General features: G+C 70.8%; 96 protein-coding genes (1 of these 96 running past the window's edge). 43 read left to right on the top strand and 53 right to left on the bottom strand.

From position 1 onward, the window contains the following. Nucleotides 1–607: the 5' portion of an MMPL family transporter gene (locus QLQ12_RS19540; RefSeq protein ID WP_282761640.1), read on the bottom strand. 1460 nt of this gene lie to the left of the window's left edge; 607 of the gene's 2067 nt are visible here — the first part of the coding sequence; its start codon is at nucleotides 605–607; the stop codon falls past the left edge of the window. Nucleotides 608–700: 93 nt separating this feature from the next. On the opposite strand from QLQ12_RS19540, the gene QLQ12_RS19535 reads away from it, so the two are divergent. After that, the gene (locus QLQ12_RS19535; RefSeq protein ID WP_282761639.1) at nucleotides 701–1186 is read left to right on the top strand and encodes a MarR family winged helix-turn-helix transcriptional regulator; all 486 of its coding nucleotides are present in this window, start codon (nucleotides 701–703) and stop codon (nucleotides 1184–1186) included. 104 nt (nucleotides 1187–1290) lie between these two features. After that, complete coding sequence (locus tag QLQ12_RS19530) at nucleotides 1291–2184, top strand: tetratricopeptide repeat protein (protein ID WP_282761638.1); 894 nt, start codon at nucleotides 1291–1293, stop codon at nucleotides 2182–2184. A gap of 61 nt (nucleotides 2185–2245) precedes the next feature. On the opposite strand, the gene QLQ12_RS19525 is transcribed toward QLQ12_RS19530, so the two are convergent. Then, complete coding sequence (locus tag QLQ12_RS19525; RefSeq protein WP_328518290.1) at nucleotides 2246–2767, bottom strand: MarR family winged helix-turn-helix transcriptional regulator; 522 nt, start codon at nucleotides 2765–2767, stop codon at nucleotides 2246–2248. A gap of 126 nt (nucleotides 2768–2893) precedes the next feature. Here QLQ12_RS19525 and QLQ12_RS19520 point away from each other — a divergent pair, with 126 nt between their 5' ends. After that, the gene (locus tag QLQ12_RS19520) at nucleotides 2894–4675 is read left to right on the top strand and encodes an ABC transporter ATP-binding protein (protein WP_407651509.1); all 1782 of its coding nucleotides are present in this window, start codon (nucleotides 2894–2896) and stop codon (nucleotides 4673–4675) included. 176 nt (nucleotides 4676–4851) lie between these two features. After that, on the top strand, nucleotides 4852–5610 hold the full coding sequence (locus QLQ12_RS19515) for an ATP-binding protein (RefSeq protein WP_282761637.1): 759 nt from the start codon (nucleotides 4852–4854) through the stop codon (nucleotides 5608–5610). An 11-nt stretch (nucleotides 5611–5621) separates the two neighbouring features. Here QLQ12_RS19515 and QLQ12_RS19510 read toward each other — a convergent pair whose 3' ends face one another. From QLQ12_RS19510 to QLQ12_RS19500, 3 genes are read right to left on the bottom strand one after another with little or no spacing between them, the layout of a single operon-like run. After that, complete coding sequence (locus tag QLQ12_RS19510) at nucleotides 5622–6269, bottom strand: nitroreductase family protein (RefSeq protein ID WP_282761636.1); 648 nt, start codon at nucleotides 6267–6269, stop codon at nucleotides 5622–5624. Continuing rightward, nucleotides 6266–7090 carry an alpha/beta fold hydrolase gene (locus tag QLQ12_RS19505; RefSeq protein ID WP_282761635.1) on the bottom strand — a complete coding sequence of 275 codons (825 nt, stop codon included), beginning with the start codon at nucleotides 7088–7090 and terminating at the stop codon, nucleotides 6266–6268. The genes QLQ12_RS19510 and QLQ12_RS19505 overlap by 4 nt, the downstream gene beginning before the upstream one ends. 1 nt (nucleotide 7091) lies before the next feature. After that, entirely contained in the window at nucleotides 7092–7859 is a 768-nt protein-coding gene (locus QLQ12_RS19500) for a 3-hydroxybutyrate dehydrogenase (RefSeq protein ID WP_282761634.1), read from the bottom strand. Nucleotides 7860–7981: 122 nt separating this feature from the next. Between QLQ12_RS19500 and QLQ12_RS19495 the strand changes: the two genes are divergently transcribed. After that, nucleotides 7982–8908: an ABC transporter substrate-binding protein gene (locus tag QLQ12_RS19495; RefSeq protein ID WP_282761633.1), complete on the top strand. Its 927-nt coding sequence runs from the start codon at nucleotides 7982–7984 to the stop codon at nucleotides 8906–8908. A gap of 493 nt (nucleotides 8909–9401) precedes the next feature. On the opposite strand, the gene QLQ12_RS19490 is transcribed toward QLQ12_RS19495, so the two are convergent. Then, nucleotides 9402–10580 (bottom strand): citrate synthase, encoded by a 1179-nt coding sequence (locus QLQ12_RS19490; RefSeq protein WP_282761632.1) that lies wholly within the window; start codon nucleotides 10578–10580, stop codon nucleotides 9402–9404. Nucleotides 10581–10647: 67 nt separating this feature from the next. On the opposite strand from QLQ12_RS19490, the gene QLQ12_RS19485 reads away from it, so the two are divergent. Both QLQ12_RS19485 and QLQ12_RS19480 read left to right on the top strand, forming a co-directional pair. Then, nucleotides 10648–11835, top strand: a complete 1188-nt coding sequence (locus QLQ12_RS19485; RefSeq protein ID WP_282761631.1) for a citrate synthase 2 — start codon at nucleotides 10648–10650, stop codon at nucleotides 11833–11835. Between the two features lie 1524 nt (nucleotides 11836–13359). Continuing rightward, entirely contained in the window at nucleotides 13360–14145 is a 786-nt protein-coding gene (locus tag QLQ12_RS19480) for a hypothetical protein (RefSeq protein WP_282761630.1), read from the top strand. Nucleotides 14146–14591: 446 nt separating this feature from the next. Here QLQ12_RS19480 and QLQ12_RS19475 read toward each other — a convergent pair whose 3' ends face one another. Beyond that, nucleotides 14592–15128 carry a hypothetical protein gene (locus QLQ12_RS19475; RefSeq protein WP_282761629.1) on the bottom strand — a complete coding sequence of 179 codons (537 nt, stop codon included), beginning with the start codon at nucleotides 15126–15128 and terminating at the stop codon, nucleotides 14592–14594. Between the two features lie 583 nt (nucleotides 15129–15711). Between QLQ12_RS19475 and QLQ12_RS19470 the strand changes: the two genes are divergently transcribed. Both QLQ12_RS19470 and QLQ12_RS19465 read left to right on the top strand, forming a co-directional pair. Then, the gene (locus tag QLQ12_RS19470; RefSeq protein WP_282761628.1) at nucleotides 15712–16263 is read left to right on the top strand and encodes a hypothetical protein; all 552 of its coding nucleotides are present in this window, start codon (nucleotides 15712–15714) and stop codon (nucleotides 16261–16263) included. Nucleotides 16264–16339: 76 nt separating this feature from the next. Further along, a complete protein-coding gene (locus QLQ12_RS19465; RefSeq protein WP_282761627.1) occupies nucleotides 16340–16729 on the top strand; it encodes a cyclic-phosphate processing receiver domain-containing protein in 390 nt (129 codons plus the stop codon). Between the two features lie 201 nt (nucleotides 16730–16930). On the opposite strand, the gene QLQ12_RS19460 is transcribed toward QLQ12_RS19465, so the two are convergent. From QLQ12_RS19460 to QLQ12_RS19440, 5 genes are read right to left on the bottom strand one after another with little or no spacing between them, the layout of a single operon-like run. Next, nucleotides 16931–17770: an alpha/beta fold hydrolase gene (locus tag QLQ12_RS19460; protein WP_282761626.1), complete on the bottom strand. Its 840-nt coding sequence runs from the start codon at nucleotides 17768–17770 to the stop codon at nucleotides 16931–16933. Continuing rightward, on the bottom strand, nucleotides 17767–18642 hold the full coding sequence (locus QLQ12_RS19455; RefSeq protein ID WP_282761625.1) for an SDR family NAD(P)-dependent oxidoreductase: 876 nt from the start codon (nucleotides 18640–18642) through the stop codon (nucleotides 17767–17769). Before QLQ12_RS19455 ends, QLQ12_RS19460 begins: the two co-directional genes overlap by 4 nt. Continuing rightward, nucleotides 18639–20102: a flavin-containing monooxygenase gene (locus QLQ12_RS19450; protein ID WP_282761624.1), complete on the bottom strand. Its 1464-nt coding sequence runs from the start codon at nucleotides 20100–20102 to the stop codon at nucleotides 18639–18641. Before QLQ12_RS19450 ends, QLQ12_RS19455 begins: the two co-directional genes overlap by 4 nt. Next, nucleotides 20095–20403 carry a DUF4873 domain-containing protein gene (locus QLQ12_RS19445; protein WP_282761623.1) on the bottom strand — a complete coding sequence of 103 codons (309 nt, stop codon included), beginning with the start codon at nucleotides 20401–20403 and terminating at the stop codon, nucleotides 20095–20097. Before QLQ12_RS19445 ends, QLQ12_RS19450 begins: the two co-directional genes overlap by 8 nt. Further along, the gene (locus QLQ12_RS19440) at nucleotides 20400–21086 is read right to left on the bottom strand and encodes a TetR/AcrR family transcriptional regulator (protein ID WP_282761622.1); all 687 of its coding nucleotides are present in this window, start codon (nucleotides 21084–21086) and stop codon (nucleotides 20400–20402) included. The genes QLQ12_RS19445 and QLQ12_RS19440 overlap by 4 nt, the downstream gene beginning before the upstream one ends. Nucleotides 21087–21139: 53 nt before the next feature. Between QLQ12_RS19440 and QLQ12_RS19435 the strand changes: the two genes are divergently transcribed. After that, nucleotides 21140–22042 (top strand): AurF N-oxygenase family protein, encoded by a 903-nt coding sequence (locus QLQ12_RS19435; RefSeq protein WP_282761621.1) that lies wholly within the window; start codon nucleotides 21140–21142, stop codon nucleotides 22040–22042. Between the two features lie 232 nt (nucleotides 22043–22274). Then, the gene (locus QLQ12_RS19430; protein WP_282761620.1) at nucleotides 22275–22841 is read left to right on the top strand and encodes a GAF domain-containing protein; all 567 of its coding nucleotides are present in this window, start codon (nucleotides 22275–22277) and stop codon (nucleotides 22839–22841) included. Between the two features lie 38 nt (nucleotides 22842–22879). On the opposite strand, the gene QLQ12_RS19425 is transcribed toward QLQ12_RS19430, so the two are convergent. From QLQ12_RS19425 to QLQ12_RS19395, 7 genes are all read right to left on the bottom strand, one after another. Further along, the gene (locus QLQ12_RS19425) at nucleotides 22880–23923 is read right to left on the bottom strand and encodes a Gfo/Idh/MocA family protein (protein WP_282761619.1); all 1044 of its coding nucleotides are present in this window, start codon (nucleotides 23921–23923) and stop codon (nucleotides 22880–22882) included. Beyond that, nucleotides 23920–24921 (bottom strand): ABC transporter permease, encoded by a 1002-nt coding sequence (locus QLQ12_RS19420; RefSeq protein WP_282761618.1) that lies wholly within the window; start codon nucleotides 24919–24921, stop codon nucleotides 23920–23922. Before QLQ12_RS19420 ends, QLQ12_RS19425 begins: the two co-directional genes overlap by 4 nt. After that, on the bottom strand, nucleotides 24918–25877 hold the full coding sequence (locus tag QLQ12_RS19415) for an ABC transporter permease (RefSeq protein WP_282761617.1): 960 nt from the start codon (nucleotides 25875–25877) through the stop codon (nucleotides 24918–24920). The genes QLQ12_RS19420 and QLQ12_RS19415 overlap by 4 nt, the downstream gene beginning before the upstream one ends. Then, nucleotides 25877–27472 (bottom strand): sugar ABC transporter ATP-binding protein, encoded by a 1596-nt coding sequence (locus QLQ12_RS19410; protein WP_282761616.1) that lies wholly within the window; start codon nucleotides 27470–27472, stop codon nucleotides 25877–25879. The genes QLQ12_RS19415 and QLQ12_RS19410 overlap by 1 nt, the downstream gene beginning before the upstream one ends. 72 nt (nucleotides 27473–27544) lie before the next feature. Next, nucleotides 27545–28621, bottom strand: coding sequence for an ABC transporter substrate-binding protein (locus tag QLQ12_RS19405; protein ID WP_282761615.1), 1077 nt, complete (start codon nucleotides 28619–28621; stop codon nucleotides 27545–27547). 196 nt (nucleotides 28622–28817) lie between these two features. Beyond that, the gene (locus QLQ12_RS19400; protein WP_282761614.1) at nucleotides 28818–29633 is read right to left on the bottom strand and encodes a DeoR/GlpR family DNA-binding transcription regulator; all 816 of its coding nucleotides are present in this window, start codon (nucleotides 29631–29633) and stop codon (nucleotides 28818–28820) included. A 38-nt stretch (nucleotides 29634–29671) separates the two neighbouring features. Beyond that, nucleotides 29672–31123 carry a rhamnulokinase gene (locus QLQ12_RS19395; protein ID WP_282761613.1) on the bottom strand — a complete coding sequence of 484 codons (1452 nt, stop codon included), beginning with the start codon at nucleotides 31121–31123 and terminating at the stop codon, nucleotides 29672–29674. Between the two features lie 476 nt (nucleotides 31124–31599). On the opposite strand from QLQ12_RS19395, the gene QLQ12_RS19390 reads away from it, so the two are divergent. From QLQ12_RS19390 to QLQ12_RS19350, 9 genes are all read left to right on the top strand, one after another. After that, nucleotides 31600–36114 carry a fibronectin type III domain-containing protein gene (locus tag QLQ12_RS19390; RefSeq protein WP_282761612.1) on the top strand — a complete coding sequence of 1505 codons (4515 nt, stop codon included), beginning with the start codon at nucleotides 31600–31602 and terminating at the stop codon, nucleotides 36112–36114. A 157-nt stretch (nucleotides 36115–36271) separates the two neighbouring features. After that, a complete protein-coding gene (locus tag QLQ12_RS19385; RefSeq protein WP_282761611.1) occupies nucleotides 36272–37192 on the top strand; it encodes a response regulator in 921 nt (306 codons plus the stop codon). Nucleotides 37193–37320: 128 nt separating this feature from the next. Continuing rightward, nucleotides 37321–38424 (top strand): uroporphyrinogen-III synthase, encoded by a 1104-nt coding sequence (locus QLQ12_RS19380; RefSeq protein WP_282761610.1) that lies wholly within the window; start codon nucleotides 37321–37323, stop codon nucleotides 38422–38424. Nucleotides 38425–39217: 793 nt separating this feature from the next. Next, entirely contained in the window at nucleotides 39218–39958 is a 741-nt protein-coding gene (locus QLQ12_RS19375; protein ID WP_282761609.1) for a sirohydrochlorin chelatase, read from the top strand. A gap of 95 nt (nucleotides 39959–40053) precedes the next feature. Continuing rightward, complete coding sequence (locus tag QLQ12_RS19370) at nucleotides 40054–42153, top strand: molybdopterin oxidoreductase family protein (protein ID WP_282761608.1); 2100 nt, start codon at nucleotides 40054–40056, stop codon at nucleotides 42151–42153. Continuing rightward, complete coding sequence (gene nirB, locus QLQ12_RS19365; RefSeq protein ID WP_282761607.1) at nucleotides 42153–44615, top strand: nitrite reductase large subunit NirB; 2463 nt, start codon at nucleotides 42153–42155, stop codon at nucleotides 44613–44615. Before QLQ12_RS19370 ends, nirB begins: the two co-directional genes overlap by 1 nt. Beyond that, entirely contained in the window at nucleotides 44612–44929 is a 318-nt protein-coding gene (locus QLQ12_RS19360) for a Rieske (2Fe-2S) protein (protein ID WP_282761606.1), read from the top strand. The genes nirB and QLQ12_RS19360 overlap by 4 nt, the downstream gene beginning before the upstream one ends. A gap of 2 nt (nucleotides 44930–44931) precedes the next feature. Further along, a complete protein-coding gene (locus QLQ12_RS19355; protein WP_282761605.1) occupies nucleotides 44932–46281 on the top strand; it encodes a nitrate/nitrite transporter in 1350 nt (449 codons plus the stop codon). Between the two features lie 187 nt (nucleotides 46282–46468). Then, nucleotides 46469–46960 carry a hypothetical protein gene (locus QLQ12_RS19350; RefSeq protein ID WP_282761604.1) on the top strand — a complete coding sequence of 164 codons (492 nt, stop codon included), beginning with the start codon at nucleotides 46469–46471 and terminating at the stop codon, nucleotides 46958–46960. Nucleotides 46961–46994: 34 nt separating this feature from the next. Here QLQ12_RS19350 and QLQ12_RS19345 read toward each other — a convergent pair whose 3' ends face one another. From QLQ12_RS19345 to QLQ12_RS19335, 3 genes are read right to left on the bottom strand one after another with little or no spacing between them, the layout of a single operon-like run. Next, nucleotides 46995–47312, bottom strand: coding sequence for a hypothetical protein (locus tag QLQ12_RS19345; RefSeq protein ID WP_282761603.1), 318 nt, complete (start codon nucleotides 47310–47312; stop codon nucleotides 46995–46997). Nucleotides 47313–47326: 14 nt separating this feature from the next. Next, nucleotides 47327–49222 (bottom strand): hypothetical protein, encoded by a 1896-nt coding sequence (locus QLQ12_RS19340; RefSeq protein ID WP_282761602.1) that lies wholly within the window; start codon nucleotides 49220–49222, stop codon nucleotides 47327–47329. Next, nucleotides 49219–49977: an ABC transporter ATP-binding protein gene (locus QLQ12_RS19335; protein WP_282761601.1), complete on the bottom strand. Its 759-nt coding sequence runs from the start codon at nucleotides 49975–49977 to the stop codon at nucleotides 49219–49221. Before QLQ12_RS19335 ends, QLQ12_RS19340 begins: the two co-directional genes overlap by 4 nt. 70 nt (nucleotides 49978–50047) lie before the next feature. Here QLQ12_RS19335 and QLQ12_RS19330 point away from each other — a divergent pair, with 70 nt between their 5' ends. After that, entirely contained in the window at nucleotides 50048–51955 is a 1908-nt protein-coding gene (locus QLQ12_RS19330; RefSeq protein ID WP_282761600.1) for a zinc metalloprotease, read from the top strand. Between the two features lie 57 nt (nucleotides 51956–52012). Here the strand turns inward: QLQ12_RS19330 and QLQ12_RS19325 are convergent, their stop codons facing one another. The 4 genes from QLQ12_RS19325 to QLQ12_RS19310 all read right to left on the bottom strand — a co-directional run bounded on the left by QLQ12_RS19325 (nucleotide 52013) and on the right by QLQ12_RS19310 (nucleotide 57195). Beyond that, the gene (locus tag QLQ12_RS19325; RefSeq protein ID WP_407651508.1) at nucleotides 52013–52933 is read right to left on the bottom strand and encodes a carbohydrate ABC transporter permease; all 921 of its coding nucleotides are present in this window, start codon (nucleotides 52931–52933) and stop codon (nucleotides 52013–52015) included. Further along, nucleotides 52933–53868: a carbohydrate ABC transporter permease gene (locus QLQ12_RS19320; RefSeq protein WP_407651516.1), complete on the bottom strand. Its 936-nt coding sequence runs from the start codon at nucleotides 53866–53868 to the stop codon at nucleotides 52933–52935. The genes QLQ12_RS19325 and QLQ12_RS19320 overlap by 1 nt, the downstream gene beginning before the upstream one ends. A gap of 176 nt (nucleotides 53869–54044) precedes the next feature. Next, complete coding sequence (locus tag QLQ12_RS19315; RefSeq protein WP_282761598.1) at nucleotides 54045–55412, bottom strand: ABC transporter substrate-binding protein; 1368 nt, start codon at nucleotides 55410–55412, stop codon at nucleotides 54045–54047. A gap of 418 nt (nucleotides 55413–55830) precedes the next feature. Then, complete coding sequence (locus QLQ12_RS19310; protein ID WP_282761597.1) at nucleotides 55831–57195, bottom strand: UDP-glucose dehydrogenase family protein; 1365 nt, start codon at nucleotides 57193–57195, stop codon at nucleotides 55831–55833. Between the two features lie 309 nt (nucleotides 57196–57504). On the opposite strand from QLQ12_RS19310, the gene QLQ12_RS19305 reads away from it, so the two are divergent. The 4 genes from QLQ12_RS19305 to QLQ12_RS19290 all read left to right on the top strand — a co-directional run bounded on the left by QLQ12_RS19305 (nucleotide 57505) and on the right by QLQ12_RS19290 (nucleotide 65729). Next, nucleotides 57505–60186: a cellulose binding domain-containing protein gene (locus QLQ12_RS19305; RefSeq protein ID WP_282761596.1), complete on the top strand. Its 2682-nt coding sequence runs from the start codon at nucleotides 57505–57507 to the stop codon at nucleotides 60184–60186. A gap of 66 nt (nucleotides 60187–60252) precedes the next feature. After that, complete coding sequence (locus QLQ12_RS19300) at nucleotides 60253–63171, top strand: glycoside hydrolase family 48 protein (protein ID WP_282761595.1); 2919 nt, start codon at nucleotides 60253–60255, stop codon at nucleotides 63169–63171. Between the two features lie 3 nt (nucleotides 63172–63174). After that, nucleotides 63175–64251: a lytic polysaccharide monooxygenase auxiliary activity family 9 protein gene (locus QLQ12_RS19295; protein ID WP_282761594.1), complete on the top strand. Its 1077-nt coding sequence runs from the start codon at nucleotides 63175–63177 to the stop codon at nucleotides 64249–64251. A 230-nt stretch (nucleotides 64252–64481) separates the two neighbouring features. Then, nucleotides 64482–65729, top strand: a complete 1248-nt coding sequence (locus QLQ12_RS19290; protein ID WP_282761593.1) for an SGNH/GDSL hydrolase family protein — start codon at nucleotides 64482–64484, stop codon at nucleotides 65727–65729. 81 nt (nucleotides 65730–65810) lie between these two features. On the opposite strand, the gene QLQ12_RS19285 is transcribed toward QLQ12_RS19290, so the two are convergent. Then, nucleotides 65811–66443 carry an L-threonylcarbamoyladenylate synthase gene (locus QLQ12_RS19285; protein ID WP_282761592.1) on the bottom strand — a complete coding sequence of 211 codons (633 nt, stop codon included), beginning with the start codon at nucleotides 66441–66443 and terminating at the stop codon, nucleotides 65811–65813. Between the two features lie 24 nt (nucleotides 66444–66467). Between QLQ12_RS19285 and QLQ12_RS19280 the strand changes: the two genes are divergently transcribed. From QLQ12_RS19280 to QLQ12_RS19270, 3 genes are all read left to right on the top strand, one after another. Continuing rightward, nucleotides 66468–66920: an NUDIX hydrolase gene (locus QLQ12_RS19280; RefSeq protein ID WP_282761591.1), complete on the top strand. Its 453-nt coding sequence runs from the start codon at nucleotides 66468–66470 to the stop codon at nucleotides 66918–66920. A gap of 318 nt (nucleotides 66921–67238) precedes the next feature. Further along, nucleotides 67239–67841, top strand: coding sequence for a hypothetical protein (locus QLQ12_RS19275; protein WP_282761590.1), 603 nt, complete (start codon nucleotides 67239–67241; stop codon nucleotides 67839–67841). 268 nt (nucleotides 67842–68109) lie between these two features. Beyond that, nucleotides 68110–69579: an HNH endonuclease signature motif containing protein gene (locus tag QLQ12_RS19270; RefSeq protein WP_282761589.1), complete on the top strand. Its 1470-nt coding sequence runs from the start codon at nucleotides 68110–68112 to the stop codon at nucleotides 69577–69579. 87 nt (nucleotides 69580–69666) lie between these two features. Here the strand turns inward: QLQ12_RS19270 and QLQ12_RS19265 are convergent, their stop codons facing one another. Together QLQ12_RS19265 and QLQ12_RS19260 are read right to left on the bottom strand one after the other, a co-directional pair. Beyond that, nucleotides 69667–71217, bottom strand: coding sequence for an alpha-amylase family glycosyl hydrolase (locus QLQ12_RS19265; protein WP_282761783.1), 1551 nt, complete (start codon nucleotides 71215–71217; stop codon nucleotides 69667–69669). Beyond that, complete coding sequence (locus tag QLQ12_RS19260; RefSeq protein WP_282761782.1) at nucleotides 71214–71369, bottom strand: hypothetical protein; 156 nt, start codon at nucleotides 71367–71369, stop codon at nucleotides 71214–71216. Before QLQ12_RS19260 ends, QLQ12_RS19265 begins: the two co-directional genes overlap by 4 nt. 199 nt (nucleotides 71370–71568) lie before the next feature. Here QLQ12_RS19260 and QLQ12_RS19255 point away from each other — a divergent pair, with 199 nt between their 5' ends. The 5 genes from QLQ12_RS19255 (at nucleotide 71569) to QLQ12_RS19235 (ending at nucleotide 77768) form a co-directional block, all read left to right on the top strand. Beyond that, complete coding sequence (locus QLQ12_RS19255) at nucleotides 71569–72996, top strand: NAD-dependent succinate-semialdehyde dehydrogenase (protein ID WP_282761588.1); 1428 nt, start codon at nucleotides 71569–71571, stop codon at nucleotides 72994–72996. 162 nt (nucleotides 72997–73158) lie between these two features. Beyond that, on the top strand, nucleotides 73159–74556 hold the full coding sequence (locus QLQ12_RS19250; protein ID WP_282761587.1) for an ABC transporter substrate-binding protein: 1398 nt from the start codon (nucleotides 73159–73161) through the stop codon (nucleotides 74554–74556). Nucleotides 74557–74581: 25 nt separating this feature from the next. Continuing rightward, a complete protein-coding gene (locus QLQ12_RS19245; protein ID WP_282761586.1) occupies nucleotides 74582–75520 on the top strand; it encodes a carbohydrate ABC transporter permease in 939 nt (312 codons plus the stop codon). Then, nucleotides 75517–76398, top strand: a complete 882-nt coding sequence (locus tag QLQ12_RS19240) for a carbohydrate ABC transporter permease (protein ID WP_282761585.1) — start codon at nucleotides 75517–75519, stop codon at nucleotides 76396–76398. The genes QLQ12_RS19245 and QLQ12_RS19240 overlap by 4 nt, the downstream gene beginning before the upstream one ends. A gap of 242 nt (nucleotides 76399–76640) precedes the next feature. Then, nucleotides 76641–77768 carry a sugar ABC transporter substrate-binding protein gene (locus QLQ12_RS19235; RefSeq protein WP_282761584.1) on the top strand — a complete coding sequence of 376 codons (1128 nt, stop codon included), beginning with the start codon at nucleotides 76641–76643 and terminating at the stop codon, nucleotides 77766–77768. Between the two features lie 73 nt (nucleotides 77769–77841). On the opposite strand, the gene QLQ12_RS19230 is transcribed toward QLQ12_RS19235, so the two are convergent. From QLQ12_RS19230 to QLQ12_RS19180, 11 genes are all read right to left on the bottom strand, one after another. After that, nucleotides 77842–78582, bottom strand: coding sequence for an alanyl-tRNA editing protein (locus tag QLQ12_RS19230; RefSeq protein ID WP_282761583.1), 741 nt, complete (start codon nucleotides 78580–78582; stop codon nucleotides 77842–77844). A gap of 70 nt (nucleotides 78583–78652) precedes the next feature. Next, a complete protein-coding gene (gene helR, locus QLQ12_RS19225; RefSeq protein WP_282761582.1) occupies nucleotides 78653–80833 on the bottom strand; it encodes an RNA polymerase recycling motor ATPase HelR in 2181 nt (726 codons plus the stop codon). 188 nt (nucleotides 80834–81021) lie between these two features. Next, a complete protein-coding gene (locus QLQ12_RS19220; RefSeq protein ID WP_282761581.1) occupies nucleotides 81022–82077 on the bottom strand; it encodes an LLM class flavin-dependent oxidoreductase in 1056 nt (351 codons plus the stop codon). 9 nt (nucleotides 82078–82086) lie between these two features. Continuing rightward, nucleotides 82087–82566: an SsrA-binding protein SmpB gene (smpB, locus tag QLQ12_RS19215; RefSeq protein WP_282761580.1), complete on the bottom strand. Its 480-nt coding sequence runs from the start codon at nucleotides 82564–82566 to the stop codon at nucleotides 82087–82089. After that, nucleotides 82559–82852, bottom strand: coding sequence for a hypothetical protein (locus tag QLQ12_RS19210; protein WP_282761579.1), 294 nt, complete (start codon nucleotides 82850–82852; stop codon nucleotides 82559–82561). Before QLQ12_RS19210 ends, smpB begins: the two co-directional genes overlap by 8 nt. Nucleotides 82853–82878: 26 nt before the next feature. Next, a complete protein-coding gene (locus QLQ12_RS19205; protein ID WP_282761578.1) occupies nucleotides 82879–83310 on the bottom strand; it encodes a DUF1801 domain-containing protein in 432 nt (143 codons plus the stop codon). A gap of 17 nt (nucleotides 83311–83327) precedes the next feature. Then, nucleotides 83328–84329 carry an inositol-3-phosphate synthase gene (locus QLQ12_RS19200; protein WP_282761577.1) on the bottom strand — a complete coding sequence of 334 codons (1002 nt, stop codon included), beginning with the start codon at nucleotides 84327–84329 and terminating at the stop codon, nucleotides 83328–83330. 150 nt (nucleotides 84330–84479) lie between these two features. After that, a complete protein-coding gene (locus QLQ12_RS19195; RefSeq protein WP_282761576.1) occupies nucleotides 84480–85544 on the bottom strand; it encodes a cellulose binding domain-containing protein in 1065 nt (354 codons plus the stop codon). 284 nt (nucleotides 85545–85828) lie between these two features. Beyond that, nucleotides 85829–87274, bottom strand: a complete 1446-nt coding sequence (locus QLQ12_RS19190; RefSeq protein WP_282761575.1) for a (Fe-S)-binding protein — start codon at nucleotides 87272–87274, stop codon at nucleotides 85829–85831. A 149-nt stretch (nucleotides 87275–87423) separates the two neighbouring features. Continuing rightward, nucleotides 87424–88629: an FAD-binding oxidoreductase gene (locus tag QLQ12_RS19185; RefSeq protein WP_282761574.1), complete on the bottom strand. Its 1206-nt coding sequence runs from the start codon at nucleotides 88627–88629 to the stop codon at nucleotides 87424–87426. After that, nucleotides 88629–90089 carry an FAD-linked oxidase C-terminal domain-containing protein gene (locus tag QLQ12_RS19180; protein WP_282761573.1) on the bottom strand — a complete coding sequence of 487 codons (1461 nt, stop codon included), beginning with the start codon at nucleotides 90087–90089 and terminating at the stop codon, nucleotides 88629–88631. The genes QLQ12_RS19185 and QLQ12_RS19180 overlap by 1 nt, the downstream gene beginning before the upstream one ends. Before the next feature lie 131 nt (nucleotides 90090–90220). Here QLQ12_RS19180 and QLQ12_RS19175 point away from each other — a divergent pair, with 131 nt between their 5' ends. Together QLQ12_RS19175 and ppdK are read left to right on the top strand one after the other, a co-directional pair. Then, nucleotides 90221–90913 carry a hypothetical protein gene (locus tag QLQ12_RS19175; RefSeq protein ID WP_282761572.1) on the top strand — a complete coding sequence of 231 codons (693 nt, stop codon included), beginning with the start codon at nucleotides 90221–90223 and terminating at the stop codon, nucleotides 90911–90913. A gap of 443 nt (nucleotides 90914–91356) precedes the next feature. Continuing rightward, nucleotides 91357–94035 (top strand): pyruvate, phosphate dikinase, encoded by a 2679-nt coding sequence (ppdK, locus tag QLQ12_RS19170; RefSeq protein WP_282761571.1) that lies wholly within the window; start codon nucleotides 91357–91359, stop codon nucleotides 94033–94035. A 61-nt stretch (nucleotides 94036–94096) separates the two neighbouring features. On the opposite strand, the gene QLQ12_RS19165 is transcribed toward ppdK, so the two are convergent. Continuing rightward, nucleotides 94097–95596 (bottom strand): hypothetical protein, encoded by a 1500-nt coding sequence (locus tag QLQ12_RS19165; protein ID WP_282761570.1) that lies wholly within the window; start codon nucleotides 95594–95596, stop codon nucleotides 94097–94099. 170 nt (nucleotides 95597–95766) lie between these two features. Here QLQ12_RS19165 and QLQ12_RS19160 point away from each other — a divergent pair, with 170 nt between their 5' ends. After that, nucleotides 95767–96174, top strand: a complete 408-nt coding sequence (locus QLQ12_RS19160) for a VOC family protein (RefSeq protein ID WP_282761569.1) — start codon at nucleotides 95767–95769, stop codon at nucleotides 96172–96174. A gap of 204 nt (nucleotides 96175–96378) precedes the next feature. Beyond that, nucleotides 96379–97050 (top strand): YceI family protein, encoded by a 672-nt coding sequence (locus QLQ12_RS19155; RefSeq protein WP_282761568.1) that lies wholly within the window; start codon nucleotides 96379–96381, stop codon nucleotides 97048–97050. Nucleotides 97051–97193: 143 nt separating this feature from the next. Here QLQ12_RS19155 and recQ read toward each other — a convergent pair whose 3' ends face one another. From recQ to QLQ12_RS19140, 3 genes are read right to left on the bottom strand one after another with little or no spacing between them, the layout of a single operon-like run. Then, complete coding sequence (gene recQ / locus QLQ12_RS19150) at nucleotides 97194–99224, bottom strand: DNA helicase RecQ (protein WP_282761567.1); 2031 nt, start codon at nucleotides 99222–99224, stop codon at nucleotides 97194–97196. Between the two features lie 35 nt (nucleotides 99225–99259). Continuing rightward, entirely contained in the window at nucleotides 99260–101350 is a 2091-nt protein-coding gene (locus QLQ12_RS19145) for a SpoIIE family protein phosphatase (RefSeq protein ID WP_282761566.1), read from the bottom strand. Between the two features lie 50 nt (nucleotides 101351–101400). Beyond that, nucleotides 101401–102054 (bottom strand): GTP cyclohydrolase II, encoded by a 654-nt coding sequence (locus tag QLQ12_RS19140; protein WP_282761781.1) that lies wholly within the window; start codon nucleotides 102052–102054, stop codon nucleotides 101401–101403. A 130-nt stretch (nucleotides 102055–102184) separates the two neighbouring features. Between QLQ12_RS19140 and QLQ12_RS19135 the strand changes: the two genes are divergently transcribed. Then, entirely contained in the window at nucleotides 102185–102877 is a 693-nt protein-coding gene (locus QLQ12_RS19135; RefSeq protein ID WP_282761565.1) for a RibD family protein, read from the top strand. A gap of 8 nt (nucleotides 102878–102885) precedes the next feature. Here the strand turns inward: QLQ12_RS19135 and QLQ12_RS19130 are convergent, their stop codons facing one another. The 5 genes from QLQ12_RS19130 to QLQ12_RS19110 form a co-directional block, all read right to left on the bottom strand. After that, complete coding sequence (locus tag QLQ12_RS19130; protein ID WP_407651515.1) at nucleotides 102886–103962, bottom strand: lysylphosphatidylglycerol synthase transmembrane domain-containing protein; 1077 nt, start codon at nucleotides 103960–103962, stop codon at nucleotides 102886–102888. A gap of 120 nt (nucleotides 103963–104082) precedes the next feature. After that, nucleotides 104083–104862 (bottom strand): class I SAM-dependent methyltransferase, encoded by a 780-nt coding sequence (locus QLQ12_RS19125; protein WP_282761780.1) that lies wholly within the window; start codon nucleotides 104860–104862, stop codon nucleotides 104083–104085. 186 nt (nucleotides 104863–105048) lie between these two features. Beyond that, nucleotides 105049–106152: a glycosyltransferase family 4 protein gene (locus QLQ12_RS19120; RefSeq protein ID WP_282761563.1), complete on the bottom strand. Its 1104-nt coding sequence runs from the start codon at nucleotides 106150–106152 to the stop codon at nucleotides 105049–105051. Further along, on the bottom strand, nucleotides 106149–106547 hold the full coding sequence (locus QLQ12_RS19115) for a 6-pyruvoyl trahydropterin synthase family protein (protein WP_282761562.1): 399 nt from the start codon (nucleotides 106545–106547) through the stop codon (nucleotides 106149–106151). The genes QLQ12_RS19120 and QLQ12_RS19115 overlap by 4 nt, the downstream gene beginning before the upstream one ends. A 67-nt stretch (nucleotides 106548–106614) precedes the next feature. Further along, nucleotides 106615–107589 (bottom strand): zinc-dependent alcohol dehydrogenase, encoded by a 975-nt coding sequence (locus QLQ12_RS19110; RefSeq protein WP_282761561.1) that lies wholly within the window; start codon nucleotides 107587–107589, stop codon nucleotides 106615–106617. 71 nt (nucleotides 107590–107660) lie between these two features. On the opposite strand from QLQ12_RS19110, the gene QLQ12_RS19105 reads away from it, so the two are divergent. Next, nucleotides 107661–108437 carry a CDP-alcohol phosphatidyltransferase family protein gene (locus tag QLQ12_RS19105; protein WP_282761560.1) on the top strand — a complete coding sequence of 259 codons (777 nt, stop codon included), beginning with the start codon at nucleotides 107661–107663 and terminating at the stop codon, nucleotides 108435–108437. Between the two features lie 34 nt (nucleotides 108438–108471). Here the strand turns inward: QLQ12_RS19105 and QLQ12_RS19100 are convergent, their stop codons facing one another. Genes QLQ12_RS19100 through QLQ12_RS19090 form a run of 3 tightly spaced genes read right to left on the bottom strand, consistent with a single transcriptional unit; the run spans nucleotide 108472 to nucleotide 111884 of the window. Beyond that, on the bottom strand, nucleotides 108472–109029 hold the full coding sequence (locus QLQ12_RS19100; protein WP_282761559.1) for a PadR family transcriptional regulator: 558 nt from the start codon (nucleotides 109027–109029) through the stop codon (nucleotides 108472–108474). An 11-nt stretch (nucleotides 109030–109040) separates the two neighbouring features. Next, nucleotides 109041–109835, bottom strand: coding sequence for a crotonase/enoyl-CoA hydratase family protein (locus QLQ12_RS19095; RefSeq protein WP_282761558.1), 795 nt, complete (start codon nucleotides 109833–109835; stop codon nucleotides 109041–109043). Between the two features lie 12 nt (nucleotides 109836–109847). Further along, nucleotides 109848–111884, bottom strand: coding sequence for an NADPH-dependent 2,4-dienoyl-CoA reductase (locus tag QLQ12_RS19090; RefSeq protein WP_282761557.1), 2037 nt, complete (start codon nucleotides 111882–111884; stop codon nucleotides 109848–109850). A 219-nt stretch (nucleotides 111885–112103) separates the two neighbouring features. On the opposite strand from QLQ12_RS19090, the gene QLQ12_RS19085 reads away from it, so the two are divergent. Continuing rightward, on the top strand, nucleotides 112104–112601 hold the full coding sequence (locus QLQ12_RS19085; protein WP_282761556.1) for a TIGR00725 family protein: 498 nt from the start codon (nucleotides 112104–112106) through the stop codon (nucleotides 112599–112601). Nucleotides 112602–112614: 13 nt separating this feature from the next. On the opposite strand, the gene QLQ12_RS19080 is transcribed toward QLQ12_RS19085, so the two are convergent. Continuing rightward, nucleotides 112615–112824 carry a hypothetical protein gene (locus QLQ12_RS19080; protein WP_282761555.1) on the bottom strand — a complete coding sequence of 70 codons (210 nt, stop codon included), beginning with the start codon at nucleotides 112822–112824 and terminating at the stop codon, nucleotides 112615–112617. Nucleotides 112825–113068: 244 nt separating this feature from the next. Here QLQ12_RS19080 and QLQ12_RS19075 point away from each other — a divergent pair, with 244 nt between their 5' ends. The 3 genes from QLQ12_RS19075 to QLQ12_RS19065 all read left to right on the top strand — a co-directional run. Beyond that, nucleotides 113069–113434: a hypothetical protein gene (locus QLQ12_RS19075; RefSeq protein ID WP_282761554.1), complete on the top strand. Its 366-nt coding sequence runs from the start codon at nucleotides 113069–113071 to the stop codon at nucleotides 113432–113434. 92 nt (nucleotides 113435–113526) lie between these two features. Next, a complete protein-coding gene (locus tag QLQ12_RS19070) occupies nucleotides 113527–114417 on the top strand; it encodes an alpha/beta fold hydrolase (RefSeq protein WP_282761553.1) in 891 nt (296 codons plus the stop codon). A 22-nt stretch (nucleotides 114418–114439) separates the two neighbouring features. Next, nucleotides 114440–115343: endonuclease/exonuclease/phosphatase family protein (locus QLQ12_RS19065; RefSeq protein ID WP_282761552.1), on the top strand; the 904-nt coding region annotated here is incomplete at its 3' end.

The following is a 115343-nucleotide window of genomic DNA, read 5'->3' as shown; positions in this document are numbered from 1 at the left end:
TGGCCAGGTCGGTGTGCTGCGACAGCAGCGCGATCACCTTGGCGGCGAGCTGGTCGGCGAAGCCGACGACGAACAACGGGACGACCCAGAGGATCGGGCTGCGGTACGTGAGCAGCAGCAGGATCGTGACGACAACGACGGTGACGAGCAGCAGCCGGGTGTTGGCGCCGCTGAAGCTGTTGGACAGGTCGGCGCTGAAGCCCGCCCCGCCGGTGACCTGCGCGGTCACCCCGGACGGTAGGCCGGTGGAGGCCTTCGCCCGCAGATCGGCGACGGCTTGGCTGGTGACGTCGGCGTCGCCGGTGGCCGGCAGCGTCACGGTCACCAGGGCCGCTCTCCGGTCCCCGGAGAAGATCGGCTGCCCGAGGCCCGCGACCGTGACCAGGTCGGCGTCGGTGAGTGCCGCGCCACCCTTGGCCACCACGATCAGCGCCGGGTTGGTCCGGCCCGAGGGCAGCTCACGCTGCAGCTCGGCGACCCGCGTCGACTCGGCGGACGCCGGCAGCGACGAGGCCGGGTCGTTGTCGGTCTCCGTCGTTCCGGCGAACCCGAGGACGAGTCCACCGAGCAGCAGGGCCAGGAGGAGCGTCGCCCATGCCCTTCTCATTACAGGTGCCCCCTCAGAGCAAGTCTTCATGACTGAGAATCTTTACCATCGAGATTGTTCACGACTGTGCCGGGATCTGCAACACTTGCCCCCGTGGAAGTGAACGAGACCGCGGAACGGGCGCGGTTGCGCAGGGAACTCGTGGACCTGCTGAACACGTACAGCAGCGAGGCGCAGCACATCGGGCACGCCTTCGCGCACCAGCACCGGCTGCACGCCACCGACATGCACGCCCTGCTGGCCGTGATGCACGCCGAGCGGCGCGGCGCGCCGCTGACCCCCGGCAAGCTGGGCGACGCCATCGGCCTGACCTCCGGCGCGACGACCGCCCTGATCGACCGTCTGGAACGCGGCGGACACCTGCGGCGCAGCCGGGAGAGCACCGACCGGCGGGTGGTGCACCTGCGGTACGCGGACGCAGGCATGGCCCTGGCGCTGTCCTTCTTCGCCCCGCTGGCCCCGCGCACCGACAAGGTCATGGCCGAGTTCGATGTCACCGAGCTGCAGGTCATCGAACGGTTCCTGCAGGGCATGATCGGTTCGGTGGTCGCCTACCGCGACGAACTCCGCAACGCCTGACCGATTCCGCCCGCCGCGCCGGAAGTGCCGGGCCCACGGTTTGCAACGCATGTGCACCACGCGCTCGCCGCAAGGGGCCCTCGCCGTTGCCGATCGAAAGCGGCGTGCGAACCGAGCCCATCCTTGCCGCAGCCATCACCCCGCCGACCGCAGACGGCGGCGTGTTGGCCGAAGCCGACGCCATGCTGGCCCGCGGCCGTGCCCGCCACGCCGAGCGACTGCTCGCGCCCCTCGTCGGGCGCGAGCCGGAGAACACCGGCGCCTGGCACCGGATGGCCCGGGCCCGCCTCGACCTCGGCGATCTGGGCGGTGCGCTCCTCGCGGCGCAGGCCGGGTGGCACCTCGATCCCTACGGCGCCGAGTCGCTGTACTGGCTGAGCCAGGCGCGGTCGCGTCTCGGTGACCACGCCGAGGCCATCGCGGCCGCGGCGGCGGCCTGCCGGGAGGATCCCGGCAACCCGCGCCTGCATAACCGGCTCGCCGAGGCGCAACTCGCCGCCGGGCTCGCGGCCGACGCGGCCGAGGGCCTGCACAGCGTCGCCGATCTCGCGGGGTACGACGCGGACCTGCTGGTCACGTACGGGCTCGCGCTGTTCGCCATCGGGCGGCCGCTGAGCGCGCGGGAGGCCGTCGGACGGGCGCTGGCGATCGATTTCGGGCACGCCGGGGCACGTGCCGCACTGAAGGCCTTCGCGATGGCGATGAGCTCGGCCGTCGACGCGGCGTCGCTGGCGGTGGCGGCCGACGAGTTCGGCGAGTCGCTGCGGATCCATCCCGGGCAGGGCGCCGTGCGGCGGCCCGGTGCGGGGCAGGACGCGCTCGCCCACGTGGCACGGGTGGCGCTGCTCTGGTTCCTGGCGGCGGTGGCCGGAGCCGGGATTCTGGAGGCGGCCGGACTGCTGGTGGCGCCGGCGAGTCTCTACCTCGCGCTGGTGTCCGCGGCCGGGGTGGCGGGGTGCGTGTCCGCGCTGGCCGGTCGGTCACGCCGAACCGTCTGACCGCTTACGGTCATCTCGCTTCTCGCTCGACTCTTGCTCTGTTGCTGGCGGCCGGTCCGGATCACACCGGCCGGCCGTCGGCCTGCTCACGGCCCGTCTCCGAGTCGGGCTGCTGTTCGGCGGGCTGGTGTTCGCCGGGGTGATGCTCGCCGGGCTGGTCGTCCGCGGGCCAGCGCGCCTCCCGCAACTGCCGCAGGATGCGGGTCAGCTCGGCCCGGTCGGCCGGGTCGAGGCCGGTGAAGAGCCGCTCGCCCTCAGCGGCGCGCGCCTCGCGGATGGCGTGCATGGTGGCCACCCCCTCCGGCGTCAGCGTGACCAGGGTGGCGCGCCGGTCGGACGGGTCCGGTTTCCGCTCGGCCAGGCCGCGTCTCTGCAGGTCGTCGATGACCTCGGTGGCGGAGCGCGGCGCGATGCGCAGGTGCTCGGCCACGGAGCTGAGCCGCATCTCGCCGTGCCGGGAGAGCACGCCCAGGGCGCGCGACTGCGACGGGGAGATGTGCCACGGCTCCAGCGCGATCCGGGTGTGCTCGCGCAGGCGTCGGGTCACCGCCCAGAACGCTTCCAGCAGGCTGTCCTCCTCCACGGCAACAATCTATCAGGGACTATCGCTGTTCCCTCATGTTGAGGTAACCTCAGCGTTGTTGCCTCCCGGGTGGCCGCCTCTTACGAGGACGCGGCGCCCGGGGTCCGTACCGAGGAAGGTTTGTTCTTGGCTGAAGGAAAAGGCCGCGGCGCGGCACGCACCCTGACCCCCGCGGAGAAGGCGCAGGCCCGCGCCGTCTCGCTGCGCCGCATCGGCGCCCTCTTCATCGGCCACCGCCGGCGGCTCGCCGTCGTCGTGGCCGTCATCGTCCTCTCGTCCGTGATCTCGATGGGCTCGCCGTTCCTCCTGCGTGAGGTCATCGACGTCGCCCTCCCGCAGTCCGACCTGCGGCTGCTCTGCTGGCTGGTGGCGGGCATGGTCGGCATCGCCGCCACGACCTCCGCGCTCGGCGTCGTGCAGACCTGGATCTCCACCGCGGTCGGTCAGCGGGTCATGCACCGGCTGCGCACCGACGTCTTCGCCCACCTGCAACGGCAGTCCGTCGGCTTCTTCACCCGCACCCGCACCGGCGAGGTGCAGTCCCGCATCACCAACGACATCGGCGGCATGCAGCGGGTGGTCACCTCGACCGCCACCTCCGTCGCCGCCAACCTGACCACGGTGGTCGCCACCCTGGTCGCCATGGCCGCGCTGTCCTGGCAGCTCACCCTGGTCTCACTGCTCGCACTGCCACCGGCGATCTACTGGACCCGCCGGGTCGCCGCCATGCGGCAGGCCATCACCGCGCAGCGCCAGCGCGAGCTGGCCGACCTCAATGTGATCATCGACGAGGGCCTGTCCATCAGCGGCGTCCAGCTCGCCAAGACGATGGGCGCGAGCGGCGCGCTCACCGAGCGGTTCACCGACTCGTCGGCCCGCCTGATCGACCTGGAGCTGCGGTCCGAGCTGGCCGGCCGCTGGCGCATGGCCACCATGAACATCGTGTTCGCGGCCATCCCCGCCGCCATCTACCTGGCCGCCGGCCTGCCGTTCGCGGCCGGCGCGATGAGCATCGGCACCCTGGTCGCCTTCACCGGGCTGCAGGCGGGTCTGTTCCGGCCGCTGATGAGCCTGCTCGACGTCGGGGTCACCCTCACCGCGTCGCTCGCGCTGTTCCACCGCATCTTCGAATACCTCGACCTGACGGTCGAGATCGAGGACCCAGCGACGCCCGTGCGCCTCACCGAGGTGCGCGGCCACCTGCGCTTCGAGGACGTCACTTTCGCGTACGGGGACAGTTCCGCCGCCGCCCTCGCGGGAGTGAGCCTGGACGTCCCGGCGGGCACGTCCCTGGCCCTGGTCGGCGAGACCGGCTCCGGCAAGAGCACCATCGCCGCCCTGATCGCCCGCCTCCACGACCCCACCTCCGGCCGCGTCACCATCGACGGCGTCGACCTGCGCTCGCTGGCCCTCGACGACCTGGCCGGCATCGTCGGCGTGGTCAGCCAGGAGACCTACCTGCTGCACACCACCATCCGGGAGAACCTGCGCTACGCGAAACCAGGCGCGACGGATGCCGAGATCGAGCGCGCGGCTCGGGCCGCCCAGATCCACGACCTGATCGCCGATCTGCCCGCCGGCTACGACACGATGGTCGGCTCCCGTGGCCACCGGTTCTCCGGCGGCGAGAAACAGCGCATCGCCATCGCTCGCACCCTGCTGCGCGACCCCCGCATCCTCGTCCTCGACGAGGCCACCAGCGCCCTCGACAACGAGACCGAGCGGGCCGTCCAGCGGGCCTTCGACGAGCTGTCCCGCGGCCGCACCACGGTGACGATCGCCCACCGCCTGTCGACGGTCCGCGACGCCGACCAGATAGCCGTCATCGACCACGGCCGCATCCTGGAGTCCGGCACCCACGAAACGCTGCTCAGCGACGGCGGCCGCTACGCGGCCCTGGCCCGCTGACCCGTCCCGCCCGCGCTCGTCCGTCGCCGCGTTGGAGACCGGCGGCAACTGATGGAAGAAGTTTCAAGACCATGAGTTTCATCTGCGGCATTCATGTCTATACGTGAGGGGTGAACTCCCCAGCGACGCAGCCGCCCGAGGGCGATGCGGATCCCATGCCCGGCCCTGTCGCGGTGATGGATCCCGAAACACAGCTCATCGAGATCGCCGTTTCCGGGCGGTGGACCCGCCGGGCGTGGGCCGGAACCCGCACGCTGCTGAGCAGTTGCCTGGCCGAACAGCCGGCAGGCATCCTGATGGATCTGTCCCGTCTGGACGACCCGCACTCGCAGAGCGCGTCTCTCTGGCGCACCGCGGCGCGCGAGGCGGGGCAGTCCCCGGTGCCCATCCGGATGGCCGTCTGCCTTCCGGATGACGCCGCCCTGGCCGTCCGGCTGCGCCGGGTCGGGGCATGCCACCGCCTGGCCATCTATCCGGACCTGGCAGGAGGCCGCGCCGCGCTGCTGAGTGAACGACCACCGGCCGATGAACTCCGCATCACCTTGCCGCCGCTGCTGAACACCACCATGACAGCACGCAACGTCGTCAGCGCCGCCTGCCGCGAGTGGGATCTGCACGGCCTGCGGCCCCGCGCCCTCTTCGTCGCCTCCGAACTGGTCCTCAACGCCGTCGAGCACGCCGGCACCTCGATGACCCTGAGCGTCGCCCGGCTGATGTCTCGACGCCGCTCGTCGTACCGCCCGCAACCGCTGCTGCGACTGACCGTGCACGATCTCAGCCCCGAGTTACCCCGGCTCCTCGCGCCGTCGCTGACCACGCCGCTCGAACGAGGGCAGGGACTGCGCATCGTCGACGCGGCGGCGGAGACGTGGGGAGCGCTTCCGACTCGTACCGGGAAGCTGGTCTGGGCGATCCTGAAGGAACGGCCGGTGTGACAGGCCGCCGGTCAGACGCCGGTGAACTTCTCGAAGTGGACGACCTCGTCGAGAGGGCGGCGTTTCGGCTGGGACCAGCGGCCTTTGTTCGGGTAGCCGAGCGGGATCAACGCCATGGTCAGCGCGTCGTCGGGGAGGGCGAGCAGCTTGCGCACGTCGGCCTCATGGCCGACGTGCAGGGTCGTCAGGGTCGCGCCGAGGCCGTGCGCGCGGGCCGCGAGGATCAGCTGCTGGACGGCGCCGTAGATCGACGAGCCGAGCCTCGGGTTGGTGGACTTCGCGGCGCCGAGCATCACCGGGATGATCCAGACCGGGGCCTCCTCGAGGTGGTTGGCCAGGTGATCGGCGGCGAGGAAGCTGCGCTTGCTCATCGCGCCGTCGTCTTCGGCGTTCAGGATCTGCTCGCGGCGGGAGCCGTAGTGGCGCTCCCAGCCCTCGCGGTACCAGTCGGCGATCTGCCTCTTCGTCTCCGGGTCGCGGACCACGATCCACGCCCAGAACTGGCCGTTGCCGGCGGACGGTCCGCGGATCGCGGCGTCCAGGATCGCGCGGATCACGTCGTCGCCGATCGGCTCGGTGGACAGGTAACGGCGCGCCGGCGTGGAGTGCAGCGCTTCCATCAGGGGCAGGTCGGTCTTCAGGGGCAGGTCGGTGCTCATGGTGCGAGACTAACGATGCGGTCGGCGACCCGCTGCGCTCCGGCGCCCTGCAGGATCGTGTAGTGGTTGACGCCGGGGACCAGTTCGGCGTCCACGCCGGCGAGCTGCTCCGGCCGGTAGAGGCCCGGCTCCTCGTCCATCAGCCCACGCGGCGCCCACAGCAGCGGAAACGGTGCGGGCGCCGGGTGGGTCAGCATGTCGGCGGCGTCGCTGCGGACCGCCTCGATGACGCAGGACGAGCCGGCGCCGGTGAAGTCACGCAGCACGTACGCGTCCAGCATCGGCGACCAGTAGCGGCCCAGCGCCGGATTGGCCCGGAAATAGGCGGTGTAGGCGCCGGCTGACCCGAACGTCATGGACAGCCGCGCCATGGCCGGGCCGATGACCGCGTGCAGCCCCGCGTCGACGTCGAGCCCGGGCGGGACGGGCAGCGCCACCCCGCCGTCGACCAGCAGCGCCCGTCTCACCCGCGCCGGGTGCAGAGCCGCCGTCGCCGCGACCACGAAGGCGCCCATCGAATGACCCACCCACGTCGGCGACGCCACCGCGAAATGGTCGGCGACGGCGAGCAGGTCGGCGGCGTGCGCGGCCATCCCATAGGGCCCGGGCAGCTTCGCGCTGCCGGCCCGCCCGCGCAGATCAGGAGCCACCAGGTGTACGCGCCCGCGCAGCGCCGCCGCCACACCGGCCCAGGCCAGCGCGTTGGCGGTGATGCCGTGCGCGGCGAGCACGACCGGCCCGTCACCCGGCCAGCTCAGCGCTCGCAGCGTGCCGCCGGCCACCGGGACGTCGATCTCCCGCGCCATCTCCGCCCGCGCCATCTCAGTGCGCCGTCCAGCCGCAGTCGATGGTGATCGACGCCCCGGTGATCAGCCGGGCCGGTGGCGTGCAGAGATAGGCGAGCAGTTCGGCCACCTCGGCCGGCTCGACCAACTCCTTGATCGCCGCCCGGTCCAGCAGGATCGTGCCGATCACCTCGGACTCGTCGATGCCGTGGACGGCCGCCTGGCCTGCGATCTGCTTGTCGACCAGTGGGGTCCGCACGAACCCGGGATTGATGCAGTTGGAGGTGACCCCGCGCGCGGCCCCTTCGAGCGCGGTCACCTTGGACAGCCCCTGCAGCGCGTGCTTGGCACTGACGTACGCGGCCTTGAACGGTGACGCGATCAGCCCGTGCACCGACGAGATGTTGACGATCCGGCCCCACCCGCGCTCGTACATGTGTGGAAGCACCAGCTTGACGAGCCGGAACGGCGCCTCCGCCATCACCCGCTGGATCAGTGAGTACTCGTGCGCCGGGAACTCGGTCAACGGCGCCACCACCTGCAGGCCGGCATTGTTGACTAGCACGTCGACCGCGGCCGGGAGAGCGTCCACGGCGTCCAGGTCGGACAGGTCGGCGGGAACGGCCCGGCCACCGGTCGCGGCGGCCACCTCCTTCGCGGCCCGTTCGTCGATGTCCACCACCACCACATCGGCGCCGGCCGCGGCGAGCCGTTCGGCGCAGGCCCGCCCGATACCGCTGCCCGCGCCGGTCACCAGCGCGGTCCGGCCCGCCAGATCAAGGTCGACCACCTGTGCCGTCGTCATGGCGGTGAACGTACGGCCGCGCCGCCCGTGGCCGACATGTGCCCGCCCCACACAACCGGGCGGCGCCCCGTGTGATCGATGCCGATGGTTTTGACGCCGGGCTGTTCCTAGCGTGTGGCCGCATGAAGCAACCGCGCACCACCACCGCGATCGCGGCGGGAGCCCTCGCCCTGGCGGCCTGCGGCAGCCCGCAGACCGCCACCGGCGCCGGTTCCGGTTCCGGTTCCGGTCCCCTCCGCGTCGGTGTCGTCCACTCCCAGTCCGGTCCGCTCGCCACCTACGGCGCGCAGTACGCGGAAGGTTTCCGGGCCGGCCTCGCCTACGCCACCGAGGGCACCGGCAAGGTGGGTGACCGGGCCGTCGAGGTCACCTACGCCGACGACGCCGGTGACCCGGTCAAGGCGGTCGCCGCGGCCAAGGACCTGATCGGCAAGGGCTTCACGGTGCTCGGCGGGTCCACCTCGTCCGGGGTGGCGCTGCAGGTCGCCCCGCTCGCGGCCGAGAACAGGGTTCTGTTCGTCTCCGGGCCGGCCGCCACCGACGGGCTCACCGGCGTCAACAGATACACGTTCCGGTCCGGCCGGCAGTCGTACCAGGACGTGCTGGCCGCGAAGCCGTACCTCGGCGACGGCCGGAAGGTCCTGGTCTTCGCCCCCGACTCGGCGTTCGGCAGGTCGAACGTCGACGCCGTCACCACGCGACCAGCGGCTCGCCCGGCTCGGCGGGTCACTGCCAGGGCCGTTCGGGAAGCCGCTGTTCGTGTTGGGCGCGCTGTTCATCCTGGCGGTCTACTTCGTGCCGGGCGGTCTGACCGGTCTCGGCGGCCGCCTCGACCCGCTGCGCCGCGCCCTTCGCCTCCGCCGCACCCCACTCGCTCCGGTTCCGCCCCACGACCCGTCCGCGCGCGTCACCGGAGACCGGAACGAACTTGCTTCCGATCAATAGACTGCCGCCCATCAGTGGCGCCGGGGAAAGGGCCTCGACCACGGGCGCCGGAAGAAGGGCCTCGACGTGGAGGCCACCGCTCCGTTCGTGCCTCGCCGTGGTGATCTGGCAGCTGTGAAGGCTCTTCCCCTCGCCGGCCGCCGGCACCGGTCCATGGCTGACCGGCACCGCTCTCGGCCTGGGCTTCGGGGTGCCGACCGCCATCGCCGGGAACTTGTGGGCAAACGCTCGGAACGGCGACAGCAGATGGCGGCCGTGGCAGGTGTTCACCACGATCCTGCTGTTCGTCGCCGTCTACACCACCATTCCGAGGATCGGCCCGCTGCCCACGACCGCCGGTGTGGAGATGGTCGCCGGAACCTGGTACTTCACCTGTGCGGTGGCGAACAGCGGGCTCACCCTGGTCCTTCCACCCCGCCGGCGGCGCCGGGATCGCCTGCCGGCGCCCGTGGGCGGGCCACTTCCGTCGCACCGCCAAGTTCAAGAAGCGTCGCTGAGCTCGCCTCGCGGTACGGCTCCGCCGCGATAGCCGCCGCTGGCGCTGGAGCGGCCTCCGCCGCGGCGGGCAGGCGCTGACCTGGGCGGAGCCGGGCCGGGTCAGGCCGGCTGGGCTCCGGCGTATGTGCCGGACGGGCGGAAGCGGAGCGGGCGGTCGCCGTACTCCTCCAGGGCGTGCGCCAGCCAGCCCGCCGTGCGCGCCACCGCGAAGATCGCCTCGCCGGCGTCCGGCGGCATGCGGTGATGCAGGGCCAGTGCGGCGAGCGCGAGGTCGATGTTGGCTGGCGTTCCCGACCGGGTACGCAGCGACTCGTCCAACCGCAGCGCGGTGTCCCTGGCGGGTCCGTCGTCGAGCAGGTCGAACAGTGCGGCGGCGCGCGGGTCGCCGGCCGGGTAGAGGGTGTGCCCGAAACCGGGGACCATCACGCCGGAACGCAACCGCTCGGAGATGGTGACCATCGGCCCGGAATCGGTCATGGAATCGGCGAGAAGCGTGTAGGCGAGACCGCTCGCCGCCCCGTGCAGCGGCCCGTCGAGGGCCGCGAGGCCGGCGCCGACCACCGCATAGGGGTGGGCGCGGGTGGACGCGGCGACCCGGGCGGCCAGGGTCGACGCCGCGATGTCGTGATCGGCGAGCAGAACCAGAGCCGCGTTGAGCGCCCGCAGACCCGACTCGGTGGGTCTCTCGCCGGTCAGTCGCATCCACAGCGCCTCGGCGAACGGCATCTGCCGGATCGGGATCGCGTGCCGGGGCGGCAGGCCCTCGACCATCGCGGCGAGCAACTGCCGCCCGGTGGCGACGACGGCGGCCGGGGAGGTGTCGAAGCGGAGCGGGTCGGCGGCGGCCGCGGCGGCGACGGTGACGCGCAGGTTGTCGGTGAGGCGGGCGGTCCCGGGCAGGGGGCGCGTGACGGCCCGTGCCAGGTCACTCAGGTTCCGGTCGACGGGGAACGGGACGTCGTCGAGGTCACCGGTCCAGAGCAGCGAGGCGACGGCCTCGTAGGCGGTGGTCCGGGCCAGGACCGTGGCGTCACGACCGCGGAAGTAGAGCCCGCCGTCCCTGATCAGGGTGATGCCGGTCTGGATGCCCGGGGTGGTCGTGCGGCGCCGGCCGGCCAGGAACGCGTCGACGTCCGCCTTGGCGAACATGCTGTTCTTCCCGTCGGCGTTGCGGCGGCTGGAGAGCAGGCCACGGCTGACATAGGCATACACGGTGGCGGGCTTGACGCCCAGGAGAACAGCGACTTCCTCGGTGGTCAGCAGTGGCTGCGTATTCATGTAGTCATGCTCTCATATTGACTGGATCAACATTGACATCAACATGTACCGGATCCACATTGATGTCATGTTGACAGTCAATCCTGGACTTGCCGGTGTCGTCGCGTTCGACACCGAGATCGCCGAACCCGACCGCGACGGCGGGGCGCTGCGATACCGCGGCGTGGACATCGACTCTCTCGCCGGAACGGTGTCGTTCGGCGACGTGTGGGGACTGCTCGTCGATGGTGACTTCGAACGGGGACTACCGGTAGCCGAGCCCCTCGCGCCTGTGGAAAACTCCGGCGACATCCGGGCTGACGTGCAGGCCGCGGTGTCGCTCCTGGCCCCGCGCTGGAAGCTGGGCCAGCTGATCGACATCTCCGGCGCCCAAGCGCGGGAGGACGTGGCCCGCGCGTCGGCGGCGGTCCTGTCATATGTCGCCCATGCTGCCCGGGCCGCTTTCCCGGCCGGGGCCACCTCCCGCCTTCCGGCATCGTCTTCGGGCCAGACATCATCTTCGGGCGGTGCGTCGTCTTCGGGTCTTCCGGCGGTGCCGCAGCGGCTCATCGACGCGGGCCGGACGGCCACCGAGCGGTTCATGATCGCCTGGCAGGGCGAGCCCGACCCGCGGCACGTCGCGGCGATCGACCGCTACTGGATCTGCGCGGCCGAGCACGGCATGAACGCCTCCACGTTCACCGCGCGCGTCGTCGCCAGCACCGGCGCGGACGCCCCGGCCTGCCTGTCCGCGGCCGTCGCGGCGCTCTCCGGGCCGTTGCACGGCGGGGCTCCGTCGCGGGCGCTCGGCATGATCGAGGACGTCGAGAAGGGCGCCGACCCTCGGCGGTACGTGCGTGACCTCCTCGACCGCGGGCAGCGGCTGATGGGGTTCGGGCACGCGATCTACCGGGCCGAGGACCCCCGGGCGCGGATTCTGCGGGATGCCGCCCGCGAGCTGGCCGCTCCGCGCTACGAGGTGGCCCGGCAGTTGGAGGTGGCAGCCCTGGCTGAACTGCGGGAACGCAAACCGGACCGGGTCCTCGAGACGAACGTCGAGTTCTGGGCGGCCGTGATCCTCGACTTCGCGGGAGTGCCGGCCGAGATGTTCACCGCCATGTTCACATGCGCGCGGACCGCCGGCTGGAGCGCGCACATCCTGGAACAGAAGCGCCTCGGCAAGATCATCCGGCCGTCGGCGGACTACGTGGGCCCCGGGGGACGTCAGGCCTCAGGGGTCAGTGGCTGGTCCGAAGCGCTGAGGCGTAACGGCTGAGGCCACGTTCGAGGCGGGGCTCCGGGAGGCTTCGCGGCTGGGTCTGAGCGCGTTCGAGGCTGGGGTCCGCGGCGGGGTTCGGGGGGGGGCCGCGGGTTGCGGCGCGTTCGAGGCTCGGGTCCGCGGCGGGGTTCGGGGGGCCGCGGGTTGCGGCGAGTTCGCGCGGCGGGGCTCGGGCCGAGGTGAGGCGAGTCTGAGGCCGGGTTTGCGGCGGGGTTGGAGGCGTGTTCAGGGAGGACGTTCGCGGTGGGCTCCAAGGCGGCATCGCGGCCGGAACTGGATTCGAGCTCGGGACAGGTTCTCGGCCGGGGTCCGAGGTGACCGAAACTGGGTTTGGGGCTGGGAAGCCGGGTTTGCGGCGGGTTCGAGGCCTGACCCCGAGGCCGATGGGGAGCCGGAGTCGGGGAGCGGGTCGGAGGGTGGGAGAGGCGCGCCACAATACCGACACTCCGGACAACCGCATCTAATTTGGGTTGAGTCGGGTTATCGGGTCGGACGCGCCGCCGAGCACGGCGCTCCGGCCGGCGGTTCACCGGCGGCCTCCGATCATGCGGAAGGCGTTCGATGGTTGCCCCCTCCCGAGGATCCGAATCCGGCGGCCCCCACAAGCCGCAAGCCGACAGCGCGCGGCTGGCTGAGACCGCGCGGTTGACCGTTCCCACAGCACCGGCCGGCACTGCGGCGCTGTCCGGCGCTGCGGTGTCGTCCGGCATCGCGGTGTCGTCTGGCGTTGCGGGGCCGTCCGGCATCGCGGGGTCGACTGGCATCGCGCGGTTGAGCGTTCCAGCGGGCTTGGCCGAGACCGCGAGGTTGACCGTTCCAGCGGGCCTGGCCGAGACCGCGAAGTTGACCGTCCCAGCGGGGTCGTCCGGCATCGTGGGGTTGTCTGACACGGCACGGTTGACCGCTCCAGCGGGGACGTCCGACGTTGCGGGGTCGTCTGGCATGGCACGGTTGACCGTTCCGGCCGGCCTGGCCGAGACCGCCCGGCTGACTGTTCCAGCGGCGCGGTCCGACCTCGCGGCGTCGCCCCATACCGGACGAGTTCCCGATATCCCGGGGCCGGCCGAGACCGCCCGGCTGACCGTCCCAGTGACGCTGTCCGAGAACGCGCGGCCGACGGATATCGCAGGGCCCGCCGACCCCACGGGACCGGCGGAGACCGCGCGGTTGGCGGACAAGGCGCGGTTGGCGGACAAGGCGCGGTTGACGGAGACCGTGCGGTTCGCCGTCACGGCGGGACTCGCCGAGAGCATGCGGTCGGCTGACCGGGCGCGGCTGCCCGAAAGTGCCCGCAAGGCCGACGAGGCGGGCCGAGCGTGGACCGCCCGGCTGGCCGAGACGTCGCGCCGGGCCGCCAGCGCGAGTTCGGCCGGAGACGCGCGGCCCGAGCCCGAACCGGCCGCCGCAGGCCGGTCATTGAGTGGCCGGTCACTGCGCGGACGGTCAGAGAACGGACGTCTAGAGAATGGACGGCCAGGGGGCGGTTGGCCACGGGGTGGATGGTCACTGAGCGGGCGGTCCATGCCTGACACCGCCGCCCTGGGGCGGATGGCGGCGACGCTGAGCCGGGAGGCGCGCAAGCGGCCGGTCCTGAGCGTCGCGCTCGCGGCCGCTGGGGTGGGGGCCGTCGTCGTCCCGGCCTTCGGGGCTTCACCGGAGGCCCCGGAGTTCCGTCCGGCGCCGGTGATCGCATCGCAGGCACCGGTCGTGACGGCGTCCGCCGGGGCGGCGCAGCCCGGCCTGGCGCCGTTCGTGGCGCCCAGCGCGACGGCCGCGGGCTACCCGATGCCGGGTACGAGGTTGGGCACTGCGGGCCGCCGGACCGGATCACCGGCTCTGGTGCCGCCCGCCGGTGGCCGTGTCGTGACGGCCGTGCCGGGGGCGAGCGCCTTGCCCACACGAACGGCTCCGGCGGGGGCCAGGACTCCCGCGATGAGGAAGCAGGCGCGTGCCGGGACACCGGAGAAGGCGGCCTCGGTCAGCTTCAGCAAGCCCGGCGAGGGCGAGACCGTCACCGCGGCCACGACCGTCAGCGGCAGCGCGGAGCTGCCCACCGACCACCAGGTGTGGTTGTTGTGGCGGCACGGTGGCGGAACCGCGTACCACGTCGTGGGCGCCTGCCGGGGTGGCCGGTCTTTCGTCTGCGGCCCGGCCGGTCTGGAGAGCGGGGGCGACGAGACGTTCCAGCTGACGGCGCTCGTGGTCGATCCGGCCGTCGCGAGAACGCTGAGTGCGGGCGCTTCCCGTGACGCCCTGCCCAGCCACCTGGCCCGCAGCGAGATCACGGTCCGCCGAGCCGCGGAGTGACGGTACGGCCAGCCATGCCACGACGCGGCCACCGGAAGGGCGAGGCGCGCGCTGGGACGATCGTCCGAGGGCGAAGCGGTCCGCCGCCTGCACGGTTGGCCGGAAGGGGAGGCGGCTGCCCGAAAAGGGCAACCGCGGTGTGTGCGGCCGACGGCGTGGGGAAAACCGCTGCCCGAAACGGCGAAGCGCCCGCCGAGGAGAAGGCGACCGCCGCAAAGGGAGAGTTCCGCCGTGTGACAGGCGGCCGTGCGGGGGAGTGACTGCTCGGCAGGGCGAAGCGCTCACCGGCGAAGGGCCGGCCGACATCGCCGGGTGATTCCTTCGCTCTCACCTCGGTTCCGGGCCCCGGCCAGCGCAGGAGTCGGCCACGCGAGGTGACCGATCGTGGCTGAATGCCCTGCCCGGGAAACCGGGACGGGCACCGCGCCCGTCCCGGATCGGGCGTACTAGCGCTGGCACTCCCAGGAGCGCGGGTCGTAGAAGTCGCGGAAGCGGTCGATCCCGTGCCCGCGGAGCGTGAACAGGCATGCTTCCCAGACGGCGATGTCGGCCAGGGCACCCGACTGCGTGTTGCGGCAGCGCCAGTCGTACGCGGTGTTGCCGAGCAATACCGCTTCGTCGTAGCCGAACCTGTGCTGGCACCATCCGGTGAAGTCTGGTGCGGTCGGCTGAGGCGAGAAGGTCCAGCAGTGCACGGACTGAGGGTCGTAGAAGTTGCCGATTCGATCGTGGCCGCCGACGGTGCGAAGGCAGGCGTCGTCGAAGGCGATATCGACCAGGCGGTTGTCGGTGGTCCGGCAGTGCCAGTCGTAGGCGGTGGAGCCGGTCAGCACGGCATCGGTGTGTCCCTGCGACCGGCAGTAGCCGGCGAGGTCCGCCCGGCCCTGGTCCGTGGCCGGATATGGGCTGGCGCCGGCCGGGGCGGCGAAGAGTCCGAGGGCGGCGATGAGCGTCGCGGCCATCATCAGGACGTTACGCAGCATGCGTGGCATGGTGATGGACTTTCCTTCCTCGTGGTGGGCATGCCCCACGTGGGGCCGGACGGCGGTGTCCGGTGGGCGGGCCCCACCATATGGACATCCCTGGATCGCTGCAAGTTCTTGCATTACCTGCATGTAGACGTCATGTGTCAAGCATTCACGTCGCTCGGTTAATGGGGTGGTCGAGGGGGTTGTGACCGGCGATTTCTCAGGGGCCCAGGGCCAACGAGACGACGGACACAGCGCCACGGGCTCACCTGCCAGCCTGAGTGGTGGCGGGGCGGGCCCCTCGGTGATCGATACCTGCAGGCGTACTCGGCAGGTCGTAAACCTGGGTGTGACGTAAACCTACAAGGACCGCAAGAACTTGCAATTCGCTCGGTCAACTCCACAATGGTTCGAGGGGTTCACAGGGCAGTTGCCAGCGTCCGCATCGGCTACGGACGCGGACGTCTGGAACGGCCCAGCGACCGAACGGTGTTCGGCGCCGCACCCCGCTACCCCGTCAAGGCGCTCACCCTCCCGGTCACCGGCGCTTGGCGAGCCTCGGAGCACACCACTCGGCAAGGAAGGAATCACCACCCCCATGTCACGAATCTTGCGCGCCGTGCTGTTGACGGTCGCGACACTGGCCACCGCCCTCAGCGTCTTCGCCGCCCCGGCCGGCGCCACGCCGCGCACGCCCTACGACCTCGGCGCGCCCGACCTGGGCGGCTACTGCCAGTCCCAGGGGTATACCGATGCCGTCTTGACCGGCTCCACCGCCTACGACTGGCACTGCCGCGGCAATGACAACCGCCAGGCCGACATCTCGTTCGACGAGGCCTGTCGCTGGACATACGTTCCGCGGAACGTCCACCGCATCGGCACCTTCTCCGACCCGGCTTCGGTGCGCTGCTGGTTCGTCTCGAATCGCCAGGGAGGCGCACCGGACTTCACCCGATACTGCCGGAGCCAGGGCTTCGACACGGCGGTGCTGTCCGGTGACACCGCCTACGACTGGCACTGCCGTTCCAGCGAGTCCGGCGCTCTGGCCGACATCAATGTCGGGCAGGCGTGCTTCGAGACGTACTTCGGCTACCGCCTCGACCGCTTCACCAACTTCCGGGACCCGCACTCCTGGGAGTGCCTCCTGTAGGGCACGCTGATCGGGACGGGCCGCAAACCCGTCCCGATCACCGAATGTTCTTTTCGAGGCGCCGTGGAGGAGTGCGATGACTGACCGAAAGCCGGCGATCGTCCTCGTCGACGATCTCCGCTCATTCGTTGACGGCCGGCCGGCCGAGGTGGCGCGCACCAGCTCAGCCGGAGTCGAGCTTCTCGACCGTCACCGGAGCAACCGGCTCGATGAACTGTGGCTCGACCACGATCTGGGCGACGATGACACCATCTGGCCGGTCGTGGAAGTCCTTGAACGGGCTGCCTTCGAGTGCCGCCCCTTCGATGTCGGTGTCGTCATCATTCACTCAGCCAATCCCGCGGGCGCCGCGAAGATGGCGCAGGCTCTCCGCCGTTGGAACTATCCGGTCCGCGTCGCTTCGGGTGACCCCGCGGTGGGTTACGTCGACGGAGTCGGCTCCGCTGACCGCCAAGCCGGACCATAGGCCACAGCACAGGCCGAGGCGGGCGGACGCGGCGGAAGACGAGCGGTGCGGGGGGGGGCCCCCCGGGGGGCCCCCCCCCCAGGGCCCCCCCAGCCCCATGAACACGGCGACACTGGCCGTGGGGGGGGGCCGCGGCGGAAGCCGCGGGGTCCGGGTGGCGCCCCCTGGGCGCCACCCGGACCGTGCCCCCTCAGTGACGTCTCAGACGGAGACCCGGGCCAGCATCGGGCGGGCCAGCCCGGCGAACTCGGCGGGCCGTTCGATCTGTGGCATGTGGCCGGTGTCGGCGAACATGTGGGACTGGGCGTGCGGGAACGCCGCTCGGGCCGCGGCGAGATGCTTGCTGGGCAGGATCAGGTCACGATCCCCCCACACGATCAGCGTCGGTTTCTCGTGGGCGGTGAGGCGGGCGAGCAGGTCGGTTCGCCAGGCGGCGGCGATGCCCCGGAAACCGCCGAGCGCTCGGGCCACCTCCAGGTAGACGGGGGCGAAATCCGGCTGCTGAGCGACCTTGATGGCCATCGCAACGCGTTCCGGGGTGACCAGGGCGCGGTCGGTGAAGAGCAGGCGTTCCATGCGGGGCGCGGTGAGCCGGTCGATGCGGCGCAGCATGTGCCGGCCGAGGCCGGGGACGGCGAGCAGGCGCAGCGCGGCGGTCACCTCCTTGCCGAATCCGGCGCTGTTCACCAGGGTCAGTGTGGACACCCGGCCGGGCGCGGCGGCCAGCATGGTCATCGACACGGCGCCGCCGAGCGAGTTGCCCATCAGGTGTACGGGGCGGGTCTCGCCGAGAGTGTCGAGGGTGGCCCACACGCCGTCGGCGAGGACGTCGAGGGTCGTCGGGGCCGGCATGCGCTGGGACAGCCCGAATCCGGGCATGTCGATGCTGATCACCCGGTATTCGCTGTCCAGCAGCGGATGCTGGAGCAGCCAGTCCTCCAGGCTGCGGCCGATGCCGTGCAGCAGCACGACCGGCGGGGCGGCCGGATCGCCTGTTTCGTGGACACGGACTCGCGTACCCCGTACCTCAAGGAATCTCATCTTCTGGCCGCCTGGCCGGCCGGGCGCGCGCCGCGGGCGGAAGCGACGGTGACCGCGCGGACGATCCTCGCGTGACCGACCGGCAGGAGCCGGGCGAGCAGGTCCGGCGCCTTGGCGCTGGTGGCGATGAGCAGCCGGGCCTTTCGCTTCGCGACGGCCCGCAGAATCAGTTCCGCGGCCTTCTCCGGGGGATAGCTGAGCAGCGCGGCGAAGAGTCTGCGGTTCGGTTCGATCTCCTCCTCCGGTACGTGTGAGCCCACCAGCGCGGCTTCGGCGATCCTCGTCCGGATGCCGCCGGGATGCACGGTGGTGACGCCCACGCCGTTGTCGATCAGCTCGCTGCGCAGCGATTCGCTGAGCCCGCGCAGGGCGAACTTGCTGGCGCAGTACGCGCTCTGGCCGGGCGGCGCGATCAGCCCGAACAGGCTGGACACGTTGACCAGATGCCCGCCGGGCGTGGCGGTGAGCGACGGCAGCAGAGCGTGGGTGAGCAGCATCGGCGCCCGGAAATTGACGTTCATGACCTGCTCGAACTGGTCGATCGACACCTGGTCGAACCGGCCGCCCAGCGCGATGCCGGCGTTGTTGACGAGCAGGCCGATCGCCGGATGCTCGTTGAGCACCTGCGTGGCGAGCGCGTCGACGGCGGACCGGTCGGCCAGGTCGGCGATGATCGTCTGCACGTTGAGGCCGGGGTGCGCGGCGCTGATCCGCGCGGCGACCGGTTTGAGCCGGCCCTCGTCGACGTCGGCCAGCACCAGGTCGCTGCCGCGGTGAGCCAGGCCGTAGGCGAGTTGTTCGCCGATGCCGCTGGCGGCGCCGGTGAGCACGGCGGTGCGCCCGGCGAACCGGTACGCGGGAAGTCGTGTCATGAAACCACCTCGGTTGAGCGGACGGTTGCGGGACGGCGGGTGAAGCTCATGTCGCGGGTGACGTCGGCGCGCGGCGTGGTGACCACGTCACGCAGGTAGTTCTGCCGGACCAGCCACGGGTCGCGGTTCCCCTGGCGCGGGAACTTGTCGAGGGCGCGCTGCACGTACCCGGAGGAGAGGTCGAGCAGCGGGCGCCCGATGTCGCCGGGGGTGGTCGGGGTCGCGGCGGTGTAGCCGTGGCGTTCCATGTGGTCGAGCAGTTTCAGCAGATAGCGGTGGGACAGGTCGGCGCGCAGCGTCCAGGACGCGTTGACGTAGCCGATGCAGTAGGCGAAGTTCGGCACCCCGCTGAGCATCAGCCCGCGGTAGGCGGCGGACTTGCCGACGTCGACCGGTTCGCTGTCGACGGACAGTTCCACGCCGCCGATCGGCAGCAGGGACAGGCCGGTCGCGGAGACGACGACGTCAGCCTCGATGACCGTTCCGGATCTGAGTCGGATGCCCTCGGGCACGAACCTGTCGATGTGGTCGGTGACCACCGAGGCGCGGCCGTCGGCGATCGACGTGTAGAGGTCGGCGGACGGGATCACGCAGAGCCGCTGGTCCCAGGGGTCGTAGGACGGCTTGAAGTGCTCGTCCACGTACCCCGGATTCTTCAGGAAGTGGACGGCGACGTCGCGCAGCGCGCGCCGCACCAGCTTCGGCCGGCGTTTCGCGAGCTGATAGAAACCCTGTGTGAGCAGGATGTTCTTGGCGCGGGCGACCCGGTTCGCGGCATTCGGCGGCAGGAACCGGCGGGCGACGTCGGCGATCACGTCCCGGTCCGGGAGCGGGGTGACGTAGGTCGGGGAGCGCTGCAGCATCGTCACGTGCGCCGCGTCGGCGGCCATCGACGGCACCAGCGTGACGGCGGTCGCGCCACTGCCGATCACCACCACGCGTTTGCCGGCCCAGTCCAGGTCGGCCGGCCAGAACTGCGGGTGCACCAGCCGCCCGGTGAAGTCGCCGAGACCCGCGAAGTCGGGCTGATAACCCTCGGCATAGCTGTAGTAGCCAGCGCAGCCGTAGAGGAACGTGCAGGTCAACGTCGTGCCGGAGGCGGTGTGGACGGTCCAGCGGGACTCGGCGGAGGACCAATCGGCGCGTGTCACCCGCGTACCGAACCGGATGTTGCCGGTGATGCCGGCCTCGTCGGCGGTGTCCTGGATGTAGCGGCGGATCTTGTCGCCGGAGGCGAGGGCCTCCGGCTCGCGCCACGGCCGGAACGGATAGCTGAGCGTGAACATGTCCGAGTCGGATCGGACGCCTGGATAGCGGAACAGGTCCCAGGTGCCGCCGATCGCGTCGCGTGCCTCCAGGATGGCGTAGGTGTCTTGGGGCCGCTGTCGCTGCAACCGCCAGGCGGCGCCGATGCCGGACAGCCCGGCGCCGATGATCAGGACGTCGAAGTGCTCACTCATCCCGGCCGCCCGTCGCGAACCAGGGCGGAGTGCCGGTTCCGGAGATGCGGATGCCGCCCCAGGGATCGGGATCGCCCAGCTTGACGGCGGTCTCCGGGGAACCCGGGACGACGATCGCCGCCTTGCGCAGGCCGGCGCCCACCCGCTCGCGGAGCATGTCGTGCGGCTTCGTCCGCCCCGCCCAGCGGAACCGGCCCTCGATCGGCTCGAAGTGGGCGGACATCCTGATCTCGACCGGGACCGGGCCGTCCTCCAGGCGCAAGGTCGCGGGTCCTCGGTACTCCTCGGCGTCGGTGCTCACAGATCTCTCGCCCACCCTTCTGTCGCGGCGAGTCCGCCGGGGATGTCGGCGGCACGGCGCATGCCGGCGATGCCGCCCCAGAGGAACGTCGTCAGGTATTCGCTGAGCGCCTCCCGGCTGATCGGCTGCTGCTGGCGCAGCCACCAGTCACCGACCGCCTGCACATAACCGACGACGCCGTACGCCCAGGGCAGCGCCGCCCCGGAGTCGAGACCACGGGCCCGCAGCCGGTCGCCGAGGATCCGGGCCAGGCCGCTGGCCACGGTGTCCATCACGTCGGCGACCACGTCGCGGTGCCGGGCGATGTCGGGCTGGTGCACGACGAACCGGTACAGGTTGAGATCGGATTCGATGTGCGCCAGGTAGACGTCGATGGCGGCGGCGACGATCGCGCGTTCCTCCCGGACGGCGGCGACCGCCGGGACCATCGCCTCGATCACCATCTGGCCTGCCTGCTGGCCGACGGCGAGCCACAGCTCGGACTTGTCGGCGAAGTATCGGTAGAGGACCGGTTTGCTGACACCGGCGTGGGCGGCGATGGCCCCCATGCCGACGTCCGGGCCGTGCAGACGGATCGCCTCGATCGCGGCGAGGGTCAGCTCCGCCCGGCGTTGTTCGCGATGACCGTCCCAGCGGCCGCGGCGGCCGTCGCCGGGATTGACGGGGGGAGTGACCGAGTTCATAGTACTAGAAGTAACTGTTACCGCCGGTAACGTCAAGACTTGTGGAGGACCGGATGACCACCACTCCCACCGAGCGGGACCGCACCGCCACCCGGCTGCTCCGCTCCTCGGCCGAGCACTCGTACGACCCCGAGGTGGAGATCGACTGGGAGGCGCCGTTCGTCGACGGCAAATACTTCGTGCCGCCGCACCGTTCCAGCCTCTACGGCACCGCCCTGTGGGAGCGGATGACCGAACAGCAGCGCGTCGAGCTCACCAAACACGAGGTCGCCAGCATCGCCGGGCTCGGTGTCTGGTTCGAGACCATCCTCATGCAGCTGCTGGTCCGCGAATACTTCAAACAGGACCCGACCGCCCCGCACGCCCAGTACGCCCTCACCGAGATCGCCGACGAGTGCCGCCACTCGGTGATGTTCGGCCGCATGATCGCCCGCCTCGACGCGCCCCTCTACCAGCCGGTCGGCGTCAACCAGTGGCTCGGCAAGTGGATCGCCCACACCGGCGTCGGCCCGCGCATGTACGCGGCCATCCTCATCGCCGAGGAGATCCTGGACACCCTGCAGCGCGAGGCCATGAACCACGAGGACGTGCAGCCGCTGGTCCGGATGGTCTCCCGCATCCACGTCGTCGAGGAGGCCCGGCACGTCCGCTACGCCCGCGAGGAGCTCGCCCGCCAGATCCGGGCCGCCGGCCGCGGCCGCCTCGCCTTCGACAAGCTGGTCATCGCCCGGGCCGCCTATCTCACCGGGAGGCGCCTCATCGACCCGCGGGTCTACCGGGCCGTCGGCATCGACCCGGAACAGGGGCGGCGCGCGGCGCGCGCCAACCCCCACCACCGCGAGACCATGCGATGGGCGGGGGAGCGAGTGGTCGCCTTCCTCTCCGACCTCGACCTCATCGGTGGCCCGGGCACGGCGCTCTGGCACGCTTCCGGCCTTCTTCCGCGTACGGCCTGAGCCGCGCCGAGGACGACCGCCACATCGATGCCCTGTCGCCGGCGCGTGTGCGAGGGGCAGTCGCCGATGCCGCGCCGCCCGTGTCGTCCCGGCCGAAACCGGACCGGGTGTGCGACATCGCGCCGCGAAGCCGCGCCAGGAGCGAAGTCCTCCCGCATCGGCGCCGCCGGCCACCGGTGTGCCCATTAGGCTCGATGTCACCGAGAGTGATCATCCGGGTGAGGAGGGTCCCATGAGATGCAGCGGCACCTATGAGTACCTTGACAGCGCCGGCGCCGAGGAGCAGGCCCGGCTCGACGCCGTGCACCGCTATCAGCTCGTGGACGAGCCGGTCGAGGAGACGTACGAACGGATCGCGTTCATCGCCGCGGCCCTCTTCGACACTCCGATCGCGACGGTCTCCCTCGTCGAGCAGCATCGCATCTGGCTGGTGGCGGCTCATGGCCTGCCCGGCGTCCGTGAGGTCGGCCCGGAACCCGGCCTGTGCGGATCGGCCATCGCCCAGGACGGCGTCTACGTGGTCAACGACGCCGCCACCGACCCGCGGACGCACGAGCACCCCCTGGTCCGTGGCGAGCTGGGACTGCGGTTCTACGCGGGGGCGCCGATCCGGACCCACGACGGCTACCGGCTGGGCACGGTCGGCGTGATCGACAGCCGTCCACGGGAGACGACGGGACGACAACTGACCGCGCTGGCGCACCTGGCCGCCGCGGTGACCGACGAGCTCGAACTGCGCCTGCTGGTGATACGCGGCGCCATGGCCGAGCAGCGCATGCGGGAAACGGTCGACGATTGAGGGCGCCCGTCCTCTGACCGTTCTCACACTGACCGTTCTCACAAGAGCGTCGAGATCCGGGTTCCGGTCTCGTACGAGCTGATGATCGCGTCGGCGAGCCGCAGGGCCCGGCGGCCCGCGCCGATCGGTACGGGAGGCGCGGCGCCGGCCCGCAGTGCGGCCAGCAGCTCGTCGACGTGGCGGTCGAAGGTGGCGTGGAAACTGCGGTCGGTGTCGTTGAAGTAACCGGCCTGCCAGACGTGGGCGGTCTCGTCCTCGGCGCGCTGGAAGCTGTACCGGCGCACGGTGTCGTCGATGAGGATCCGCCCGGCGGTGCCGTTGAGCTCGACCCGATGGGTGTCCTGATAGGCGTAGGACGAGTCGTACGAGCCGACGAGGCTGCCGACCGCGCCGTTGCCGAACCGCGCCGCCACGACCAGCGTCGACCAGCCGTGCCCGCTCGGGTCGGCCAGTTGCGCCACCACCGACTCGATCGGGCCGCACAGGTGTTCCAGCAGGTCCAGGCCGTGGCACTGGGTCTCGATCAGGTTCGCGTGCGGATGCCGGCTGGTGCCGGGCTCACCGCCGAAGCGCCAGGTGGCGAAGGCGAGCCGGCCGAGGTCGCCCCGCTCGACGGCGGCGACGGCCAGGCGGACCGGCTTGGCGTACCGGTGGTTGAAGTTGATGCCGACGAACGGGTTCCACCGGGCCGCTTCGGCGACCAGGATGTCGGCCTCGTCCGCCGCGAAGACGAGCGGCTTCTCCAGCAGCAGCGGCACCCCGGCCCGGATCAGCCGCAGCGTCGGCTCGTAGTGCCGCTCGTTCGGCAGACAGACGGTGACCAGGTCGGGCCGGGCCCGTTCGAGCATCTCGTCGAGGTCGACGAAGGCGGCGGCGCCGAACTCGGCGGCGCGGGCCGCGGTCCGGTCCGGGTCCCGGCCGACGACGGCGACCAGCGACGTGTCGGCCCGGCCGGCGAACAGTTCCGCGTGGTGCCGGCCCCACCATTCACCGGTGCCGACGACGGCGACCCGCACCGGCGCCACGTCCGGAGCCGGCCGGGGCCGGACCACCCCTGGCGCGTATCGTGCCGCGGCTCTCATCGCGTCCTCCGGCGGGTGAGACGGGACTGGATCAGCACCACGACGACGAGGAACGTGCCGCTGACGACCTGTTGGTAGTACGCGGTGAGGGTGCCGACCTGGTTGATCAGGTTCTGGATCACTTTGAGCAGCAGCACCCCGGCGAGGGTGCCGCCGAGCGTGCCGGCGCCGCCGGTGAGCAGGGTGCCCCCGATCACCACGGCGGCGATCGCCTCCAGTTCCCGGCCCTCACCGATGGTGGGCAGGCCGGACTGGGTCTGCGCGGCCACCAGCACCCCGGCGATGCCGGTGAGCAGCGCGCTCAGCACGTAGACCAGCACCCGGACCCGGGCCACCGGCAGACCCATCAGCTCGGCCGCCTCCTGGCTGTCGCCGACGGCGAAGGTGGCCTGGCCGAACCGGGTCCGGTTGAGCACCACGACGCCGGCCGCGAAGGCGGCCAGCGCGAACCAGACCGGCGCGCTGAGCCCCAGCCAGCGGGCCTGGCCGAGCTGGGTGAGGGCCAGGTCGGCCGGGATGATGTGGACGGTGTTGCCCTCGTCGGCGACGGCGAACGCCAGACCGCGGGCGAAGAGCAGGGCGGCGAGCGTGACGATGAACGGCGCGATCCCGGCCCGGCCGATCAGCAGGCCGTTGACCAGCCCGATGACGCCGCAGACGGCGAGGGGGAGCAGCACGGCGGCGAGGGTGCCCCAGCGGGAGCCGTACGCGGTGAGCACCCCGCTGAGCGCCAGGAGCGAGCCGACCGAGAGATCGATGCCGCCGCTGAGGATGACGAACGTCATGCCGGTCGCGATGAGCAGCAGGTACGAGCTGTCCAGGGCGATGTTGCCGAGGTTGCGGCCACTGGCGAAGCTGCCGCCGAAGGTCAGGGAACCGGCGACGAGCACCAGGGCGAGCACCACCGGCGTGCCGGCCCGATCGGGCCGCCACCAGAGCAGGCGGGTCACGGCCCGGGGCCCGGCGCTCGCGGCGGTGGCGTTCTCGACGGCGGTCATGCCCGGCTCCGTCCGCGCTGGACGTACACGGCGGCGATGATGATGCCGGCCTGCAGCATGCGGGCCGCCGAGTCCGGCAGGTCGTGCTGGATCACGGTGGCGGTGATCAACTGCATCAGGAGGGCTCCCATCAGCGTGCCCACGATGCGGACCCGGCCGCCGGACAGGGGGGTGCCGCCGACGACCACGGCGGTGATCGCGCTGAGCTCGATGAGCAGGCCGACGAACGAGGGATCGCTGGCGCCCTGCCGTGCCGTGCTGAGCACCCCGGCGGTGGCGGCCAGCACTCCGCTGACGACGTAGACCGTGACCAGAGTGCGTTTGACCGGCAGGCCGGCGAGGGCGGCCGCGGCGTGGTTGCCGCCGACGGCCAGCAGCCGGCGTCCGAACGCGGCCCGGTGCACCGCGACCGCCGCCGCCCCGGTCACCACCAGCACCAGCAGCACGCTGATCGGGACGCCGAGAACCGCGTCGTTGCCCAGCGCGCCGAGGACGGGGTCGAACATCTCGGTGAGCCGCCCGTCGGCCAGCACCAGGGCCAGTCCGCGGCAGGCGACCAGCGTGCCGAGGGTGGCGATGATGGGCTGCATGCGGGCGAACGCGACGAGCGAGCCGTTGACGGCTCCGACCGCGGCGCCGGCCAGCAGGGCGATCGCGACGGCGGGCCAGACGCCGTAGCCGAGGTACAACGGCAGCACGGCGGCGCTGATCGCCATGGTGGAGCCGACCGAGAGGTCGATGCCCTCGCTCGCGACGACCAGGGCCATCCCGATCGCGACGATGGCGACCGGCGCCACCTGCACCAACTGCAGCCGCAGATTGGCCGCGGTGGCGAAGTGCGGCGTGAACGCGAGGTTGAAGGCCAGAAGCACGGCGATCGCGAGGTACACCCCGCCGGCCTGGAGGAAGCCGAGGATGTCCGGCCGGGCACGCCGGGCGGCGAGAGTGTCCGCCATCAGAGGCCTCCCCGCGGTGCCGCGGGAGCGCGCGGCGGCCGGCCGTCCCCGGACGCCTGGGCGATCACACGCATGATGTGGTCCTCGCTGACGTCGTCGCCGCGCAGCATCCCGACGACGGCGCCGTCGCGCAGCACGAGCACCCGGCCGGCGCCCTCGACGACCTCCTCGAGTTCCGAGGAGATCAGCAGCACGCCCAGGCCGAGCGCGGCGAGTTCGCTGATCAGCGACTGGATCTCGGCCTTCGCCCCGACGTCGATACCGCGGGTCGGCTCGTCGAGGATGAGCACCCGGGGGGAGAGGCAGAGCATCCGGGCGAGCAGGACCTTCTGCTGGTTGCCGCCGGACAGTTCCCGAACCCGCTGGCCGGGGCTCGACACCTTGACGCGCAGCCGCCTGACGAACGTGTCCACGATCTCGTCCTGCCGGCGTCGGGAGACGAATCCCGCGGTGGTGAGACGCGGCAGCGCGGCCAGCACGATGTTGTCCCGCACGCTCAGGTCGCCGATGATCCCCTCCGCCTTGCGGTCCTCGGGCACCATCCCGATCCCGCCGCGGATGGCGGCCGCCGGGTTCCAGCGCCGGGCGCGGGCGCCGTCGACGCTGATGGCTCCGGCGTCCAGCCGGTCGGCGCCGAAGACGGCCTTGGCGGTCTCGGTGCGGCCGGAGCCGAGCAACCCGGCCAGGCCCACGACTTCCCCGGCGTGCACGTCGAGGCTGACGCCGTCGAGCACCGGCCGGCGGGTGAGCCCGTCGGCGCGCAGCACCGGTGTGCCGGTGGCCTCGGGTATGCCGGTGGTCCGGCCCCGCTGGTCGCTGACGGCCGGGTCGCTGAAGGTGGTCGTGCCGTGCCTGCGGATCTGGTCGGTGTCGCGGCCCAGCATCGTGGCGACCAGCCGCAGCCGGGTGGTGCCGGCGACCGGTCCGGTGTGCACCAGGCGCCCGTCGCGCAGGACGGTCACCCGGTCGCAGATCCGGAAGACCTCGTCGAGCTTGTGCGTCACGTAGAGCACCGCGACCTGACGGCGGCGCAGCAGCGCCACGACGTCGAGCAGCAGATCGACCTCGCGCGGCTCCAGCGACGAGGTCGGCTCGTCCATGACGACCACCCGGGCGTCGGTGGACAGCGCGCGGGCGACGGCGATCATCTGCTGCACGCCGAGGCCTAGTTCGCCGAGCCTGCGCCGTACATCGACGGTGATCCCGTACCCCGCCAGGATCGTCCTGGCGTCGCGGCGCATGCGGCGGAAGTCGATGAGGCCGAGCCGGTTGGTGGGTTCCCGGCCCAGGTACAGGTTGCCGGCGACGCTGCGCATCGGCACCAGGTTGACCTCCTGGTAGATGGTGCTGATGCCGGCGGCCTGCGCGTCGCGGGGGTGCGCGAAGGCGACCGGCTCGCCGAGGTAGCGCACCTCGCCGCCGTCCGGCCGGTACACGCCGGTGACGAGTTTGATCAGCGTGGACTTGCCCGCGCCGTTCTCGCCGACCAGTGCGTGCACCTCGCCGGGGCGCAGGTCGAGACAGACGCCGGTCAGGGCACGAACACCGGCGAAGTGCTTGCTCACCGACCGCACGTCGATGGCGGGAGTGGTCATCGGGGCCGCTCACTCTCCACGGGGGCCGCCGGGGGAGGGACTCCTGCCCTCCCCCGTCGACAGGGTCGGGCGTCAGTAGGCGTTGGCGAGTTCCGAGCGGGCGTTGTCCTTGGTGTATTCCTTGTCGGAGATGATGGCCTTCTCGACGACGCCCTTGCCGCTGTAGAAGTCGTCGAGCGCCTGGAAGGCGAGCGGCCCGAAGCGCGGGTTGGACTCGATGACGCCGGCGATCCAGCCGTCGAGGATGCCCTGTACGGCGCCCTTCGTACCGTCGATGGTGATGATCTTGATGTCGCCCGGCTTCTTGTCGGCGCCCTTGAGCGCCGCGACCGCGCCGAGCGCCATCTCGTCGTTCTCCGCGTAGATGGCGGTGATCCCGGGATTGGCGGAGATGAGCTGTTCGGTGACCTTCTGGCCCTTCTCCCGGGTGAAGTCGCCGGTCTGCTCCGCGACGACCTTCAGCGGGGAGTTCCTGGCGGCCAACTGGTCCTTGAAACCCTTGGTGCGGTCGACCGTCACGTTGACCCCCGAGGCGCCGAGCAGGATCGCGACCTCTCCCTGGTCACCGGTCGCCTTGATCATGGCGTCCGCGGCGCGCTGGCCCTGTACGACGAAGTCGGAGCCGATCCAGCCCAGATAGTCCTTGCAGGGTGTCTTCGTGGTGAGCAGCCGGTCGATGGTCATCACCGGCACCTTGGCGTCCTGCGCCGCCTTGAGCGCGGGGTCGAGGCCCTCCGAGTTGAGCGGCGAGATGATCAGCGCCTGGGCGCCCTGGGCGATCATGCCCTGGATGTCGGCGATCTCCTTGTTGAGGTCGGACTGCGCATTGGTGGTGATGAGCTTGACGCCGCGCTTGGCCGCCTCCTCCTTGATGGACTGGGTCTCGGTGATCCGGAACGGATTGGCCTCCTTCTCCGACTGGGCGAAGCCCACGGTGATGTTCTTCAGGTCGAGCTTCGGGACACCGCCGTTGTACCGCTCCGGCGTGCATCTGGTGGTCCCCGAGGTGGCCTGGACCTGCTGTGCCGCCGAACTGTTCGTGCCGGGATCGCCGCCGCCGGTGGGATTGGTGCAGCCTGCGGCGACCAGGAGCAGGGTCAGCGCGGCGCCGGTCGCGGCGCCACGGGTGAGTCGTCCGGGGAGAGACATCGCTGGCGTCCCTTCACATGGAGGTATGACGGACCAGAGCCCCGCGCGACGAGGTCAGGTGCGCGGGTGCCAGAAGTTGAAAGAGTTTGACTCGAACTTGGCCAGAGCGTAGTCACCTCATGGCAGGACTTGTCAATGGCGTGACCGGAATGGTCAGAGATGGTCAAAGTTGACGATGAAGGTGGCGGGCGCCGGGTTACGCGAGGTGGACGTCGACGCCTTCGGCGCGGAGCCGCCGCACCACGTCGGGATCCGCCGCGCGGTCGGTGACCAGCACGTCGATCCGCTCGCTCGGCACCGTCTGGCACATCGTGTCGTGGCCGAGCTTGGTGTGGTCGGCGAGCACGACGACCTGCTTGCCGGCGGCCATCATCGCCTGGTCGGTCGCCGCCGCGAAGACGTTGGGCGTGGTCAGACCGCGCTCGGTGGTGACGCCGTCGCCGGAGAGGAACACCTGGGCGCCCCGCAGCCCCGACAGCGCCTGCTCGGTGATCGGGCCGACCACCGCGCCGATCGAACGGCGCAACGCGCCCCCGACGAGCACGACCTCGATCTGCGGTGCGCCGATGAGCTGCTGGGTCACCGGGATCGAGTTGGTCACCACGGTCAACTGGCTGATCCCGGCGAGCCGCCGGGCCAGCGCGGTGGTGGTGCGCCCCGGACCGAGCAGCACGGCGCTGCCGGGCACGACGAGCCCGGCGGCGTAGGCGGCGATGGCCTCGCGTTCGGCGTGCACCGGATCGGCCGGCGCGCCGTCACCGGGCGCCGGAGGTGGGCTCGCGGCCGGCTCGGCCGGCGTGACCGGCGCGGTCCGCGGCGCCGCGCGCCCGGCGGGCAGCGGGCCGGCGCCGCCGCGCGTCGCGATGAGCAGGCCGTCGGCCACCATCGAGCGCAGATCCCGGCGCACCGTGGACTCGGAGATGTCGAGCGCCTCGGCGAGTTCGCGGAACGAGACGTAGCCACGGTCGCGGACCTGCTCCAGCAACCGTCGACGCCGCTCGGCGATCAGCACCCCCGACACCTCCCTCCGTGTGGTCGATGCAGAATATGTCAGATCCTGTCACCGCTGTCGAGCAGGGCGCGGAAGCGCGCGTACGCGGCGTCGGCAGCGTCCGAGGATCGCGGCTCGAACCGCCGTGGTGGCAGCGAGGTCCGCACGATCTCTCTCATCTCGGCCAGCGAGGACAGTTCCCCGGCCGCCCGGGCCTGGATCAGCAGATTGCCGACGGCGGTGGCCTCCACCGGCCCGGCCAGCACCAGCCGGCCGGTCAGATCGGCGGTCAGCCGGCACAGCAGCGGGTTCGCGGCTCCGCCGCCGACGATGTGCACGACGTCGGCGCGGCGGCCCGCCAGCGCCTCGGCGCGTTCCAGGGTCCATCGGTGCTTGCAGGCGAGGCTGTCCAGCACGCAGCGCACCAGAGCGGCCCGGTCCGCCGGGACGGGCTGGGCGCTCGCCCGGCAGAGGGCGGCCAGCCGCGCGGGCATGTCGCCCGGCGCGACCAGGCCGGGCGCGTCGGGGTCGATCAGAGACCGGAACGCCGGTGCGGTGCTCGCGGCGGCGACGAGATCGGCGTACGGCGGTGAGCCCCACGCCGCCCGGCACCGCTGGAGCAACCACAGGCCCGTCCCGTTGCGCAGGAACCGGATGGTTCCGTCGACTCCGGCCTCGTTGGAGAAGCCGGCCAGCCGGGCGGCGTCGGTCAGCACCGGGGCCGGCAACTCCAGTCCCGCCAGCGACCAGGTCCCGGAGGAGATGTAGCCGACGGCCGCCGCCCCGGCCGGGACGGCCGCGACGGCGGAGGCGGTGTCGTGCCCGGCGACGGCCCACAGCGGCACCCGCCGGTCCGTCAGCAACGAGCCGACCCGGGTGCCGGGCGCCACGACGTCGGCGTCGAAGAGCCGGCCCGGTATGCCGAGCGCGTCGATGACGCCGGTCGCCCAGCGGCGGGTGACGACGTCGAGCAATTGGCTGGTGCTCGCGATCGTCTGCTCGGTGGCGAGCCGGCCGCTCAGCCAGTACCCGAACAGGTCCGGCAGCATGGCGAGGCGCTCGGCGATGTCCAGTTGTGGTGAGCCCTCCATCGCGACGAGCTGGCTGGCCGTGTTGATCGGCAGGAGCGCGGTGCCGGTGGTGCGGTACAGCGCGGCGGGATCGACGCGCTCCGCCACCAGTGTGGTGCTGGACTCGGTCCGCCGGTCACGGTAGTGCCACGGGTTGCCGACCAGCCGGCCGTCGCGGTCCAGCAGCGCGAAGTCGTTGCCCCACGCGTCGACGCCGATCCCGGCGACCCTGTCGCCGTCCCGCTCGGCCAGCGCCGCGGTCAGCCCCGCCGACAGGTCCGCGAACAGCGCCAGCACGTCCCAGTGCAGTCCCTGCGGCAGCGTGACCGGCCGGTTGACGAACCGGTGCACCTCCCGGACCTCCAGCCGGCCGTCGCGGAGCGCACCGCGCAGCACGCGGCCCGTCTCGGCACCAAGGTCGACGGCCAAGAACACGGGCATCGCCAGAGCCTAGTCGCGACGACCTCGATTCCCACGCCAGCGGCGGCCCGCTTCACGGAGCGGCTGCCTCGGCACCGTACTGATCGGAAACGATCATTTTCGCGCATGAACAATCGCCATTCCGCGGCATTCTGATGCCGCTTGCCACTCGGGCGGTCGCCTTCGAGGGCACGTCGGTGAACAAGGGTCCGATTCTCGGATCGTCGCCCGTGGATCCGGTGCCCCGCAATAACCGCGGTTCACCCCAGTTTGCGGACATCTGTCATGCCAGCCGTGGCGTTAAGTGGTCAGTTCTGTTCGTTACTGGTCGATCAGTCATTGACGCGTCTGCTGGTGAGCGGTTTACTCCGTAACGAGTCGGTCACCTGGCCGACATCTTGTGAGTTGGCGGCGAGATTCTGCCCGCGGTCCGCCCTTCCAGATCCCGTGGTGCGGGTGTGTGGATCGCACCTGATGATCGAGGAGTCGCAACGCGGATGAACGGACTGCGAAGAAAACGGTGGATGGCCGGCTGCGCCGCTGTGACGGCCGTGCTGGGCTGGGGACTGGTCGCGCCGCCCGGCGCCGCGGCCGCCGCCGGGGAGCCGGTCGAGGTGGTCGTGGACGGGCTCGACGTCCACAAGGACAACGTGAACGGCCTGCCCTATAAGGGACTCGGTCTGATCAGCGCGAACAGCACGAGCAACCTGCTGATGGACTACAAGGCCGAGCATCCCGCGGAGTACTGGCGGCTCATCGACGTGCTGTTCGGCGGGCCGAACCCGCTGATCAATCACGTGAAGATGGAGATGGGGTCGGACACCAACAACTCCACGGGCTCGGACGCCGCGACGATGCGCACGGCCACCGAACTGGCCGACGCCTCCCGGTCACCGGGTTTCCAGCTCGCCGCGGACGCCAAGACGGTCAACCCGGGGCTGAAGGTCTCGATCCTGCGCTGGACCATGCCGTACTGGGTGCAGACCGCATGGAACGCGGGCACCGGACGCGACGAGATGTACCAGTGGTACAAGGAGACGATCCTCGACGCGTACCAGAAGTACGGGTACATGGTCGACTACGTCAATCCGGACACCAATGAGACGACGAACCCGGACATCTCATTCATCAAGTACTACAAGAACGCGATCCTGTCCGACACCGACTTCGCGAACCCGCGGTACGGCATTCCCGCCGCGGAGCGGGCGGCGGTCGAGGCGGCCTACAAGAAGATGAAGATCGTCGCGTCGGACGAGAACCAGACCAAGAACATCGGGCCCGCGCTGCTCAACGACGCGGAGCTGTTCGAGATGGTCGACGCGGTCGGATACCACTACAACACCGACGACCGCTACGACGGGGCCACCACCAGCAACACGTACGAGCCGTACACCAAGCTCGCGACCGGCCGGGACAAGGAGGTCTGGTACAGCGAGGGCGTGGGCTCGTTCGGCTTCACCGACTACCGGGTCAACAACACCGAAGGACCGGGCGGCGCGAGCACCGGCATCGGCGGCCTGCAGAGCGCGCTGGACCTCGCCAACCGCAGCGTCAAGGGATACCACCGGTCCAAGCGGACGCATTACATCTTCCAGCCCGCGATCGGCTCGTTCTACGAGGGCGCGCAGTACAGCCACAAGGAACTCCTCAGCGCGCGTGACCCGTGGTCGGGCGCCATCCACTACGACGCGGCCATCCACGTGATGGGGCACTTCACCAAGTTCGCCAAGACCGGCTGGGAGAACGACACCAACACGGCGGGCATCTGGCGCACCGTGCCCGAGGCCAGCTACAGCGGTGTCAGCGGCACCGAGAACATCGACGGCAGCAACGGCGCGGCGAGTTACCTGACCCTCGCCGACCCGGACAAGCGCGACTTCTCCACGATCGCGGTCAACGACAGCGACCAGACCAAGACGTACCGCGTCACCGCGCGGAACATGAGCCTCGGCGCGGACCCGGCGGCCGAGATCTGGGAGACCCGGGCGGCCGACCCAGGGCAGGCGGCCGACGCCAACTTCCTGCGCCTCGTCACGGAACTCCAGCCCGCGGCCGACGGCTCCTACACCTTCCCGGTGCAGCCGCGGTCGGTGGTCACCTTCACCACGCTCGACAAGAGCACCGATCCGGCGACGGCGCGGCGGCTGCCGCAGTCGCTGCCCCGCACCGTCCTGGACACCGACGCGACGGGCAAGAACCCGAACACCAGCGACACCATCCTGTACGCCGACGACTTCGAGTACGCCCAGGAGGGCACGGTCGAGGTGGGGGTTGGCAACGGCGCGAGCCGGCAGCGCCAGCCCTACCTGGCCTCGCGGGGTAACGAGCCGCGGTACATGGTCGACCAGACCGGCGCCTGGGAGGTCGGCGCCGGCGGCGCGAGCGGTGACAACGTGCTGTACCAGCAGCTCGACCAGTCCATGAAGGACACCGCGGCGTGGAACAGGAACAACCCCAACACGCTCGTCGGAGACTTCCGCTGGCAGAACTACAAGGCCACCGTCGACGTCTCGTTCCCGGACGCCGCGGGCGGGTCCGCCGGCCTGGGCGTACGTCAGCAGACCGGCATGGGGATCAACGACCCCGCCTACAGCATCCGCGTCAACCGGTCCGGCTCCTGGACGTTCTACGAGCACGGCACGGCCGTCGCGACCGGCACGCGGCCCGCGGCCCGCGGCTACACCCTCGCCGTCGAGGCGAAGGGCGCGACCGTCACCGCGTTCGTGAACGGCACCGTGGCGCACCGCTACGTCGACGCGACGCCTGAGCTCGCCGGACGGGTCAACCTCTCCAGTGACTTCCACCGGACCGGCTTCGACAACCTGGTGGTCGAGAAGGTCGACGGCTACGCCCCGTACGCGGTGTCGCTGGTCGACAACATGGATAGCTCGGTCGCCTACGCCGGGACGTGGAGCCGCAAGGCCGCCGCGGGCGACGCGATGGACTGGCACCGCTCGACGTCGACCAGTTCCACCGCGGGCGCCTCGGTCACGATCGGCTTCACCGGCACCGGCCTCGACGTGATCGGCGGCAACAACGGCACCGCCACGCTGGACGTCTCCGTCGACGGGAAGCCGCTCGCCACGAGCGCGGCGACCCTCAGCACCGGCAAGCGCCAGGCCACCTACACGCTGCGCGGGCTCCCCGACGGCCCGCACACGGCCACGTTCGTGCTGCGGTCCGGCACGCTCGTGATCGACGCGTTCACCGCCACCTCCGGTGACGTGGACGGCGCCGTCGACACGACCCCGATCCGCGACGCGCTCACCGCGGTCGGCACGCCGGTGGAGGCCGACCACTCGCCCCAGTCGTGGGCGGTCTTCGCCGAGACCCGCGCCCAGGCGACCGCGGCGCTGCCCGGCCGGCCGGGCCTGGACACGATCGGGACCGCGCAGATCGCGGCCCGGCTCCGGTCGGCGTTCGACAACCTCGTGCGCGGCGACGTCACCGACACGAAACGGGACCTCGGCCTCCTGGGCGCCGTCCGGGCCACGGACGGTCTGCCGGCGACGGTCACGATCGACGGCCGGCCGCACGAGGTCACCTGGACGGCCGCCAGCCGCGACGCGGCACGCAGCCCCTACACGACGCTGCCGGTCGAGGGCTGGACGAACGACGCCTACGTGAACGGCAAGAAGCAGGCGTTCACCGCCCGCTACGAGATCGTGCCCGCATCGCTGGTCTACTACATCGACGGGGGACTGGCCGCCGGCCAGAACTCGCCGCAGTTCCAGGCGGTCACGGCGTCCGACGCCGGCTCGGGGCTGCGCAACGAAGCCGCCGACCAGATCTCGGCCACGCCCGACACCTGGGGATACATCAACGACGGCCTCAACATCAAGGGAAGCACGGACGCCGGCGAGAAGTACTCGACCGGATACTGGGCGGGCGCCAACAAGACCGTCCGCTACCGGCTGCCGCTGGACGCGGGTCAGTACGTACTGACATCCGGCTTCACCGAGTGGTACGGGCAGACCCGGCCCATGTCGCAGACGGTCACGATCGGCGGCACCGTCGTGACCGGCGCCCCGATCAGCCTCACCGCCGCCACCACGCGGGCCACCGGCACGGTGTCGTTCTCCGTCCCCACCCCGACGGTGGTGACCTACACCGTGGCGAAGACCGGCATGCAGGACCCGGTCATCAGCTGGCTCGCCGTCGCCCGGACCGGCGACGTGATCACCGCGCCCGGTGCGCCGACGAACGTGACCGCCACCGCCGGCGACACGACCGCGCACGTCACGTGGACGGCGCCGGCGTCGGACGGCGGCGCGCCGGTCACGGGCTACACCGTGACCGCCCAGCCGGGCGGCACCACCTGCACGACCGAGGGCGCGACCAGGTGCGAGGTCACCGGCCTGCACAACGCGACGGCCTACACGTTCACCGTCGTGGCGCGCAACGAACAGGGCGACTCGCCGGCCTCGGCTCCCTCGGCCACCGTCACGCCGATGTGGATCCCCAGGACCGTCGCCGTCACCGGCGCGGCCCAGGTGACGATCGGCCAGCGGACCACCCTGGTGGCGCGCATCGACCCGCCGCAGGCCGGCCAGGCGGTGACCTGGCGGTCGTCGGACCCGGCGGTGGCCACCGTCTCCGCCGCGGGTGTGGTGACCGGTCTCGCGTACGGCCGGGTCGTCATCACGGCGACCTCCGTCGCGGCGCCGCAGGTGTCGGCATCGCACGCGGTCGCGGTGGTGCCGGCGGCGTGGTCGCCGGCCGTCACCTACCAGGCCGGTGACCGGGTGCTGCACGACGGCCGGGTCTTCCAGGCGCAGTGGTGGAGCCAGGGGCAGACCCCGGGCGGCTCGCCGTGGGGTCCCTGGGGAGAGGTGGGCGCCCCGGTCGGTTGCCGGGAGGGCAGCCATGCCGCCTGGACGTCGTCCTGGACCTACACCGGCGGTGAGGTCGTGCACTACCAGGGCCACCTCTGGCAGGCGAAATGGTGGACGCGCAACCAGCCGCCGGGTGACGCCCACGGTCCCTGGCGCGACCTGGGCGGCGACTGCTGAGTCGCGGCGCTGAGTGAGGCGGGGCGGCGAGATGCCGCCCCGCCTTCGTGTGGGCGCCGCACCGGCCGTCCCGGAGAGGGATTGTGGAATCCTGTCAGCTTTCCGCGATCCGCGGCAACGGGCGTGGCGCCGCCTATAGTCGCCGTCGTGTGCTGACGTGCTCATCGCCGAAGACGACGAACGGCAGGCCGAGCTGCTGCGGCAGTACCTGCGGGCGGCGGGGCACCGGGTGGCCGTCGTGCACGACGGACGGTCCGCTCCGGCGGCGAGGCAGCGGCCACCGGAGTCGGTGACGCTCGCGGCGATGGGCGGCGTCATCGGAACCCTGCTCGGGCTGGTCGCCTCGGCCGGCTACGCGGGGTATCACCAGTGCACCTACGTCGCCGTCATCCGCGGCGGTCCGAACGGACTCACGGTCCATCCGCCGCGGCAGCGGTGGCGGTGGCGGCCGTCGGCTCCGATCGGCGCTGACTCCGTCGTTCACGTGTCAGCTGACACTCCGCAGCGCCTGCCGGACGCCGGCGACATCGTCGGCGAGCCGCCGAGTGTTCGGGTCGAGGCGTCCCTGGAGTGCGCTGATCAAGTACCCGGTGTGAGCATTGCGATGCGCAGCGTTACGCCCACGGGTCGGAGTGACGGATCTCGCACCGGGTGCGCGACGGTTTCAACGAGGTTGCCGGTGTTCCACCGACGGCCGGTCCAGGGCGGTCCGGCCGTCGGCCGCGGGGATCGGGACGGTCGGACGGTGGGCCGTCGCCTCACGGTGTGCGAAATTGTCGCGACGTTCCGCGCCGGAAATCCTGACGCGGGTACGGGGAGCCGCGGGACGCACGCGGCGAAGCCCGGGGGAGAGGAACTGATGGACGACGCGCTGGTGGCCTACAACGCCGGACGGGTGGACGGGGCCGCCGGAGACCGCGACCCGCAGATCGCCGAAGATCCCGAGGTCGGCGCCGACTATCGGATCGGGTTGCTGGACGGGCGGATCGCGGCGTTCCATCTCATCGCCGAAGTGCGCCGGATCCTCGGGGTGGAAGGGTCGCTGTTCGACCGCCCGGACGATGTCACCGGAGCATGATCAACAGGTCACAACACTCTCCGCCGACCAAGTGACCGGCCGTTATTCTGTCGGAAACATTGCTTTGGCGCTCCCGAAACCAGGCCTTAGGACTCTTGCACCGGACGGCGGCACAGGATGGGGACCGGATGATCGAGGGCGCACTGGCCGGATTCACCGTGGCGGTAACCGCGGAGAGACGCCGGAGTGAGATGGCTGCTCTGCTGGAACGACGCGGAGCACGGGTGATCAGTGCACCGGCGATCACCATCGTTCCGCTGATCGACGACGACGCGCTGCACGCGGCGACGAAGGCCTGCATCGGACTGGAACCGCACCTGGTGATCGCGACCACCGGCTTCGGGTTTCGCGGCTGGCTCGAAGCGGCCGAGGGCTGGGGCATGGCCGAGACGCTGCGCGGGTCACTGCGCAACGCGCGGATCATCGCCCGTGGCCCGAAACCGTGCGGCGCGATTCGTGCGGCCGGGCTCATCGAGGACTGGGCGGCTAAGACCGAAGCCTCCGAGGAGGTCCTGGAGCGACTCCTCGCCGAAGGCGTGGCAGGGCAGCGCATCGTCGTGCAGGAGCACGGCGAGCCACAGACCGAGTTCGTGAAGGCGCTGCGCACGGCCGGCGCGGCCGTGGTCGAGGTGCCGGTCTACCGGTGGGCCCTGCCGCCCGACACGGCGCCGGTGCGGCGGCTCGCCGAACAGGTCGCCGCCGGGCAGATCGACGCGGTGACGTTCACCAGCGCGCCGGCGGTCAAAGCGTTCCTCCAGATCGCCGAGGAAGTCGGCGCGGACGTCACGTCGGCGTTCAACAGCGGCACGCTCGCCGCGTGCGTCGGCCCGGTCACCGCGGCTCCGTTCGCCGAGCGGGGGATCCCGGTGGTGATGCCGGAGCGCTACCGCCTCGGCGCGCTGATCAAGACGGTCACCGACGAGCTGCCGCGGCGCGCGGTCCGGCTTCAGGTCGCCGGGACGATCCTCGAGGTACGCGGACACGCGGTCCTGATCGACGGAGTGACCCACGCGCTCGCCCCGGCCGCGATGGCGATCCTGTCGGCGCTGGCCCGCAAGCCCGGCTCGGTGGTCTCGAAGGAGCAACTGGCGGCGGCGCTGCCCCGGGGCAACGACGGGCACGCGGTCGACGTGGCGGTGGCGCGGTTGCGGGCGGCCCTCGGTTCCGGCAAGCACATCGAGACGGTGATCAAGCGAGGCTACCGCCTCCGCATCGACGACGAAGCCGCCTGACCAGCACAATCAACACGTCAATCCAGTCAAGTCAACCCGTCCAGTCAACTCAAGCCATCAAGTCAACATGAGCAACACGTCAATGCGTGCAAGGCGTCAACAAGAGCAGGACGTCAACGTGTGCAGGACGTCAATGCGTGGGGACGTCAACGTGTGCAGGACGTCAACGCATCGATGTGAGCGGCGCGCAAGACGGCAATGCAAGGCAAGACGGCAATGCAAGGCAAGACGGCAAGGCGAGGAAGCACCGCAAGACCGCAAGACCGCAAGACGGCAAGACCGCAAGACCAGTGCGGACGCGCCTGAGGATTAGCCCGGCCGACCGCACTACCCCACCCGGCGACGAGGCCGGACCCGGAAGAGCCCGATGTCCATGCCGGGCCTCAGGGCCCAGATCGAACTTCCGAGCTGTGGGGACGGACTGGACCACACCGGTCCCGTTCCGGTCCCACAAGGGACCCAACGACGCCGGGGCCGGTGGCCGGTACAGGTAAGGGCCTCGGTGACGGCGGAACCGCCGGCCCGAATCGGCTGCTGGGGGACGCCGGGGGCCGTTGGCCGGTACCGGGCGGCTCGCCAGTACCGGGCGGCTTCGGTAGCGCCGGGACGACTGGCCCGTACCGGCGGGGCTGGAGACGACGACGGGACCGTTTCGGCCGTACCGGAGATGTCCGCACCGCTTTTGCAGGAACAACCGCGAGCCTGAAGTGATGCCGGGCCGCTCCCACCGCGCAAGCGACCCGAACCCGCGCCGTCAGGCGCCGGATGAGGGCTGAAGCCTGAGGAGACGTCCGTGACTGAATTCCCCACCCTGATCGCCGTCGCCCACGGCACCCGTTCGCCGGCCGGCCGCCGGCAGATCCAGGAGCTGGCCGCCACGGTGGCGCGCCGCCGGCCCGGGCTGGACGTGCGCCTCTGCTACGTCGACGTGCAGGAACCCAAGGTCGCCGACATCGTCCCGACCGTCGGTGACGCGGTCGTCGTGCCGTTGCTGCTGTCCGCCGGCTACCACGTGCGGGTCGACATCGCCGAGGCCGTCGCCGGCACGCGTTTCCCGGTGACCGCGCCGCTCGGGCCGGACCCGGTCTTCCTGGAGAGCCTGCGCCGTAACCTGCCGGCCACCGACGCGATCGTCCTCGCCTCCGCCGGATCCTCGGACCCGCGGTGGGTGGCCGGCATCCAGGAGGTCGCCGCCCAGCTGTCCGGCCCGCGGGGCGACCTCCGCTACCCGCTGGGGAACGGTGTCCGGGGCGACCTCGAACACCCGCTGGGGAACGGGCCGCGAGTGGAACTCGGCTACACCTCGGGCAGCGGGCCGCGCGTCGCGGACGTCGTCGCCCGGCTGCGCGCCGAAGGCGCGAGAACCGTCGCGGTCGCCGCCTACCTACTGGCCGAAGGCCTCTTCTACCGCACGCTGCACGCGGCCGGCGCCGACCATGTGACGCCGCCGCTCTGCCATGACGCGGCGGTCGCCGACCTGGTTCTGCGTCGGTTCGATAGCGCAATCCTCACAACGGTCGGTAGCGGTTTGTAGTCACAACTGTTGCGGACCGGTTGTAGGGATTCCTGAACAACAGCGTCACCGCAAGGCGTCGTAAGGGTTAACGGCGAGCGGAAAGCATCACTGGTGTGACGGCGACCCAGACGCATTGCCCGTACTGCGCCCTGCAGTGCGGAATGACGCTGACGCCCGAGATCCCCTTGAGGCCGGGGATGCCGGGTGTTCGGCTGGAGCCGGCCGAGTTCCCGGTGAACCGGGGCGGCCTGTGCGCCAAGGGCTTCACCGCGGCGGACCTGCTGGACCACACGGACCGGCTGCTGACGCCGCTGGTGCGCAAGGAGCCCGGCAACCGGGAGAGCCCCCTGCGGGAGGCTTCCTGGGAGGAGGCGTACGAGCGGATCGTGACCGCGATCCACGACAGCCAGCAGGAGTACGGCCCCGACAGTGTCGGCGCTTTCGGCGGCGGCGGGCTGACCAACGAGAAGGCGTACGCGCTCGGCAAGTTCGTGCGGGTGGCACTGCGGTCGTCGGCGATCGACTACAACGGCCGGTTCTGCATGTCGAGCGCGGCGACGGCGGCGAACCGGGCGCTGGGCATCGATCGCGGGCTGCCGTTCCCGCTCGCCGACGTGGCGCAGGCCCGGACGGTGCTGCTGGTCGGCGCGAACCCGGCGGACGCGATGCCACCGTCCATGCAGTACCTGGACACGGGCCGGGCCGACGGCGCCAAGCACATCGTGATCGACCCGCGGCGCACGAACACGGCGAACGGCGCGTACCTGCACCTGCAGCCGCTGCCGGGCACCGATCTGGCGCTGGCCAACGGCATGCTGCACATCGCGATCCGTGAAGGGTGGATCGACGAGGACTACATCAAGACGCGGACGGAGGGTTTCGACAGCCTCAACAAGGCGAACGCCTACTGGCCGGAGCGGGTCGAGCGGATGACCGGCGTCCCGGAGCGGCAGCTGCGGGAGACGGTGCGCATGCTCGCCACCGAGGGCCCGAGCATGATCCTCACGGCGCGCGGCGCCGAGCAGCACAGCAACGGCACCGACACCGCGCAGGCGTGGCTCAATCTGGCGCTCGCGCTCGGCCTGGTCGGCAAACCCTTCTCGGGGTACGGCACGATCACCGGCCAGGGCAACGGGCAGGGTGGCCGCGAGCACGGGCAGAAGGCCGACCAGCTGCCCGGTTACCGCAAGCTCGACGACCCGGTGGCGCGGGCTCACGTGGCCGCGGTCTGGGGCGTCGACCCCGACGACCTGCCACGGCCGGGCCTTTCCGCGTACGAGATGATCGATCGTCTCGGAAGTGACGGCGGCGTCAAGGTTCTGTGGGTCCTGGCCAGCAACATCGCGGTCTCCGCCCCACACAGCAACAACGTCGTCGACAAGCTGAGGCGCCTCGACTTCCTGGTCGTCTCGGACATCTTCCTCTCGGAGACGGCCGAGTTCGCCGACGTCGTCCTCCCGACCGCCCAGTGGGCGGAGGAGGAGGGCACCATGACGAACCTCGAGGGCCGTGTCATCCGCCGCAAGATGGCGTTGCCGCCGCCCCCGCTGGTGAAGAGCGACCTGACGGTGCTGACCGAGCTGGCCGGCCTGCTGGGCCGCGGCGAGTTCTTCACCGATTCCCCGCGCGCGGTGTTCGAGGAACTGCGCCGGGCCAGCGCCGGCGGGATCGCCGACTACGCCGGCATCACCTACGAGCGCATCGAGGCGGAGCAGGGCGTGTTCTGGCCCTGCCCGGACGAGAACCACCCGGGCACGCCGCGGCTGTTCGGCGAGAGCTTCCCGACGGCCTCCGGCCGCGCCAGGTTCATCCGGGTCGATCACCGCGACGCGGCCGAGCTGCCCGACACGACTTTCCCGTACGTGCTGACGACCGGCCGCAACATGCAGCAGTACCAGAGCGGCAACCAGACCCGGCGGGTGCGGGCGCTCAATGTGGCGCTGCCCGAACCGCGCGCCGAGATCCACCCCGACCTGGCCCGCCGCCACGGCATCGCCGACGGTGACCTGGTCGAACTCCGAAGCCGCCGTGGCGCCGCGACGTTGCGCGCCCGGCTCAGTGACGGCATCCGGCCGGACACGGTGTTCGCGCCGTTCCACTGGCCCGGAGCCAACGCGTTGACCAACCCGGCCTTGGACCCCCATTCCAGGATGCCCGCTTTCAAGGTGTGCGCGATCTCGATCGAGCGCGCACCGGACAGTTTGGAGAACTGATGACCCAGAAGCTTGTCGTCATCGGCAACGGTATGGCGGGCGCCCGTACGGTCGAGGAGATCCTCGCTCGTAACGGCGACTTCACCATCACGATGTTCGGTGACGAGCCCTACGGCAACTACAACCGGATCATGCTCTCCAACCTGCTCGCCGGGGTGGAGGACGAGGCCGGGATCTTCCTGAACGACCTGAGCTGGTACGCGGACAACAACATCACGCTGCACGCCGGCACCAAGATCGAGAAGATCGACCGCAAGGCCAAGGTGGTGATCGCGGACGACGGGTCGAGGACCCCGTACGACAAGCTCATCATCGCGACCGGCTCCAGCTCGTGGACGCCGCCGATGAAGAACGTTCACAACCCGAAGCGCGGCTTCCACCAGGGCGTCTTCGCGTTCCGGACGCTCGACGACACGCGCGGCATGATCCGCTACGCCCGGGACCACGAGCGCGCGGTCGTGATCGGCGGCGGCCTGCTCGGCCTGGAGGCGGCCCGCGGCCTGCAGAACCACGTCAGCGAGGTGACGCTCCTGCACGCCATGGGCCACCTGATGGAGAGGCAGCTGGATGAGAAGGCCGGCCACATGCTGCAGGCCAGCGTCGAGAACAAGCTCGGCATCAAGGTCATCACCAACGCGATGACGACCGAGATCCTCGGCAAGGACCGGGTCACCGGGGTCAAGCTGGCCGACGGCACGGAGATCCCGTGCGACGTCGTGGTGATCGCCGCCGGCATCCGGCCGAACACCCAGATGGTGGCGGACAGCGGCCTGCCGGTCGAGCGCGGCATCGTGGTCGACGACCAGATGCTGGTGCGGGGCGAGCAGGACATCTACTCGGTCGGCGAGTGCGCCCAGCACCGCGGCAACCTCTACGGCCTGGTCGCGCCGCTGTGGGACCAGGCGAAGGTGCTCGCCGACCACATCACCGGCCGGGACACCGAGGCCGCGTACACCGGCTCGAAGCTCTCCACCAAGCTGAAGGTCGCCGGCATCGACGTCGCCTCGATGGGCCTCATCGCGCCGGAGCTCGACGACGACGAGGTGATCATCTACAGCGAGCCGAAGAAGGGCATCTACAAGCAGCTCATCATCCGCGACGGGGCGCTGGCCGGTGCCATCCTGGTCGGCGACAACAGCAAGGCCGCCAGCCTGATCCAGTCGTTCGACCGCGCCCAGGCACTGCCGGAGGAGCGGGCCGAGATGCTCTTCGACATCGGCGGCCCGGCCGGCGAGGTCAAGCCCGAGGACATGCCGGACGACGCGCAGGTCTGCAACTGCAACGGCGTCAGCAAGGGCGCGATCTGCGGCGTCGTCAACGCCGGCTGCAAGACGGTTTCCGGCGTCATGGACAAGACTCGCGCGGGCAAGGGCTGCGGCACCTGCAAGCCGCTGGTGCAGCGGATCGTCGAGTGGGCCGCCGGCGGCGAGGCCGAGGACGACCCGGCCGCGTCCTGGTACGTCCCGGGCGTCCCGATGCCGAAGCCCGAGCTGATGGCCGCGATCCGCAAGTACGAGCTGAAGAGCGTCTCGTCGGTCTTCGAGAAGCTGGTCCCCGGCGGTGAGCACGACGCCAAGAGCAAGATGGGCCTGGCCTCGCTGCTCAAGATGATGTGGGCCGACCAGTACTCCGACGAGCGCGACGCCCGGTTCATCAACGACCGGGTGCACGGCAACATCCAGAAGGACGGCACCTTCTCGGTGGTCCCGCAGATGAAGGGCGGCGTCACCACCCCGGCCGAGCTGAAGCGCATCGCCGAGGTCGCGGAGAAGTACAACGTGCCGATGGTCAAGCTCACCGGTGGCCAGCGCATCGACCTGCTCGGCATCCCGAAGGAGCAGCTCCCGGCGATGTGGGCGGACCTGGACATGCCGTCCGGGTACGCCTACGCGAAGAGTTTCCGCACGGTGAAGACCTGCGTCGGCTCCGACTTCTGCCGATTCGGTGTGGGTGACTCGACAGCGCTGGGCATCGCGATCGAGGAGCGCTATCAGGGTCTCGAGGGGCCCGGCAAGATGAAGCTGGCGGTCACCGGCTGCCCGCGCAACTGCGCCGAGGCGTACGTCAAGGATCTGGGTGTCGTCGCGATCGACGGCGGCAAGTGGGAGATCTACGTCGGCGGCGCCGCCGGCGCCCACATCCGCAAGGGCGACCTGCTCGTCACGGTCGACTCGGCGGAAGAGGTGATCCGCCTGACCGGCCGGTTCCTGCAGTACTACCGCGAGAACGCGAACTGGCTGGAGCGCACCTACGCGTTCGTCCCGCGCATCGGCATCGAGCGGATCCGCGAGATCGTCATCGACGACTCGGACGGCATCGCCGAAGCCCTGGACGCGGCGGTCGACGAGGCCGTGCAGTCCTACAAGGACCCCTGGAAGGAGCGGGCCGTGCCGGCCACGCCCGGCCAGTTCCGTACCTCCCTTCCCCTGACCGTTCTCCCTCAGGTTCCGGTGCGCTCATGACCATCGCCCCCATTGAGAAGACCATCCTCGGCCCGGTCGAGGAGATCCCGTACGGCGAGGGACGCACCTACGCCGTCGGGCTCGACATGATCGCAGTCTTCCGCCTCCGCGACGGCTCCCTTCGCGCGGTGTCGGCGGTCTGCCCCCACAAGGGCGGCCCGCTCGCGGATGGACAGATCGACAACAGGGTTGTCGTCTGCCCGTTGCACCTCTACGCATGGGACCTCGCCACCGGGTGCTCCCAGTCCGGACAGCCCCCGATCAGTGTCTACCCGGTTCGGGTCGATGACGGTCACATCATTCTGGGAGACTGAAGATGACTGCGACACTTCCTACGCCCACCCAGGCCAGACCCGCTGCCAAATCGCTCAACGGCCACTGGATCGACGACTGGCGGCCCGAGGACCCGGCGTTCTGGGACAACGGCGGCAAGCAGGTCGCCAAGCGAAACCTGATCTTCTCGATCTTCTCGGAGCACATCGGCTTCTCGGTGTGGTCGCTGTGGTCGGTGATGGTGCTCTTCCTCGGCCCCGCCTACGGCTTCGACCCGGCCCAGAAGTTCCTGCTCACCGCCGTGCCCACGCTGGTCGGCGCGGGACTGCGGATCCCGTACACCTTCGCGGTGGCCCGTTTCGGCGGCCGTAACTGGACGATCATCAGCGCGTCGCTGCTGCTCATCCCGTCGATCGCCGCGGCGTTCCTGATCGAGCCGGGCGTCTCCTACGAGACGCTGCTGATCCTGGCCGCGCTGGCCGGTGTCGGCGGCGGCAACTTCGCCTCGTCGATGGCGAACATCAACGCCTTCTACCCGGACCGCCTCAAGGGCTGGGCGCTCGGCATCAACGCCGGCGGCGGCAACATCGGCGTCCCGGCGGTGCAGCTGGTCGGACTGTTCGTCCTCGCGACCTTCGGCGCCGGCTCGCCCGGCCTGGTGGCGGGCATCTACATCCCGCTGATCGTGATCGCCGCCGTCGGTTCGGCCCTCTACATGGACAACCTGACCCAGGCGCGCAACGAGAAGCGCGGCATGCGTGACGCTGCCCGGGAGAGCCACACCTGGATCATGTCGGTGCTCTACATCGGCACCTTCGGTTCGTTCATCGGCTTCGGTTTCGCGTTCGGCCAGGTGCTCCAGGTGCAGTTCGCCGACACCTTCAACACCCCGATCAAGGCCGCCTACCTGACCTTCCTCGGCCCGCTGCTGGGCTCGCTGATCCGCCCGTTCGGCGGGGCGCTGGCCGACCGGCTCGGCGGCGCGAAGGTCACCTTCGTCAACTTCATCGGCATGGCGGTGGGCGCCTCGATCGTGCTCTTCGCCGCGCAGCAGCGGTCGCTGCCGCTCTACCTGGTCGGCTTCATCACGCTGTTCATCCTCAGCGGCCTGGGCAACGGCTCGACCTACAAGATGATTCCGGCGATCTTCAAGCAGAAGTACGCCGGTGACGAGAGCCGGTCCCGCCGGGTCTCCGGTGCGGTCATCGGCATCGCCGGCGCGATCGGCGCGGTCGGCGGGGTGCTGGTCAACCTGGCCTTCCGCCAGTCGTTCCTGACCTACAAGGACGCGGACGCCGCGTACATGGCGTTCATCGCGTTCTACGCGCTCTGCGTGGTGATCACCTGGGCGGTCTACCTGCGCCCCGGTGCTCGTACGAAGATCGCCGTCTGACCCCTTTCGGGTGATGGCCTGCTCCGCTTTTCGGCGGAGCGGGCCATCGTCTTAACGTATGAGTTTGCGCAGCTGACCTGGGATTGTTCACCCGATCGAGGTGCGAGTTCTCAGGGTCAAAGGGTCCCGATGATCATACGATTCAACTTGTCCGGAAATTACCCTTTCCTGCAGAAATGGTGATCGAATGAACAAGATGACTCGTGCCATCGTGATGACCGGTGCCGCCGTGGCCGCCGGCCTGACGGTCGCCGCTGGTCCCGCCGCCGCCTCCCCGGCGACGGCCTCCACGGCCACCGCCTCCGAGGTCGGCTCGAAGACCGCCGTCACCCAGCAGCAGGACTTCAAGCGCCGCGACCGGATCTTCGGCTTCTACAACAGCCCGCGGACCTGCCACAAGATCGGCAAGCTCGGTCAGTGGAAGAACCAGTGGGAGCGGTACTCCTGCTTCAAGGTCTACCGCGGCTTCCACAGCGGAGACTGGGCGCTGAAGGTCTACTACGGCTTCAACTACCACCAGGGCAACAAGCACTGGAACAACGCCGGCGGTCAGTACGGCGGCGGCCAGTACGGCGGTGGCCAGCACGGTGGCGGTGACTACCACGGCGGTGGCCAGTACAACGGGGGCCCGGACAACCAGCACTACGGCTCCGGCAACGGCCCGTACCAGAAGAACTGAGCCAACCGCTCGATCGGCCGAGGGCCGCACCCCGTCACGGGGTGCGGCCCTCGGCCGTCGTCGCCACCCGCCCTTTCCGGACCACCGTGTGCACCGCTTCGAGCGCTCCGATGTCCCGCACCGGGTCGGCGCGCACGATCAGCAGGTCCGCCTCCAGGGCCGGCCGCGGCCTCCCGGTCCGGTCCACGACGCCGCAGGCCCGCGCGGCGACCGCGGTGGCCGAGGCGAGCGCGACGGCTGGCGGCCCCGCGACCTCACCGGCCCCGGGGCCGCCACCCTCGCCGCCCGCTTCGCCTCCGCGGGCGAACGGGCGCTGTGACGTGGGGGTCGCGCACCGTCCTTCGATCCGCACGCCAGGAGATGTGGTCAGCTCGTGGGGCGGGGACGGCGGCCCCAGAGGACCAGACCGGTCAGGAGCATGGCGCCGCCCAGAGCGACCATCGCGACGGCGACGGCCGTGCGGGCGCCGCCGGTGACGTGGGAGGCCACGATCCATCCGCCGCTGATGTCGAGGACCAGCACCATCAGGCCCTGCGGCATCACCGGGATCCAGCCCACCGTGAGCAGGCCCAGGGCCCACGCCGTGGCGCGGTTCTCCCGGTACCATCCGGCGTCCCACCGCAGCGGGATCGCGGTCTCCGGCGGCCGGGTGCGCCGGCCGGCCGCGGTCAGCACCTCGGCGCCGCGGTTGGCCAGGCGGTCGTCGGCCAGCCAGGCGCCACCGAACCACGTCGCGACACCGGCGGCCACCCCGCACACCAGAGCCGGCCAGCGCGGCGACTGCGGTCCCCAGATCAGCCACGCCATCGGGGCCGCGGCGGCCGCCACCCCGGCTGCCGACGCGACCAGCACGCTGATGATGTCCGTCGGATTGTCGGCCGAGGTGGGGTGCCGGGGGTCCGGCACCGGGCGCACCCGCAGCAGTGACACCCACACCGGCACGGCCGCGCCCGCCCCGAGCACGGCCGGCAGCACCGCCCACGCCGCCAGCGGGTCCACCCCGGGAGCGAGCAAAACCCCGGCGACGGTGAGCAGCAGCGCGATCGGCGTCACCAGAAGCAACCAGGCCAGGGCCCGGCCGCGGACCTCGGCGCGCTCGCCGCCGTGCGTGGTGAGCGGCATCCACAGCGCGGTGCCGTCCAGCCCGATCAGGCCGGCGGACATGGCGGCGGCCCCGAGCGCGGCGAGCACCCCGGCCCAGGGCAGAAGCCGGTCGGTGTGCGCCAGCGTCGGCAGCCCGGCGAGCAGGGATCCGTAGACGACGGCGAACGCCAGGTACTGCAGCCGCAGCGGATGCCGCGCCCACGTGCGCAGTTCCCGCCCGGCGACCGCCCACACCGGACCGGGCCCCCACCAGCCGGCGGACACCGGCCGGGCCGGCGTGAGCGGGGCCGGCGCGGAGCCGGCGGTGATGGGGGAGCGGCGCGGTCGCCACGAGGAGCCGGTGACCAGGGCACGGCGGACCAGGGCGAGGTACGCCAGGGCGAATACCGCCACCAGCGCCGCCAGCCCACCGAGCATGAGAAGGCCGCGGCCGGCCGGCCCGGTCACCGCCCCCAGCGGCCAGCTTCCCGGGAAGTACGGCAGCCAGCGCACGACGTGATCGGGCGCGCCGGCGAGCAGGGAGGTGATCCACGGCGCGACCGCCCACACCGACCCGAACACGCCCATCACGGTGCCGGTGAACACCCCGGTCGTGATGGCCCCGGCCGGCCCGCCGGCGTGCCCGACCGCCTCCAGCGCGACCGACGACCCGATCAGCCCGGCCAGCCACAGCAGCAGCGCCCCGACCCCGGCGGCGACGGCCTCGCCCGCGCCGTACCGTGCGGCGTGCACCGGCAGGGCGGCGAGCGCGGCCAGCGAGACCAGCGGCCCGATTCCGACGGACGCGGCGATCAGCAGGCCGGTCGCCGCGGCGGCGCTGCCGACCGGCTCCAGGCGCAGGTGCGAAGGCTGGACCCGGCCGCGTCCGCCGCCGAGCATGAGCGGCAGCACGATCCAGCCGAGCACCCACGTACCGGCGAAAAGGGACAGGGTGTGCCGGTCGCCGTACGTCGCATATCGAATGAGCCAGGCGGCCGCGAGCAGGCCAGCCAGTGCGGCCACCACGGGCCCGGGATGCTCGCGCAGCGAGCGCCGGAACATGCTGGCCCGCATCCGTGCGGGCGTGATGAGCAGCGTGGACGTCGTGAGCAGGGTGGACGTCGTGAGCAGCGGAGGCGCGGGGTGAATCCCGGGCGTCGCGGGGACCGGCGTGCTCATCGGACCAGCCAGGCCAGGCCGTCGGTGCCGGTGGTCTCGGCGCCGACGAGTTCGACGAAGCGGTCCTCCAGGGAGAGGCCGCCGGCCACCTCGGCGACCGGGCCGGCTGCCACGACCCGGCCCTGATGGATGACCGTGACCTCGTCGCACATCTGCTCGACCAGCATCATCGAGTGGGTGGACAGCACGGTGGTGCCACCGGCCTCGACGAACCGGCGCAGCACCCGGCGGATGCTCGCCGCCGACACCGGGTCGACCGCCTCGAATGGCTCGTCGAGCACCAGCAGGCGAGGCGCGTGCAGCAGGGCCTGGGCCAGGCCGACCTTCTTGCGGTTGCCGGTGGAGCAGTCGGCGAGCGGTGTGGCGGCGGCCTTGGCCAGGCCGAGGACGTCGATCAGCTCGGCGACGCGGTCGGCGGCCGCGGCTCGCGACAGCCCGCGCAGGCCGGCGCTGTATCGCAGCAGTTCCGCGCCGGTGAGCCGTTCCGGCAGGTCGAGGCCGTCGGGCAAAACCCCGGTCAGGGTACGTGCGGCGCTCCGGTCGCGCAGCGCGTCGTGGCCCAGGACGCTGATCCGGCCGGCGTCCGGGACGATCAGGCCGACCGCCATGCCGATGGTGGTGGACTTGCCGGCGCCGTTGGGCCCGACGATGCCGTGGAACGTGCCCTGACGCACGGTCAGGTCGATCCGGTCCACCGCCCGGAAACTCCCGAATGTCTTGCAGAGTCCCCGAATTTCCAACGCTGGCGATGGCATGGGCGTCAGGATAGTCAATGTCTGACCAGCGGGGGTTCCCATCGGCGGGCGCTGATGGCAGCGTGTCCACATGGGATGGAGAAAGTCTTTCACCGTGACGGTCGTCGCGGTTCTCGTCGCGACCGCGGCGGGACCCGCCGGGTCCGCCGCGGCCGCGCCGTCGTTCGGCTATCTGAAGCCGGGCGGCCAGCCGCGCCTCGTCGAGAAGGTGCCGGTCAACGTGGTGTTCGTCGGCTACGAACCGGCGCAGGTGGGGTCGAGCGCGTTCCGGGGCGAGTTGGCGCCCGGTTACGAGCCGGTGGTCCGGTCACGCCTGAACTACGGCGTGACCGAGAAGCTCGGCATCACCTACAAATACGACTACAAGCTCACCTACGCGAACAAGGCCTATGAGGACCGGTTCTTCGGCCAGCTCGGCAAGCTTGCCCAGCCCGCGCCGCTGACCCTCCTGCAGCAGCAGTACAACGACCAGGCGAAGAACGTCCTGGACATCACCGCCAACCACACCATCGACGCGCCGAGCGTGGAGAAGTGGCTGGCCTTCCATCCGCCGGCCGGTGTGGACACGACCCGTAACACGGTCTTCTTCATCAACTGGTTCGGCCGGTCCGACTTCAAGCACCACGTCTACACCAAGATCGGCGAGCCCGACCCGGACACCGGTTACGACTTCGGCGCGCAGCGCCAGTCCCGCAAAATGATCGCCTGGGGCGGCACCACGGCCGACGACGAGGAGACCGGCCTGGGCAGCACCCGGCGGGTCTGGTTCCACGACCTGTCCGCCGGCCCGGAGTCCTGGACCAGCAACTACATCGTCGACAACACGGACCTCGACGGCGACGGCGTCGAGGACTACCGGATGCCGCCGATCTGGGAGTACACCGCCGGTGGCTACCGTTCCCCGGCCGCTCTCGCCGGCGACCTCGGCAAGCTCACCCGGTACGTGGCGCTGAACCTGCTCTTCACCACGTCGCCGCTCTACCCGGTGGAACTGCCGTCGCCGAAGCCGCCGAAGAGCCTCAACCTGGACAACAACACCTACGAGGGCTGGCCCGGCGTCGACGCGTCCGAGCAGTACATCACCCCGGAACTGCTCGTCGACGAGCTCGCCGAGCTGCGCTGGCGCAACCGGTTCTCGCACGACCTGCAGGACCTGCCGTACGACGAGAAGGCCGAGCAGTGCTACCTCGGCGTCGCGGTGACCAACGAGTCCTGCTACCCGGAGACCGGTCTCCCGGCGATCGCCAACCTCTACCTCTACAACCGGGAGAACATCGACCGCGCGCTGGACGACCAGGGCAAGGTCGACTACGAGATCCCGATGTTCAACTACGCCGTCGGTGAGGGCGTCGACACACCGGGTCTCGGGTTCGCCGACGACAACTACACCGACGGCACCCAGAGCTACGTCTTCTCGTTCATCGGGCCGGACATCGTCGAATCCGGTTACGGCCTGACCACCACCCAGATTCACGAGGTCGGCCACCACCTGGGCATGAGCCACCCGCACGACGGCTACGACAGCGCGACCGGCGTCGACTACGGCCCGGTGAACGAGTTCTTCTTCGCCAACGCCGGCGACGAGAGCAACTCGATCATGAGCTACATCGACGTGAACTGGGACTTCAGCCAGTTCGACCGGGACAACAGCGACCGCTTCCTGACGGCCGCCTACTGGGAGGCCGCGAACCGGCTCGCCGCGACCGTCCCGGCCGGCAAGGGCAAGATCGCGCTGAAGGCCGCTGACGCCCTCCTCGGCGCCGCGTCGAAGGCGTTCGCCGCCCACGACTACCGGGCCGCCCACGCCCTGGCCGAGAAGGCCTACAGCGTGGTCGCGGCGATCCCCGGCGTCGACGTCGCGGGCGTCGCCAGCGCCCTCAAGGCCGAGGCCGACCAGGCCCGACGCACCACCGAACTGCACGAACCGCACGAGTTCATCGACACCCTGGCCCCGGAAAGCCCGCGCAGCCAGCCCTGACCGGAAGACGAAAGGGCCGCACCGGGATTCCCCGGTGCGGCCCTTTCGTCGAACAGGTCAGCCCTTGACGCTGCCCGCGAGCAGGCCGCGGACGAAGTAGCGCTGCAGCAGCAGGAACACCGTGACCGGCACGATGATCGAGACGAAGGCGCCGGCGGACAACAGGTACCAGGCGGTGCCTCGGGTGCCGGTGAGGTTGGACAGCTGCACGGTCAGCGGCGAGATCGTCGGCGAACCGGCGAACGTCAGCGAGACCAGCAGGTCGTTCCACACCCAGAGGAACTGGAAGATGCCGAACGCCGCCAGCGCCGGGGTGAGCAGCGGCAGCAGCACCCGGAAGAAGATCGACACGTGGCCCGCGCCGTCTATCCGGGCCGCCTCGATGAGGCTGGACGGAACTTCCTTGATGAAGTTGTGCAGCAGATAGATCGCCAGCGGCAGGGCGAACGTCGAGTGCGACAGCCAGACGGTCCAGAAGGTGCCGTCGATGTCCCACGCGACGAAGAGCTGAAGCAGCGGCAGCAGCGTCACCTGCAGCGGAACGATCTGCAACGCGAAGATCGCGATGAACAGGAAGTTCTTGCCGGGGAAGTTCATCCACGCGAACGCGTACGCCGCGAGCGACGCCAGGCACAGCGGGATGATCACCGACGGGATCGTCATGACCAGCGAGTTCAGGAACGAGTCCGGCAGGTTGGTGCCGGCCTTCTCCGGGTCCAGAACGGTCCGGTAGTTCTCGAACGTCACCAGCGGGTCGGTGAAGAACGTCCACCAACCCGTACGCCGGATGTCGTCCTGCGGCCGGAAGGAGGAGATCAGCAGGCCGACCGTGGGGATCGTCCAGACCACGGCGATGATCACCGCGGCCAGCGACGCCCACGGCGAGGTGAGCTTCTTCTTCGCCATCGCCGCGGCGGACAGCTTCTTGCCCTCCGTCTTCGACAGCGGAGTGGTGGTGAGAGGTGCTGCGGTGGTCATCACGCCTCCGATCGGCGAAGCTGGCGGATGTTGTAGACGACGATCGGGATGACGAGGACGAACAGCACGACCGCGAGCGCCGCGCCGAGGCCACGGTTGTCGCTGCGGAACGTCTGGCTGTAGAACTCGTTCGCGATGACGCTGGTCTCGAAACGGCCACCGGTCATGGTCTGGACGATGTCGAAGACCTTGAGGGTGCCGATCGCGATGGTGGTCAGCACGACCACGACCGAGGGACGGATCGCGGGCAGCGTGACGAACCGGAACATGCCCCACGGGCTGACGCCGTCGAGGCGGGCCGCCTCCACGATGTCGTCCGGGATCGCCTTGATGGCCGCCGACAGGACAGTCATCGCGAAGCCAGCCTGGATCCAGATCATGACGGCGATCAGCAGGAACGTGTTGAGCGGTGAATCGATCAGCAGTTGCTGCGGTTTACCGCCGAGCCACACGATGATCTGGTTGATCAGGCCGATCTGCTGGATGTTCTGCTGGTCGGGCCGGAACTCGTACATGAACTTCCAGATGACGCCGGCCGCGACGTACGAGATCGACATCGGAAGGAAGATCAGTGCTTTCGCGAACGACTCCATCCGCGCCTTGTCCACGAGGATGGCGTAGACCAGGCCGACACCGGTAGCGACGAACGGGGTGAGCAGCACCCAGAAGGCCGTGTTGCGCAGCACCGTCAGCTGCTCGGGATCGGTCAGGATGGTCGTGTAGTTGTCGAAACCGACGAAGCTCTTCAGTGAGGCGTCGAGGAACGACTGGTAGATGGTCCGCAGACCGGGGTAGAGCAGACCGACGCTGAGCATCAGCACGGTCGGCAACAGGTAGAGCGCGGCGATCGCGCGGTCGCGCTTGCCGGTGAACCGGCTAGCGATGAAAAGGATCAGGCCCATGACGGCTGCGAACAGAAGAATCGCTGCGAACATCTGCAGGATCTTCTGAGGGGTGGTGGAGGCGGTGGTGAACACGCGGCCCGTTCCTCCTCGGCACGTTCCAGATGAGGGGTGTTCCAGATGAGAGAGGTTAAGTGAAGACCAAAAGTGATCAGACTGCTAGGGCCGGTCGGGCATGACCCCCGACCGGCCCCGGTACAGCTAACTGATCACTTGGGCCAGGCGCTCTCGATCTTGTCGAGCGTGGTCTTCGTGTCCTGTCCGGTGATCCACGCGGTGCTCTGCTTCCAGAACGCGTTCGAGCCGACCGCGGCGGGCATCATGTCCGAGCCGTCGAAGCGGAACTGGGCCTTCGGGTCCTGCAGGATCTTGGCGGACAGCTCGTCGATCGGGTTCTTCAGGTTGGCGATGTCGAGCCCCTTGTTGGCGCTGACCCAACCGGACGAGACCTTGGCCTTGGCGTTGGCCCAGACGGAGCTGGACAGGTAGGTCTGGAACGCCTTGACCTCCGGGCGGTCCGTGAACGCCACGACGAACTCACCGCCGCCGAGGACCGGCTTGGTGGTGGCGTCCTGACCCGGCAGGTAGAAGGCGTAGACGTCGCCGTCCTTCGCCACCTTGGTGCCCTTGGTGAAGTTGGCCGCGTAGAAGCTGGCCTGGCGGTGCAGCGAGCAGGTGCCCTCCAGGATCGGCAGACCCGCGTCCTGGAAGGTGGTGCTGGCGATGCTCTTGACGTCGCCGAGACCGCCGTTGACATACGCGTCGTTCTTCAGGTACGCGCCGACGGCGTCGAGAGCCGCGGTGGCCTCGGGGCCGTTGAACGGGATCTCGTGCTTGACCCACTTGTCGTAGGTCTCCGGCCCGGAGAGCCGGAGCATGAAGTCTTCCATCCAGTCGGTCATCGGCCAGCCGGTCGCCTCACCGGAGTTGATGCCCGCGCACCACGGCTTCTTGCCGGCGGCGACCATCTTGTCGGTCAGCGCCTTGAGCTCGGCGAGCGTGGTGGGCTCGGTGTAACCGTTGTCCGCGAACTCCTTCGGCGAGTACCACACCAAGGACTTCACGTTGGCGCCGAGCGGCGCGGCGTAGAACTTGCCGTCGACCGTGCCGTAGGCCTTCCAGTCGGCGCCGAAGTCCTTGTCGACGTTGGCGGCGACCTCGGCCGGCGCCGGAAGCGCCTTGCCGGTGGCGACCAGGCGCTGGAGCAGGCCCGGCTGCGGCACGAACGCGAGGTCCGGCGGGTTTCCGGCCTCGGCGCGGATCAGCACCTGGGTCTCGAAGGCCTTGTCGCCCTCGTACTTGATCACGGCGCCGGTGCACTGTTCGAAGGGCTTGTAGGACTCCTTGTGCGGGGTGTCCTCGGGCGTCACGATGCCCGTGTAGATCGTGACTTCCTTGCCCTTGATGTCGCCGAACGCCTTGTAGGGCGAGCAGTCGATGGCTGCGAGAGACGTGCCGGGAGTGCTCGTCTCCGAGTCGCCGCCGTCGGCGCAGGCGCTGAGGCCGAACACCAGGCCTGCGCTGAGGGCACCGGCGAGGGCGATCCGGGATCGCGAACTCCCACGTTGAACGAACATACCGCTCCCTATGTCATATAGCGCCTCCGGCATCTCGCGACGCCGCCGTCCGAAGCGCTTCTTGACCAACAGTCAAGAGGTATCCAGCAAGTTGCGCAATGATTTCGGCGCGATCGAGTCGGTAACGATATCGCTGCGACGTACTGGCACCTTAACCGGTTAAGGAGATTGGCGAAAGAGCCTACCCTCGTCCGGCTGGGAGCGTCCGGCTTTGCCGGGATTTAACCGGATCAAACGACCGTGACATCGGGGATGAGTCGGTTTTGTTGAGGTTCGGGGGAACCCGCTTCAGGCGGCAACTCCGGTGCCCCGGAGGATCAGGTCGTAAACCGCATAAACGAAACCGCCGCGGTGGCCTGGGGCCACCACGGCGGTGCGGGGGCGTACTGACGTACGCCATGATGTTTCAGCCGGTTGATTAGCCGGACACCGCCACGTAGCGGTAGCCCAGGCGGCGCATCCGGTCGGCGTCGAGCACGTGCCGGCCGTCCAGCAGGATCGGGCTGCGCATCAGCCCGACGAACTTCGACCAGTCCAGTTCCAGGTACTGCGCCCACTCGGTGACCAGCACGACCGCGTCGCAGTCGGCGAACACGTCGTCGATGGTCTCGCTCAGGTACGGCGCCAGGTCCGGCTGTTCCTTGCGGAACCGCTCGGTCGCGACCGGGTCGTGCAGCTTCACCCGGGCGCCGCGGGCGAGCAGCGAGTTGGCGATGTCCAGCGCCGGCGCGTCGCGCAGGTCGTCGGTGTTCGGCTTGAAGGCCAGCCCGAGCAGGCCGATCTTGCGACCCTTGAGGATGCGCAGCTCGTCCTGGAGCCGTTCCACGGCGATGGCCCGCTGGCGGCTGTTGACGTCGCGGGCCGCCTTCACGATCGGCATCTCGAGGTTGTACTCGGCGGCGGTCGCGATCAGCGCCTTGGTGTCCTTGCCGAAGCAGGAGCCGCCCCAGCCCACGCCGGGCTGCAGGAACCGGGAGCCGATCCGCTGGTCCAGGCCCATGCCGCGAGCGACCTCGGTGATGTCCGCGCCGACCTTGGCGGCCAGCTGGCCGATCTCGTTCGCGTAGCTGATCTTCAGGGCCAGGAACGCGTTGGCCGCGTACTTGATCAGCTCGGCCGAGGCGAGGTCGGTGGAGACCAGCGGGACCGCGTTGGCGTCCTCGGGCCGGGGCAGGAAGGTCGGCGCCGTGAACGTCTGGTTGATGATCGGCCGGTAGAGGCGGTTGAGCACCTCGAGGCTGCGCGGGTTGTCCGAGCCGATGACGATCCGGTCCGGGTAGAGGGTGTCGGCGATGGCGTTGCCCTCGCGCAGGAACTCCGGGTTCGACGCGACCGCGAACTCGACGCCCTCGGGGCGGTCCTCGCGGGTGGCGAACGAGTCGCGCAGGATGGCGTCGACCCAGTTGCCGCTGCCGATCGGCACGGTCGACTTGTTCACCACCACGGTGAAGTCATGGTTCAGGGCTTGCGCCACGCTCTCCGCGGCGCTGCGCAGGTAACGCAGGTCGGGGCTGCCGTCCGCGGCCGACGGCGTCTGCACCGCCACGAACACCACGTCGGCGCCGGGCACGGCATCCTCGTAGGACGTCGTGAACGTCAGGTTCCGCGCCGCCTCGGCGAGCAGGTCCTCCATCCCGGGCTCGTAGATCGGGCATCGGCCACCGCGCAGCATGTCGACCTTGGCCTGGTCGTGGTCGACGCAGGTCACCTCGTGGCCGAGGAAGGCCAGGCTGACTCCGGTGGTCAGGCCGACATAGCCGGTACCGACAACGCAAACCTTCATGCAATCTCCTCCGCCGCTGTGCCGGACCGCGGTTACGCCACGTATAGGGAGCGTGGCTTAACCGGCCTCTCTCCGGGCCGGCTGGCCGGCGCCCCGGATGGTGCCGGCCTGCGTGTTCCGGCCGAATGATACACAGGCGATTCGCCCGTTCTTTGTCACTGAATGTCGGCTTCGTTCCTGCGCGGCGAGGGCCGCATTCCCGGACGCCCCGAAGTCGCCGAAAAGTTTCCGGCTCTTGACATGAAGATGACAGCGACCGACGCTTTGGGAGCGCTCCCACTTATGCACGTCAATGGAAGGGTCATCTCCATGCGAAGGTCCCTCGGCGGCGCGGTCGTCGCCGCCCTCGTGATCGCGGCGACCACGGTCGCCGTCGCCTCCGGCCCACATTCCGCCACGGCCGCCCCCGCTGACCCCTACACCTGGAAAAACGTTCGGATTGACGGCGGAGGCTTCGTCCCCGGCATCGTCTTCAACCCCGGCGAGAAGGACCTCGTCTACGCCCGCACCGACATCGGTGGCGCCTACCGCTGGAGCCAGTCCGCGCAGAGCTGGACCCCCCTGCTCGACTGGGTCGGACAGGACGACTGGGGTCACAACGGTGTGCTGAGCATCGCCCCGGACCCGGTCGACACGAGCCGCGTCTACGCCGCCGTCGGTATGTACACGAACAGCTGGGATCCCAACAACGGTGCCATCCTACGCTCCACCGACAAGGGAAACACCTGGTCAAGGGCAATGCTGCCATTCAAAGTCGGTGGCAACATGCCGGGCCGCGGGATGGGGGAGCGGCTCGCCGTCGACCCGAGGAACAACCGGAACGTCTATTTCGCCGCCGAAGGTGGAAACGGGCTCTGGCGCAGCACCGACCACGGCGCCACATGGGGAAAAGTGGCCAACTTCCCGAACGCCGGTAACTACGTCGCCGACCCGGCCGATCCGAACGGCTATCTGAATCAGAACCAAGGGCTTACCTGGGTCACCTTCGACCCGCAGTCACCCGCTGTGTATGTCGGGGTGGCCGACAAGGAGAACCCGGTCTACCGCTCGCTCGACTCCGGCGCCACCTGGGAGCGGATCCCCGGCCAGCCCACCGGCTACCTCGCGCACAAGGGCGCGGTGCAGGGCAAGTACCTGTTCATCACGACCAGCGACACCGGCGGGCCGTACGACGGGACCGCCGGGCAGGTGGCCCGCCTCGACACCACCACCGGCGTCTGGACCGACATCTCGCCCACCCCGGTCGCCGACCGCTACTACGGCTACTCCGGCCTGACCGTGGACGCGCGCAAGCCGGGCACGCTGATGGTGGCCACCCAGATCTCCTGGTGGCCGGACACGATCTTCTTCCGCAGCACCGACTACGGCGCCACCTGGACCCGCATCTGGGACTGGAGCAGCTACCCGAGCCGGACCAAGCGTTACACCATGGACATCTCGGCGAACCCGTGGCTGGACTTCAACAGCACCGCGCAGGCGCCCGAGGAGAGCCCCAAGCTCGGCTGGATGAACGAGTCCCTGGCGATCGACCCGTTCGACTCCAACCGCCTGCTCTACGGCACCGGCGCCACCGTCTACGGCACCACCCAGCTCACCAACTGGGACACGAACACCACTTTCACCATCCGGCCGATGGCCAAGGGCCTGGAGGAGACCGCCGTCCTTGACCTGGCCAGCCCGCCCAGCGGCGCCCCTCTGGTCAGCGCCCTCGGCGACATCGGCGGCTTCCACCACGCCGACCTCGACACCGTCCCGGCGAGCTTCCACGACACCCCCTCGCTGGGCAGCAACACCGGACTGGACTTCGCCGAACTCAGCCCGTCGTTCTTCGTCCGGGTCGGCAACAACGCGGCCGCCCCGCACATCGGGATCTCCACCGACGGCGGCAAGAGCTGGTACCAGGGCCAGGAGCCGTCCGGCGTGACCGGCGGCGGCACGGTCGCGGTCGGCGCCGACGCCAACGCGGTCGTCTGGTCACCGGCCGGCGCCGGCGTGCACCACTCCACCACCCGCGGCAGTTCCTGGGCCGCCTCCACCGGCATCCCCGCCGGGGCCAAGGTCGAATCCGACCGGGTCAACCCCAAGACCTTCTACGGGTACGCGGCGGGCCGGTTCTACACCAGCACCGACGGCGGGGCGACGTTCACCGCCTCGGCGGCCGCCATGCCGGCTGAGGGCCGCGTCAACCTGCACGCGGTGCCGGGCGTCGCCGGCGAGGTGTGGCTGGCCGGGAGGACCGGCCTGCTGCGCTCCACGAACGCGGGGCAGACCTTCACCGCGGTCGGCGGCGGCGTCTCCGAGGGCGTCAACGTCGCCTTCGGCAAGGCCGCGCCGGGCGCGACCCGCCCCGCGGTGTTCCTGGTGGGCACGGTCGACGGCACCGACGGCGTCTTCCGCTCCGACGACAACGGCGCGAGCTGGGTACGGATCAACGACGACAAGCGCCAGTACGGCAACGCCGGTGACGCCCTGGCCGGTGACCCCCGCATCTGGGGTCGGGTCTACCTGGGCACCAACGGCCGCGGCATCCTCTACGCCGACCGTACCGGCGGACCCGTCTCCCCGTCGCCGTCGGTCTCGGCGTCGGTGTCGGTGTCGCCGTCCGTCTCGACCTCGCCCAGCACCTCCGTCTCGCCCAGCACCTCCGTCTCACCCAGCACGTCCGTCTCACCCAGCACCTCCACCGGCTGCACCGCCACCTACCGGATCACCGGGCAGTGGAGCGGCGGCTTCCAGGGCGAGCTGACCGTCAAGAACAACGGCGCCGCCGCGACCACCGGCTGGAAGGCGGGCTGGACCTACACCGGCGGGCAGACCGTCACGCAGGGCTGGGGCGGCACCGCCACCCAGTCGGGCGCCGCGGTCACCGTCGTGAACGCCGGCTACAACGGCACCCTCGCGCCCGGGGCGTCCACCACGTTCGGATTCCTCGGCGGCACCACCGGCTCCACCAACCCCGTTCCGTCCCCGATCACCTGCTCCACCACCTAAGTAGCCCGGCCCGGCGGCGCCCGTGGTCCGACGGGCGCCGCCACCCGGCGGAAAGGAACATCCCCCGTGAGTCCATGGAGACAACGCCTGCGACGCAGGCTGGCCGTCACCGGCGTCGCCGTCCTCGGCGCCGGAGCGGTTCTCGCGGCCGGCGCCCCGGCCTATGCCGCCGCCGGGTGCGCCGTCGTCTACAAGGTGCAGAGCCAGTGGCCCGGCGGTTTCACCGGCGACATCCAGATCAAGAACACCGGTGACCCGCTGACCAGCTGGAAACTCGAGTTCGACTTCCCCGACGCCGGCCAGAAGGCGGTGCAGGGCTGGAGCGGCGTCTACAGCCAGACCGGCCGGCACGTCACCGTCGACAACGCACCCTGGAACGGGTCGCTCGCCACGAACGGCACCGTGAGCAGCGGCTTCAACGGCACGTTCACCTCGGCGAACCCGGTGCCGACCGCGTTCACCCTGAACGGCACCACCTGCGGCCAGACCGAGAACGCGCCGACCGTGGCGATCAACAGCCCGGCGGCGAACACCCGCTACACGGCACCGGCGTCCATCCCGATCGCGGCCACCGCCACCGCGGCGGCCGGGCAGACGATCAGCCGGGTCGAGTTCTACCACGACGGACTGCTGCTGGGCTCGGACACGAGCGCGCCGTACTCGTACAGCTGGGACGGGGTTCCGGCGCAGAGCACCGCCTACCACGTGCAGGCGATCGCCTACGACAACGCCGGCACCAAGAGCAACACCGCCGACGTGCCGGTCTTCGTCGACGCGGCCACCACCGGGTCGATCGTCGCCGACGCCACCTCGCTGGCGATCAACCCCGGCGCGAGCGGCTCGTTCAAGGTGGCGCTGAGCAAGGCGCCGACCGCGAACGTGACCGTGGCCGTGGCCCGCAGCGCCGGATCCACCGCGGTCACCGTGACCCCGGCGACGCTCACCTTCACGCCGTCGAACTGGAACACCGGCCAGGCCGTGACGGTCGCGGCCGCTTCGTCGGCGGCGGTCGGCGCGACGGCCACCATCTCGGCCACCGCCGGCGGCCACACCGCCGCCCAGCTCGGGGTCACGGTCGTCAAGCCCGGTTCGGTGGACGCCCGGTTCACCCAGCTCTACAACGACCTGAAGAACCCGGCCAACGGCTACTTCAGCCCGGAGGGCGTGCCGTACCACTCGATCGAGACGCTGATCGACGAGGCGCCCGACCACGGTCACGAGACCACCAGCGAGGCGTTCAGCTACTGGCTGTGGCTGGAGGCCGAGCACGGCCAGGTCACCGGGGACTGGGCGCCGTTCAACAGCGCCTGGGCGACGATGGAGAAGTACATCATCCCGTCGCACGCCGACCAGCCGACCAACGACAAGTACAACCCCGCCAAGCCGGCGACGTACGCGGCCGAGCACCCGCTGCCGTCGCAGTACCCGTCGCAGCTCGACAACAGCGTGTCGGTCGGCACCGACCCGCTGGCCGCGGAGCTGAAGGCGGCGTACGGCACCTCCGACATCTACGGCATGCACTGGCTGCTGGACGTCGACAACACCTACGGCTTCGGCCACTGCGGTGACGGGACCACCCGGGTCGCCTACATCAACACCTTCCAGCGGGGCCCGCAGGAGTCGACGTTCGAGACCGTGCCGCAGCCCTCGTGCGACACGTTCGCGCACGGCGGCCCGAACGGCTACCTCGACCTGTTCACCAAGGACGCGTCGTACGCCAAGCAGTGGAAGTACACCAACGCCCCGGACGCCGACGCCCGGGTCGTGCAGGTCGCCTACTGGGCGCTGCAGTGGGCCACCGAACAGGGCAAGCAGTCGCAGATCTCGACCGCCGTCGCCAACGCCGCCAAGATGGGCGACTACCTGCGCTACTCGTTCTACGACAAGTACTTCAAGACTCCCGGCTGCGCGTCCACGTCGTGCCCGGCCGGCACCGGCAAGAACGCCTCCAACAACCTGATGTCGTGGTACTACGCCTGGGGCGGGGCCTACGACACCAACGCCGGATGGGCCTGGCGGATCGGGTCCAGCACGAGCCACTTCGGTTACCAGAACCCGATGGCCGCGTACATCCTGTCCAACGTCAGCGCCTTCAACCCGAAGTCGCCGACCGCGAAGGCCGACTGGCAGGCCAGCCTCGACCGGCAGCTGGAGTTCTACCAGTGGCTGCAGTCGTCCGAGGGCGCCATCGCCGGCGGCGCGACCAACAGCTGGAACGGCAACTACTCGGCCCGGCCCACGAACGTCCCGACGTTCTACGGCCTGTCCTACGTCGAGGCGCCGGTCTACGAGGACCCGCCGTCCAACCGCTGGTTCGGCATGCAGACCTGGTCGCTGGAGCGGCTCGCCGAGCTGTACTACGTGACCGGCAACGCGAAGGCCAAGGCGGTGCTCGACAAGTGGGTGCCGTGGGCGCTGGCCAACAGCACCATCGGCGCGAACACCTTCTCCATCCCGTCCGACCTGGCCTGGACCGGCGCGCCGACGACCTGGAACCCGTCCAGCCCGGCGGCCAACACCAACCTGCACGTGACCGTCTCCAGCCACAGCCAGGACCTCGGTGTGGCCGGCTCGTTCGCCAAGGTGCTCACCTACTACGCGGCCAAGTCGGGTAACGCCCAGGCCAAGACGGCGGCCAAGGGGCTGCTCGACGCGATCTGGACGTTCAAGGACTCCAAGGGCGTCTCGGTGACCGAGACCCGTGCCGACTACAACCGCATGGACGACGTCTACAACGCCTCGACGGGCCAGGGCATCTACATCCCGCCGGGCTGGTCCGGCGAGATGCCGAACGGCGACGTCATCAAGCCGGGTGTCTCGTTCCTGGACATCCGCAGCTTCTACCGCGCCGACCCGGACTTCCCGAAGGTCGACGCGTACCTGAAGGGCGGCCCCGCGCCGACGTTCAACTACCACCGATTCTGGGCTCAGGTCGACGTGGCCACCGGCTACGCCGACTACGCCCGGCTCTTCCCGGAAGGCTGATCCATGCGACTTCTGAGAGTGGCCGCGGTGGCCCTGTTCGCCGCCGCGGCCGGGATTGTGGCGCTGCCAGGCACGCCCGCCCAGGCACACGGCGCCATCCAGGTGCCGGGCAGCCGCACCTGGTTCTGCTACCAGGACGGCCGCAACCCGAACACCGGCGCCATCGAGCCGAAGAACGCGGCCTGCGCCGCCGCGGTGGCCCAGAGCGGGGTGACCTCGCTCTACAACTGGTTCGCCGTGCTCCGGTCGGACGGGGCCGGGCGGGTCAGCGGGTTCATCCCGGACGGCCAGCTGTGCAGTGGCGGGACCGGCGGACCGTACAACTTCACCGGATTCAACCTGGCCCGCGCCGACTGGCCGACGACGCATCTGACGGCCGGCGCGAACGTCCAGTTCAAGTACAACAACTGGGCCAAGCACCCCGGCACGTTCTCGCTCTACATCACCAAGGACGGCTACGACCCGGCCAAGCCGCTCGCCTGGAGCGACCTGGAGCCGACGCCGTTCGACCAGGTGACCAACCCGCCGGCGAACGGCGGGCCGGGCACCGACGACGGGCACTACTACTGGAACGGGCGGCTGCCCGCCGGCAAGTCGGGTAAGCACCTGATCTATTCGGTGTGGTCGCGCTCGGACAGCCAAGAGACCTTCTACGGCTGCTCGGACGTGGTGTTCGACGGCGGAAACGGCGAGGTCACCGGCATCGGCGGCGGCCCGTCGCCCAGCAGCCCGAGCCCGAGCAGCCCGTCGACCAGCCCGTCGACGCCGGGCAACCCCTCGGGTCGCTGCAGCGCGATGTACAGCATCGTCTCGACGTGGTCCGGCGGGTTCCAGGGCGAGGTCATGGTGCACGCCGGCGCCGCGGCGGTGAACGGCTGGAACATCTCCTGGACCTGGCCCGGGGACCAGAAGATCGCCCAGGTGTGGAGCGGCAAGGGGACCGGCACCGGATCACTGGTGTCGGTGAACAACGAGAACTGGAACGCGAACGTCCCGGCGAACGGTCACGTCACGTTCGGGTTCCTGGCCTCCGGCGCGGCCGCGCCTCAGGTCCAGAATCTGACCTGTACGACCGGCTGACGGCCGGTCCGGCATGACGGCGCCCCCGGGAAGTGTGACTGACGTCCACGGCCCGGGGGCGCTGTCCGTCGGGAGGCTGTCCGTCGGGAGGCTGTCCGTCGGGGGGCGGCTTGACGGCGGGTACGGAGCATTAGTACATTACCCGCATAAAGAAGAAAAGCTCTCTTATCGGCCTATCGGGTGCAGACGGTTCACCCGATCCGTCCCGATGGCCGATGTTCCATCGGGCGGTGACGCGCCGTGGCCTCCTGCTGGCCGGCGCCGGCGCCGCCGTCGTCATGGCCACGCCCGGTGAGGCCGGCCAGAACACCGCTGTTCCCCGCGTGGCCGTCCGGGTCGGCACCTGGGCGGCCGCACCGGCGGCCGTGCCGGCGAAGAACGTCGTCACCCTGGCCCGCCAGACGGTACGGCAGGTCGTCCACACCAGCGTCGGCGGCGATCTTCCCCGCGTCACCCTGACCAACGAGTACGGCACCGAACCGGTGCGGATCGGCGCGGCCCGGATCGCCGTGCGCGCGGGCGCTGGCACGTCGTGCGACGCGGTTCCGGGCAGCGACCGGCCACTCACCTTCGGCGGCGCCACCGAGACCGTCCTGGCTCCCGGCCAGATCCTGGTCAGCGACCCGGCCGACCTGGTCGTGGCGTCCGGCGCCGACCTGGTGATCAGCCTGTACCTGCCGGACCGGGTCGTCGCCGCCACGGTGAGCCCCCGCGCCAAACAGTCGAACCTGATCGTCAACGGCGACGCCACCGCCACGCCGCGGCCCGGCCACGGCAGGCGGCTGACCCGCTACCTGTGGATCTCCGGGGTCAGCGTCCGCACGGTCCGCGCCGCCGCGGCCATCGTCGCCCTCGGCGACTCGATCACCTGCGGCACCAAGACCACCGACAACGCCAATCACCGGTGGCCCGACCTGCTCGCCGCCCGGCTCCGCGCCGCCGGCTCGCCGCGTGGCCTGCTGAACGTCGGGCTCAGTGGCAACCGGCTGCTCTTCGGCTTCGAGGACCCGACCGGGCGGGCGCACGCGAGCGCGTCCATCGGCCCGGCCGCGCTGCGCCGGTTCGACCGTGACGTGCTCGGCCAGCCGGGCGTCCGCCACGTGGTGACCCTGATCGGTGTCAACGACCTGGCCAACAACCCGGCGGTCACGCCCGAGCAGTTGATCGCCGGGCACCGGGAGCTGATCCGGCGAGCCCGGCTCGCCGGCCTGCGGGTGGCGGGCGGCACCCTGTTGCCGTTCGGCGAGGCGCCCGCCCGCTACAACAACGCGGCCAACCGGGCGAAACGGCAGAAGATCAACGCCTGGATCCGGACGAGCGGCGAGTACGACGCGGTCATCGACTTCGACGCGGCGGTGCGCGACCCGGCGAACCCGCAGCGGATGCGGCCCCGTTACGACTGCGGCGACGGCCTGCACCCGAACGACGCCGGGACAGCGGCGCTGGCCGCGGCCGTACCGCTGGAGCTCTTCGCCTGAGACGGGCTGTCTTCGACCGGCTGTCTGGGACGGCATCGGCCTCGCGCGGCGACCTTGCGGGTCAGACCGCGCTCGGGCTGTTCAGACCGCGCTCGGGCTGAATCGTTCGGGATCGCCGGCGCCGACGCGCAGGATCTCCGGCACGCCCCCGGACAGGTCGACGACCGTGGTCGGCTCGGTCCCGCACTCGCCGGCGTCGACCACCGCGTCCACCATGTGGTCCAGGGCCTCCTTGATCTCCCAGCCCTGGGTCATCGGCTCCGTCTCGCCGGGCAGCAGCAGCGTGCTCGACACCAGCGGCTCACCGAGTTCGGCGAGGATCGCCTGCGCGGTGACGTGACTGGTGATCCGTACCCCCACGGTCTTCTTCTTGGGGTGCAGCAGGCGCCGCGGCACCTCCTTCGTCGCCGGGAGGATGAACGTGTACGGCCCCGGCGTCGAGGCTTTCACCGCCCGGAACAGCGAGTTGTTGATCTGCACGAAATGGCCCAGCTGGGCGAAGTCGTGACACAACAGTGTGAAATGGTGCCGATCGTCGAGCTGGCGGATCGCCCGGAGCCGGTCCAGCGCGTCCTTGCTCCCCATCCGGCAACCGAGCGCGAAACACGAGTCGGTCGGATAGGCGATCAGCCCGTCGGAGCGGACAAGATCGACGATCTGATGGATGCTGCGCGCCTGCGGATTGTCCGGGTGCACGTCGAAGTACCTGGCCACTCACGACAGCTTAGGCTTCGAACCATGTCGACTGTGCACCGCCCGGCAGTCCGGGTGATCTGCTTCGACGCCGACGGGCGGATCCTGCTCATGCATTGGCAGGATCCGGTCACCCGCGAGCGTCTCTGGGAACCGCCCGGTGGCGGCATCGATCCGGGCGAGACGCCCCTGCAGGCGGCCCGCCGCGAACTGGCCGAGGAGACCGGCCTCGATCCGGCCGCGATCTCCGACCGCTTCCTCGACGTCGAACGTGACAGCTGGTGGAAAGGCCGCCGGCACGTCGGCAGGGAGCAGTTCTTCGCGGCGCTCTTCCCCACGTCACGGCCGCCGGTGGGCAGGGAGGGCCTGCTCGCGTACGAACAGAGCGAACTCATCACCCACGCCTGGATCGACCCCGCCGACCTGAGCGCGCTCCCAGACCGCCTGGAGCCGCCCTCGCTGCCCGGCCTGCTTCCGCAGTTCCGCTCCTGGACCTGATCCCGCCGGCTGCCGCGGCTGCACCTCGACGCCCTCGTTGACCGCCTTCGAGGGCGTTTCGGCGCGCGGACACCGTTTCGGCTGGTGCGGCATAACGCGGCCGTAGCTCGGGAGCATCTGGTGGACGGCTACGACCGACGCCGGCTGGGCCCAGCGGTTTCCCTGTAGCACCTGGTTGACCTTCTCGCGGCGGAACAGGTCGAGATCGACTGGTGCTGAGTGGCGAGCCGCCGCCTTCCCGCGCTCCCGCAACGGCGTCCGGCCCTTCGGCGGCAGTGTCAGAAGACCGCCGTCGAGCCGTGCTGAAGAATCACGCGTATGGACACCCACGACCCGTCGCGCCAGGCGGCCGCCATGGTCCCTCGATGGGCCACCAGCGAGGCCGGGGCCACCGTGGCGGACGCTGTCGAATATCTCGACCACAACGAGTACGGGATCGCGCTCGACATCCTCACGGAGCTGGGCGATGCCTACGCCGCCGAGACGTCGTTCTGGAACCTTTTGGCAGCTGCGGCAGCCGAGATGAACCTGCACCGCACCAAGGCCTGGTGCCATTGGAGAGCAGCAGAGACCCTCCACGGCATCATCCGTGCGGACCTCCAACTCCTCAGCCCCGCACAGCCAGGTGCCCGGAAGACCCCAATACCGGGCGACGGCATACTGCGGCCCCTGTGGAACATCGGGATCATCATGCCGGAGGGGCACCCTGACCTGCGCGTCGCCCGCATCTGGGTCGAACGGGCACCCGAACTCGAACCAGGCGCATGCGGACCGATCCGGCTTGCTCCACTCAGCCCCGAAGGATGGCGGCACCTGCGGCCCGGCGACCAGATCACCATGCACGAACAGGCTCCGCCGGCCGGAACTGCCACCATCACGCAGGCGACATTCCCTGCTGACAAAGCCGATCGTCTCCACTAGGCCAGGCATCGACCGGCCGCTCGTTCAGTGCGGCTGTCAGGCGCTTCGTACGGGTGTGCGCCGCTAACGATCCTGAACGCCGCGCCCCTCAGGAGGCGTCCGCCGCTGTTGCTGTGGTGCAGCGGCGCGCCTGAGTGCCTCCCCTCAGTGGGATCGCGGAGGCCCTCCAGGGGGATCGTTTGTCCGTTTGTCTTCATGCCGGGTATCGCGGTATTCCGTCGCGGACGGGCTCCGGATTTTGTCGTACGCATGTTCGACCATGGGTGGCGTGCAGGAGATGATGCGGAAACTCGCCGACCTCGCGGGGCAGTGTGCCGCCATGCGGATGACGCCGTTGCCGCGGGCCGAGCTCCTCGACTTCCTCGATGGCGTGCACGCCGCGCAGCAGATGTTGCAGGCAGCGGTGCTGCACGCGGTGCGTGAAGCCGACCGGCGAGGAGTGCCGGCAGCCCAGCAGGCACCTTCGCCGACGGCCTGGCTCCGAGCTCGGTTGCGCATCAGCCCGCGGGCCGCGAACCGCTTGTTGGCTCAGGCCACCGCCGTCGACCGTAACCCGCTCCTGGACGAAGCGGTGACCGCGGGGAAGGTCAACGCCGAGCAACTCGCCGTGATTACCACCGCCCTGGCGAGCCTGCCCACGACAGTGCCGCCCCACGTGCGGGGCCAGGCTGGCGCAGTCCTCACCGACTGGGCCACTCACCTGGACCCGCTCGGGCTGCGGACCGCCGGCCGTCGCATCCTCGACCATGTCGCACCGGAGGTCGCCGAAGCGGTCGAGGAGGAGTGGCTACGCCGCACCGAACAGCAGGCGCACGCCCAGCGATACCTCACGCTCAGCCCACTGGGTGACGGACGTGTGCGGGTGCGGGGCCTGCTCGACACCGAATCCGCAGCGATCGTCACCGCGGCCCTCGACCCGTTGTGCAAGCCGGACCCTCAAGGCAAGCCGCACTCGCTGCGCGAGCCGAACCGAGTGGGCCGCTCGCGGTCCTTGTGCGAACCGCATTCCCTGGGGAAGCCCGACCGGGTGAGCGGGTTACGTTTGCTGGACGAGCCGGACCGGGTCGGTGGGTCGTACTGGCGCGGCGGCCCGGACCATGTCGCTGCGAAAGTCGCCGTCGCTGCGGAGCCCGCCGGGACCGGCGAGGCGCGCACTCCCGGGCAGCGGCGTGCGGACGCACTGACCGATGTCTGCCGGCTCGTCCTGGCCGGCAGTTCTCTGCCGGACAACGGCGGCGACCGGCCGCAGCTCGCCGTCACCGTTGCCTACGACCCGCTCCGGGAGAAACTTGGCACCGCCCGGCTCGATGACGGCGAGCCGCTCTCCGCCGAGGCCGTGCGCCGGCTCGGCTGTGACGCTCGCATCCTGCCGCTGGTGCTCAACGGCCATGGCCAGATCCTCGACGCCGGCCGCACCCGCCGCACCGCGACGGGCCCGATGCGCCGAGCCTTGGCCGCCAGAGACCAAGGATGCGTCTTCCCTGGCTGCGGCCGGCCACCACGCTGGTGCGACGCCCACCACATCATCAGTTGGACCGAGAACGGCCCGACCGACCTCGGAAACCTGGCCCTGCTCTGCGGACACCATCACCGCGTGGTCCACGGCGACTCCGGTTGGGAGCTGCGCGTCGGAGCCGACGGCCTGCCTGAATTCCTGCCGCCGGCCTGGCTCGACCCCAACCGTCGGCCCCGCCGCAACGAATACCACCGCCGCCCCGAGTTCTACCCGCGCACGTGACCAGGACGAGACGCGTGGCCAGGCCGCGACAGGTCAGCCGGCCGTGGCGACTCGGATGGTGGTGAGCGGTCGGGTGGTCGTGGCGCTTCAGGCAGCAGGAGTGATCCAGGCGGCCGTGTCAGCTGGCAGCAGGCCGTCCGGGGTGAGGGGGTCGCTGGTCAGTAACACGTGGCCGGGTGGCAGCGGGACCGCGTCGGTGCCCATCGCTACCACCAGGGCGAAGTCGGGGCGGTGGGCGATCAGCCGCTGGTCGTGGTCGATCGACCAGGTGACCGTGTCCTCGGAAGGGAGGCGCAGGGCGCGGCGCAGCGTGATCGCCCTACGGGCCAGCGGGAGCGTGGGGGAACTCAGGTGGGCGTCCCATCCGGGCGGGAGGGGCAGCCACGGCGGGGCCGCGCCGGGTGGGGAGAAGCCGTCCGGCCAGGGGAGCGGGACCCGGCAGCCGTCGCGGGAAAGGCCGGAGCGCGGCCACGCCGGATCCTGGCGGGCCGCGACCGGCACGTCAGCCTCCGGCAGGCTGTACTCCTGGCCCTGGTAGAGATAGGCGGCCCCGGGCAGGCCGAGGATCGTCAGCAGGGCGGCGCGGGCCCGGGAGGTGCCGGCCCGGGAGGTGCCGGCCCGGGAGGTGCCGGCCTGGGAGGGGCGGGGTTCGTCAGGGCCGACGGCGTAGCGGGTGGCGGTGCGGACCACGTCGTGGTTCTCGACGACCCAGGTCACGGGCGGATGTCGCAGCAGGCGGGTGGCGGTGTCGCGCCACACTGTCGCGTTCCACTCGGCGATCAGGAACTCGAAGGCGAACGCTTGGTGCAGGCGGTCGTCGCCGACGTAGCGGGCGGCGCGGTGCGGGTCGAGGTTGACCTCGCCGATCAGGGCGCGCGGCGGAGCGTACGAGTCGGTGATCGCCCGCCATCGACGGTAGACCTCGACTGTTTCGGGCTGGTCGCAGGCGAGCGGGTTGCCGCGCAGCCGCCCGGGGGACGGGATCGCGCCGGGTGGCAGGGACGGCAGGCCGGCGGCCTTGAACAGACCGTGCGCGACGTCGACGCGGAGCCCGTCGACGCCCCGGTCCAGCCAGAAGCGCAGCACGTCGTCGAAGAACCCAGCGGTCCGCGGGTCGCGCCAGTTCCAGTCGGGCTGTTCGGCGGAGTACAGGTGCAGGTACCAGGAGCCGTCGGGAACCCGGGTCCAGGCGGGGCCGCCGAAGACGCTGGGCCAGTCGTTCGGCGGGTCGCCCGGCCGGCCGGGCGGGGAAGCCGCGAAGTGGAAGCGGGCGCGCGCCGACGGGTCGCCGGCCAGTGCGGCCTGGAAGATCGGGTGCTGGGCGGAGCAGTGATTGGGCACGATGTCGACGATCACCCGCAGGCCGAGTCCGTGGGCGCGCAGAACCAGGGCGTCGAACCCGGCCAGATCCCCGAAGAGGGGGTCGACGTCGGTGTAGTCGCTCACGTCGTACCCGTGATCGGTCTGGGGTGAACGCTGGAACGGTGTCAGCCAGATCGCGTCGGCGCCCAGACCGGCGATGTGATCGAGGCGGGCCGTCAGGCCCGCGAGGTCGCCGACGCCGTCTCCGGAGGCGTCCGCGAAGGACCGCGGATAGACCTGGTAGACGACGCTGTCACGCCACCACGTAGGGGTCAGCGCCGGTGACCGCGTCCCTGGAAGCGGGCCAGGAGGCCGCGGAGCTTCTGCTGGTTCTCCGGCTTGGCGAGCTGGCGGCGCCCCTGCTCGGTGAGCTGCCGGCCCCGAGGACTGGTGAGGAAAGCCTGGATGCGCTGCGTGATGGTAGCCATACCTCAAGTGTGCCCACTGGGTGCGGGAATCACACCTGACACGGGGCATCCCCAGCTTATTGGCAGTCGGCACCGCAGTGGCCGTCAGCACCCGCATCGACAGTCGCGGAGGCGCTCGAACACGCGCGGAAGCGTGGCAGGGCGCCGCGAACCGGGGAATGCTGAAGGCGTAGGCGTGCCGCGAGCGTGAGGAGCCGTTGTGGAGACCGATCTGTTCATCGCCGGGAAGTGGGTGCCCGCGTCCGCGGGCGGCCGTTTCGACGTGCTCGACCCGGCGACCGGTGACGTGATCGCCTCGGTCGCCGACGGCGGCGAGGCGGACGCGATCACCGCGGTGGACGCGGCCGCGGCGGCAGGTCCGGCCTGGGCGCAAACCCCTCCGAGGGTACGGTCGGAGGTGCTCCGCCGTGCGTTCGAGTTGATGACCGACCGTGCCTCGGAGCTGGCGACCCTGATCAGCCAGGAGAACGGCAAGGCCCTCACCGACGCGAAGGGCGAGGTGACGTACGCCGCCGAGTTCTTCCGCTGGTTCGCGGAGGAGGCGGTCCGCGCTGACGGGGCGGTCGCGACCGCCCCGTCCGGCGCCAACCGGATCCTGGTGACCCGCCAGCCGGTCGGTGTCTGCGTCCTGGTGACGCCGTGGAACTTCCCGGCCGCGATGGCCACCCGCAAGATCGGCCCGGCGCTGGCCGCCGGTTGCACGGTGATCCTCAAGCCGGCCAGCGACACCCCGCTGACGGCGCTGGCGATGGCCGCGATCCTGGCCGAGGCCGGCGTCCCCGAGGGCGTGGTCAACGTGCTGCCGTCGCGCGGTTCCGGCACGGTGGTGTCGGCGATGCTGCGGGACTCCCGGGTTCGCAAGCTGTCGTTCACCGGTTCCACCGAGGTGGGGCGGATCCTGCTGGCCCAGGCCGCGGAGAACGTCGTCAACACGTCGATGGAGCTGGGCGGCAACGCCCCGTTCGTGGTGTTCGCCGACGCCGACCTGGACGCCGCTGTCGACGGCGCGATGATCGCGAAGATGCGCAACGGCGGTGAGGCGTGCACCGCGGCGAACCGGTTCTTCGTCGAGTCGAACGTGGCCGAGGAGTTCTCCCGCAAGCTGGCGCAGCGCATGTCCGCGCTGGTCGTCGGCCCGGGCACGGACGCCAAGACGCAGGTCGGCCCGCTGGTCAACGAGGACACCGTGGCGAAGGTGGACAGTCTGGTCAAGAGCGCGCTGGACGGTGGGGCGAAGGCCGTCACCGGCGGCAGCCGGCCGGACGGGCCGGGTTTCTACTATCCGCCGACGGTGCTGACCGGCGTGGCCGCGGACGCGCCGATCCTGCGCGAGGAGATCTTCGGGCCGGTCGCGCCGATCGTGACCTTCAGCGGGGAACAGGAGGCGGTCCGGCTGGCCAACGACACCGAGTACGGCCTGGTGGCGTACGTCTACACCCAGGACCTGGCCCGTGGCCTGCGGGTCAGCGAGGCGATCGAAGCCGGCATGGTCGGCCTGAACCGGGGGCTGGTCAGTGACCCGGCCGCGCCGTTCGGCGGGGTGAAGCAGAGCGGCATCGGCCGGGAAGGCGGCCACGAGGGTCTGCTGGAGTACCTGGAGTCGAAGTACATCGCCCTCAACTGGTGATCACGGCCTCTGGTGATCACTGCCTCTGCTGAACACTGCCTCTGCTGAACACGGCCTCTCGAATTGTGTGGTCTCGCGACACGCGCGGTTCCTCGACATGCGCGGTCCGGCCAGCGGACTTAACGTCATGGATGTAATCCACCTGTAACCGGGGGAGCATCAATGACGGCGAAGTCAAGGACGACGAAGTCGAGGTGGACGGCCGCGGCCGCGGCCCTGTTGCTCGCCGTCACCGCTGCCGGGTGCAGCGATGACGGCGACGGCGACAGCGGCGACGGCACGCTCACCGTCTGGAGCCTGGAGAACCTGACCGACCGGGTGCAGGCCACCCAGAAGATCGTGGATCGGTTCACCGCCGCCACCGGCATCCCGGTGAAGCTCGTCGCCACCGATGAGAACCAGTTCAGCAGCCTGATCACCAACGCCGCGGCGGCCGGCACGCTGCCCGACGTGGTGGGGGCGCTGCCGCTGGCGGCGGTGGCGCAGATGCACACCAGTGAACTGGTCGACACCGCGGCGGCCAAGGCGGTCGTCGACCAGCTCGGTGCGGGCGGGTTCTCGCCCCGAGCCCTGGAGCTGACCAGCCAGGACGGCAACCAGCTCGCGGTGCCGTCGGACGGCTGGGCACAGCTGCTCTTCTACCGCAAGGACCTGTTCCAGGCCGCCGGGCTCGCGGCGCCGGACACGTACGACGCGATCCGTGCCGCCGCGCAGCGGCTGAACACCGGCGACGTCGCCGGGATCACCCTCGCCACCGTCGGCAACGACGCCTTCACCCAGCAGACCTTCGAGAACCTGGCGCTCGGCAACAACTGCCAGCTCGTCGACGACGCCAAGGCGGTGCAACTGGAGTCGCCGGCCTGCGTGGCGACCTTCCAGCTCTACGCCGACCTGGTGAAGAACTGGTCGGTGCCGGGCGCGCAGGACGTCGACACCACCCGGGCCACCTACTTCTCCGGCAAGGCGGCCATGGTCGTCTGGTCGTCGTTCCTGTTGGACGAGCTGGCCGGGCTCCGCAACGACGCGCTGCCGACGTGCGAGCAGTGCCGGAGCGACCCGCAGTGGCTGGCCAAGAACACCGGCGTGGTGACCGCGATCGCCGGGCCGGGGCAGTCGGGTGGGCCCGCCCAGCCCGCCCAGTTCGGTGAGATCACCAGCTGGGCGATCACCAAGGACGGCCCGCGCACCGACGCCGCCAAACGGTTCGTGGCGTTCATGATGAACGAGGGCTACTCCGACTGGCTGGCCATCGCCCCCGAGGGCAAGATCCCGGTCCGCAAGGGTGTCGCCGACTGGAACAAGCTTCCGGCCGGTGTCGACAGCAAGAAGCCGCTGGCCGAGATCTATCCGGCCGAGGTGCTCGACGTCCTGGCGAAGAGCCCGGACACGTTCCAGCGTTGGGGTTTCCCGCAGAAGCAGGGCGCGCTGGTCGGCGCCACGCTCGGCGAGTTGCCCGTACCCAAGGCGATCAATGCTCTGACCAGCGGTGAGCTCGATGCCGCCGGCGCCGCGAAGCGGGCGGCGGAGGATGTCGAGACCATCCAGAAGTCCCTGAAGTAAGCGGGTCGCGCGAGTGAAGGGGCAATTGACAGCCCGGCAGCGGGAGAACCGCGCCGGGCTCGCCTACCTGTCGCCGACGCTGGTCGTCGTCCTGGTCGTCGTGGTGTTGCCGATCCTCTGGACGATCATGCTGGCGTTCCAGCGGATCCGGCTGATCAACCTGCGTAGGGTCGGGATCTTCGGCCAGTACACGCTGGCCAACCTGGAGACCGTGCTCGGCTCGCCGGGGTTCTGGTCGTCGCTGTGGACCACTCTCGTCTACACGGTCGGCTCCACCCTCGGCTCGATCGGGCTCGGGCTGGTCGCGGCGCTCGCTCTGCGCAGCCGCTTCCACGGCCGGACGCTGGTCCGGGCTTCGGTCCTGCTGCCGTACGTCGCTCCGGTGGTGGCCGTGGCGTTCGTCTGGAACGTGCTGCTCAGCCCCCAGTTCGGTCTTGCCAACGACTGGGGCGTGCGGTTCCTCGGCTGGGACCGGCCGATCGCGTTCCTGAGCCAGCGGGAGTACGCCCTCAACCTGCTCGGCTGGCAGGTGGACGTGCCGATGGCCCTGCTCACCGTGATCGCCTTCGAGACGTGGCGGTACTTCCCGTTCGCGTTCCTGTTCCTGCTGGCCCGGCTCCAGGCGGTGCCCGCCGACCTGGAGGAGGCGGCCCGCGTCGACGGCGCCGCGCCCACCCAGATCTTCCGGCACATCCTCCTGCCCCAGTTGGGCGCGGTGATCGCGTTGCTCAGCGTGCTGCGGTTCATCATGACGTTCAACAAGTTCGACGACGTCTACCTGCTGACCGGCGGCGGCGCCGGCACCGAGGTGGTCAGCGTCCGGGTGTACGAGTTCCTCACCGCCCGTTTCGACATCGGCGCCGCGGCCGCGCAGGCCCTGGTCCTGGCAGCCGGGCTAGTCGTGCTGCTGGTGATCTACCTGAAGTTCCTGGCGCCCCGGGTCGAGGAGGAGGAGGAGCAGTGACCTCGCTGATCAAGGACCGTGCTGCTTTCGAGACCCGCGTTCTGCGGGTCCTGCGCCCAGCGGTGATCACCGTGCTGGCGCTGATCACCCTCTTCCCGTTCCTGTACATGCTGCTGCTGTCGATCCGGCCGATCGAGGAGCTGCTGGAGAGCCCGGGCCAGCTGTGGATCGGGCCGTCCGAGTGGACGCTGCGCACCTACCGCGAGGTGCTGACCCCGGCCGGCGACGGCGGCCAGGGCTTCCTGGGGTTCCTGGCCAATTCGGCGATCGTGTCGGTGGCCGCGACCCTGCTGACCCTGCTGGTGTCGATTCCCGGCGCGTACGCGGTGGCCCGGCTCCGTTTCGTCGGCCGGCGCCAGGTGCACTTCCTCTTCCTGGCCGTCTACCTGTTCCCGTCGATCCTGCTGGCGATCCCGCTGTTCGTGCTCTTCACCCGGCTCGGGCTGCGCGGCTCGCTGGCCGGGCTGACGATCGTGTACATCGCCCAGACCGTCCCGGTCTCGATCTACATGCTGCGCAATTACCTGGCGACCATCCCGCAGAGCCTGGAGGAGGCCGCCGCGGTCGACGGCTACAGCCGCCTGCAGACGCTGCGCAAGATCATCCTTCCGCTGGCCGCACCGGCCGTCATGGCGAACGCGCTGTACGTCTTCATGATCGCGTGGAACGAATTCCTGTTCGCGCTGCTCTTCCTGGTGGAAGATCGAGCCGATTGGACCGTTTCGCTCGGACTGGCGCAGCTGTCCGGCGGCATCGAGGTGAGCAAGACCGTCCTGATGGCCGGTTCCGTGGTGCTCACCCTGCCCATTGTGATCATATTCTTCGCGGCCGAACGGCTACTCACGGAAGGCCTGACCGCCGGTGCGGACAAGGGCTGAGTGGGCGAGGCTTGATCGGGTAAGGCTTGATCGGGTAAGGGGTCGACCCGTGTCGGAGACGGGATGAGGCAGTCACAGCCAGTGAACGCGCCCGGTGAATGTTGGCAGTAACCCGTCGAAAATGAATAATCTTGTTTCCCGGCCCCCACCCGATGTTGCGGCCGTGGCGCGCTGGCCGATACTTGGCGGACCGTTCAGCGCTCCACGCAGCTCGGGTTTTCCCTGAGAGGACACCTATCGCCATGCGCAAGTCTTTGCTCGCCCTGGTCGCCGCCGGCCTGTTGACGACGGCCACAGTCACGGCCTGTGATGACGGCGGCGACACCGGTGACGCGGGCGACGGCGCGGCGACCAACAACGGCAGCAGTCAGCAGGTCACCGGTAACGGTGGCGTCGGCGTGATCCTGCCCGACACCAAGAGCTCGGCCCGGTGGAGCACGTCCGACCCGAACTTCCTGCAGGCGGCGTTCGACAAGGCGAAGGTGCCGGTCCAGATCGTCAACGCCGAGAACGACAAGGAAGAGTTCAAGCGGCTCGCGGAGGCCATGCTCGACAAGGGCGTCAGGGTCCTCGTCATCGCGAGCCTCGACTCGATCAGCGGCAAGGCCGTCATCGACAACGCCCGCAAGCGCGGCGTGCCGGTGATCGACTACGACCGGCTGACCCTCAACGGCGGCGCCGACTACTACGTCAGCTTCGACAACCAGAAGGTCGGCGTCCTCCAGGCCACCGAGCTGCAGAACTGCCTGAAGGAGAAGAACGTCGTCACGCCGGTGATCGCGGAGCTCAACGGCTCGCCCACCGACAACAACGCCAAGCTCTTCAAGGACGGGTACGACTCGATCCTCAACGGGATGTACGACACCGGCGAGCTCACCAAGGGTCCCGACCAGTACGTGCAGGACTGGGACAACGACGAGGGCCGCGAGATGTTCAGCCTGATGATCAAGCAGTACCCGAACATCGGCGGGGTGCTCGCCGCCAACGACGGCCTCGGCAACGCGGCCATCGAGGTGCTCAAGGAGAAGGGCCTGAACGGCAAGGTTCAGGTCACCGGTCAGGACGCCACCGTCGAGGGCTTGCAGAACATCCTCGCCGGCGACCAGTGCATGACCGTGTACAAGGACGTGAAGCTCGAGGCGGACGCCGCCGCCGAGCTGGCGATCAGCCTGTACAAGAACGTCAAGCCGCCGGTCACCGACAAGCTGAAGGACCCGGAGTCGGGCCTCTACATCCCGTTCAAGAAGCTCGAGCCGAAGGCCATCACGATCAAGAACGTGAAGTCGGTCGTCGACGCAGGCTTCGTGGACGCCGCCAAGCTCTGCGCCGGCGACTACAAGAAGGCCTGCCAGCGGGCCGGGATCCAGTAACGGTTCGGGCCCCAGCTCAGGATCAGGGCCGGCTCAGGATCGGGGCCGGCTCAGGATCGGGGCCGGCTCAGGATCAGTCCGCGATCCTGATCCGGACCCGGCGGTTCTGCCGGCCCTTGCTCTCCACCTTCACCACCTCGATCCGGCCCACCTGCGCGGTCGAGGCCACGTGGGTGCCGCCGTCGCCCTGCCGGTCCAGGCCGACGATGTCGATCACCCGGATCTCCGGGTGATCGAGCGGCGGCAGCGCGTCCTGGGTGCGGACCAGGGTCGGGATCGCCAGCGCCTCCTCGCGCGGCAGCACCCGCGCCACGATCTTGCGGTCGGCGGAGATCTCCGCGTTCACCGCGTCTTCGAGCGCCTGCTTCCAGGGCCCGTTGAAACCACCCTCGGGAACCTCCGGCAGGTTGAAGTCCATCCGGGCCTCACCCGGCTGCATGTTCCCGCCGGTGACCAGCGCCCCGAAGTCACGGAACACCGTGCCGCAGAGGATGTGCAGGCCCGAGTGCGTACGCATCAGGCTGTAACGCCGCTCGTCGTCGAGCGCGCCCCGCACGAGCGTCCCGACCGCCGGCACCGGATCGCCCGGCGCCGGGATCAGGTAGTGCTCATCGCCCTTGCGGGTGTCGACGATGCGGGTCCGCACGCCCTCCCAGAGCAACACTCCGTGGTCCGGCGGCTGCCCGCCACCGCCGGGGTAGAACGCGGACCGGTCGAGCACGACGCCCGCCTCCGGGTCGGCCGGATCGGACCACAGCACGTGGCAGTCCCATTCGCGCACGGTCGGGTCGGCCCAGTCCAGACGTTCGGTCACGAAGCGACTGTAAACCCTGTGACTCAGAACCCCGCGCCTTGAAACCCCGCGCCTTGAAACCCCGCACAGGTCAACTCTGGAGCATCACCAAACGGCTCGTCGCGCGCGTCATCGCCACGTAACGGTCGACGGCGCCCTCGATCCCGGTGCCGAACCTCTCCGGGTCGACCACCACCACCAGGTCGAACTCCAGGCCCTTGGCCAGTTCGGGCGTCAGCGACCGTACCCGTGACGTGCCCTTGAATGTGGGGTCCCCGATGACGCAGGCGGTGCCTTCGGCGTGCTCGGTCAGCCACGACTCCAGGATCGCGTCCCGCTCCGTGACCGCACCGTGGTGGACCGGGAGGCCGCTGCTGCGGATCGAGGTCGGCACGTTGGCGTCCGGCAGCGCGGCCCGGATCACCGGCTCGGCCTCGGCCATGACCTCCGCAGGCGTACGGTAGTTGACCGTCAGCGAAGCCATGTCGATCCCGCTCGCCCCGGCCCGGCCCAGGCCGACCCGTTCCAGGCGTTCCCGCCACGACTCGGTGAACCCGTGCCGTGCCTGCGCGCGATCCCCGACCACGGTGAAACTGCGCGACGGGCAGCGCAGCAGCAGCATCTGCCACTCCGCGTCGGTCAGTTCCTGCGCCTCGTCCACGACCACATGCGCGAACGGCCCGGCCAGCAGGTCCGGGTCGACCTCCGGCCGCGCGGTCCCCTCAGCCAGCACGTCGCGCAGATCCTGCTGCCGCAGCATCGTCATCAGACCTTCGCCGTCGTCGTAGTCGCTCGCGGCGATCAGGTCGTCGACGACCCGGTCCATCTCCACCCGTCCGGCGGCGACGGCGGCCTTCGCCCGGCGCTGCCGCTGCGACGACGACGAGTCCCCGAGCCGCTGCCGGACCGCGTCCAGCAGCGGCAGATCCGACACCGTCCACGCTCGCGGATCCGGGCGCTGGAGCTTGCGGATCTCGTCCACGCTCAGCCAGGGGGCACACTTACGCAGGTACGCGGGGACCGACCAGAGATCGGCGACCAGGTCGGCGGCCTCCAGCAGCGGCCAGGACCGGTGCAGGGCGGCTCGCAGCTCCCGGTTACGCGCCAGCTCCTCCTCGCTCGCTCGCGACCTCTCCGCGAGCATGGCGAGCAGTTCCTCCCAGATCGTCTCGCGCGCCTCGTTGTGCGGGGTGCCCGGGTCCGGCGCGTCGAAGGCCGCGGCCCAGTCCTGGGCGGTCAGGCGTACCTGTGTCGCCTCGGTGTTGATCGTCATGCCCTTCGTGGGCGGCTCCTCGTAGAACTGGACCGCCGCCTCCATCGCCCGCACCAGCCGCGCCGACGACTTCAGCCGGGCCACCTCGGGGTCCGTCTCGGCCACCGCCACGGCCCCCTCCGGGACGAGGTCGCGCACCGTGCAGGTCTGCACGTCGTCCTCGCCGAGGCTGGGTAGCACGTCCGCGACGTACGCCAGATAGGGCTCGTGCGGCCCGACGAACAGCACCCCTCCCTGCCGCCGGCCCAGCCGCGGATCGGAGTAGAGCAGGTACGCCGTCCGGTGCAGGGCCACCACCGTCTTGCCGGTGCCCGGCCCGCCGTCCACCACCAGGACGCCCCGGGACCCGGCCCGGATGATGGCGTCCTGGTCGGCCTGGATGGTGCCGAGCACGTCGCGCATCCGGGGCGACCGGCTGCTGCCGAGGCTCGCGATGAACGCCGACTGGTCGTCGAGCGCCGCGTGCCCCTCCAGACCGTCCGGGGTGAACACCTCGTCCCAGTAGTCGATGATCCGGCCGTCGGCCCAGCGGTACCGGCGGCGGCTGATCAGGCCGTCCGGGTTGGCGTGGGTGGCGGCGAAGAACGGCTCGGCGGCCGGTGACCGCCAGTCGACCAGCAGGCGGCCGCCGCCGCGACTGCCACCGCCACTGCCATCGCCGCCGCCGTCGGTGAGACCGAGCCGGCCGACATACACCGGCTCGTCCGGGTTGTCCGCGAACACCATGCGGCCCAGGCACAGGTCCAGGCTGAACCGGCGCAGAGTGCGCAGCCGGCCGGACAGCCGGTGGATGGCGTCGTCCCGGTCCACCGCCTGGCGTCCCTTGCCGGCCGGCGCCCGGCGTTCGGCGTCGAGCCGCTCGGACAGCTCGGCGATCGACCGGGCGAGGCTCTCCGCGGTCGCGGCGAAGTGCTTCTCGTCCGCGGCGATCAACGCCGGGTCCGCCTTGGCGGCGAGCCGCTCGGGCAGATGGAAAGCACTGGTGGTGGGCAGATTCAAGGCATCCCCGTTCCGCGGTTCTGAAGCTCAGGAAAGCGATTCTGCGCCAGAGATGGGGTCTTGCCGCAAGGCCCCCTCTGTGTTATAAGTTAGAGGTGGCGGAGAGAGCTTCTATCTCATCCGCCATTTCTCTTGCCCCTCGTCGGTAGCGGCCCCTCGTCGGTAACGGCCCCGTCGGTAACGGCGCGTCACGCGAGCAGCTCGCGGACCCGGGGGACGACCTGCTCGGCGTACAACCGGATGCACGTCGTCAGGCGGTCGTGGGGCAGCGTGCCGTGCGAGTACTTCAGGTCGAAGCGATCGATGCCCAGCGTGCGGACCGTGTTCGCGATCTTCTGGGCCACCGTCTCCGGGGAGCCGACGTGCCAGGCGCCGTCGGTGACGTCGGCCTCGAAGCGGTCCCGGGTGATCGGCGGCCAGCCGCGTTCGCGGCCGATGCGGTCGATGTTACGGCGGGCGTGCGGCCACAACGCGTCGACCGCCTCGGCATCGGTGGCGGCCACGAAACCGGGGCAGTGCACGGCGATCGGCTGCGGCTCCTGGTCCAGCTCCTTCAGGGCCCGGCGGAACAGATCGGTGTACGGGGCGAACCGTTCGGGGGCGCCGCCGATGATCGCCAGGACGAGCGGGAGGCCGTACTGGGCGGCGCGGACCACCGACTCGGGGCTGCCGCCGACACCGATCCACGTGCGGATGCCACCGGACTCGGTCTTGGGATAGACCTGCTGACCGCGCAGGGCGGGGCGGATCGAACCCTCCCACGTCACCGGCTCCTCGGTGAGCAGCTCGGCCATCAGGTCCAGCTTCTCGGCGAACAACCGCTCGTAGTCGGCCAGGTCGTAGCCGAACAGCGGGAACGACTCGGTGAACGAGCCCCGGCCCAGCATGATCTCGGCCCGGCCGCGCGAGACGGCGTCCAGCGTGGCGAAACGCTCGAACACCCGTACCGGATCATCGGAACTCAGGACCGTGACCGCCGTGCCCAGCTTGATCCGCTCGGTCCTCGCGGCGATCGCCGCGAGGACGATCTCCGGTGAGGAGATCGCGTAGTCGTCGCGGTGATGCTCGCCGACGCCGAAGAAGTCCAGGCCGAGCCGGTCGGCGAGCACACCCTGCTCGACGACGTCCCGGATGACCTGGGCGTACGGACGGCGCTTGCCGTCCTCGCCGACCGTGACGTCGCCGAAGGTGTCCAGCCCGAACTCGGTCCGGCCGAGATGCTGGGTGCTGTTGGGATCAACCACCCGCAGATCCTACCGGCGGCCTTTCAGGCGCCGGCCGAACTCCTTCGCGATCTCCTTCTTGGCGTCCCGCTCGGCCATGACCTGCCTTTTGTCGTACGACTTGAGGCCGCGCGCCAGACCCAGCTCGATCTTCGCCCAGCCGTCCTTGAAGTAGAGCGACAACGGCACCAGGGTGAGCCCCGACCCGTCCCGCAGCTGGTTGAGGATCTTGACGATCTCGACCTTGTGCAGCAGCAGCTTGCGGGTGCGCCGCGGGGTGTGGTTGGTCCACGAGCCGAAGCCGTACTCGGCGATGTGCAGGCCGTAGAGCATGAGCTCGCCCTCGTGCTCTTGCGCGAACGTGTCGACCAGCGACGCCCGGCCCAGGCGCAGCGACTTCACCTCGGTACCGGCCAGCACCAGGCCCGCCTCGTAGGTCTTCAGGATGGCGTAGTCATGCCGCGCCTTCTTGTTCGACGCGATCAGCTTGACGCCGGTCTCTCTAGGCATCGGGGTCCGCCGGAGGGAGGTCGGCCGGGATCGGCCGCCGCATCGAATAGGTGACGCTGCTCAGCCGGTGCGGCTCGTCCTTCACGTGGATCACCGCCCGGGCGTACGCCTGCCAGCCGGCCGCGCCCGCCCGGTTCAGGTGCCGAAGGTCGTCGAAGCGCTCGTCGGTGCCCCAGCGCAACACACCGCCGGGATGATGAAACGTGGCGGTCCAGTCCATGAAACGGTCGGCGCCCAGCGTGCCCGCGGCGCGGTATTCGAGCCGCGCGTATTCCCAGATGTCCACCGGGTGATTATGCCGTCCGATTCGACCTATTGGTGTTCGGAGATGACCGTACGACCGTCGAGATGCTGAAAAGCCTTCCCCACCAGGTCTTTCAACACAACCTGGTCGATGTCGGCGAGTCGCTTCAGATAGAGGCACGACTTGCCGGTGCTGTGCGGGCCGAGGCGGGCGAGCAGGTCCTGGTAGCCGTCGAAGCCGGCCGAGACGTAGAGGGTCAGCGCCTGCTTCCGCGGTGACAGGCCGACGGCCGGCCAGTCGCCCTCACGGCCGGTCGCATATCGGTAGTGGTAGGCGCCGAACCCGATGATCGAGCTGCCCCACATCACCGGCGGCGCCCCGGTCACCTCGGCCATCAGCGTGCAGGCCGCCTCGGCGTCCGCCCGGCGTTTCGGATCGGGCACCGCCGCCAGGAACGCGGCCACGCTCTCGTCATTGCGCGTCGTCTTCGCCTCGGCCATCCGGTCAGCCTAGGGCCTCAGACGGCGGTTCCCGGCGGCGACTTCAAGTGGACCGCGGCCTCGGCCGGATATCCGCCGCGTCCGTCGCGCAGGGCGGTGGCCGCCAGACGGATCAGGTCGATGTTGACCCCGGCGCCGCCGCTCGGGTCGTGGACCTTCAGCCGTACGTCCAGGCTCACCTCCGTCTCACCCCAGCCCTGCGCCTCGATGTTGAGGTGGGCGATCTTCTGCGACTTGAGGTGGGGCAGATATCCGAGGGGCGCGATCTGCACCTTGTCGGTGCCCAACGCGTTCACCTTGGACTGGTGCTTGGTGTTCGGGGTCTCGACCAGGTTGCGGAAATCCTCGGTGCCGCCGAGATTGACCTGGTACGAGCTGATCAGGGTGAGACCTCGCTCCTCAAGCAGTCGCAGCAGGGTGTTGTGCAGGACCGACGTGCCGAACTGGCTGGTCAGATCGTCGCCGATCAGCGGCAGGCCGGCTTCCTCGAAGCGCCTGAGCAGCGAGGGCTCGCGGGCGACCGAGTCCGACGTGGTGTTGATGAACGCCGCGCCCGCGATCAGGGCGGCCTCCGCATAGGCCCGGGCGGTCTCCGGCCGGCCGCTCGGCGCCGAGTAGAGCAGCACCTCGGCGCCTTCGATGGCGTGCGCCATCCGCGGGATCCCGGCCGAATCCACGAGACCACGCTGGACGACGACGCCGGACGGGGCAAGGCCCGCCTCTGCGCCGGGCGAGCCGCCTCCCGATGAGCCGGGGCGGCGAGATTCGGGGCGGTGAGCGTCGAGGCGGGGGAAGTTGTTGGGCGGGGCGAATATCGCCTCGTGGAGATCCTTGCCGACCTTGCCGTCGGAGAGGGCGAAGGCCGCCACGACATCGATGTCACCGACACTGAGCCCGGCCAGCTGCGGTCGGTGGATCCCCACCAGGCTGCCGGTGCGGCGGTAGAAGTTGATTCCCTGCACCAGCGCCGACGTGTTGTTCCCGACGCCGACGACTGCGACCCGCGCGTTCTCCGTCACGGCACGACGCTACCGGGCCCACTCCAGCCGGAGTGTGCCCGCCGAACCCGTCACCCGCCAGCCGCTCACAGGGACTGTCCCGACGTTTCCGGTGAGCGGTGCTCGACGCGTGGGGGCCCGCCCCGTGAGGGCGGGGCGGGCGGTGAGTGCTCAGGAGATCGCGGCCCGAACGGCGGGAAGCCAGCGGGCGGCGATCTTGACGTTGCCGGCGTCGTTGGGGTGGACGCCGTCGTAGGTGTCGGTGGCCGTGTTGAAGCCGGTCCACTGGTCGACCACGGTGATCTCAGAGGCGGCCGTGCTCAGGGATGCCGCCCAGGCGGGGATGGCGGCGTTCAGGTTGACCACGCGCCGGCCGCAGTCGGTGCAGGTGGGCGGGTTCAGCGGGATGATCTGCGCGACGATGATCTTCATTCTGGGATTGGCGGCGCGCATCTGGCCGACCAGCGTGGTGTAGGCGTTCAGGATCGTGGTCGTCGGCAGGTTGCTCCACGCGTCGTTCGTGCCGAAATGCATCATCACCACGTCCGGGTCGCTCGCGGACAGCCAGCCGGGCAACTGGTTCTGGCCGGCGACGTTGGTGACCAGGAAGCCGCCGTGACCCTCGTTCTGGCTGTCGTAGGGGAAGCCGCAGCCGTCGCCGGGCAGGGTGCCGACGAAGTCGACCTCCGCCGCGGGGAGCTGCCGCCACAGCAGGGCACGCCAGCAGCCCGGCGAGCCCGTGATCGAGTCGCCCAGCGCCATGATCTTGGTTGCCGCGCCCGCGCTGGACGACGGGCTGGGGCCGCCGCTGCCGCTCGGGGCCGGGACGACACCGCCGGTGCAGGTCACGCCGTTGAGGGTGAACGCGGCCGGCACCGGGTTGCTGCCGGTCCACGAGCCGTTGAAGCCGAACGAGGCCGTGCCGTTGGTGGCCATCGCGCCGTTCCAGCCGGCGTTGCGGACGGTGACCGTCGATCCGGCCTGGCTGACCGTGCCGCTCCAGAGCTGGGTGATCGTCTGGCCGGCCGGGAACGTGAACACCAGTGACCACTGCGTGGTCGGATCGCCGAGATTGGTGACGTCGACGCTCGCGCCGAAACCGCCGGGCCACTGATTGCTGACGGTGTATTTCACCGAGCAGCCGGCGGCGGCGTTCGCGCTGGTGGCGAGCGCGAGCCCGGTGGCGGAGAGGAGGGTTGTGGCGAGGCCGAGGGCGGCCCACTTCCGTCTCTGCATGGGGATGCCTTTCGGGAGGTGCTTGACGGGGGTGCGGGAACGGCGCACCCTGGGAGCGCTCCCATTAACGCACATCTATGAGGTGCGAAACCAGGCGTGCGGCGCGACGGGATGGACGCCGCGCGGGCGGGCGGTCGCGGTGGGGAGTGCGGTCGAGGGCGCGGGGGCGCCGCGACCGCACTCGGCGGCTACCGGCCGGGAGAGCGCGGGGGGACCGGACTGCGAGAAGGCCGGCCTCCCCGCGTTCCGGCCCACGGCTAGGAGGCTGGCGGCCGTCCGGGAGGCTAGCGGCTGTCCAGGAGGGCTTCGGGGCCGAGGTGGCGCAGCGAGGCGTCCAGGACCTGCGCGGTGTGGGCCAGGGCGATCGTCGCGCCGCGGCGGCGGACCGCGGCGGCGACCTGCATGAGGCAGCCGGGGTTCGCGGTGACCAGCAGTTCGGCGCCGGTGGCCAGGACGGCGTCGGCCTTGCGGTCGCCCAGTTCGGCGGCGGGGGCCGGGTTGAGGACGTTCCAGACGCCGGCCGACCCGCAGCAGATCTCCGGGTCCGCGATCGGGCGCAGTTCCAGGCCGGGGATGCCGCGCAGCAGGGCGCGTGGCTGGTCGCGGATGCCCTGCGCGTGCGCGAGATGGCAGGCGTCGTGGTAGGCCACCGTCATCGGCAGCGGGTGACGGCGGGCGGCGGGGCCCAGTTCGGCGAGAAGTTCGGCCAGGTCGCGGACCTTGGCGGTGAAGGCCGCGGCCCGTGACGCGTAGGCCGGGTCGTCGGCGAGGAGTTCGTCGTACTCCTTCAGCGACGACCCGCATCCGGCCGCGTTGACCACGAAATAGTCCATGCCGGTCCGCTCGAACACCTCGATCAGGCGCCGGGCGAACCGCTGCGCCTCGGCCCGGCGCCCGTTGTGCACGCTCAGCGCGCCGCAGCAGCCCTGCTCGGGCGGGATCAGCACCTCACAGCCTTCGGCGGCGAGGACCCGTACCGTCGCGGAATTGACGTCCGGGAAGAACGCCGACTGAACACAACCGGTCAGCATGCCCACCAGTGCGCGGCGGGCGCCGCGGGCCGGCACGCGGGCCGGCGGGCGCGGCACGCCGCGCAGCCGCGGCGCCAGCGATTCCAGGGTGGCCAAGGTCGGCGCGAGACGTCGCAGCAGTCCGGTGCGTGCGGCGAGCTTCTGCAGACCGGACATCCGGTACGCCCGCAGCGGTCCCCGCAGCAGCCGCAGCCGGCGCGGGTACGGGAAGAGCGCGAAGATCGCCGCTCGCAGGGCCCGGTCCCGGGCGCCGCGGGAGTGGCGGCGTTCCACCTGGGCGCGGGTGTCCTCGATGAGCCGGTCGTAGCGGACCCCGGACGGGCAGGCGGTCACGCACGCCATGCATCCGAGGCAGCGGTCGAAGTGGGTGACCATCGAGTCGCTGAGCGGCTCACCGGAGAGGCCCTGGCCGATCAGGTGGATCCGGCCGCGTGGCGAGTCCATCTCCTCGCCCCACAGCACGTAGGTGGGGCACGTCGTCAGGCAGAACCCGCAGTGAACACAATCGGACACCAGATCCGCGCTCGGTGGGTGGTGCCCGTCGAACGCAGGCTCGCCGTGCGTGGTGATGCCGTGCGTGGTGATGCCGTGCGTGGTGATGCCCTGCGCGGTGAAGCCCTGTGGGGTGGTGCTGTTCCCGGCGGCTCGGAGCGCGTCCGCGGGGGGAGTGCCGGTGCCGTGCGTCGCGGTGACGGGCATCGTCCCGTTCTCCGCCGCTCGCAACACATCGGCCCGTGCGGGCTGAGGCGGTGCGGACCGAGGCGGTGCCGGCTGAGGCGGTGCGGGCTGAGGCGGTGCGGACTGGGACGGTGCGGGGTCGGGTCGTGGAGTGCCGTCGGTGCCGGACATCAGATCCCTCCCACGAAGCGGCCGGGCGCGAAACGGTGGCGCGGGTCGAACCGGTCCTTGACCCGGCGCATCAGGTCGAGCCCGGGCACCGGCCCCCACATGTCCAGGCCGTCGCGGATCGCCTCGGGCGCGGTCAGCACGACGGCGTGACCACCGGCCCGGGCCGCCGCCACCCGCAACACCTCGACAGCTCGCAGCGCCTCGTCAGCCCGCAGCGCCTCGTCAGCTCGCAGCGCCTCGGCCGTGTTGTCGGCGGTGCACCCGGCGCCCGCGTAGAGGACTCCGGCTCCGGCCGAGCCGCGGATCGTCAGGCCGGCGTCGACAGCGGCCGCGACCAGCCCGGGGACCCCGGAGAGGACGCTCGTCAGCTTCAGCCCGAGGCCGTCCGCCGTGGGCCACGGCGGGGTGTCCCACCAGGGCGGCGGGACGTCGGTGATCTCGCCGCCGAGCAGGCGGGCCAGCACCGCGGCGCGGTCGCGGACACCGGCGGCGGTGCCTTCGAGCAGCACGGCTGTCTCCGGTGCGGTCCCGGGCCCGGCGTTGATCTCCAGCGCGCTGGGAGCGAACTGGCCGGCTAGCACCTTCGCGGCTTCGGTGGGCGGGGCGGTCGCCCGTACGAAGCAGATCGCGGGAGGGACCGGATGCAACCGGAAGACGCACTCGGTGATCAGGCCGAGCGTGCCCAGGGCGCCGGTGTAGAGCTTGCCCAGGTCGTACCCCGCGACGTTTTTGACGACCTTGCCCCCGGCCCGGGCGACGCGGCCGTCGGGCCGCACCACCGTGATGCCGATCAGCAGGTCGCGGGCCGTGCCGTAGCGCAGCCGGCGCGGGCCGCTCGCGTTCGCCGAGACCGTGCCGCCGGCCGTCGCCGAGGGCGGCGCGTCGAGTGCCAGCTGCTGGCCGGGAAGGCCGTGCAGCTCGGCCATCGGGGTGCCCGCCCGGACCACGGTGATCAGGTCGCCGGCGGCGTGCTCCACGACCCCGGCCAGGCGCCGCGTGTCGATGATCAGGTCGAGTTCGCGTGGGGGCGGGCCGTACTGGAGTTTCGTGCCGCCGCCGCGGATCACCACGGCGAGGTCCCGGGCGGCGGCGATCAGCGCGGCCGCCTCCTCGGTGCTGGCGGGCGCGGCGACGAGCCGGGCGGGCACCCCGCCGACCACGTCGTCGTCGCCGGCCTTGGCCGCGAGATCATCGAGAACGCTCATCAGAAGATCTCCGCCACGCCGGCCACCTGTTGCGGATGCACGCCCTGCCGGCGGCCGGGTCGTTCGCCGCAGAGCCGCGGGGTGGGGAAGATCTTGCCCGGGTTGGCCAGGCCGTCCGGGTCGAAGGCACACCTGACCAGCTGCATCGTGTCCAGATCGGTGTCGTTGAACATGCGCGGCATGTAGCGGGCCTTGTCGACGCCGACGCCGTGTTCGCCGGTGATCGAGCCGTCGTACTCGATGCAGAGGTCGATGATCGCTCCGGAGACGGTCTCGGCGCGCTCGGCCTCGCCGGGCACGCCCGCGTCGAAGAGGACCAGCGGGTGCAGGTTGCCGTCGCCGGCGTGGAAGACGTTGGCGACCCGGACCCCGTGCGACGAGGCCACCTCGTTGATGCGGCGCAGCACCTCGGGCAGCGCGGTCCGCGGGATCACCCCGTCCTGGACGATGTAGTCGGGGCTGATCCGGCCGACCGCGGCGAACGCCGACTTACGGCCCCGCCAGATCAGCTGCCGCTCGGTGTCGTCGGCGGCCACCCGGATCTCGAACGCCCCGAACGTGTCGCACAGGGCGCTGACCTCGGCGAACTGGGCTTCCACCTCAGCGGCCGGGCCGTCCAGCTCGACGATCAGGACCGCGCCCGCCCCGGCCGGGTAACCGCAGTGGACGGCGGCCTCGGCGGCCTCGATGGAGAGGGCGTCCATCATCTCGATGGCGGCCGGCACCACGCCGGCCGCGATGATCGCCGAGGTGGCGGCGCCCGCCTGATCGGTGCCGCGAAAGGCGGCGAGCAGGGTGCGGACGGTCTCCGGCAGTCGGGTCAGTCGCACCGTCACCTCCGTCGCGACACCCAGCGTGCCCTCCGAGCCGACGAACGCGCCGAGCAGGTCGTACCCGGGGGTGTCGGGCGCGGCGCCGCCGAGCCGGACCAGGTCACCGTCGGGCGTGACGACCTCCAGACCGGTCACGTGGTTGGTGGTGAACCCGTACTTGAGGCAGTGGGCGCCGCCCGAGTTCTCCGCCACGTTGCCGCCGATCGAGCAGATCTGCTGGCTCGACGGGTCGGGCGCGTAGTAGTAGCCGTACGGCGTGGCGGCCTTGGTGACCTGCAGGTTGATCACTCCCGGCTGGACCACGGCACGCTCGTCGGCCGGCCGCGTCCCGACGATCTCGCGCAGCTGGGAGGTGACGATCAGGACGCCGTCGGCGTGCGGCAGCGCCCCACCGGAGAGGCCGGTGCCGGAGCCGCGGGCCACGAACGGGACCTTCGCCCCGGCACACGCGCGGACGACGGCGGCAACCTGGGCCGCGGTGCGGGGGAGAGTGACCAGGGCGGGGATGACCTTGTAGTTGGCCAGGCCGTCGCACTCGTACGTCCGCAGCTGTTGCCGGTCGGTGAGCACCTGGTCCGGACTCAGCTCGGAGCGCAGCCGCACGGCCAGCGCATCGATCCCGCTCATGGTGGACCTCCTCGGCGACACTGCCTGGAGCCACGCTAACCGTGATCGGCGCCGCGCGCGACGGGCACGCGACGGACACACGACCGGGCAGCAGCCGGTGCCGCCGCCGGGACGTCTGACAGGATGGCCGGATGTTCCTGACCGCCAGACCCCTCCGCGCCGTAGTGGGCGCCACCTGCGCCCTGGTGATGGCGGCCGGGTGCAGTTCCTCCGACGACGGCGGCCCCGAGGAGGGGCTGATCACCGTCACCACCATGCGCGGAGCGTTCCTGCAGCCCGCCGACATCGGCCCGGCCTGGGCCGCACCGCAGCAGAGCGCCGACCCGCAGCAGATGGTCAGCTTCTGCGGCGGAACCAGCACCCCGCCACAGGTGCCGCCCGGCGCCGAGATCGTCTCGTCGGCCGCCGCCGACGAGGGCGAGAAGGGCGCGCAGACACTGCAGCAGACCGCGCTCGTCTACGCCGACGCGGCCAGCGCCGAGGCCGGGCTCGGCCTGTTGCGGACGGTGGCCGGGCAGTGCGCGCCGTCGACGGACGTGCCCGCGACCGTGACCGCCGACCGCAACGAGCCCGCCTACCAGGAGAACGTCGAGGTCCGTGACCTGGCCGAGGGCGCCTGGTCCGGGTTCGTGATCATTCGGCACAAGTTGTACGAGTCGGCGCACCCCGGCACCGCGGACACCGCCGTGGCCGTGCTGCGCACCCGTAACGTGGTGCTGGTCGACACCTACGCCATCTACCGGCTCGACAACGCGAGCGCCTCCCCGAGCTTCGAGACCGACTGGCGGCGCCTCGTCGGATCCGTCGTGCAGCGCGTGGGCTAGCCGCCCGTTGATCACCAGCCCGTGAGCCGACGGCTCACGGGCTGTCGGCTCGTGGGCCGGCGGCGGTGGGCCGTTTGAGGCGAGGTCGAAATCCGGTTGACGGCTGGGATGGACAGCCGGACGAACGTCGTCTAATGTTCGCGGTGCGCCGTTGCGAGTTCTTCCCCCGTGGAATTCGCAGCGGCGACCTTATTTTCCGCCGTGAACCGTCCCGGCAGCCGCCTCCGGCAACTCGATCAGCAGCAGCCCTCTTGTCGACCGACAACCCTGTCCGGGCTCGGTGCGCAATGGTGCGCGGAGAGAGCGTGTACCGATCACGCTTCTCCGCGCCGGTGTGGAAAAAGCCACGGCACTGTTAACTATTCACTCGGGTCGTGCTTAGCCTTACGAATCCCAGGGCAGGAACTGATACCCGCCGCGGATTCTTAACCGGAGGTATGGGCATGAAGTTCGTGTACGACTTTGCCGAAGGCAACAAGGACCTCAAGGACCTCCTGGGAGGCAAGGGCGCCAACCTCGCGGAGATGACCAACCTGGGCCTGCCCGTGCCCCCCGGCTTCACCATCACCACCGAAGCGTGCAAGCAGTACCTGCACAACGGCACCCACGTCGAAGGACTCGCCGCCGAGATCGACGAGCACCTCGCCGCGCTCGAGACGAAGATGGGGCGCCGCCTCGGTGACCCGGGCGACCCGCTTCTCGTCTCGGTGCGCTCCGGCGCGAAGTTCTCCATGCCCGGCATGATGGAGACCGTCCTCAACGTGGGGCTCAACGACGCGTCGGTGGCCGGCCTCTCCCGGCAGGCCGGCGGCAACGACCGGTTCGCGTGGGACTCGTACCGGCGGCTGATCCAGATGTTCGGCAAGACCGTGTGCGACGTTCCCGGCCACGAGTTCGAGGACGCGCTGCACGACGCCAAGGTCGCCAAGGGCGTCAAGGACGACGTGCAGCTGGACGCCGACGACCTGCGGGCGCTGGTCACCGCGTACAAGAACGTGTTCGTCAAGCACACCGGCCACGAGTTCCCGCAGGACCCGCGCGAGCAGCTCGACCTCGCCGTCGAGGCGGTCTTCCGGTCCTGGAACGCCGACCGTGCCGTCCTCTACCGCCGGCAGGAACGCATCCCGACCGACCTCGGCACCGCCGTCAACGTGGTCGCCATGGTCTTCGGCAACCTCGGCTCCGACTCCGGCACCGGCGTCGCCTTCACCCGCGACCCGGCCACCGGCGAGCAGGGCGTCTACGGCGACTACCTGTCCAACGCCCAGGGTGAGGACGTGGTCGCCGGCATCCGCAACACGCTGCCGCTGGCCGACCTGGAAGGGCTCGACAAGAAGTCGTACGACGAGCTCATGCAGATCATGGCCACCCTGGAAGGCCACTACCGGGACCTGTGCGACATCGAGTTCACCATCGAACGCGGCAAACTGTGGATGCTGCAGACCCGCGTCGGCAAGCGCACCGCGGCCGCCGCGTTCACCATCGCCGCCCAGCTCGTCGACGAAGGCGTCATCGACATCGACGAGGCGCTCACCCGGGTCACCGGCGCCCAGCTCGCCCAGTTGATGTTCCCCCGCTTCGACCTCGCCTCCGACCCGGCGTCGCTCACCCGCGGTGTCGGCGCCTCCCCGGGCGCCGCGTACGGGCAGGTCGTCTTCACCTCCCAGCGCGCCGTCGAGGTCGCCGCCGAGGGCAAGCCGGTCATCCTGGTCCGGCGCGAGACCAACCCCGACGACCTGCCCGGCATGATCGCCGCCAACGGCATCCTCACCAGCCGCGGCGGCAAGACGTCACACGCCGCCGTCGTCGCCCGCGGCATGGGCAAGACCTGCGTCTGCGGGGCCGACGAGATGGAGGTCGGCCGTGACTTCTTCACGATCGGCTCGCAGACGGTCCGCGAGGGCGACACCATCTCCGTCGACGGCACCACCGGCCGCGTCTACCTCGGCGAGGTCCCGGTGCGGCCCAGCGAGGTCGTGCAGTACTTCGAGGGCGACCTCGACCCGCTGCGCGCCAACGACCCGCTGGTCGCCGCCGTGCACCGGATCATCACGCACGCCGACGAGAAGCGGCGCCTGTACGTGCGGACCAACGCCGACACCGGCGCCGACGCCGCACGCGCGCGACGGTTCGGCGCCCAGGGCATCGGCCTGTGCCGGACCGAGCACATGTTCCTCGGCGACCGCCGTGAACTGGTCGAACGGCTCATCCTGGCGCGCAGCGAGACGGAACGCAACGAGGCCCTGGCCGCCCTCCAGCCGCTGCAGCGGGCCGACTTCCTGGAGATCTTCCGGGAGATGAACGGCCTGCCCGTCACGGTGCGGCTCATCGACCCGCCGCTGCACGAGTTCCTGCCGTCGCTGGAAGAGCTGGCGGTCAAGGTCGCGGTCGCGCACGAGCACGGCCGCAACGTCGAGCACGACGAGCAACTGCTGGCCGCGGTACGGCGCATGCACGAGCAGAACCCGATGCTGGGCCTGCGGGGCGTACGCCTCGGACTGGTCATTCCCGGTCTGTTCGCGATGCAGGTCCGTGCGATCGCCGAGGCCGCGGTGGCCCTCGCCGCGGAAGGCGGCAAGCCGCGCCCGGAGATCATGGTCCCGCTGGTCGGGGCCGTGCAGGAGCTGGAGACCGTCCGCGCCGAAGCCGAGAAGATCATCGCGTCGACCGTCGGCGACTCGGGCGTCGACATCCTGATCGGCACCATGATCGAGGTGCCGCGGGCGGCGCTCACCGCCGGGCAGATCGCCGAGGCCGCCGAGTTCTTCTCCTTCGGCACCAACGACCTCACCCAGATGGCCTGGGGCTTCTCCCGCGACGACGTCGAAGGCGCGTTCTTCTGGCGTTACCTGGAACTCGGGATCTTCGGCATCTCCCCGTTCGAGTCCATCGACGCCGACGGCGTCGGCCGCCTCGTCCGCATCGCCGCGGAGGAAGGCCGTGCCGCCCGGCCCGGCCTCAAACTCGGCGTCTGCGGGGAGCACGGCGGCGACCCCGACTCCGTGCACTTCTTCCACGAGGTCGGCCTGGACTACGTCTCCTGCTCGCCGTTCCGGGTGCCGATCGCCCGCCTCGAGGCCGGTCGCGCGGCGGTCACCTCCGAGGGCTCCGACCACCGCTGACCGCACTTGGCGTCAAGCGGCGATCGTGATGCGGGGACCACCCGGAGAGGTGGTCACCGCATCACGATTCTGTCGAGGGAGATTGTCGGCAGGCGTAGGCGCCGTCGACCACCGGTGGTGGGTCCGCGCCGGGTGGGGCCGCGCAGGTGAAGGCCCGGACCACGGCGTCGTGCAGGGCGTGGGCCACCCGGGGGCCGGAAGCGGCGAGCAGCTCGGCGGCGGCGTGCTCCAGCATGGCCGCGGCGACCGGCCAGTCCGCCAGGGCGGCGGCACTCAGCCGGCGGGCGGCCTCCTCGGGACGGTGGCGGAACAGCAGCGCGGAGAGGTCGGGCCACGGCTCGTCGGGGCCGTCCAGCAGCGGGCCGGGATCGGCGTAACCGGCGTCGGCCAGGATCAGCAGGGCCTCGCGGTCGTCGTGGACGGTGGCGTCGGCGCGGACGCGGCCGGCCAGGGCGGCGACTATCGGGCTGTCCGCGTTCTGGCGGACGATCTCGGCATAGGCCGGAAGGCGCTCCGGGTCGAGCGGGGCGGAAACCGGCTCGGGGGTGAGGTCGTCGGCGCTGAGCCGGCGGGCACGGACGGTCCGGGCGGTGATCCGGGCGTGCAGGCGGTAGACCGGATCGTCGACGGGAAGCTCGGCGCCGCCGAGGACCTGCTCGTTCGCCGAGATGACGGCGGTGACGATCGGACCGGCGCCGGCCGGGTCGCGGCGGGCCTCGTCGTGCGCGCGGGCCGACTCGGGCACGGGACGGCGCCCGGCCAGACGATCGGCGGTGTAGGCGTGAGAGCCGTGACAGGCGTAGGCGCCGCGGTAGACGCCGTCGAGCCCCGGCAGGCCGGTGAGCAGCGCAGAACCCACGTCGGCGGCGAACGGGAGCACACCGATCGCGGCGTCGAACCGGGCCCGGTGGTCGGGCCGCAGATAGGCCAGCACGTCGCTGTCGTGCTCGGTGCGGTGGCCCGGCCAGCACCAGGACGGCATGCGGATGAGCAGCTGGCGCTGCCTGGTCCAGGCGTGCGCCTCGCCGTCGAGGTCGTGGGCCTCCCGGGCGGCCTCGACCAGCGCGCAGTCGGCGGCGACGGCCTCGCCCGGGGTCTCGATCAGGGCGGCCAGGGCGGTCGCCGCCCGGCGGTCGGTGGGAGCCAGGAGGATGACGAACGTGCGGAGGAGCCGGGCCAGCGAGTGCGGGTTGCCGGGCAGCGGCGCGGGCGGGAGCAGCGCCCGCAGCATGCCGGCCGGCGTGAGGTAGAGATGCCGGTGGGTGTGCCGCGCCCACCTGCTGCGTAGTTCCCCCAGGTAGACCTCGTGCTCCTCGCCGGCGGCGACCGCGCCGGCCGGCGAGTAGGGCGGCGACGGCGGCGTCACGGGGCCGGTCAGCCGCGCGCGGAGCACGCTCAGGTGCAGGATGCGCGGAAGGTCGGCGCCGGTGGACAGCGCTTCGGCCAGGGCCCGGTCGACGAGCCGGAGGAACGGGCCGTCGCTGCCGGAACGGGCCCGGAGCGACAGCCGCAGGCCGCGGTCGAGCGCCGTGACGCCGGGATCGCCGGTCGTCCCCATCATCCCCCCTCGATCGAACCTGGTCGCTGCGCCGGATGCTACCGGCGGGGTGCGACATCGGCCGCCCCGTGGCGCCACGAGCGGGTGGATCGTGGGACATCCGGCCGACAATGTCGGAGGGCGGGTCTAACGTGGCGAGGGGACGGTGTCAACGACGACGACGGAGGAATCTCATGGCGTCCCTGCTCAACCCCTACCTGACGTTCAACGGCAAGGCGCGCGAGGCCGTCGAGTTCTATCACTCGGTCTTCGGTGGCGAGCTCAAGGTCAACACGTTCGGCGAGTTCGGCGCCCCCGATCCGGCCACGGCCGGCCTGGTGATGCACGCCCAGCTGGAGACGCCGCAGGGCTACACCCTGATGGCGTCCGACTGCCCGCCCGGCATGGAGTACAAGCCCGGCGAGAACATCACCGTCAGCCTGAGCGGCGACGACGGTGACACCCTGCGCGGCGCGTGGGAGAAGCTGGCCGCCGGCGGGCAGGTGCGGATGCCGTTGGAGAAGCAGGTGTGGGGCGACGAGTTCGGTCAGCTCGTGGACCGGTTCGGCATTCCGTGGATGGTCAACATCACCGGGCGATAACGGGCAGGGGCGGGCGCCGGCCGGCTCCCGCCCGCGCCTTGCGGAACCACGATGTCGCGCCCCGTATGACGAGCCTCGTGGTGCTCACGCTCCGGGGCTGACTGTCCGAAGAGGGTGATGCTTAGAATCCTCGCGAAATCAGCATCGGGCGGGCCGGGGGGCCTCGCGCGCCGCGGCGACGATGCTGGCGAGGGGGAGAGCTACGTGACGGTCGAACGACCGGTCCGTGAGTGGAACGGCCTGGTCATTCCGGAGCCAGGGGTCTACACACTGGACGAAGCCCACAAGCGCATCGGATTCGTCGCACAGCACATGATGGTCAGCCCGATCCGGGGCGAGTTCGCCGAGGGCTCGGCGAGGATCACGGTGGCGGCGGACCCGCTGCGTTCGTCGGTGAGCGCGACCATCCGCGCGCGCAGCATCAACACGCACAATCCGGAGCGGGACGCGCACCTGTCCAGCCCGGACTTCCTCGACGTGGACCGTTTCCCGACGCTGGAATATCGCAGCAGCAGCCTCGTCTGGGAGTCCGACAGCGACCCCATCTTCCACTGGGCGCGGCTGCGCAACAATCCGCTCGGCCGCCGAGGGACGGCAGCCGACCTACCGCCCGCGGCGACCCGGGCATCCGGCCGGTTCGTCCTCAAGGGCTATCTGACGGTCAAGGGCGTGACCCGGCCGATCGACATGCAGATGGAGTTCGGCGGGGCCCGGCGTGATCTGTACGCGCGGGACATCTTCGGGTTCAGCGCGACCGCCGAACTGGACCGGGAGGATTACGGCCTGGTCTGGAACGTGCTGTTGGAAGCCGGCGGCGTCCTGGTCGGCAAGAAGATCCACATCGAGATCGCCGGCGAGGCCATCCGCGAGTCCTGACGGCTGTCCACACCGCACCCCGACACCCGCACCCGGCACCCGCACCCGGCACCCGCATCCCGCTGGGCGCGCCGCCGGCGGGCCGTCGCCCAGGCACGTCCTCGGCGGGCCGAGGGACGTCTGGGCGACGGCTTGCCGGGTTGTCAGTCCTCGTAGGGGACGTCGTCGTAGAAGTCGGGCTCGGGTGGCAACGGCACATCGTCGTCGCCGCTCCAGGACGGTGTGGAGGCTGAGCGGGCGGGCCTCGGCACCGAGGCGCGGGGAGACGCCGCAGGCGGATCGGCGGCGGCATCGCCCGAGGCCCCGGCACCCGCACCGGAGGTGGCCGGCTCGCCACGGACCGTCGCCAGGACGTCGGCGCCGAACTTGGTCAGTTTCGACTGGCCGACGCCGCTCACCGTGCCCAACTGGTCGAGGCTTGCCGGAGCGAGCGCGGCGATGGCCCGCAGCGTCGCGTCGTGGAAGATCACGTATGCGGGGACGCTCTGCTCCTTGGCCGTCGCCCCACGCCACGCCCGCAGGCGTTCGAAGAGCGCGGCGCCTTCGGGGGACAGATCAGCGGCGGGTGCCGCGGCGGAGCTGCCACGGGAGCTGGTGCGGGCCGTCCGCGGGGTGGCGACCTCCCGCCGCATCAGCAGTTTGCGCTCGCCGCGCAGCACCTCGCCGCTGCGATCGGTGAGCGTCAGAGTGCCGTGCTCGCCCTCGACCGACAGGAAGCCGCCGGCCAGAAGTTGCCGCACGACGCCGCGCCACTCGGCTTCCTTGAGGTCGGCGCCGATGCCGAAGACGGTGAGCTCGTCGTGCCGGAACCGGCTGACCTTGTCGGTGCGTTTGCCGAGCAGGATGTCGATGGACTGACCGGCCCCGAACTTCTGGTTGCGCTCCTTCTGCAGGCGGAACACCGTGGACAGCAGTTTCTGCGCGGGCACGGTCCCGTCCCACGACTCCGGCGGCGACAGGCAGGTGTCGCAGTTGCCACACGTCTCGGGGACGGAGGTCTGGCCGAAGTACTCCAGGATCTGGGCCCGCCGGCAGGTGACGCTCTCGCAGAGCGCCAGCATGGCGTCGAGGTGCCGGCCGGCGTTGCGCCGGAACGTCAGGTCACCCTCGGAGCTGTCGATCATCTTGCGCTGCTGGACCACGTCCTGCAGCCCGTACGCCAGCCAGGCCGTCGACGGCAGCCCGTCGCGCCCGGCCCGGCCGGTCTCCTGGTAGTACCCCTCGACCGATTTCGGCAGGTCCAGGTGGGCGACGAACCGCACGTCGGGCTTGTCGATGCCCATGCCGAAGGCGATCGTCGCGACCATGACGAGGCCGTCCTCGCGCAGGAACCGGGACTGGTTGGCGGCGCGGGTCCGCGAGTCGAGGCCGGCGTGGTAGGGCAGCGCGGGAATCCCGTGCTCCGACAGGAACTCGGCGTGTTTCTCCACCGACGCCCGGGACAGGCAGTAGACGATGCCGGAGTCGCCGGCGTGCTCGGTGCGCAGCAGGTCGAGAAGCTGCTTGGCCGGGCTGTTCTTGCCGACGATGCGGTATTGGATGTTGGGCCGGTCGAAGCTGGCGGTGAAGTGGCGGGCGTCGGTGAGCCGCAGCCGGGTGGCGATCTCGTCGCGGGTGGCCGGGGTGGCGGTGGCGGTCAGCGCGATCCGCGGCACGTCGGGCCAGCGCTCGTGCAGCATCGACAGCGACAGGTAGTCGGGCCGGAAGTCGTGGCCCCACTGCGCCACGCAGTGCGCCTCGTCGATCGCGAACAGCGAGATCTTCCCCCGGTCGAGGAGCCGCTGCACCCCGGCCGTGCCGAGGCCCTCCGGTGCGACGTAGAGCAGGTCGAGCTCACCGGCGACGAACTCGGCCTCGACCAGGCGGCGCTCGTCGTAGTCCTGCGAGGAGTTGAGGAAGCCGGCCCGCACACCGAGGGTGCGCAGCGCGTCGACCTGGTCCTGCATGAGGGCGATCAGTGGCGAGATGACCACGCCGGTGCCCGGCCGGACCAGCGCCGGGATCTGGTAGCAGAGCGACTTGCCGCCACCGGTCGGCATCAGCACCAGGGCGTCGCCGCCGGCGATCACGTGCTCGACGATGTCGCCCTGCTGGCCGCGGAACGACGGGTAGCCGAAGACCCGGTTGAGGGCGTCGACGGCGCTGGACACGGGTTGAGGGGGAGCCGAAGTCACCTGGCGAGTCTAGAGAGCCGAGCCGATGATCGGATTCACCCTGTGGATGACGGCAAACCTGTGGATGACGGCAAACCTGTGGATGACGGGAGGCCTGCGGATGACGGCAGACTGACCGATGACGGGAGATCCGGGGATGACGGGAGACCGACCAGGTCGAGAATGCGCCGGGCCGGGCTGCCGGACACCGCGATCAGCGTCAGCGGCGCCTTCTCGATCAGGTGCTGGGCGGCCACCTCGTGCAGCGCCGACACTCCGGCGCTGGCCAGGTGGCTGACACCGGACAGGTCGACGGTCATCGGCACGGTTCCGCCGCGGCTGCGGCGGAACAGTTCCGCGCGTACCTCCGCCGCTGACGCCGCGTCGACCGGCCCGTCCAGCCGGATCCGGGCCTCGTCGTCGCCGGGAAGTTCCGTGATCGTCATGTCGCCGGCGTGCGGCGGCGTCCGCACCGATTCGCTCCCCACCATCTCGCCTCCCACCGATTCGGCGAAGCTGGCCAGCAGCCGTGCCGGCCGGAGCAGCGGGTGCCGCATGGTGGCGACGGTCCCGTCGACGCCCGGTTCCACCCGCAGGCTCTGCACCAACTGGGCGGTGAGCGCCAGACCCCTTCCGCGGGTCGGCTGCCGTTCCGGGACCCGCCAGCCGCCGTGGTCGGTGATGGTCGCCTCGACCAGCCCGGAGGCCAGCAACCGGGCACGGATCTCGATGACGTCGCGGCCGAAGTCGCCGCCGAACGCGTGCTCCATCGCGTTGGTGGCCAGCTCGCCGATCGCGTGCTGGATCACGAAGACGTCCTCGTCGGCGGCGCCCGCGGCGGCCAGCCAGGCGGCGATCTCGAGGCGGGAGCCGCGCAGGGCGACCGGCTCCGCCGGCAGATTCAACATCATCTCCGGTACGGCCGGAACACGCTGAGCCGCCAGCAGGGTGATGTCGTCGGCGTGCCCGCCGGAGCGGACGAGCAGTTCGAGGGTTTGCGTGCAGACCCGTTCCGCTGCCGTCGCGGAGGGGTCGTGCAGGGCCCGCCCGGCCGCCGCGTCCGTGGCCACCTGGGCGAGCTCCGCGGCGGCGTCCGGGCCGGCGCCCGGCCGTTCCAGGATCCCGTCGGTGTAGAGCAGCAGGGTCTCACCGGGCCGGAGAAGGTCCGTCCGCACCGGGAAGGAGCCGCCGGTGCCGAGCGGCGTGCCCCGCGTGCCCTCCAGATAGCGGGCAGTGCCCAGGCCCGCACTGCCCAGACCCGCACCGTCCAGGCCCGATGCCGGGATGATCAGCGGCGGCGGATGCCCGGCCGTGCAGTACGACAGCTCCCCGGTCCCCGGGTCCAGCATCACCACGTTGACCGTCGCCGCGTACGCCGCGCGCACCCGCCCGGCCAGCCGGTCCGCCGCGTTCAGCGCCTCGGTGATGCTCGCCCCGGCGTCGAGCCGCTCCTGAAGGACGGCCCGGAGCTGCCCCATCACCCCCGACGCGGTCACCCCGTGCCCGACCACGTCGCCGACCATCAGCGCGATCCGCCCGTCGGGGGTGGTGACCGCGTCGTACCAGTCCCCGCCGGCCTGGGTGCCGGCGTCGGCGAGCAGGTAGCCGGCCGCCACCTGGAGGCCGGGCAGCACCGGCAGCCCGACCGGCAGCAGTTCCCGCTGGAGCGCGTTGACCACGTCGCGGCTCTGCTCGTAGCGGCGGCGCTGCCGGTCCGCTTCGGCGACCGCCGCCTGCCGTTCGAGGGCCAGGTCGGTGACGTCGAACGCGGCCCCGATCACCCCGCGCAGGCTGCCGTCGGCGTGATGCCACGGGACGAGCGCGAACGTCGCGAACATCTCGCCGACAGAGCCGTCCGGCTGGTTCAGGTGAACCCGCCACTGTTTGCCGCTGATCGGCTCCCCGGTCCGGTACACCTCGTAGAAGGCGTCCACGAACTGCTGCCCGGACAGGTCGCTGAGCACGTCGCGGATCGCCCGGCCCAGCACATCCCGGCCGGGCAGCACCGCCCGGGTGGCCGCGTTGTAGGCGCGCACCACCAGGTCCGGCCCTTCACCCACGATGACGATGAAAGGCAGCTGATCGACTGCCGACGCCATCGCTTGCTGGTCGCCCGCCTGCTGGTCGCCGGCTTCCGGTATGTCCACGCCCGTCACCATGCCATCGTGCCGGACCGGTCGGCAGAAGGCGCCGAACGTCACTCGGCCAGGGGCAGATCGATCGTGTGAGCGGTATGAGAAGCCTTCACGCTCAGGTAGCGCACGTTGGCCGCGGACAGGTGCACACCGGTCGGGATCCGCTGGGTCACGTCGATGCCGAGCGCGGCGAGCTGGCCGGCTTTGTCCGGGTTGTTGCTGAGCAGCCGGATCCGGTCCACGCCGAGGGCGAGCAGCATCTGCGCGGCCGCGGTGTAGTCGCGCTCGTCCTCGCCCCGGCCCAGCGCCACGTTCGCCTGATAGGTGTCGAGGCCGTCGTCCTGCAGGGCGTAGGCGTCGAGTTTGGCGTACAGGCCGATGCCACGGCCCTCCTGCCGCAGGTAGAGCAGGAATCCGCCCTGGTCGGCGATCCGCTCCACCGCCTCGCGCAACTGCGGGCCGCAGTCGCAGCGCTGGCTGCCGAAGACGTCGCCGGTCAGGCACTCGCTGTGCGGCCGGACCAGCGGAGCCCGGCCACCGGCCGCCGACTTGGTCAGCGCCCGCTGCCAGTCACCGAGGCCTAGGGCGAGATGCTCCTTCCCGTCGGCGAGCCCGTCGAATGTCATCACCCGAGCACTGGTCGCGTAGCCGTCGGGGAACCGCAGCGGTACGGTCACCTGCCGCCGCATGGTGGCCTTGGTGACGGTCATCGGCATGGCCGGGGCTTCGAACATCGGTCCTCCTCGTTTGGTTCCGCCGTACTCGGCGCGCCGGTGATGCACTGCCCAGAGACCGGCCCCCGCACACGGGGATTATGGTGAGGTCCGATTCCTGGAGGCGTCATCGGTGGCTGAGCGTCCTTACACCTTGCTGAGCTGTGGCATGTCCATCGACGGTTACGTCGACGACACCACCGAGGAGCGCCTGCTCCTCTCGAACGAAGCAGACTTCGACCGGGTCGACGCGGTCCGCGCCCAGTGCGACGCGATCCTCGTCGGCGCCGGGACGATCCGGCAGGACAACCCGCGGCTGATGGTGCGGTCCGGGGCCCGCCGTGCCGCCCGGATCGCCCGAGGGGCGCAACCGGACCCGGTGAAGGTCACCGTAACCGGCAGCTGCCACCTCGACCCGGAGGCGTCTTTCTTCACCGCGGGTGACGCCGACAAGCTCGTCTACTGTGCGACGTCGACCGTCGAGGGGGCGCGTGAGCTGCTCGGCGGCCGCGCGACCGTGGTGGACGGCGGCGATCCGGTCGACGTCCGGCTGGTCTCGGCCGACCTGGGCGCGCGGGGCGTGCGCCGGCTCATGGTCGAGGGCGGCGGCCACATGCACACCCAGTTCCTCGCCGCCGGGATCGCCGACGAGTTGCAGCTGGTGGTGGCGCCGTTCTTCGTCGGTGATTCGCGGGCGCCGCGGTTCGTCTACGACGGCGCCTTTCCGTGGAGCTCCGACAACCGGGCGACCCTCGCTGAGGTCCGCCCGATCGGTGACGTGGTGCTGCTGCGGTACGCCCTGTCCGAACGTTTCGGTGAGCCCTGACCTTTCCGTCAAGCCGGGACACCACCGGAGTAGGCGGGACGCCGAGCCTCCACCCGTACCGCCGCCCGGAGAACGCGGGCGGCGGGCAGCGGCACGATGATCGGAGCCGGCGCCATCGCCGGAACGTGCGCCGCCGCGATCGCCGGGCTGAGAGTCAGGGGCGAAGCGGGCGCCGCCGCGATCGCCGGGGTCAGCGCCGGAGCGGTCCGCGGCTTCTCCGCGCGGCGCGCCACCAGCCGCACCACCAGGACCACCGCGCCCGGGATGGCCGCGACGAACGCCAGGATGCCGTAGGCCACCGCGATCGTCAGGCCCTGCGCCGCGCTCAGGCCCGCGGCGCCGAACGCCCAGGCCATCACCCCTTCACGGGGTCCCCAGCCGCCGACGTTGATCGGCAGGCCCATCGCGAGCAGCGCCAGCAGCAGCAGGGGCGCCAGCTCCAGCAGCGACGCCACGCTGCCGGCGGCACGCGCCGCGACCAGGAACGTCGCCAGATGCCCGGCGAGCGCCGCCGCGGAGGCGAGCAGCACGCCCGGCCCGCTGCGCCACGACAGCAGCCCCGCGCGGATCTCGCTCATCCCGGCCCGGGCTGCGCCCGCCGCCTTCGAGCGCCCGCGCCGCAGCCGCCGCATGCCGAGGAACACCAGGACGCCGGCCGAGGCGATCCCCGCGGTCACCGCGGCGGTCCGCGCCCCGTTCGCGTGGAGGAGATCAAAGACCGGCGAGGGTACGGTGACGAGCACCGCCGCCCCCACCACCAGCAGGACGATCATTCCCGCCGTGCGCTCCAGGACGACCGCCCGGACCCCGCGGCCCAGGTCGCCGGAATCCTTGCCGTGCCGCACCGCCCGCCCGACGTCGCCGAGGATCCCGCCCGGCAGCGCCGCGTTCAGGAACAACGCCTGGTAGTAGTCGGCCGTCGCGTCCTTCAGCGTCAGCCGCATGCCCAGCCCGCGCGCCACCAGGCACCAGCGCCATGCGCTGAGCACCGTGGTCGCGGCGCCGATCCCCAGCGCCGCCACCAGAGCGCCCGTGTCGAGCACCCGAAGGCCGTCCAGGAACGCCCCGGTCCCGAGTCGCCACATCACCAGGGCCAGAATTCCGGCCCCACCCAGCAGGCGTAGCCAGGCCCAGATAGATCGCGTCACGTCCCATGTCCCCTCGTCGCTCTCGAGGACTAGTACGCCCGGTCAGCCACCCACGGTTCAGTTGAAGATCGCTAAAACATCCTTGTGTCCCACGGAAGCGTGCGGAAGTGCCGCCAAACGGCGCTCCAGATAGTCGCCGAGCGGCAGGCCGGGGCGCTCCTCCAGGGCCGCCGCGACCCATCCGCGCAGCCATTCCGCGGTGAGGGCGGGCATCGCCGGGCCGAGACGCCACGGGCTCGGGCGTACGGTCACCCGCGCTCCCACCCGCACGAACGCGGCCTCGGCGGCCTCCGCGGCGTCCGGTCCGAGCAGCCGCCGCCCGTCGACGACCCGCCGCTGGTGAGCGTTGAAAGCGGCCGTGACCTCGGCGTCCAGCGGGTCGTCCGGCGCCAGCCGCACCTCCCCGGTCACCGAGAGGGTGAAGAGCACCGCCACGCGGGCCTGGGCGCAGACCTCCGCCAGCCGGGCGACCTCGTCGGCGGTGAGCAGGTCGAGCAGCGCCGAGCAGGTGACCAGATCCGTTCCGGCCAGGTCGGCGGCGGTGAGTTCGGCGACATCCAGGCGCTGTGTGCTGACCGTCACCCCGTCCGGCATGCCGTTCGCCGCCCGCAGCAGCAGCGCCGGATCCCGGTCCGTCATGATCCAGTGCTGTGGGCCGGGCGGCAACAGCGGTGACAGCCAGCGCCCCAGCGAACCGGTCCCGCAGCCGAGGTCGCGCACGGTCCGCACCGGCCGGGGAAGCTGTTCGACCAGATCCAGCGCCCGCGCGGCCGCGTCGGCGGGTTCCCGCAGGGTCAGCCACCCGGCGCTGAACTCGCCCTCCTCCGGCGCGCTCATGGTCGGTCCCGCCCCGCGGATCCCGTCGGCGGGCGCCGGCCCGGTCTCACTGAACGTGATGATCTCGGCTCCTGATCCACCGGCGCCGGTCGTGCCGGCCGTCCCGGCGGGGCTGCCCGTCTCCGGCCTGCCGTGTACCTCGGTCATGTCTGCCTCCTTCGGCATCGTCGCTCGCGCCGGGGCGTGTCAGGTGATGTCATCGAGCACCTCACCCAGGCGGCGGGCGGTCTCGTCCCAGCCGGTCAGGGTCTGTCGGCGGGCCCGGGCGTGCGCCCGCCAGCGGTCGCGCAGGCCGGGGTCGGTCAGCCAGTCGCGCAGGGCGGCAGCCAGGGCCTCCGGGTCGTCCGGCGGGATCAGGCGGCCGGGAAGGCCGCCGTCCGGGGCGGCGCCGAGCGCCTCCGGGACACCCCCGACGTCCGTCGCCACCACCGGCAGGCCACGGGCCAACGCCTCGGTCACCACCATGCCGTACGTCTCGGCCCGCGACGGCAACACGAAGAGATCCGCGTTCGCGTACGCGTCGTCGAGCGCGCCGCCACTCAACGGCCCGGCGACGTGCACGCGCGCGCCCACCGGCCCGGCCGGCAGCCGAAGGCGGCCGGCGCCGGCGATCGTGCAGGTCCAGTCCAGGCCGGTCAGCCGGGACAGAGCCTCCACCAGAAGGTCCTGGCCCTTGCGGTGGGTCAGGGACGCCACGTTCAGCAGGCGGCCGCCGGTGGGGGAGGGCCGCGCGAGCGGAGCCTTGTCCACGCCCGGCGGGACGACGTGGACGCCGGAGAGACCGTGCATCTGTTCGACCCGGCGGGCGGCGGGGGTGCTGGTGGCGATCACCGCGGCGGCCAGGCGCAGGGCGCGGGACTCGCACGCGCGCAGTGCGGCGGCCTCCTCGTCCGGGAGGCCGGTCTCGTCGCTCAGCGGCAGGTGGACCAGGATCGCCAGCCGGAGGCGGTTCGCGTGGGGTTCCAGCAGTTCCGGGACACCGCACGCGATCAGGCCGTCCAGCAGGACCAGCGCGCCGTCGCTCAGGTCGCCGAGGATCGCGGTCAGGGCCCGGCGGTCCGGCTCGGCGGGGCGGGGCCAATTCCCGTCGAGCAGGAGCTCCCGCGTCCGGAAGAGCGGCAGCGGCCTCTTGCGCGGGGCGGATGGCGTGGGCCGTACCCCGTCGGGGTCTTCGGAAGAGGGACCGGCCGTGAGGCGGCGGAGGACCTCGCGGTCGTATCGGTTGCCGCCGCTGGGTGCCGCCGGGTCGTCGATCGACGCCGGCAGCACCGCGAACAGCGGGTGAATCACAGGGTGCGCTCGTAGGACGCCCAGGCGATGTGCGATTCGTGGAGGGTCACCGAGATGCCGGTGAGGCCGGTCGCGCCGGGGCCGAGTTCGCCGGCCTGCGCGCGGACCGCGAGGCGGTCGGCGATGACCTTGGCGAGGAACTCGGTGGAGGTGTTGACGCCGGAGAATTCCGGGTCGTCGTCGAGGTTGCGGTAGCTGAGCCCGGAGCAGATGGTGTGCAGCTGCTCGCTCGCCCGGCCGATGTCGACCACGATGTTGTCGTCGTCCAGCTCGGGTCGGCGGAACGTCGCGTCCACCACGAAGGTGGCGCCGTGCAGGCGCTGGGCCGGTCCGAAGACCTCGCCGGAGAAGCTGTGCGCGATCATGATGTGGTCGCGGACGGTGACGCTGAACAAGGGTTCTCTCCTCTGTGCGGTTCGTGGCGGTACTACGGGTACCCGATGTCGAAAGATCAATTCCCGGTCAGTAGTCGATCACGTGACAGAGGGCCTTCAGGGTGCCGTCCGCGAGCCGCGGCAGCACCCGCGGCAGGTCCTCGAAGCGGTCGTGCCCGGTGATGAGGGCGTCGAACCGGGGGTCCTTCAGCAGGTCGAGGGCCACCTGGAGGCGCTCGGCGTAGCTGCGGTGGCGGGTGGGGGAGATGCCGCCGACCTGGCTGCTGCGGATCGTCAGGCGCTTGCTGTGGAAGAACTCACCCAGCGGCACGGCGATCCGGCGGTCCCCGAACCAGCTCAGCTCGACGACCGTGCCCTCGGTGCGGAGCAGCTCCAGCGAGCGGTGCAGGCCCTGCTCGGTCGCGCTCGCATGGATGACGATGTCGCGCCCGTCGCGCGCGTCGTCCGGGTGCGCGAACCCGACGTTCAGTAGTTTGGAGATCGCTTCCCGGCCCGGGTCGACGTCCACCAGCTGCACGTCGGTACCGGGCAGACCGGCCAGGACGGCCGCGACCGACAGGCCGACCATGCCGCCACCGACCACCGTGATCCGGTCGCCGATCTGCGGCGCCGCGTCCCACACGGCGTTCACCGCGGTCTCCACCGTCCCGGCCAGCACCGCACGCGCCGGCGGAACCCCGTCCGGGACGACCGTGACGGCCGACGCCGGGACCACGAAGTGGGTCTGATGCGGGTAGAGGCTGAAGACGGTCTTCCCGGTCAGCGACGGGTCGCCGTCCTCGACCACGCCGACGTTGAGGTAGCCGTACTTCACCGGGGCCGGGAAATCGCCGTCCTGGAAGGGAGCCCGCATCGTCGCCCACTGGCTCCGCGGGACGCGTCCCTGGAAGACCAGCGTCTCCGTGCCACGGCTCACTCCCGTGTGCAGTGTGCGCACCAGCACATCGGTCGGCGAGGGAGTGGGCACCTGTTCGGTGCGTATCTCGCCGGTTCCCGGGCAAGTCAACCAGAACGCGCGCGCCGTCAAAGTCTTCCCTTCCATCACTGAACCAAAAGTCCCCGGCGAGCGTGTCAATCGGGGACAGCGGCTAAACCCTACGTCCAGGAGGAACGGTGACCATCAGTACCGCCACGACCACGACGAGTCCGTACCGGGCTCCGCTGGCCGGGTTCGTCGCCCAGCTCCTGCTGCTGGGCGCGCTCGCCGTCACGGTGGGTCTCAGCACGTGGGGCCTGGTGGCCGGGGTGGTCTACGGCGCCGTCCTGTGCGGCCTGCTGGGTCTCGCTCTCCAGCGTGCGGGAATGACCCGGCTCGGATGGGCGAATTCGGTCACGTTTAGCCGGGCGATCCTCACCGGCGGCGTGACCGCCCTGATCGTCGCCCATGTCGCCGGCGCCGAGACGCCGGTCGCGCTGTTGGTCACCCTCGCCGGGGTCGCCCTCGCCATGGACGGCATCGACGGCCAGGTGGCCCGCCGTACCGGCACCACCACCTCGCTGGGTGCCCGCTTCGACATGGAGATCGACTCCATCCTCGTCCTGGTCCTCAGCGTCTACGCCGGCTCCGAGCTGGGCTGGTGGGCCGTCGCGATCGGCGTCTTCCGCTACGCCTTCGTCGCCGCCTCGTGGGCGCTGCCCTGGCTGAACGCCCCGACCCCGCCGCGCTTCAGCCGCAAGGTGGTCGCGGCCGTGCAGGGCGTCATCCTCGTCGCGGTCGCCAGCGGCCTGCTGCCGACCCTGGTGGCCGTGCTCGCCCTGGTCGTCGTGCTGGCCCCGCTGACCTGGTCGTTCGGCTGCGACATCGCCTGGCTCTACCGCGCGTCCCGCGTCAGTGAGACGGCCCGCAGCCGCTGGTCCGCCCCGAACCGCGAACACGCCATGGCCGGTTGATCGACTCAGCCGGTTGATCGACCCAGCCGGCTGATCAGCTGGGGAAACGCCGGTCCAGGACGGTGAGGGCGAGCCGGCCCCAGGTGATGTTCTCGCGCTCGAAGATGATGCCCCGCTGCAACGTCAGGTACGGGCCGATGCGGTTGCCGGTGGAGAGGAACTCCTCGTCGCCGCGGTCGCCGAGGATCTCCTTCAGGCGCTGCTCGTAACTCTCCAGGCGGCGCGCGCTCGACTCGATCCGAGCCTCGATCGACGACCGGACGCAGGCCACGTCGGCGTGGGCCAGCGCCTCGATCTGGACGAGCAGCTCGTCGCGTACCGTCGTGGGTCTCGGGTCCTGCCGGGTGAAGGCCCGCAGGGCCGACCGCCCGGCGTCGGTGAGGGAGAAGAGCCGTTTGTCGGGGCGTTTGGACTGGGCGACCACCCGGGCCGACAGCAGCCCCTCGGCCTCCATCTTCTCCAGCTCGCGGTAGAGCTGCTGCGAGGTGGCGGTCCAGAAGGCCGCCACCGACACATGGAACTGCTTGGCCAGCTCGTAACCGGACGCCTCACGGTTGATGAGGGCGGCGAGGACAGCGTTGCGAAGCGACACGGGACTAAAGGTTACGAGCCGCGCGGACCGAACTCGGGAGCCGTCCGCTTCATCGCCGCACGCTGGAGGATCTTCGTGTTCCGCAGCGTGAGAAGGCGCAGCTGAACCCGTCGCTCGCGGGCGAACGTGCGCCGGGCACTGGCCGTCACCGCCCCGTCGAGCAGGCGTTTCGCGGCGGCGACCGCGTCGGGGGAGCGACCGGCGAGCCGCTGGGCGAACGCGGTGGCGGCGGCGATCGGGTCGTCGTGCACCTCGGTCACCAGGCCGAGCCGGTCGGCCTCGGCGCCGGAGATCTCCTCAGCGGTCATCGTCAGGCGCTTGGCGACGTCGAGCCCGACCACCTCGGTCAGGGTCCGGATGCCGGTCATGTCGGGGATGATGCCCCACTTGCCCTCCAGCACCGACCACTTCGAGTCGCCGGTGGCGAAGCGGAAATCCGCGGCCAGCGCGATCTGCAGGCCACCGCCGTAGCAGTGGCCGTGTACGGCCGCGATCACCGGGACCGGCACCCGCCGCCACGCCCAGCACGCCTCCTGGAACAGGTTCGTCCCGCGCCACGGCGCCGGCAGGAAGGCGCCGACGATCCGGCGCGGTTGCTTCAGCGTGCCGGGGATGTCCAGGCCCGCGCAGAACGAGGCGCCCTCGCCGGCGAGGATCACGGCCCGGATCGTACGGTCGCGGCGCAGCCGCCCGGCCGTGGCGACCAGCTCGGCGAGCGTGTCCAGGGTGAGGGCGTTGAGCTTGTCGGGGCGGGCCAGGCGCACGTGCGCGACGCCGTCCTCGATCCGGGTGGTCACCAGGGTCATGTCATGAGTCCTTTACAGGCGTGCGGCGAGCTCGGTCGCCTGCTTGATCGCGCGTTTCGCGTCCAGTTCGGCGGCCACGTCGGCGCCGCCGATCACGTGCACCGCGACGCCCCGGGCGGTGAGCGGCGCGACGAGGTCACGCACCGACTCCTGGCCGGCGCAGACCACCACGGTGTCCACCGCCAGCAGGCGGGCCTCCCGCGGCGACTTCGGGTCCTTCGGGTTCGCCGGCACGGTGATGTGCAGGCCCTCGTCGTCGACGCGGACGTACTCGACGCCGCGCAGCATCGCCACCCCGGAGTCCTGCAGGGTCGCGCGGTGCACCCAGCCGCTGGTCTTGCCGAGGCCCTTGCCGAGCGCGCTGTCCTTGCGCTGGAGCAGGTGCACCTCCCGCCGCGGCGGGGCCTTCACCTTCATGGTGAGGCCGCCGCGCTGCTCGGCGGGATCGGTCACCCCCCAGCGCCGCATCCAGTGTTCGGCCGACTCGCCCGGCTCGTGCAGCAGGAACTCGGCGACGTCGAAGCCGATCCCGCCGGCGCCTATCACCGCGACCCGCGCGCCGACCGGGGCGTCCCCGCCCACGACCTGCTGGTAGGTCACCACCGACGGGTGCTCGATCCCGGGGATCGGCGGCACCCGCGGCGTCACCCCGGTCGCCACGACCACGTCATCGAACCCGGTCAGATCATCGGCGGCGACGCGCTTGCCGAGATGCAGGGTGATTCCGCGGGTCTCGATCATGTGCTGGTAGTAGGTCAGCGTGTGGGCGAAGTCCTCCTTGCCGGGGATGCGCGCGGCCAGCCGGAACTGCCCGCCGATCCGCTCGGCGGCCTCGAAGATCTCCACCCGGTGCCCACGGCCGGCGAGCTCCACCGCCGCCGCCAGGCCGGCGGGGCCGGCCCCCACGACAGCGACCTTCTTGACGGTACGGGTGGGCGAGAGCACCAGCTCGGTCTCGTACCCGGCGCGCGGGTTCAGCATGCAGGTGGCCCGCTTGTTGCTGAACGTGTGGTCGAGGCAGGCCTGGTTGCACGCGATGCAGGTGATGATCTCGCTCGCCCGGCCCTCGGCGGCCTTGTTCACGAACTCGGCGTCGGCCAGCAGCGGGCGGGCCATCGACACCAGATCGGCGTCGCCCGCGGCGAGGATCCGCTCGGCGATCTCCGGGCGGTTGATCCGGTTCGAGGCGATCACCGGCACCGACACCTCGCGCCGCAGCTTGCCGGTCACCCACGCGAACGCGGCCGGCGGCACCGACGTGACGATGGTCGGCACCCGGGCCTCGTGCCAGCCGATCCCGGTGTTCAGGATCGACACGCCGCCCTCCTGGAGGCCGCGCGCCAGCTCGACGGTCTCCTCCCAGGACTGCGCGTCGTCGACCAGGTCGAGCAGGCTGATCCGGTACTGCACGATGAAGTCGGCGCCGACCAGGTCACGGGTCCGCTTCACGATCTCCAGGGGGAACCGCATCCGCTTCTGGGCGCTGCCGCCCCAGGCGTCGGTGCGGTCGTTCGTGCGGGCGGTCAGGAACTGGTTGATCAGGTAGCCCTCGGAGCCCATGACCTCGACACCGTCGTAGCCGGCCCGCTTCGCCAGGGCCGCGGCCCTCGCGAACGCGGTCGCCGTGCGGTCGACCTCGCGGGCGCTCATCGCGCGCGGCTTGAACGGCGTGATCGGCGACTTCTTCCGCGACGCGGCGGCGCTGAACGGGTGGTAGGCGTACCGCCCCGCGTGCAGCACCTGCAACAGGATCTTGCCGTCGTGCTGGTGCACGGCGTCGGTCACCGTGCGGTGCCGGCGGGCCTGTCCGGTCGTGGTCATCTGGCTGCCGAACGGCAGAAGCCAGCCCCGCCACGTCGGCGCGTAACCGCCGGTGACGATGAGGGCGGTGCCGCCCTTGGCCCGCTCGGCGAAGAACGCGGCGAGTTTCGGCAGGTCACGCGCCCGGTCCTCGAGCTTCGTGTGCATGGAGCCCATGACGACCCGGTTGCGCAGCACGGTGTGCCCGAGGTCGAGCGGGCTGAGCAGGGTCGGAAACGCAGTGCCCATGTCGTCGGCCTCCTCGCGGATAACTGGCCGCCGCAGCATAGACAACAAAACACCTATGCAACAAGTTGCCTATAGGCCGCTCCTGAACCCCTCCCGCCGCCCGGCGTTTCGTCGGCCCGGCCCTGTGCGCCGCAGGCCCGGCGGCGTCAGCCGTCGCTGACGCGTGTTCTGGTGGTGGGTGGCGTGCGTGGGCTACGGCTGGGTGGGGATAGGGGAGGCGTGGCTGTTCAAGTGGCTGTCTGCGGGCCGGCGGAATGCACCGCCGAAGAGGCCGCGCACGCCCGGCGGGTGGGCGAACTGCTCGCCGGGCACGGCGCTGTCGTTCTCTGCGGCGGCGGGACCGGGGTGATGGCCGCGGTGGCCGCGGGCACCCGCGGCAAGGGTGGGACGGTCGTCGGCATCCGGCCCGGTGACGGCACGGAAGAGGCTTCCCCGGACCTTTCGGTGACCGTCGTGACGAACATGGGGCAGGCCCGGAACGCCGTCATCGTCTGGTCCGCCGACGCGGTCATCGGCATCGGCGGGTCGTGGGGCACGCTCAGTGAGATCGCCCTGGCCATGCGACGCGGCGGAATCCCGGTGGTGTCGCTCGGCGGCTGGCGGGTCGTGCGGGCCGACGGCGCGCCCGTGCCCGGACTCCGTCACGCGGCGACGCCGGAGGACGCGGTCGCGGAAGCCCTGCGCGGCGCGGGAGGTCCCGGTGTTGCGTTCTGGTGAACTTCTTCCGCGCCTACGCGCGGGCGCATCCGGGGCCCGCGGCGACCCCGTCGACGATGCGGTACCGCGAGATGTCACCCCGGACGTAGTCGGTCAGCTGCCCGATCGAGGCTGGCGCCGCTCCGTTGTTCATCAGGTAGCCCACGATCGCGGTGTCCACCGTCCGGCAGGTCGCCTGGTCGGCGACCTTCTGGGCACGGGACTCCAGGTCCCTGGGGTTCAACGCAACGTAAGAAACGCCGGCAATACTCACCGTGAGCGCACTGGTCATCGCAAGTTCGATCAAACGCACTGGTGCAGGCTAGTCATGATCACTAAAAGTAGTCCCCTGGCTGATCGGTCAAGATCCTGAACCTCAAGTGCCACTCTGTGTAACAGCCCTGCCGGGCGAATGAATCGACGTGACTCGCGCCCCGGATGCTACGGTGATTACTCGCAGCAACGGTCTGATTACGCTGGAGGATCCCATGCGTCGTGCCGCTGTCGTTCTCGCCCTCGCCCTCGCCGGGCTGTGGATCGCCTCGCCCGCGAGCGCGTTCGCCCACACCGCGGTGCACGACCCGGTCATGCACACCGTGCTGGACGGGCTCACCCTGCTGGTCGCTTCCGCACCCGTGTGGACGGCCCTGCTCTGGAGCGGCGGCCGTCGCTGGCTGCTCGCCGCGCTGATCGGGATCGTTCAGATCCCGGTCGCGATCATCGGTTTCGTGCCGATCGCCAGTCCGTACCTGCACCTCACGCTGTTCGTTATCGCACTCGCCCTGACCGCGGCGTCGCTGCGGGTGGTGCGTGGCCAGGCACGGGCTGCCGCCGCCCTGCCGGCCCACCGGTAGGGGCGACGGGGGACCGGGCCTCTCAGCGGCCTGGTCCCCCGATGTGATGTCCGCGTAACCTCGCTGTCGGTGAGGCTGGCCACAATGAACACGTGGTGCACGAGACGATGATGCCGGTCAACGGCATCCATGTGTGCGTGGAGACGTTCGGCGAGCCCAACGAGGCTCCCCTGCTTCTCCTGGCCGGCGATGCCAGCTCGATGGACTGGTGGGACGACGAGTTCTGCCGGCGGCTGGCGGCCGGCGACAGGTTCGTCATCCGATACGACCAACGGGACACCGGGCGGTCGACCTCCTATCCGGCGGGCGCCCCCTCCTACTGCGCCGCCGACCTCCTGCACGACGCGGTCGGGGTGCTCGACGCGCTCGACGTGCCGGCCGCGCATCTGGTCGGCTTCTCGCACGGCGGCGTCCTCGCGCAGCGCCTCGCGGTGCATCATCCGTCCCGGGTGCTCAGCCTCACCCTCATCTCGACCAGCGCCGACGGCGCGACACCCCCGACGCCTCCGGTCGCGGCCGGCGGACCGGTCGCGGTCTCCGCGGGCACGGTCACGGCCGGTGTGCGTACGGTCGAGGCGCCCCCGGCCACCGACGAGACCGACTGGTCGGACCGCAAGGCGGCGGTCGCCCGCATGATCGACGAGATCCGGGCCGGCGGCGGCCCGTTCACCGCTGACGAACCGCACCTGCGCCGGCTCGCGGAGCGGGTCTTCGACCGGTCGGCCGACCTGGCCGCCACCCGCCTTAACCACCGCCTCACCGGTTACGGCCCGACCGTCCGTGACCTGCTCGGCGGCATCACCGTGCCGACGGTCGTCCTGCACGGCACCCTGGACCGGCGTTTCCCCGCCGGGCATCCGGAAGACCTGGCCCGGTGCATCCCCGGCGCCCGCCTCGTCTGGCTGGACGGCGTCGGCCACGAGTCTCCACCCCGCGCCGTCTGGGACCAGGTGCTCCGCGAGATCCTGACGCCCGCCGCTTGAACGGCTGTGCGAGCATCGCCGGATGCGGATCGTCGGCCAAGCCGGGCGGGACCGGTTCGGCCGGTTCGTCCTCGTCCCCGGCGCGGTTCTGGTGGCCGCGTCGCTCGCCTTCCACCGGGTGCTGCCGGGCGGCAGTCTCCTGCCGACGTTCCTGCCGTGGCTCGGGGTCACCGTGCCGGTCCTGTTCGTTCTCGCCGCCTGGCGCGGCTCCCGGCCGGCGCTGATCGCCTCGGTGCTGCCGCTCGCCGCCTGGCTCGCGATCTTCGGCGGCCACCTGATCCCGGACGGCGACACCCCGCACGACCTGGTGGCGGTCCAGCACAACGTCAGCGACGAGAACCCAGATCCGGCCGCGACCGTCCGCACTCTGCTCACCGCCGGCCCCGACCTGGTCGCGCTGGAGGAGATCGTCCCGGCGGCGCTGCCCGCCTACACGGCGGCGTTCCCCGCCGAATACGCCCACCACACCGTGCACGGCACCGTGGCGCTGTGGTCCCGGCATCCGCTCACCGAGGCCACCGCGCTGGACATCAGGCCCGCCGGGTTCGGCGCCGACTGGAACCGCGGGCTGCGCGCCGTCGTGCGGACCTCGCACGGCGACATCGCGGTCTACGTCGTCCACCTGCCGTCGGTGCGGCTCGGCGTGGGCGGCCTCGACACGGCACGCCGCGACGACAGCGCCCGCCGGCTCGCCGCGGCCCTGGCGGCCGAGCCCGTCCCCCGGGTGGTCCTGCTCGGCGACCTGAACGCCACGGTGGACGACCGCGGCCTGGAACCGGTCGTCTCCGGGCTGGGCCTAAGTGCTTGGGTTCGTAAATTCTTCGGGGGTTATGCGGCCAGGGCGTGTGCGGCAGGCTGGGTATTGCAGCCGGCGGGTTGCTGGAGGTTCTGCTCTTTCTGTTCGTGTCGCTCGATCCGGGTCATCA

The organism is Actinoplanes sandaracinus (assembly GCF_030009775.1).
GTDB classification, from domain to species: Bacteria; Actinomycetota; Actinomycetes; order Mycobacteriales; family Micromonosporaceae; genus Actinoplanes; species Actinoplanes sandaracinus.
The sequence above is the reverse complement of the archived record's forward strand: the minus strand, read 5'-3'. Positions and strand labels throughout refer to the sequence as shown.

What these genes read in the sequence shown, in the direction of transcription:
- QLQ12_RS19515 (WP_282761637.1), top strand. Translation starts at nt 4,852, where the DNA reads ATGGATCCCGAAACACAGCTCATCGAGATCGCCGTTTCCGGGCGGTGG.
- QLQ12_RS19510 (WP_282761636.1), bottom strand. Translation starts at nt 6,269, where the DNA reads ATGAGCACCGACCTGCCCCTGAAGACCGACCTGCCCCTGATGGAAGCG.
- QLQ12_RS19505 (WP_282761635.1), bottom strand. Translation starts at nt 7,090, where the DNA reads ATGGCGCGGGCGGAGATGGCGCGGGAGATCGACGTCCCGGTGGCCGGC.
- QLQ12_RS19500 (WP_282761634.1), bottom strand. Translation starts at nt 7,859, where the DNA reads ATGACGACGGCACAGGTGGTCGACCTTGATCTGGCGGGCCGGACCGCG.
- QLQ12_RS19495 (WP_282761633.1), top strand. Translation starts at nt 7,982, where the DNA reads ATGAAGCAACCGCGCACCACCACCGCGATCGCGGCGGGAGCCCTCGCC.
- QLQ12_RS19490 (WP_282761632.1), bottom strand. Translation starts at nt 10,580, where the DNA reads ATGAATACGCAGCCACTGCTGACCACCGAGGAAGTCGCTGTTCTCCTG.
- QLQ12_RS19485 (WP_282761631.1), top strand. Translation starts at nt 10,648, where the DNA reads ATGTTGACAGTCAATCCTGGACTTGCCGGTGTCGTCGCGTTCGACACC.
- QLQ12_RS19480 (WP_282761630.1), top strand. Translation starts at nt 13,360, where the DNA reads ATGCCTGACACCGCCGCCCTGGGGCGGATGGCGGCGACGCTGAGCCGG.
- QLQ12_RS19475 (WP_282761629.1), bottom strand. Translation starts at nt 15,128, where the DNA reads ATGCTGCGTAACGTCCTGATGATGGCCGCGACGCTCATCGCCGCCCTC.
- QLQ12_RS19470 (WP_282761628.1), top strand. Translation starts at nt 15,712, where the DNA reads ATGTCACGAATCTTGCGCGCCGTGCTGTTGACGGTCGCGACACTGGCC.
- QLQ12_RS19465 (WP_282761627.1), top strand. Translation starts at nt 16,340, where the DNA reads ATGACTGACCGAAAGCCGGCGATCGTCCTCGTCGACGATCTCCGCTCA.
- QLQ12_RS19460 (WP_282761626.1), bottom strand. Translation starts at nt 17,770, where the DNA reads ATGAGATTCCTTGAGGTACGGGGTACGCGAGTCCGTGTCCACGAAACA.
- QLQ12_RS19455 (WP_282761625.1), bottom strand. Translation starts at nt 18,642, where the DNA reads ATGACACGACTTCCCGCGTACCGGTTCGCCGGGCGCACCGCCGTGCTC.
- QLQ12_RS19450 (WP_282761624.1), bottom strand. Translation starts at nt 20,102, where the DNA reads ATGAGTGAGCACTTCGACGTCCTGATCATCGGCGCCGGGCTGTCCGGC.
- QLQ12_RS19440 (WP_282761622.1), bottom strand. Translation starts at nt 21,086, where the DNA reads ATGAACTCGGTCACTCCCCCCGTCAATCCCGGCGACGGCCGCCGCGGC.
- QLQ12_RS19435 (WP_282761621.1), top strand. Translation starts at nt 21,140, where the DNA reads ATGACCACCACTCCCACCGAGCGGGACCGCACCGCCACCCGGCTGCTC.
- QLQ12_RS19430 (WP_282761620.1), top strand. Translation starts at nt 22,275, where the DNA reads ATGAGATGCAGCGGCACCTATGAGTACCTTGACAGCGCCGGCGCCGAG.
- QLQ12_RS19425 (WP_282761619.1), bottom strand. Translation starts at nt 23,923, where the DNA reads ATGAGAGCCGCGGCACGATACGCGCCAGGGGTGGTCCGGCCCCGGCCG.
- QLQ12_RS19420 (WP_282761618.1), bottom strand. Translation starts at nt 24,921, where the DNA reads ATGACCGCCGTCGAGAACGCCACCGCCGCGAGCGCCGGGCCCCGGGCC.
- QLQ12_RS19415 (WP_282761617.1), bottom strand. Translation starts at nt 25,877, where the DNA reads ATGGCGGACACTCTCGCCGCCCGGCGTGCCCGGCCGGACATCCTCGGC.
- QLQ12_RS19410 (WP_282761616.1), bottom strand. Translation starts at nt 27,472, where the DNA reads ATGACCACTCCCGCCATCGACGTGCGGTCGGTGAGCAAGCACTTCGCC.
- QLQ12_RS19405 (WP_282761615.1), bottom strand. Translation starts at nt 28,621, where the DNA reads ATGTCTCTCCCCGGACGACTCACCCGTGGCGCCGCGACCGGCGCCGCG.
- QLQ12_RS19395 (WP_282761613.1), bottom strand. Translation starts at nt 31,123, where the DNA reads ATGCCCGTGTTCTTGGCCGTCGACCTTGGTGCCGAGACGGGCCGCGTG.
- QLQ12_RS19390 (WP_282761612.1), top strand. Translation starts at nt 31,600, where the DNA reads ATGAACGGACTGCGAAGAAAACGGTGGATGGCCGGCTGCGCCGCTGTG.
- QLQ12_RS19380 (WP_282761610.1), top strand. Translation starts at nt 37,321, where the DNA reads ATGATCGAGGGCGCACTGGCCGGATTCACCGTGGCGGTAACCGCGGAG.
- nirB (WP_282761607.1), top strand. Translation starts at nt 42,153, where the DNA reads ATGACCCAGAAGCTTGTCGTCATCGGCAACGGTATGGCGGGCGCCCGT.
- QLQ12_RS19360 (WP_282761606.1), top strand. Translation starts at nt 44,612, where the DNA reads ATGACCATCGCCCCCATTGAGAAGACCATCCTCGGCCCGGTCGAGGAG.
- QLQ12_RS19355 (WP_282761605.1), top strand. Translation starts at nt 44,932, where the DNA reads ATGACTGCGACACTTCCTACGCCCACCCAGGCCAGACCCGCTGCCAAA.
- QLQ12_RS19350 (WP_282761604.1), top strand. Translation starts at nt 46,469, where the DNA reads ATGAACAAGATGACTCGTGCCATCGTGATGACCGGTGCCGCCGTGGCC.
- QLQ12_RS19340 (WP_282761602.1), bottom strand. Translation starts at nt 49,222, where the DNA reads ATGAGCACGCCGGTCCCCGCGACGCCCGGGATTCACCCCGCGCCTCCG.
- QLQ12_RS19335 (WP_282761601.1), bottom strand. Translation starts at nt 49,977, where the DNA reads ATGCCATCGCCAGCGTTGGAAATTCGGGGACTCTGCAAGACATTCGGG.
- QLQ12_RS19330 (WP_282761600.1), top strand. Translation starts at nt 50,048, where the DNA reads ATGGGATGGAGAAAGTCTTTCACCGTGACGGTCGTCGCGGTTCTCGTC.
- QLQ12_RS19325 (WP_407651508.1), bottom strand. Translation starts at nt 52,933, where the DNA reads ATGACCACCGCAGCACCTCTCACCACCACTCCGCTGTCGAAGACGGAG.
- QLQ12_RS19320 (WP_407651516.1), bottom strand. Translation starts at nt 53,868, where the DNA reads ATGTTCGCAGCGATTCTTCTGTTCGCAGCCGTCATGGGCCTGATCCTT.
- QLQ12_RS19315 (WP_282761598.1), bottom strand. Translation starts at nt 55,412, where the DNA reads ATGTTCGTTCAACGTGGGAGTTCGCGATCCCGGATCGCCCTCGCCGGT.
- QLQ12_RS19310 (WP_282761597.1), bottom strand. Translation starts at nt 57,195, where the DNA reads ATGAAGGTTTGCGTTGTCGGTACCGGCTATGTCGGCCTGACCACCGGA.
- QLQ12_RS19305 (WP_282761596.1), top strand. Translation starts at nt 57,505, where the DNA reads ATGCGAAGGTCCCTCGGCGGCGCGGTCGTCGCCGCCCTCGTGATCGCG.
- QLQ12_RS19295 (WP_282761594.1), top strand. Translation starts at nt 63,175, where the DNA reads ATGCGACTTCTGAGAGTGGCCGCGGTGGCCCTGTTCGCCGCCGCGGCC.
- QLQ12_RS19280 (WP_282761591.1), top strand. Translation starts at nt 66,468, where the DNA reads ATGTCGACTGTGCACCGCCCGGCAGTCCGGGTGATCTGCTTCGACGCC.
- QLQ12_RS19275 (WP_282761590.1), top strand. Translation starts at nt 67,239, where the DNA reads ATGGACACCCACGACCCGTCGCGCCAGGCGGCCGCCATGGTCCCTCGA.
- QLQ12_RS19260 (WP_282761782.1), bottom strand. Translation starts at nt 71,369, where the DNA reads ATGGCTACCATCACGCAGCGCATCCAGGCTTTCCTCACCAGTCCTCGG.
- QLQ12_RS19250 (WP_282761587.1), top strand. Translation starts at nt 73,159, where the DNA reads ATGACGGCGAAGTCAAGGACGACGAAGTCGAGGTGGACGGCCGCGGCC.
- QLQ12_RS19235 (WP_282761584.1), top strand. Translation starts at nt 76,641, where the DNA reads ATGCGCAAGTCTTTGCTCGCCCTGGTCGCCGCCGGCCTGTTGACGACG.
- smpB (WP_282761580.1), bottom strand. Translation starts at nt 82,566, where the DNA reads ATGCCTAGAGAGACCGGCGTCAAGCTGATCGCGTCGAACAAGAAGGCG.
- QLQ12_RS19205 (WP_282761578.1), bottom strand. Translation starts at nt 83,310, where the DNA reads ATGGCCGAGGCGAAGACGACGCGCAATGACGAGAGCGTGGCCGCGTTC.
- QLQ12_RS19195 (WP_282761576.1), bottom strand. Translation starts at nt 85,544, where the DNA reads ATGCAGAGACGGAAGTGGGCCGCCCTCGGCCTCGCCACAACCCTCCTC.
- QLQ12_RS19190 (WP_282761575.1), bottom strand. Translation starts at nt 87,274, where the DNA reads ATGCCCGTCACCGCGACGCACGGCACCGGCACTCCCCCCGCGGACGCG.
- QLQ12_RS19185 (WP_282761574.1), bottom strand. Translation starts at nt 88,629, where the DNA reads ATGAGCGTTCTCGATGATCTCGCGGCCAAGGCCGGCGACGACGACGTG.
- QLQ12_RS19180 (WP_282761573.1), bottom strand. Translation starts at nt 90,089, where the DNA reads ATGAGCGGGATCGATGCGCTGGCCGTGCGGCTGCGCTCCGAGCTGAGT.
- QLQ12_RS19175 (WP_282761572.1), top strand. Translation starts at nt 90,221, where the DNA reads ATGTTCCTGACCGCCAGACCCCTCCGCGCCGTAGTGGGCGCCACCTGC.
- ppdK (WP_282761571.1), top strand. Translation starts at nt 91,357, where the DNA reads ATGAAGTTCGTGTACGACTTTGCCGAAGGCAACAAGGACCTCAAGGAC.
- QLQ12_RS19165 (WP_282761570.1), bottom strand. Translation starts at nt 95,596, where the DNA reads ATGATGGGGACGACCGGCGATCCCGGCGTCACGGCGCTCGACCGCGGC.
- QLQ12_RS19160 (WP_282761569.1), top strand. Translation starts at nt 95,767, where the DNA reads ATGGCGTCCCTGCTCAACCCCTACCTGACGTTCAACGGCAAGGCGCGC.
- QLQ12_RS19140 (WP_282761781.1), bottom strand. Translation starts at nt 102,054, where the DNA reads ATGCCGATGACCGTCACCAAGGCCACCATGCGGCGGCAGGTGACCGTA.
- QLQ12_RS19130 (WP_407651515.1), bottom strand. Translation starts at nt 103,962, where the DNA reads ATGTGGCGACTCGGGACCGGGGCGTTCCTGGACGGCCTTCGGGTGCTC.
- QLQ12_RS19125 (WP_282761780.1), bottom strand. Translation starts at nt 104,862, where the DNA reads ATGAGCGCGCCGGAGGAGGGCGAGTTCAGCGCCGGGTGGCTGACCCTG.
- QLQ12_RS19110 (WP_282761561.1), bottom strand. Translation starts at nt 107,589, where the DNA reads ATGGAAGGGAAGACTTTGACGGCGCGCGCGTTCTGGTTGACTTGCCCG.
- QLQ12_RS19095 (WP_282761558.1), bottom strand. Translation starts at nt 109,835, where the DNA reads ATGACCCTGGTGACCACCCGGATCGAGGACGGCGTCGCGCACGTGCGC.
- QLQ12_RS19090 (WP_282761557.1), bottom strand. Translation starts at nt 111,884, where the DNA reads ATGGGCACTGCGTTTCCGACCCTGCTCAGCCCGCTCGACCTCGGGCAC.
- QLQ12_RS19075 (WP_282761554.1), top strand. Translation starts at nt 113,069, where the DNA reads ATGCGTCGTGCCGCTGTCGTTCTCGCCCTCGCCCTCGCCGGGCTGTGG.